Annotated in this window: 92 protein-coding genes and 7 pseudogenes (1 of these 99 running past the window's edge); 57 read left to right on the top strand and 42 right to left on the bottom strand. The window is 63.2% G+C overall.

The annotated features are described in order from the left end of the window. Both RJ1_RS18615 and RJ1_RS45405 read left to right on the top strand, forming a co-directional pair. A protein-coding gene (locus RJ1_RS18615; RefSeq protein ID WP_143048768.1) for an MFS transporter crosses the window boundary here: on the top strand, window positions 1-682 show its 3' portion. The gene continues 596 nt to the left of window position 1, outside the view; only the last 682 of its 1,278 coding nucleotides appear in the window; its start codon lies off the left edge, out of view; its stop codon occupies window positions 680-682. A gap of 515 nt (window positions 683-1,197) precedes the next feature. Next, window positions 1,198-2,552: pseudogene (locus RJ1_RS45405) on the top strand (transposase); the annotation flags it as partial. 725 nt (window positions 2,553-3,277) lie between these two features. Here RJ1_RS45405 and RJ1_RS18600 read toward each other — a convergent pair. Then, window positions 3,278-4,729, bottom strand: a complete 1,452-nt coding sequence (locus RJ1_RS18600; RefSeq protein WP_073362363.1) for an aldehyde dehydrogenase — start codon at window positions 4,727-4,729, stop codon at window positions 3,278-3,280. A gap of 187 nt (window positions 4,730-4,916) precedes the next feature. Between RJ1_RS18600 and RJ1_RS45955 the strand changes: the two genes are divergently transcribed. The 4 genes from RJ1_RS45955 (at window position 4,917) to RJ1_RS18585 (ending at window position 8,452) form a co-directional block, all read left to right on the top strand. Continuing rightward, window positions 4,917-5,096 (top strand): hypothetical protein, encoded by a 180-nt coding sequence (locus RJ1_RS45955; RefSeq protein WP_143048769.1) that lies wholly within the window; start codon window positions 4,917-4,919, stop codon window positions 5,094-5,096. Between the two features lie 786 nt (window positions 5,097-5,882). Next, window positions 5,883-7,304, top strand: coding sequence for a UbiD family decarboxylase (locus RJ1_RS18595; RefSeq protein ID WP_073362399.1), 1,422 nt, complete (start codon window positions 5,883-5,885; stop codon window positions 7,302-7,304). Between the two features lie 63 nt (window positions 7,305-7,367). After that, window positions 7,368-7,841, top strand: coding sequence for a hypothetical protein (locus RJ1_RS18590; protein ID WP_073362361.1), 474 nt, complete (start codon window positions 7,368-7,370; stop codon window positions 7,839-7,841). Continuing rightward, window positions 7,838-8,452: a non-oxidative hydroxyarylic acid decarboxylases subunit B gene (locus RJ1_RS18585; RefSeq protein WP_073362359.1), complete on the top strand. Its 615-nt coding sequence runs from the start codon at window positions 7,838-7,840 to the stop codon at window positions 8,450-8,452. The genes RJ1_RS18590 and RJ1_RS18585 overlap by 4 nt, the downstream gene beginning before the upstream one ends. A 17-nt stretch (window positions 8,453-8,469) precedes the next feature. Here the strand turns inward: RJ1_RS18585 and RJ1_RS18580 are convergent, their stop codons facing one another. The 6 genes from RJ1_RS18580 to RJ1_RS18555 all read right to left on the bottom strand — a co-directional run bounded on the left by RJ1_RS18580 (window position 8,470) and on the right by RJ1_RS18555 (window position 13,982). Further along, on the bottom strand, window positions 8,470-9,369 hold the full coding sequence (locus RJ1_RS18580; protein WP_073362357.1) for a LysR family transcriptional regulator: 900 nt from the start codon (window positions 9,367-9,369) through the stop codon (window positions 8,470-8,472). A 2-nt stretch (window positions 9,370-9,371) separates the two neighbouring features. After that, the gene (locus tag RJ1_RS18575) at window positions 9,372-11,078 is read right to left on the bottom strand and encodes an asparaginase domain-containing protein (RefSeq protein ID WP_073362355.1); all 1,707 of its coding nucleotides are present in this window, start codon (window positions 11,076-11,078) and stop codon (window positions 9,372-9,374) included. Between the two features lie 119 nt (window positions 11,079-11,197). Further along, on the bottom strand, window positions 11,198-12,019 hold the full coding sequence (gene hcaB / locus RJ1_RS18570; RefSeq protein WP_073362397.1) for a 3-(cis-5,6-dihydroxycyclohexa-1,3-dien-1-yl)propanoate dehydrogenase: 822 nt from the start codon (window positions 12,017-12,019) through the stop codon (window positions 11,198-11,200). Between the two features lie 54 nt (window positions 12,020-12,073). After that, window positions 12,074-12,280, bottom strand: a complete 207-nt coding sequence (locus RJ1_RS18565; protein WP_009478581.1) for a hypothetical protein — start codon at window positions 12,278-12,280, stop codon at window positions 12,074-12,076. Further along, complete coding sequence (locus RJ1_RS18560) at window positions 12,277-12,810, bottom strand: aromatic-ring-hydroxylating dioxygenase subunit beta (RefSeq protein ID WP_073362353.1); 534 nt, start codon at window positions 12,808-12,810, stop codon at window positions 12,277-12,279. The genes RJ1_RS18565 and RJ1_RS18560 overlap by 4 nt, the downstream gene beginning before the upstream one ends. Next, entirely contained in the window at window positions 12,807-13,982 is a 1,176-nt protein-coding gene (locus RJ1_RS18555; protein ID WP_240319587.1) for an aromatic ring-hydroxylating oxygenase subunit alpha, read from the bottom strand. Before RJ1_RS18555 ends, RJ1_RS18560 begins: the two co-directional genes overlap by 4 nt. Between RJ1_RS18555 and RJ1_RS47805 the strand changes: the two genes are divergently transcribed. Then, entirely contained in the window at window positions 13,908-14,108 is a 201-nt protein-coding gene (locus RJ1_RS47805) for a hypothetical protein (RefSeq protein ID WP_240319595.1), read from the top strand. The genes RJ1_RS18555 and RJ1_RS47805 overlap by 75 nt on opposite strands. 235 nt (window positions 14,109-14,343) lie before the next feature. Beyond that, window positions 14,344-16,716 carry a LuxR C-terminal-related transcriptional regulator gene (locus RJ1_RS18550; protein WP_369691054.1) on the top strand — a complete coding sequence of 791 codons (2,373 nt, stop codon included), beginning with the start codon at window positions 14,344-14,346 and terminating at the stop codon, window positions 16,714-16,716. 273 nt (window positions 16,717-16,989) lie between these two features. On the opposite strand, the pseudogene RJ1_RS18545 reads toward RJ1_RS18550, so the two are convergent. The 5 genes and pseudogenes from RJ1_RS18545 to RJ1_RS18525 all read right to left on the bottom strand — a co-directional run bounded on the left by RJ1_RS18545 (window position 16,990) and on the right by RJ1_RS18525 (window position 21,876). Continuing rightward, window positions 16,990-17,801, bottom strand: a pseudogene (locus RJ1_RS18545) (carbon-nitrogen hydrolase family protein). 11 nt (window positions 17,802-17,812) lie between these two features. Continuing rightward, entirely contained in the window at window positions 17,813-18,961 is a 1,149-nt protein-coding gene (locus tag RJ1_RS18540) for an oxidoreductase (protein ID WP_073362347.1), read from the bottom strand. Window positions 18,962-19,016: 55 nt separating this feature from the next. Beyond that, complete coding sequence (locus tag RJ1_RS18535) at window positions 19,017-19,709, bottom strand: DUF2848 domain-containing protein (protein ID WP_073362344.1); 693 nt, start codon at window positions 19,707-19,709, stop codon at window positions 19,017-19,019. Between the two features lie 144 nt (window positions 19,710-19,853). Next, window positions 19,854-20,600, bottom strand: a complete 747-nt coding sequence (locus tag RJ1_RS18530; RefSeq protein ID WP_240319545.1) for an IclR family transcriptional regulator — start codon at window positions 20,598-20,600, stop codon at window positions 19,854-19,856. Between the two features lie 460 nt (window positions 20,601-21,060). Then, window positions 21,061-21,876: a 2-keto-4-pentenoate hydratase gene (locus RJ1_RS18525; RefSeq protein WP_143048770.1), complete on the bottom strand. Its 816-nt coding sequence runs from the start codon at window positions 21,874-21,876 to the stop codon at window positions 21,061-21,063. Between the two features lie 219 nt (window positions 21,877-22,095). Between RJ1_RS18525 and RJ1_RS18520 the strand changes: the two genes are divergently transcribed. From RJ1_RS18520 to RJ1_RS18470, 11 genes are all read left to right on the top strand, one after another. Continuing rightward, a complete protein-coding gene (locus tag RJ1_RS18520; RefSeq protein ID WP_073362340.1) occupies window positions 22,096-22,857 on the top strand; it encodes an alpha/beta fold hydrolase in 762 nt (253 codons plus the stop codon). Beyond that, window positions 22,854-23,504, top strand: a complete 651-nt coding sequence (locus RJ1_RS18515) for a pyroglutamyl-peptidase I (RefSeq protein ID WP_073362338.1) — start codon at window positions 22,854-22,856, stop codon at window positions 23,502-23,504. The genes RJ1_RS18520 and RJ1_RS18515 overlap by 4 nt, the downstream gene beginning before the upstream one ends. 29 nt (window positions 23,505-23,533) lie before the next feature. Continuing rightward, window positions 23,534-24,379, top strand: a complete 846-nt coding sequence (locus RJ1_RS18510; protein WP_255284889.1) for an alpha/beta fold hydrolase — start codon at window positions 23,534-23,536, stop codon at window positions 24,377-24,379. A 141-nt stretch (window positions 24,380-24,520) separates the two neighbouring features. Continuing rightward, window positions 24,521-25,387, top strand: coding sequence for a VOC family protein (locus tag RJ1_RS18505; protein ID WP_073362336.1), 867 nt, complete (start codon window positions 24,521-24,523; stop codon window positions 25,385-25,387). 88 nt (window positions 25,388-25,475) lie between these two features. Continuing rightward, complete coding sequence (locus tag RJ1_RS18500) at window positions 25,476-26,723, top strand: NAD(P)/FAD-dependent oxidoreductase (protein ID WP_073362334.1); 1,248 nt, start codon at window positions 25,476-25,478, stop codon at window positions 26,721-26,723. Between the two features lie 15 nt (window positions 26,724-26,738). Next, window positions 26,739-27,071: a non-heme iron oxygenase ferredoxin subunit gene (locus RJ1_RS18495; protein WP_073362332.1), complete on the top strand. Its 333-nt coding sequence runs from the start codon at window positions 26,739-26,741 to the stop codon at window positions 27,069-27,071. Window positions 27,072-27,213: 142 nt separating this feature from the next. Continuing rightward, the gene (locus tag RJ1_RS18490) at window positions 27,214-28,545 is read left to right on the top strand and encodes an aromatic ring-hydroxylating dioxygenase subunit alpha (protein ID WP_083400235.1); all 1,332 of its coding nucleotides are present in this window, start codon (window positions 27,214-27,216) and stop codon (window positions 28,543-28,545) included. Beyond that, window positions 28,542-29,108, top strand: a complete 567-nt coding sequence (locus RJ1_RS18485) for an aromatic-ring-hydroxylating dioxygenase subunit beta (RefSeq protein ID WP_073362328.1) — start codon at window positions 28,542-28,544, stop codon at window positions 29,106-29,108. The genes RJ1_RS18490 and RJ1_RS18485 overlap by 4 nt, the downstream gene beginning before the upstream one ends. Before the next feature lie 409 nt (window positions 29,109-29,517). Beyond that, entirely contained in the window at window positions 29,518-30,345 is an 828-nt protein-coding gene (locus RJ1_RS18480; protein ID WP_237735271.1) for an acyl-CoA dehydrogenase family protein, read from the top strand. A 69-nt stretch (window positions 30,346-30,414) separates the two neighbouring features. After that, a complete protein-coding gene (locus tag RJ1_RS18475) occupies window positions 30,415-31,305 on the top strand; it encodes a VOC family protein (RefSeq protein WP_009478599.1) in 891 nt (296 codons plus the stop codon). Window positions 31,306-31,312: 7 nt separating this feature from the next. Further along, a complete protein-coding gene (locus RJ1_RS18470) occupies window positions 31,313-31,915 on the top strand; it encodes an NADPH-dependent FMN reductase (protein ID WP_073362323.1) in 603 nt (200 codons plus the stop codon). 84 nt (window positions 31,916-31,999) lie between these two features. On the opposite strand, the gene RJ1_RS18465 is transcribed toward RJ1_RS18470, so the two are convergent. After that, window positions 32,000-32,770, bottom strand: coding sequence for an SDR family NAD(P)-dependent oxidoreductase (locus tag RJ1_RS18465; protein ID WP_240319546.1), 771 nt, complete (start codon window positions 32,768-32,770; stop codon window positions 32,000-32,002). A 219-nt stretch (window positions 32,771-32,989) separates the two neighbouring features. Between RJ1_RS18465 and RJ1_RS18460 the strand changes: the two genes are divergently transcribed. From RJ1_RS18460 to RJ1_RS18440, 4 genes are all read left to right on the top strand, one after another. Then, window positions 32,990-34,192 carry an aromatic ring-hydroxylating oxygenase subunit alpha gene (locus RJ1_RS18460; RefSeq protein WP_073362318.1) on the top strand — a complete coding sequence of 401 codons (1,203 nt, stop codon included), beginning with the start codon at window positions 32,990-32,992 and terminating at the stop codon, window positions 34,190-34,192. Next, window positions 34,182-34,664: an aromatic-ring-hydroxylating dioxygenase subunit beta gene (locus RJ1_RS18455; protein ID WP_073362316.1), complete on the top strand. Its 483-nt coding sequence runs from the start codon at window positions 34,182-34,184 to the stop codon at window positions 34,662-34,664. Before RJ1_RS18460 ends, RJ1_RS18455 begins: the two co-directional genes overlap by 11 nt. A 501-nt stretch (window positions 34,665-35,165) precedes the next feature. Then, window positions 35,166-36,557 carry an MFS transporter gene (locus RJ1_RS18450; protein ID WP_073362314.1) on the top strand — a complete coding sequence of 464 codons (1,392 nt, stop codon included), beginning with the start codon at window positions 35,166-35,168 and terminating at the stop codon, window positions 36,555-36,557. A 1,410-nt stretch (window positions 36,558-37,967) separates the two neighbouring features. Further along, window positions 37,968-41,321: a protein kinase domain-containing protein gene (locus RJ1_RS18440; RefSeq protein WP_073362312.1), complete on the top strand. Its 3,354-nt coding sequence runs from the start codon at window positions 37,968-37,970 to the stop codon at window positions 41,319-41,321. A gap of 191 nt (window positions 41,322-41,512) precedes the next feature. Here RJ1_RS18440 and RJ1_RS18435 read toward each other — a convergent pair whose 3' ends face one another. The 4 genes from RJ1_RS18435 to RJ1_RS18420 form a co-directional block, all read right to left on the bottom strand. Then, window positions 41,513-42,514, bottom strand: a complete 1,002-nt coding sequence (locus RJ1_RS18435; RefSeq protein ID WP_240319548.1) for a sugar ABC transporter substrate-binding protein — start codon at window positions 42,512-42,514, stop codon at window positions 41,513-41,515. Between the two features lie 329 nt (window positions 42,515-42,843). Further along, on the bottom strand, window positions 42,844-43,905 hold the full coding sequence (locus tag RJ1_RS18430) for an ABC transporter permease (RefSeq protein ID WP_083400237.1): 1,062 nt from the start codon (window positions 43,903-43,905) through the stop codon (window positions 42,844-42,846). A 57-nt stretch (window positions 43,906-43,962) separates the two neighbouring features. Then, window positions 43,963-45,483, bottom strand: coding sequence for a sugar ABC transporter ATP-binding protein (locus tag RJ1_RS18425; protein WP_073362388.1), 1,521 nt, complete (start codon window positions 45,481-45,483; stop codon window positions 43,963-43,965). A gap of 1,487 nt (window positions 45,484-46,970) precedes the next feature. Next, window positions 46,971-47,591, bottom strand: a complete 621-nt coding sequence (locus tag RJ1_RS18420) for a TetR/AcrR family transcriptional regulator (protein WP_073362307.1) — start codon at window positions 47,589-47,591, stop codon at window positions 46,971-46,973. 182 nt (window positions 47,592-47,773) lie between these two features. On the opposite strand from RJ1_RS18420, the gene pdhA reads away from it, so the two are divergent. From pdhA to RJ1_RS18405, 3 genes are read left to right on the top strand one after another with little or no spacing between them, the layout of a single operon-like run. Beyond that, entirely contained in the window at window positions 47,774-48,892 is a 1,119-nt protein-coding gene (gene pdhA / locus RJ1_RS18415) for a pyruvate dehydrogenase (acetyl-transferring) E1 component subunit alpha (RefSeq protein WP_073362306.1), read from the top strand. Window positions 48,893-48,897: 5 nt separating this feature from the next. Beyond that, window positions 48,898-49,881, top strand: coding sequence for an alpha-ketoacid dehydrogenase subunit beta (locus RJ1_RS18410; RefSeq protein WP_205415329.1), 984 nt, complete (start codon window positions 48,898-48,900; stop codon window positions 49,879-49,881). 12 nt (window positions 49,882-49,893) lie between these two features. Continuing rightward, window positions 49,894-51,198: a dihydrolipoamide acetyltransferase family protein gene (locus RJ1_RS18405; RefSeq protein ID WP_083400239.1), complete on the top strand. Its 1,305-nt coding sequence runs from the start codon at window positions 49,894-49,896 to the stop codon at window positions 51,196-51,198. Here RJ1_RS18405 and RJ1_RS18400 read toward each other — a convergent pair. The 6 genes and pseudogenes from RJ1_RS18400 to RJ1_RS18375 form a co-directional block, all read right to left on the bottom strand. After that, window positions 51,158-51,687, bottom strand: a pseudogene (locus RJ1_RS18400) (transposase); the annotation flags it as partial. The gene RJ1_RS18405 and the pseudogene RJ1_RS18400 sit on opposite strands and share 41 nt — an antisense overlap. 480 nt (window positions 51,688-52,167) lie before the next feature. After that, window positions 52,168-53,355, bottom strand: coding sequence for an acyl-CoA dehydrogenase family protein (locus RJ1_RS18395; RefSeq protein ID WP_073362302.1), 1,188 nt, complete (start codon window positions 53,353-53,355; stop codon window positions 52,168-52,170). Then, window positions 53,355-55,442, bottom strand: coding sequence for an acetate--CoA ligase family protein (locus RJ1_RS18390; RefSeq protein ID WP_073362383.1), 2,088 nt, complete (start codon window positions 55,440-55,442; stop codon window positions 53,355-53,357). Before RJ1_RS18390 ends, RJ1_RS18395 begins: the two co-directional genes overlap by 1 nt. Window positions 55,443-55,580: 138 nt before the next feature. Next, the gene (locus RJ1_RS18385; RefSeq protein ID WP_073362300.1) at window positions 55,581-56,690 is read right to left on the bottom strand and encodes a Zn-dependent alcohol dehydrogenase; all 1,110 of its coding nucleotides are present in this window, start codon (window positions 56,688-56,690) and stop codon (window positions 55,581-55,583) included. Between the two features lie 35 nt (window positions 56,691-56,725). Further along, complete coding sequence (locus RJ1_RS18380) at window positions 56,726-58,132, bottom strand: aldehyde dehydrogenase family protein (protein ID WP_073362298.1); 1,407 nt, start codon at window positions 58,130-58,132, stop codon at window positions 56,726-56,728. A gap of 71 nt (window positions 58,133-58,203) precedes the next feature. Beyond that, the gene (locus RJ1_RS18375) at window positions 58,204-59,754 is read right to left on the bottom strand and encodes a purine-cytosine permease family protein (protein WP_205415321.1); all 1,551 of its coding nucleotides are present in this window, start codon (window positions 59,752-59,754) and stop codon (window positions 58,204-58,206) included. 276 nt (window positions 59,755-60,030) lie between these two features. On the opposite strand from RJ1_RS18375, the gene RJ1_RS18370 reads away from it, so the two are divergent. Beyond that, a complete protein-coding gene (locus RJ1_RS18370; protein WP_083400240.1) occupies window positions 60,031-60,834 on the top strand; it encodes a TetR/AcrR family transcriptional regulator in 804 nt (267 codons plus the stop codon). An 833-nt stretch (window positions 60,835-61,667) separates the two neighbouring features. Here the strand turns inward: RJ1_RS18370 and RJ1_RS18360 are convergent. Next, window positions 61,668-61,868, bottom strand: a complete 201-nt coding sequence (locus RJ1_RS18360; RefSeq protein WP_073362292.1) for a hypothetical protein — start codon at window positions 61,866-61,868, stop codon at window positions 61,668-61,670. A 529-nt stretch (window positions 61,869-62,397) separates the two neighbouring features. Then, window positions 62,398-64,011: an AMP-binding protein gene (locus tag RJ1_RS18355; RefSeq protein WP_083400322.1), complete on the bottom strand. Its 1,614-nt coding sequence runs from the start codon at window positions 64,009-64,011 to the stop codon at window positions 62,398-62,400. Window positions 64,012-64,217: 206 nt separating this feature from the next. On the opposite strand from RJ1_RS18355, the gene RJ1_RS18350 reads away from it, so the two are divergent. The 3 genes from RJ1_RS18350 (at window position 64,218) to RJ1_RS18340 (ending at window position 67,003) form a co-directional block, all read left to right on the top strand. Continuing rightward, window positions 64,218-65,387 carry an acyl-CoA dehydrogenase family protein gene (locus RJ1_RS18350; protein ID WP_073362288.1) on the top strand — a complete coding sequence of 390 codons (1,170 nt, stop codon included), beginning with the start codon at window positions 64,218-64,220 and terminating at the stop codon, window positions 65,385-65,387. A 69-nt stretch (window positions 65,388-65,456) separates the two neighbouring features. Then, window positions 65,457-66,311, top strand: coding sequence for a MaoC/PaaZ C-terminal domain-containing protein (locus tag RJ1_RS18345; protein ID WP_073362286.1), 855 nt, complete (start codon window positions 65,457-65,459; stop codon window positions 66,309-66,311). Between the two features lie 2 nt (window positions 66,312-66,313). Next, a complete protein-coding gene (locus RJ1_RS18340; protein ID WP_073362284.1) occupies window positions 66,314-67,003 on the top strand; it encodes an alpha/beta fold hydrolase in 690 nt (229 codons plus the stop codon). A 410-nt stretch (window positions 67,004-67,413) separates the two neighbouring features. Here RJ1_RS18340 and RJ1_RS18335 read toward each other — a convergent pair whose 3' ends face one another. Further along, on the bottom strand, window positions 67,414-68,583 hold the full coding sequence (locus RJ1_RS18335; protein WP_073362380.1) for a MaoC family dehydratase: 1,170 nt from the start codon (window positions 68,581-68,583) through the stop codon (window positions 67,414-67,416). A gap of 320 nt (window positions 68,584-68,903) precedes the next feature. Between RJ1_RS18335 and RJ1_RS18330 the strand changes: the two genes are divergently transcribed. The 3 genes from RJ1_RS18330 (at window position 68,904) to RJ1_RS18320 (ending at window position 71,173) form a co-directional block, all read left to right on the top strand. Further along, window positions 68,904-69,542: a TetR/AcrR family transcriptional regulator gene (locus RJ1_RS18330; protein ID WP_073362281.1), complete on the top strand. Its 639-nt coding sequence runs from the start codon at window positions 68,904-68,906 to the stop codon at window positions 69,540-69,542. A 137-nt stretch (window positions 69,543-69,679) separates the two neighbouring features. Next, window positions 69,680-70,471 (top strand): enoyl-CoA hydratase-related protein, encoded by a 792-nt coding sequence (locus RJ1_RS18325; protein WP_073362279.1) that lies wholly within the window; start codon window positions 69,680-69,682, stop codon window positions 70,469-70,471. A gap of 3 nt (window positions 70,472-70,474) precedes the next feature. Further along, window positions 70,475-71,173, top strand: coding sequence for a TetR/AcrR family transcriptional regulator (locus tag RJ1_RS18320; RefSeq protein ID WP_073362277.1), 699 nt, complete (start codon window positions 70,475-70,477; stop codon window positions 71,171-71,173). A 59-nt stretch (window positions 71,174-71,232) separates the two neighbouring features. On the opposite strand, the gene RJ1_RS18315 is transcribed toward RJ1_RS18320, so the two are convergent. Further along, on the bottom strand, window positions 71,233-72,402 hold the full coding sequence (locus tag RJ1_RS18315; RefSeq protein ID WP_205415322.1) for a CaiB/BaiF CoA transferase family protein: 1,170 nt from the start codon (window positions 72,400-72,402) through the stop codon (window positions 71,233-71,235). A 133-nt stretch (window positions 72,403-72,535) separates the two neighbouring features. On the opposite strand from RJ1_RS18315, the gene RJ1_RS18310 reads away from it, so the two are divergent. The 4 genes from RJ1_RS18310 to RJ1_RS18285 all read left to right on the top strand — a co-directional run bounded on the left by RJ1_RS18310 (window position 72,536) and on the right by RJ1_RS18285 (window position 78,494). Then, the gene (locus tag RJ1_RS18310; RefSeq protein WP_073362274.1) at window positions 72,536-73,750 is read left to right on the top strand and encodes an acyl-CoA dehydrogenase family protein; all 1,215 of its coding nucleotides are present in this window, start codon (window positions 72,536-72,538) and stop codon (window positions 73,748-73,750) included. 57 nt (window positions 73,751-73,807) lie between these two features. Beyond that, window positions 73,808-75,448, top strand: a complete 1,641-nt coding sequence (locus RJ1_RS18305) for a class I adenylate-forming enzyme family protein (RefSeq protein ID WP_073362272.1) — start codon at window positions 73,808-73,810, stop codon at window positions 75,446-75,448. A 1,616-nt stretch (window positions 75,449-77,064) separates the two neighbouring features. Next, window positions 77,065-78,240 carry an amidohydrolase family protein gene (locus tag RJ1_RS18290; RefSeq protein WP_073362267.1) on the top strand — a complete coding sequence of 392 codons (1,176 nt, stop codon included), beginning with the start codon at window positions 77,065-77,067 and terminating at the stop codon, window positions 78,238-78,240. Then, on the top strand, window positions 78,237-78,494 hold the full coding sequence (locus RJ1_RS18285; RefSeq protein ID WP_073362266.1) for a hypothetical protein: 258 nt from the start codon (window positions 78,237-78,239) through the stop codon (window positions 78,492-78,494). The genes RJ1_RS18290 and RJ1_RS18285 overlap by 4 nt, the downstream gene beginning before the upstream one ends. A gap of 732 nt (window positions 78,495-79,226) precedes the next feature. Here RJ1_RS18285 and RJ1_RS18280 read toward each other — a convergent pair. Continuing rightward, window positions 79,227-79,976: an SDR family NAD(P)-dependent oxidoreductase gene (locus RJ1_RS18280; protein ID WP_073362265.1), complete on the bottom strand. Its 750-nt coding sequence runs from the start codon at window positions 79,974-79,976 to the stop codon at window positions 79,227-79,229. Window positions 79,977-80,171: 195 nt separating this feature from the next. On the opposite strand from RJ1_RS18280, the gene RJ1_RS18275 reads away from it, so the two are divergent. Continuing rightward, a complete protein-coding gene (locus RJ1_RS18275) occupies window positions 80,172-80,558 on the top strand; it encodes a putative quinol monooxygenase (RefSeq protein WP_143048772.1) in 387 nt (128 codons plus the stop codon). A 30-nt stretch (window positions 80,559-80,588) separates the two neighbouring features. Here RJ1_RS18275 and RJ1_RS18270 read toward each other — a convergent pair whose 3' ends face one another. After that, window positions 80,589-80,846, bottom strand: coding sequence for a hypothetical protein (locus RJ1_RS18270; protein ID WP_073362261.1), 258 nt, complete (start codon window positions 80,844-80,846; stop codon window positions 80,589-80,591). A 143-nt stretch (window positions 80,847-80,989) separates the two neighbouring features. Between RJ1_RS18270 and RJ1_RS18265 the strand changes: the two genes are divergently transcribed. Then, window positions 80,990-81,814 (top strand): enoyl-CoA hydratase/isomerase family protein, encoded by an 825-nt coding sequence (locus RJ1_RS18265; RefSeq protein WP_073362259.1) that lies wholly within the window; start codon window positions 80,990-80,992, stop codon window positions 81,812-81,814. Window positions 81,815-81,887: 73 nt separating this feature from the next. Here the strand turns inward: RJ1_RS18265 and RJ1_RS18260 are convergent, their stop codons facing one another. Further along, a complete protein-coding gene (locus RJ1_RS18260; RefSeq protein ID WP_073362257.1) occupies window positions 81,888-83,087 on the bottom strand; it encodes an acyl-CoA dehydrogenase family protein in 1,200 nt (399 codons plus the stop codon). Window positions 83,088-83,346: 259 nt separating this feature from the next. Between RJ1_RS18260 and RJ1_RS18255 the strand changes: the two genes are divergently transcribed. From RJ1_RS18255 to RJ1_RS18225, 7 genes are all read left to right on the top strand, one after another. Beyond that, window positions 83,347-83,754 carry a Zn-ribbon domain-containing OB-fold protein gene (locus RJ1_RS18255; RefSeq protein ID WP_073362255.1) on the top strand — a complete coding sequence of 136 codons (408 nt, stop codon included), beginning with the start codon at window positions 83,347-83,349 and terminating at the stop codon, window positions 83,752-83,754. 10 nt (window positions 83,755-83,764) lie between these two features. After that, a complete protein-coding gene (locus tag RJ1_RS18250; protein WP_378380730.1) occupies window positions 83,765-84,970 on the top strand; it encodes a thiolase family protein in 1,206 nt (401 codons plus the stop codon). Window positions 84,971-85,008: 38 nt separating this feature from the next. Then, on the top strand, window positions 85,009-85,950 hold the full coding sequence (locus RJ1_RS18245) for an SDR family NAD(P)-dependent oxidoreductase (protein ID WP_073362251.1): 942 nt from the start codon (window positions 85,009-85,011) through the stop codon (window positions 85,948-85,950). Window positions 85,951-86,125: 175 nt separating this feature from the next. Then, complete coding sequence (locus RJ1_RS18240) at window positions 86,126-87,241, top strand: acyl-CoA dehydrogenase family protein (RefSeq protein ID WP_073362249.1); 1,116 nt, start codon at window positions 86,126-86,128, stop codon at window positions 87,239-87,241. A 421-nt stretch (window positions 87,242-87,662) separates the two neighbouring features. Further along, window positions 87,663-88,811: a sugar ABC transporter substrate-binding protein gene (locus tag RJ1_RS18235; protein WP_074872648.1), complete on the top strand. Its 1,149-nt coding sequence runs from the start codon at window positions 87,663-87,665 to the stop codon at window positions 88,809-88,811. Further along, window positions 88,808-90,319, top strand: a complete 1,512-nt coding sequence (locus RJ1_RS18230) for a sugar ABC transporter ATP-binding protein (RefSeq protein ID WP_073362245.1) — start codon at window positions 88,808-88,810, stop codon at window positions 90,317-90,319. The genes RJ1_RS18235 and RJ1_RS18230 overlap by 4 nt, the downstream gene beginning before the upstream one ends. A gap of 200 nt (window positions 90,320-90,519) precedes the next feature. Then, the gene (locus tag RJ1_RS18225; protein ID WP_170008893.1) at window positions 90,520-91,467 is read left to right on the top strand and encodes an ABC transporter permease; all 948 of its coding nucleotides are present in this window, start codon (window positions 90,520-90,522) and stop codon (window positions 91,465-91,467) included. A gap of 159 nt (window positions 91,468-91,626) precedes the next feature. Here RJ1_RS18225 and RJ1_RS18220 read toward each other — a convergent pair whose 3' ends face one another. Both RJ1_RS18220 and RJ1_RS18215 read right to left on the bottom strand, forming a co-directional pair. Further along, complete coding sequence (locus RJ1_RS18220; protein WP_073362241.1) at window positions 91,627-92,634, bottom strand: NAD(P)H-dependent flavin oxidoreductase; 1,008 nt, start codon at window positions 92,632-92,634, stop codon at window positions 91,627-91,629. Window positions 92,635-92,753: 119 nt separating this feature from the next. Further along, window positions 92,754-93,500 (bottom strand): hypothetical protein, encoded by a 747-nt coding sequence (locus tag RJ1_RS18215; protein WP_073362239.1) that lies wholly within the window; start codon window positions 93,498-93,500, stop codon window positions 92,754-92,756. 169 nt (window positions 93,501-93,669) lie between these two features. Between RJ1_RS18215 and RJ1_RS18210 the strand changes: the two genes are divergently transcribed. The 5 genes and pseudogenes from RJ1_RS18210 (at window position 93,670) to RJ1_RS18190 (ending at window position 97,760) form a co-directional block, all read left to right on the top strand. Continuing rightward, window positions 93,670-95,193 (top strand): AMP-binding protein, encoded by a 1,524-nt coding sequence (locus RJ1_RS18210; RefSeq protein WP_073362237.1) that lies wholly within the window; start codon window positions 93,670-93,672, stop codon window positions 95,191-95,193. Window positions 95,194-95,406: 213 nt separating this feature from the next. After that, the gene (locus tag RJ1_RS18205; RefSeq protein WP_240319549.1) at window positions 95,407-96,396 is read left to right on the top strand and encodes a PDR/VanB family oxidoreductase; all 990 of its coding nucleotides are present in this window, start codon (window positions 95,407-95,409) and stop codon (window positions 96,394-96,396) included. Window positions 96,397-96,482: 86 nt separating this feature from the next. Next, window positions 96,483-97,004 (top strand): VOC family protein, encoded by a 522-nt coding sequence (locus tag RJ1_RS18200; RefSeq protein ID WP_073362235.1) that lies wholly within the window; start codon window positions 96,483-96,485, stop codon window positions 97,002-97,004. Between the two features lie 9 nt (window positions 97,005-97,013). Continuing rightward, window positions 97,014-97,323, top strand: a pseudogene (locus RJ1_RS47795) (IS701 family transposase); the annotation flags it as partial. A 77-nt stretch (window positions 97,324-97,400) separates the two neighbouring features. Then, window positions 97,401-97,760 (top strand): hypothetical protein, encoded by a 360-nt coding sequence (locus RJ1_RS18190; RefSeq protein ID WP_073362230.1) that lies wholly within the window; start codon window positions 97,401-97,403, stop codon window positions 97,758-97,760. A gap of 209 nt (window positions 97,761-97,969) precedes the next feature. On the opposite strand, the gene RJ1_RS18185 is transcribed toward RJ1_RS18190, so the two are convergent. From RJ1_RS18185 to RJ1_RS18170, 4 genes are all read right to left on the bottom strand, one after another. Beyond that, a complete protein-coding gene (locus RJ1_RS18185) occupies window positions 97,970-98,557 on the bottom strand; it encodes a cysteine hydrolase family protein (protein ID WP_073362228.1) in 588 nt (195 codons plus the stop codon). 715 nt (window positions 98,558-99,272) lie between these two features. Continuing rightward, window positions 99,273-99,674 (bottom strand): putative quinol monooxygenase, encoded by a 402-nt coding sequence (locus tag RJ1_RS18180; RefSeq protein WP_073362226.1) that lies wholly within the window; start codon window positions 99,672-99,674, stop codon window positions 99,273-99,275. Window positions 99,675-99,816: 142 nt separating this feature from the next. Then, the gene (locus RJ1_RS18175; protein ID WP_073362224.1) at window positions 99,817-101,346 is read right to left on the bottom strand and encodes an aldehyde dehydrogenase family protein; all 1,530 of its coding nucleotides are present in this window, start codon (window positions 101,344-101,346) and stop codon (window positions 99,817-99,819) included. Between the two features lie 124 nt (window positions 101,347-101,470). After that, the gene (locus RJ1_RS18170) at window positions 101,471-102,514 is read right to left on the bottom strand and encodes a WD40/YVTN/BNR-like repeat-containing protein (protein WP_143048774.1); all 1,044 of its coding nucleotides are present in this window, start codon (window positions 102,512-102,514) and stop codon (window positions 101,471-101,473) included. Window positions 102,515-102,949: 435 nt separating this feature from the next. Here RJ1_RS18170 and RJ1_RS48845 point away from each other — a divergent pair, with 435 nt between their 5' ends. Then, window positions 102,950-103,777 (top strand): SDR family NAD(P)-dependent oxidoreductase, encoded by an 828-nt coding sequence (locus tag RJ1_RS48845; protein WP_073362219.1) that lies wholly within the window; start codon window positions 102,950-102,952, stop codon window positions 103,775-103,777. A 100-nt stretch (window positions 103,778-103,877) separates the two neighbouring features. After that, complete coding sequence (locus tag RJ1_RS18160; protein WP_073362217.1) at window positions 103,878-104,714, top strand: mycofactocin-coupled SDR family oxidoreductase; 837 nt, start codon at window positions 103,878-103,880, stop codon at window positions 104,712-104,714. Between the two features lie 73 nt (window positions 104,715-104,787). Here RJ1_RS18160 and RJ1_RS18155 read toward each other — a convergent pair whose 3' ends face one another. From RJ1_RS18155 to RJ1_RS18145, 4 genes are all read right to left on the bottom strand, one after another. Then, a complete protein-coding gene (locus RJ1_RS18155) occupies window positions 104,788-105,303 on the bottom strand; it encodes a cupin domain-containing protein (protein ID WP_073362215.1) in 516 nt (171 codons plus the stop codon). A 26-nt stretch (window positions 105,304-105,329) separates the two neighbouring features. Next, a complete protein-coding gene (locus RJ1_RS18150; RefSeq protein ID WP_143048775.1) occupies window positions 105,330-106,511 on the bottom strand; it encodes an alpha-hydroxy acid oxidase in 1,182 nt (393 codons plus the stop codon). A gap of 565 nt (window positions 106,512-107,076) precedes the next feature. Further along, entirely contained in the window at window positions 107,077-107,439 is a 363-nt protein-coding gene (locus RJ1_RS45945; RefSeq protein ID WP_143048776.1) for a hypothetical protein, read from the bottom strand. Between the two features lie 102 nt (window positions 107,440-107,541). Then, entirely contained in the window at window positions 107,542-108,075 is a 534-nt protein-coding gene (locus RJ1_RS18145) for a DoxX family protein (RefSeq protein WP_073362213.1), read from the bottom strand. Between the two features lie 638 nt (window positions 108,076-108,713). Here RJ1_RS18145 and RJ1_RS18140 point away from each other — a divergent pair. The 3 genes from RJ1_RS18140 to RJ1_RS18130 all read left to right on the top strand — a co-directional run bounded on the left by RJ1_RS18140 (window position 108,714) and on the right by RJ1_RS18130 (window position 112,778). After that, on the top strand, window positions 108,714-110,330 hold the full coding sequence (locus tag RJ1_RS18140) for an aldehyde dehydrogenase family protein (RefSeq protein ID WP_240319551.1): 1,617 nt from the start codon (window positions 108,714-108,716) through the stop codon (window positions 110,328-110,330). Window positions 110,331-110,466: 136 nt separating this feature from the next. Next, on the top strand, window positions 110,467-111,315 hold the full coding sequence (locus tag RJ1_RS18135; protein ID WP_275887628.1) for a mycofactocin-coupled SDR family oxidoreductase: 849 nt from the start codon (window positions 110,467-110,469) through the stop codon (window positions 111,313-111,315). 368 nt (window positions 111,316-111,683) lie between these two features. Continuing rightward, window positions 111,684-112,778 carry a CaiB/BaiF CoA transferase family protein gene (locus tag RJ1_RS18130; RefSeq protein WP_073362209.1) on the top strand — a complete coding sequence of 365 codons (1,095 nt, stop codon included), beginning with the start codon at window positions 111,684-111,686 and terminating at the stop codon, window positions 112,776-112,778. Window positions 112,779-113,254: 476 nt separating this feature from the next. On the opposite strand, the pseudogene RJ1_RS49315 reads toward RJ1_RS18130, so the two are convergent. Then, a pseudogene (locus RJ1_RS49315) lies at window positions 113,255-113,780 on the bottom strand (IS701 family transposase); the annotation flags it as partial. A gap of 105 nt (window positions 113,781-113,885) precedes the next feature. Next, window positions 113,886-114,123, bottom strand: a pseudogene (locus RJ1_RS49310) (IS701 family transposase); the annotation flags it as partial. Between the two features lie 222 nt (window positions 114,124-114,345). On the opposite strand from RJ1_RS49310, the pseudogene RJ1_RS18115 reads away from it, so the two are divergent. Next, window positions 114,346-115,343 (top strand): annotated as a pseudogene (locus RJ1_RS18115) (serine/threonine-protein kinase); the annotation flags it as partial.

Genomic DNA, 115,343 nt, shown 5'->3' with positions numbered 1-115,343 from the left:
TGCGATCACGTGGTCGCTGGTCGGCGGTGAACGGCATGAACCTGCGGCCGAGATCTTGACGCAGACCGAGGTGTGGCGTTCGCGGACAGCATGGTGGGTTGCACTATTCTTCTCCACACAGACGTTGATATTCTATTGTGTTGTGGCGTGGCTGGTTCCGGTGCTCACTGCCAAGGGACTGACGCCGACTGCAAGCGGCGCTTTCCTAGGTGGATTCTCGATAGTCGGCATTGGCAGTAGCCTCTTGGCACCCATTCTTGCTGCGCGGCAGCCGAGTCAGAGCACTGCCGCGGCTGCGTTCGGCGTGATTCAAGTGGTTGGCGCCTTGGGGATGCTTGTATCCACGGGGCTGGCAGCGGGGGTCTTCGCCCTTGTTCTCGGTGTTGGGGCCGCTGGCGGCTTCGCTGTGGCGTTCGCTTTGTTCGGACTCCGAGCTCCCAATCACTTTGTGTCGAGTGAGCTTGCTGGCATGGCCCAAACTGTCGGATACGGTGTCGCAGCGGTCGGTCCGTTGCTTTTTGGGTTCCTACACGATCTGTTCGGGAACTGGAATGTTCTCCTCGGAGCGTTCGTGTTGCTGGCAGTCTTTGCTGTCGCTCTTGGGGTTCTCGCGGGGCGGCCACTTTTCGTGTCCGCTGGCTCACCTTTGGGTAATCATCTCGATGAGATGCATGTTTCGTAGATTTGTGCGGCGGCTCGTGGTGATTGGCCCAGAGTCGTAGCGTGTTCGCTTGTGCGCACTGGTGAATCGATGGGGGATGTGCCAGTTGTAGTCTCTCGTACCGTCGAGTTGGCCTGCCGAGATTGAACACTCTGGATCAGAGTGAAGGTTTCGTGCGGGCCAACTCGAGGACTTAGGTGAGGATCCGGCTACTTGGTGGAGAGTCGTGTTCAATTACCGATGCAGCCAGGCAGTTTGAACTAGCAGAACAATTTGTCAACGGTCTCCGCGTGAATACGTAATCCGATCCGCGGATCGACCTCCCCCAGCCCTGCAGTCGAAAGTCCGCGTGATGTTGAGAACGAGATCGGTCGGCCTAGAAGCGTGGGTCGGTAACACACCGAGCGGGGTGTTCGGGTGATGGTCGGGTGTGCGAGATGATGAGGCGTTCCTGATGATCTCGATGATGCTGGGTTGTTCGAGGTAGACCCTGTGCAGCCAGTCGAACCTGATTCCCGGGGTGCCGAAGCCCGCCGGTGGACAAGACATTCCGAGCGCTTGACCCTGATCAGGGCTTATTGCGGCCGCCGTCGATCGGCGACTGGCTGCCCGCCAAGCATCTGGCGCGCTTCATCGCCGAGCTGGTCGGCGAGCATCTGATCCTGTCCCGGATCCGCGCCGCGTACACCGACGGCCGCGGCGCCCCACCCTATGATCCGCGACTGATGGCGCGCATCCTGCTCTACGGCTACACCACCGGAGTGCGCCCGTCTCGAGCGATCGAGGGCATATGTGTCGATGACGTGCCGTTTCGGTGGCTCGACGCGGGTGCGGCCCCGGACTATCGGGCGATCGCCCGGTTCCGTAAGCGGCACCTGTCCGCGCTCGAGCACCTGTTCGTGGAGGCGTTGGCGTTGTGTCAGGCCGCGGGCATGGTCCCGGCTGGTCCGGGTTGCGTTGGACGGGACGAAGGTGCGGGCGAACGCCGCCAAACGCAAGGCGATGAGCTACGCCGCATGTCGGAGAAGGAGAAGGTCCTCGCCGACGAGGGCTCGGCGGTGCTGGCCGAGACCGACCGGGTCGACACGGCCGAAGACGCCGCTTCGGCAAGAACCGGAGTGGCGACGAGCTGCCCGAGGAATTGCGGCGCCGGGCGGCTCGGCTGGCAAAGATCCGGGAGGCGAAGCCCGCCCTCGAGGCCGAGGCCGAGGCCGAGGCCCGGCAGGCGACGCGGGAGCGGGCCGAACGGCGGGCCACAGACCGCGGCGTCGACGATGACACCGCTCCGGGCGCGGGGGCGGGCGCCGCCCGTAAGACGCCACCGAAACCGAAGGCGCAAAGCAATTTCACCGACCTGGACTCGAAGATCATGCTGACCGGCGACGGGGCCTTCCACCAGTGTTACAACGCGCAGGCCGTGGTCGACGAGAAACATCAGGGTATCGTGGCCGCCGACGTGTACACCAACGCCGCCGATGCCGGCAAGCTGATGCCGATGACCGAATAGACCGCGGCGAACACCAGGCAGGTCCCGGACCAGGTCCTCGCCGACGCCGGCTACTGCTCGGCCGTCAACCTCGACCAGGCCGCCGTGTTCGCCGACGAACACGGCACCGAGTTCTATGTCGCGACCGGGCGTCGGCACCGGTGACGACCCACCACCAGTGTCCTCGCGCGGGCGGATCCCCAAGCCCGCCAACGGCAAGCAGCGCATGAACCGCAAGCTGGCTGCCAGAAGGGCCGGGCGGCCTACGCCCGCCGGAAGGCAATCGTCGAACCGGTCCTCGGTCAGTTGCGCACCCTGCAGAACGCCAAACACTTACTGCTCCGCGAACTCGACCAGGCCCGCAGGGAATGGCTGCTACTCGCCGCCTGTCACAACGTCCGCAAGAACCATGGCGTGGGTCGGCGTCCACGGCTTCGGGGCCCTCACGGCAAGCTGACCGACGTGGCAGCCGCCACCGGCAAAGCTCGGGACGGACACCCCCGCGTACCCTGCGCCAATCCCGAAACCAATCTGCCCCCCGCCGGCCAATCGACTCTGGGCGCATTTGGGCGGGTGGTCGACGGTGCGAACGGTCTTCGTGCTCTGTAGTCGGTGCTGCATTCGACTTGTACATGAGGCTCGCCGGTATGTCAGTCATTCTGGGGTTAGGTGATGGCCGGTGCTGGCGGCGTGTCGTCCATCTCTGTGCCGGCCGCCTCGTCGAGAAACACGTAGCTCTCGAAGGAGAGTCCAAACCTCGATAGTAGAAGGCGGCAGATTCGGTCCAGCATGTTTGTTCTCCAGAATCTCGGGTGTGTGCGGGGCCGATCAGCCTTGGCGCCTAGGCGTGGTGGACATTCGGCGAGGGAGCGGTGGTTCTGGTTTGTATTGTTGTGAGGCAGATGGAGTCGTCGTCGACGGGTGACAGCAGACGAGATGCGGCGTAGTTGGTCGTTCCAACGCCGCAGTGTCCAGCCCTTGGCGGTCGCCAGAAGCTGGTAGTGCGGTTGTGGGTGGGCGCGTGTCAGGCCGGCTATGTGTATTCGGGGCACTCGCGGGCGACGACCAGGTCGATACCCGTGCTCGCGGACCGGGCCCAATCATATGATTGTGATCGAGCCCGGTACAGGTCACATGAGGGCGGGATCGACGTAGAGGGTCTGTGTCTCGGTGTAGTCGTCGAGGCCTTCCGGTCCGAACTCGCGTCCGATCCCACTGGCCTTGAACCCGCCAAACGGGCTGCCGAAGTCGAGGGTGAATGTGTTTACTCCGAACATTCCGGTCCGAATACGGTTGGCGACAGCCATGCCGGAGGTACGGTCGTTCGTCCAAACCGAGCCACCCAGGCCGTAAGGGGAGTCCTGTGCGATTCTTACCGCGTCGTCGATGTCCTCGTACTCAATCACGCACACTACCGGGCCGAAGATCTCTTCTTGCGCGATCCTCATTCCGTTGTCGACATCGACGAAGAGCGTCGGGCGGACGTACCACCCGTGTGTCAATCCCTCCGGCATCCCGGGCCCGCCGACGAGGGTGGTTGCGCCCTCTTCGGCACCGAGTTTGATGTAGCTGGTCACACGTTGCTGCTGGGCGCGGGTCACCATCGGTCCGACATCGACGGCGGGGTTGGACGGGTCGCCGACCCGCAGCGACTGGACCATGTCGGCGAGGGCTTCGATGTAGGCATTCTTGCGTGCGCGGGGAACGAGAATGCGGGTCTGGCTCACGCACCCCTGCCCGCTGTTGGCGAAGGAAGCGAACTCCATTGAGGACGCGGTGGCCGCGGGATCCGCGTCCTCGAGAATGATCGCCGCTGACTTGCCGCCCAGTTCGACGGTACAGCGCCGCATATCACGTCCACACACGGCGGCGATCTGCCGCCCGACGGGCGTCGAGCCTGTAAATGCGATCTTGTCCACCTGCGGGTGCGCTACCAGGTGTTTGGATGCGGCCTTGTCCGCGGGTACGACGTTTACCACCCCTGCGGGCAGGCCGACTTGTTCGACGAGCTCGGCCAGGAGCAGCGCATCCAGTGGGCATTCCGGAGCTGGCTTGACTATCACGGTGCAGCCCGCGATGAGTGCTGGTGCAAGTTTCGCCATAACCAGCATTTGTGGGAAGTTGAATGGGACGATTGCGCCGACGACGCCGACCGGAAGTTTGCGGACGATCGCAGGTCCGCTTTCGGCAGTGGAGCGAGTTTCCTCCCAGTTGTACTCAGCGGCGAGCGCGATGGTTGAGCGCAAGCAGTAGAGTCCGCCGGCTGCCTGACGAGTTCGCGACAGGGTGATCGGCGCGCCCATCTCCGCAGTAATTATCTCGGCGAATTCGTCCAGTCGTGCCGCGTAGAGGTCGGCGAGTCGGGTCAGGTACCTGAGGCGTTCGACAAGTGCCATCTGTGGCCAGGGGCCTGTGTCGAATGCGAGTCGGGCCGCGGCGACGGCCGCGTCGATATCGTCTGGAGTTCCGTTCGGAACTGTTGCGATGACTGTCTCGTCGTGCGGCGAGACGATCTCGATTGTGGCGTCTCCTGTGGAAGGAACCCACTGTCCGTTAACGAAGATCGAGTGGTAGTTGCGCATGTTCGCCTCTTTGGTCGATGGAGTAGGAGCACATAAGCGCCCGGGTGTGAAGCGGAAGTTGTTTCGTATGGCTGAACGGCGTCATGGACGGTGCCGCTCCCCTCTACATAGCGTGTGAGTGGTCACGGCGCCAGACGAGTGTGGGATCGGATACTACTGTGTACCAATTTATTCAAAGGATGGGGCGATGGAGAGACTAGTATTGTGGCCGACCGGTCCGGTTCGTGACTGGCCGACGGCCGCGCTCGAGCGGTTCGTCGCCGAGGTTGATCGTGGCATGGTGATCCGCGCCGCCGCCGGTGGGCGCTTCCTGACGCTGAACGACGCCCATACCGAGTTGGCCCGCCGGCGGACCGGAACTCGGTAGCCGCCGTACGAGGACGCTAACTCGACACGGGCCCCGGTTGCGTGCTTCGTTCCGGGTTCTGGAACGCTGGTTGCAAAGCGCAATTCGGTGCCAATACCTGTTCGCTTGGGCGTTCTCCTGGATCGAAGATGTTCACAGGATCTTCAAGCCAGCAACGAGCATTCGCTTTGACCGGGGCACGGGAAGACGCGCAAAGAGTATGCACCGCTGATGATTTTCTTCCCCGTGCCAGGCCGTCGATGTCCGAACCGGTCCTTGCGTCCGACGCTGCGGACGCTCGGCAGGCGGTCGAGTGCGGGTGTCGTGTATAGCGCGATTTGGCTCGGTTTGGGTCTCGTCTTCCGTCACCGGGGGGGCATGGTCATGGCCCTCGGTTGCGTGCGGAACCGTACTCGCGACCGGTGTTTATCCGAATCTACTCAGGCGCAGGTGTGCGGGGTTGGGCGGTGCCGATGGAGCGATCGTGCCCGACGTCACCAGCGCGAACGCCAATGCTCCCACGATCCCGATTGGCGAGAAGGCAGTCAACCTGATCGCCGCGCGCTGAGCGACTGCCCGCGGGCCGAGCATGTCTGTGTGCCATACGAAATTCGCATGGGAGTTAGCTGAGTCAGCTATTGGACATATGGAAGCATCGGTTGCACAGTTGATTTCGTCGAACAGCACACGACGAAGCGTCGCCACTCAAAGTTCGGCTCGACGCTGAAACGCTCATGGATGAAAGGGGATAGAGCTACGGCCGTACTTCGGCGGGCTCTCGAACGCGCTATGACTGACTTTTACGATCTGCGGCACTACATCGACAATTTGAGAGAGAGGCTGGGAGATGACGAGGTACGTGTCATCGAAGGTGCAGACTGGGACCTCGAGATTGGCTGCATCACCGAACTTCTTGCTGAGAAAGAGGGCCCCGCGCTTCTATTCGACAACATCCCGGGCTACCCGCCGGGGTACCGGGTCTTCGCGAACTTCATGGGAACCGCGCAACGCTGTGCGGTGGCACTCGGACTGCCCGCCGACACCTCGAAGATGGATATCATCCGGGCCTGGAAAGACCTCAGTAAGCGGATCGAACCGATTCCGCCGGTAGAGGTATCAACTGGAACGGTCCTCCAGAACGTTATGGAGGGAGACGACGTCGATCTGACGGCGTTCCCGACCCCGCGTTGGCATGAGGGAGATGGTGGTCGCTATATCGGCACCGCCTGCATGGTCATCACCCGCGATCCCGACACCGGGTGGGTTAACGTCGGCACCTACCGCGGATGCGTGCAAGGCAAGGACCGGTTGTCATTGTGGATGCTGGGTAACCGGCACGCACTCGCGATCGCGAAGAAGTACTGGGCGCGCGGCCAGGCATGTCCGATCGCGGTGGTCGTCGGTTCGGATCCGATTCTGTCCACGGTTGCCGCAATAGCTGCCCCCGCTGGGGTGTCCGAGTTCGACGTTGCCGGGGGCTTGCGTGGAAAGGGCGTCGAGATCCTCTATGCCCCCGGCAGTGACCTGCCGATCCCCGCCCACGCCGAGATCGTGATTCAAGGCGAGATGCCACCGGTGGAGGAGGAGTCGGTACTCGAAGGCCCGTTCGGCGAGTGGACAGGCTACTTCACTCATGCAGGTCATGAGACCGTCGTTCGGGTGAATCGGATCATGCATCGCGACTCGCCGATCATTCTCGGAGCGCCGCCGATGATTCCGACCGTCCCGGCCGGCGACCAGGCAGTTCCGCTCTACTCCGCCTCCGTCACTTGGGACCATCTCGAGGCATCGGGCGTGCAAAACATTCGCGGTGTGTGGGCGTACGCCCGGCAGCTCATGATGGTCATCTCCATCGAGCAGACCGGTGCGGGCGACGCTATGCACGCCTTGCTCGCGGCGGCGGGGCGCAAGCGGACCGGTGGCATGGAGCGCTACTTCGTTGTCGTCGACGAGGACATCGATATCACCGACATCAACCACGTTCTGTGGGCGATGTTCACCCGGGTGGATCCGTCCGAGTCGATCCACATCCTGCGCACGCCGACAACCGCGATCGACCCACGGTTGTCCCCCGCCAAGCGCGAGGCCGGGGATATGTCGATGGGAATTGTACTGATCGATGCCTGTAAACCATTCGCGTGGAAGGACTCGTACCCGAGTGCGAATCGGTTCGACGAGCCCTACCGGGCCGAGATCCGCGAACGGTGGAAGGAAACATTGCCGCTGTAGGCGGGTCGGTACGTACCGAGTACCAATGTCAGCTGAGTCGAGAGGACGGAAAGGTGGAATCAGATGATGACGATTCCCGGTGAGATTGTCGCGCTGCTGAGCGGATTTCCTTATGCGGGTGCGCACGAGCAGGCCTTTCCGTTCCTCTCCGTCGACGCGGTCGGATACCCGCACAGCGCGCTGCTGTCGCGGGCGGAGCTCGAACCGGGTGCGGATAGCGCCACTCTGTTGGCCGTCGTCGCGAGCAGTCGAACCCGGATGAATTTGCAACGATCCTCGACGGCCGCCCTAATTGCGGTGGACGGTTTCGTCTGCCATCACCTTAAGCTTGAGATGGTGGCCTCGGTGAGCGCCGGCGAAGTCTTGGGATGTGTATTTGTACCTGTCGAGCATAAGCGCGACGACATAGGAATAGCAATGCAACCATTGAGTTTTCACGTGACACCTGACCTTGCCGTACGCGAGAACTGGCCGCGAAGTGCTTTGATGTTCAGCCGGTTGCAGGCACTGCTGAGAAAGCGAGATGAACTCCGATGACGAACGCTGCGACCCGCATTATCGTCGCGATCACGGGAGCCAGCGGTGCACCGTTCGCTGTGCGTCTGTTGGAGACGTTGCGCGACATGCCGGAGATCGAGACTCATCTCGTGATGAGCACGTGGGCACAGTCCAACATCGAGATGGAGACGACTTACTCTGTGCGTGAGGTCGCGGAGCTTGGGGATGTGACCTACAAGGTAGGGGAGCAGGGTGCGGCGATCTCGTCCGGATCGTTCCGAACGGCCGGGATGATCGTCGTGCCGTGCAGCATGCGAACGCTGGCGGGCATCCGCCACGGGTACGCCGACAACCTCATCTGCCGCGCCGCCGATGTAGTGCTCAAGGAGCGTCGACGTCTGGTCGTGGTGCCCCGCGAAACGCCGCTCAACGAGATTCACCTCGAGAACATGCTCGCGCTGAGCCGCATGGGTGCTCGGATCGTGCCACCGATGCCGGCGTTCTACAACCGCCCCGAGATGATCTCTGACATCGTCGACCACGTCGTGGTCCGGATCCTTGACCAGTTCGATATCGATGCGCCGCAGGCAAGGCGCTGGCGGGGCATCAAGGCGGCGCGACATGAGCTATCCGGGGCGCGAGAAGGTTGATCGTCATAGGTGTCTGATCACTCCGAAGCTTGCCGTTTCATCGCTCGCGCCGCGGTGTGGTCGATGAACGCTCGTGCCGCCGGGCTCGTGGCGGCGCCGTCGCGCCAGACAATTCCTAGGCGACCGGGTGGAAGCTCGGGTACTTGCACTGCGACTACTCGATTATTCAGGGTGAGAGCGGATTCCGGTACGAGTGCCACGCCGAGGCCCTTCTCGACCATCATGATGAGGGTGTCCGGGTTGCCGGCCTCGAACGCGATGTGGGCGCGGACGCCGTCGCGGGCAAGGGCGCGGTCGAACTCCCAACGTAGCCCCGAACCCTTTGGAAGAGTGATCAACGGCCGTTCACCCAAGGCGCTGAGAGGTAGCTCGGTGTTGTCGGCGAGAGGATCGGAGGGCGGGAAGGCCAGCACGACCGGTTCGCGGTGTAGCTCTCGGGTGCGCACGCCTGTCACGTTGTCGGCGGTGAGGCTGGTGAACGCGACGTCGAGCGTGCCGTCACCCGTGCGTCGTAGAAGTGTGGCGGCTGTGTCCTCGGTCAGGGAGATGTCGACGCCGGGGTGTTTGCGGTGGAACGAGGCAAGGGTCTCGGGCAGGTCGATGCTGCGCGGATAGATGGAAGGAATGCTGCCGATCGCGACGTGTCCGCGCAGCAGTCCGGTCAGCGCGTCGATCGATGCGCGTCCGGCTGCGAGCGCATCCAATGCCGCGTGTGCGTGCGGCAGTAGCGACTCGCCGGCTGCGGTGAGTTTCGCTACGCGTGGCAGGCGCTCGAAGAGTTGCTGTCCGAGTTCCTTTTCCAGTGCCTTGATCTGCGCACTGACGCCGGACTGAGCGACATGCACGCGGTGCGCCGCACGGGTGAAGGTGCCTTCCTCGGCGACTGCGATGAAATAGTGGAGCTGGCGCAGATCCATCGTCAGTGTGTATCGAAGATGTGTTGATACGTGGCAACTGCTTGCTCGGTGGCGGTCCGTTCGGCCGGGGTTGGGTTGGTCGGGTCTTCTGCGACCGGCAGTGTGCCAAGCTTCAGGAGCGCCGCCATCAGCAGCATCCGAGCCTTGGTCGAGGTCAGATTGCTACCGGAGATGAAGATTGGGTCGGTGCGGTAGGCCATGCCGCCGGTGTTGCCGCGCCCCACCCGGACTACCGGCATACCCGAGAACACCGCGGTGGCCAGCGCCGAGTTCGTAGCAGGACTGGACATTCCGAACGGCGACATGCCCTCGCATACGAAGCCGGCAAGCGGAGCGTCGACGAGATTGGCTGCGATTCGGCCGAGAACCTCAACTTCGCGACCGGTGTCCGGAGCCTCGTCGGGGCCGGTCGACATTCGTCCGTATCGGCCGTACTTGGTGATCGAGACGACCGGCATCGCGTCGGGGACCAGGTAGCCGTCGGCGTCCTTCACAGTGATCTCGACCAGGCGGATCTCGCCCGGTTCGCCGGTCACTCCGCTGACAGTGGTCGGCAGGTGGCTCAACCGGACATCGGAGGAGTGGGTATGCAGGTACGTCGGTGTGTAGGTGACCCGCGGCGGTCCGTATCCGCCCATATCGGCGACGATGCCGCCGTGGCCCCCGGTTGCTTCATATCCGCCAGGGCGGGCATCGACCTTAGTTACCTCGCGTGCCGAGTAGACCAGCTCGTCGACTATCAGGACGGCACCGAGCCGGTTGCGCCCCGACTCGTCGACCGCGGCGGACGAGACGAGGAACTTTACGCCGTCGATGATGTTGCGGGCGCCGTCGGCGCTGGCGGACTGGTGGCGCCGCTGGGCGGTGTGCCCGACGATCGGCACCGTGGTGTCAACGAGCAAGGCGAGCCAGTACAGGGTTTCCTCTGTGGTCGGACTGCCCTCCAGCCACTGGGCCCCGATGTAGTCGCCACTGGCGAGTACTTGCTGGACCAGATTGGTTGCTCGCGCCAGTGTGGCCAGATCCGGTTCGCGCTGTAGGTGATAGGGGTAGTACGGGAAGTAGTCCTCGCCGAATGACTCCGGACCATCGTCGTCGTAGCTATTGCGATACCCGCCGCTGGGTGCGGGGCGGAAGAAATCGAACTCCGCCCGCGTACTTAAGTTGATCGGGTGCCCGTGGTCTTCGAGGCCGAAGCGCTCAATCTCCTCGTAGACGCGTCTGGCGTCGGGATAGAAGGTTTGGCGGCTGTGCGCCGGAGGGGCGAATGGGAAAGTAGTCGTTGCATCCCACGCGGATCCGTCAGCTTGACGCGCCATGTAGGGCAGCGGATAGAGCCCGTCGTCCGGCCGCAACTCCACCTCGTACACGGGGGTACCGCCGTCGTCGGGCTCGACGGACTGGAACTCGCCGCGTGCATTTAGCCATCCGTCCGGGAGGGCGTAGAGCTCGCGGGCGTCGGCCTCGAGCGGATGAGCGGTGTAGGCCTCCACGTACACCGTCACCGGCGCGGCGAGGCGCTGTGGACGGAGGAGATCGAAGCGGGGCGTCGCGCCGTCCAGAGTGGTCAGCGGGTCCAGCCCATGCCGCCTGCGTGCCTTGTTCGATGTGACCAAGTCAGGGCTGTTGCCGATTGTGGCAGTCGGACCGGAGAACACCGCTATTCGGACGCGCGGCGTCGCCCGCGGGTTGTCAGATGGTGTGGTCACGCCAACTCCTCTTCTCGCTCAATATCTCTGTACTGGTGTGGTCTTCGGGTGCGGCACCCGAAACAGGTGGAGCGCGGGTGCGCTGCGCGGTTCTTGGATTCAGTTGCGGGGTGGAAAGGCTACGAGATCAGCTCGCCGCCCAGCGGAACCAACCCGCGGCTTTGTAGTCCACCATCAGAGTGGATGACGCAACCTGTCACCGACTTCGTCCGTTCCTTGGAAGCCAGGTAGACGTACGCCCACGCGTGGTCGGCGGGTTCGGACGCCACCTGCAGCGGATTGGTTTGGCGAATCAAGCCGGGCAGGTCAGGCATGTCAACCAGGCGCTGATCACCAGAGTCCATCGCCTCCACACCGCGCAGTGGCGTGACAGTCCCGCCTGGTGCGACAGCGTTCACCCGGATGTGCGGGGCGAGTTCGAAGGAGAGCTGAGATAGCAGGCCGCGGACAGCGAACTTGGAACCGGTGTACAGCGGTCCGCCCCCACCAGGGAGGAATCCTGCATTCGAGATCGTGAGCACCACGTTGCCCCGTGACTTGGACAGTTCGGGCAGGGCCGCCTTTACGGCCAAGAGCGAGCCTTTCACGTTGACGTCGAACATCTCGGCGAAGGCGGCGTCGATTCGATCATCGTCGAGGCTTTCGAGCGATACGAAGTAGTCGAAGATGCCCGCCACCGTGACGAGCACATCGAGTCGGCCGAAGCGCTGGACGGTGTCGGCGACTGCACGCTTGTGGTCGTCGAGATTTCGGACGTCGCCGTGGGTCGCGGAAACGTTCTTGCCGGGCAGCGCGCGCAGTTCCGCGACGGCTTCCTCCGACCTGTCGAGGACACCGACTTGCGCGCCTTCCTTGACGAAGCGCTCCACCACGGCGCGGCCAATCCCGGTGCCACCACCGGTGATCAGTACAACCTTTCCGGTCAACCAACCTTCACTCATGTCGATCCTCTCCACGACGGTGTCGCCCGACTCGTCGGGCAGTGCAGTAAGTAATCACAACGATGTTGGGCCGGTCGAGCCCTCGAGCATTCGAGTGAACACATCGGTGGTCTGCCAGGTGAGGGCTTCCAACTCGACTGGATCGAGCCGGATGGTGGTGCCCCTCCGGGGCGAGGTGATCTCGAGCCGCTCGCCGTTGCCGGTCGCGACCACCCGCACGGTCACGTCGGCGAACTCGTTGCGGAGCTGCAGCGAGGTCACAGGAACACCCCGAGGTTCGCGGTGACAAGCGTGGTGTGCGCCAGGTGCACGGTTCGGGCCGCCAGCCTCCAGCCGTCGGGGGTGTCGTGTAGGACGTCGAACCTCTCGCCGACGATCAGGTCGGAGTCGGTGCCGTCGCCCTGGGCTCGGTAGCACATGAAGTTGCTCCGTACGTTGTACTTGTCGTCGGCGTGGAGCGGATCGACGCGGACGTTGGTCACCAGTCGTTGGGTGCGCGATGGTGGGTCTTCTGCGTAGGCGTGTTCGGTATACAGCCGGGAAACCCGCATCTTCATCGATGCATAGTTGTCCTTCATGTGGAAGCCGACTGGTGAGAATTCGAGATTTCGTGCCTCTGCGCCGCGGGTGACGCGAACCGGCATCACGTAGACCAGTTCTTCGGACAGGCATTCGAGCCAGCGGTGGAACTCTCTGTGGTCGAGATATTCGGCCTCGCGGAAGAGGAATTGTGTGCATTCGGCGGCGATGTCGCGCGGGGTGGTGGTGGTTGAGGTGCTGGAGACGGTCACTGCTCTGTCTCCGTTCGGCCGACGCTGTCCGGTGTGGACACCTCGCGCAGCCACCGGCGGTAGAAGGCGCGCTGCGGGGCCTCCCCGAGGGCCGTGGTCGTGGCCCGGCCGGGGAATCGCCACTCGGGGTCCTCGGCGTAGTCGCTCATGCCGTCCAAGCCGAGCTGAAAGTTAAAGCGCATGCCGCTCTTTCGTGCAAAGGAGGATCGTCCTGCGACGGGTGCGCCACCCCAGACGACGGTGTCGTCCTGTTCGAGGATGCCCGCTGGGCCATGCATGCTCAACGCCGCAACGTAGGCGTCCTCGTTGAATTGCTCCGATGCGCTGTTCCAACCCAGCGTCCAGTTCCAGTTCACGATGGTGCTGGGACCGTGGGGCTGCCACTGGCGCAGGTAGGTGAAGACCGTAGGCGGGGCGTCAGGGTGCGGGGATGCAGGCACCCGGACCAGTCCGAGGTTCGGGAAGATGAGGAATGTTGTTGCGGAGTGATTCTCGACGAACTGGCGCTGATCAGGGCTGAGTCGATCGAGCTGGAACGTGTCGGCCACCTCGGGTGGGAATCCTGAGCGGTGCCACGGTGGTGGCAGGAATCCGTCATTGATGATCATGCCGTGGCCCTCGTCGAAATACACATGGCGGGAAGACGCCTGCGGTCCCGCCCCGCCCGCCTCGATGCCGGGGAACATGCCAACTTCTTCCGCGGATCGATGAAGGGAGGGAACGTGGTAGGCGTCGGCCATGAAGTTCTCGGCGCCGGACTTCCAGTTTGCGGGAACCCGCCAGCGGTGCGGCTCTCCGATTGCTCGCATGCCCTGCTCGTTGAGGCCGAGAAGCGCGTCCAAGTACCATCGCATGCCGCCGAGGTACTCGTCGAGCGTCGGCGCTTCGGGATCCAACGACGCGAAAATCAGGCCATGTACCGAGTCCACGTGTGGTGCCGACGCCAGGCCCCACTTTGCGGAATCGAGCTTCTTGTAGGCCTTCTTACGGTGCGGCGCGCCGCTCCACTCACCGTTGTTTTTGAAGAGCCACGAATGGTACGGGCAGCGGAAATGTGAACTGTTTCCCTTCTCGACCCTGCAGACCGGGCTCCCACGGTGGGTGCAGTTGTTGAACAGGACCCGAACCTGACAGTCTTCGTCGCGCACGACGATGAATTGATCTTGTCCGATGTACCGAAGTACGTAGTCGCCCGGCATGGGGATTTCGGATTCGTGCGCGACGAAACACCAGCAGCGAGCGAAAATGCGGTCCAGCTCGAGGGCGTAGAGTTCGGGATCGCTGAATACTTCGGGTGAAACAATTCCCTGCCGTAGCTCTTGATCGACAGTTCGGAACAGTTCCACGGTTGCGGGTGATGTCTGGATACGCGGACCGGATTTCGGCTCTGTCAGATGATCGAACACGTGACATCTCCTCGTGGTGTGTCATGCGATTTCTCGGTAAGGTACGACCCTCACGACGAGGTTCCAACAGGGGCGGTCCGACCGTTGGAACGCCACTGAACGACCGCGATTCCCGGATGCCGCTTGGATGCCGATGACTATCGTTGAAAGCCGAAGACCCACGAAGGACCGAGGTGCTGTGATGGCTGATGACCCGCCACTCCCGAGCGCGGCGGGCGGCCTTCCGGTGGACATGACCAGCCTGGTAGGGCGCAACTCGGAATCGGCGGAGGTGCGCCGGCTGTTGGCGAACTCGCGGCTGGTGACACTGACCGGGACCGGCGGGGTGGGCAAGACACGGCTCGCGATCGACGTGGCGCGCAGGGCCCGTCGCAGGTTCTCCGACGGTGCGATGTTGGTCGAACTCGCCGAGGTTGCCGATCCTGCCCTGGTCGCGTTGACAGTGGCGCAGGTGGTGGGCGCGCCCACCCATCAGACCGACGTGGTGGCAACGTTGATCGATTATCTGCGGGGACGTGAACTCTTGCTGGTGCTCGACAACTGTGAGCACCTGCTGGACGAGAGCGCGGTCCTGGTCCGTAACTTGCTGTCCGCCTCGGCTGACCTGCGCATTCTGGTGACCAGCCGTGAGCCGTTGCGAATCGCCGGTGAGCATGTCTTCGAGGTCGCGCCGCTTTCAGTACGTCGTACGACGATGGATCCGGCACACGAAGGTGCACGATCCGAGGCCGTGACACTGTTCGCCGAGCGGGCCGCGGCCGCTGCCCCCGGATTCCGGATCACCCCGGACAACGCCGAGACGGTAGAGGAACTGTGTCGTCGACTCGACGGGTTGCCGCTGGCGATCGAGCTCGCGGCCGGGCGAATGCGCGCATTGTCACCCAGCGAGTTACTCGATCGCCTCGACGACCACTATCGATTGCTGAGCGTCGGCGACCGGTCCGCAGCGCCGCGCCAGCAGTCCCTGTGGGCGACCCTGGACTGGAGTTACGAACTCTGTTCGAATCGGGAACGCGTCTTGTGGGAGCGGTTGTCGGTCTTCACCGGAACCGTTCATTTGCACGCGGCGGAGTCCGTCTGCAGCGGCGACGCCCTATCGCAGGACGAGGTCGTGGATTGCATCGCGGCGCTGGTGGACAAGTCGATTCTCGTGAAGCGTGTCACCGGGGGCAGGCCGACCTATCGCATGCTCGAGACGGTGCGTGAGTACGGACTTCGCAAGTTGCGCGGAAATCCGGCCGAGGCCACGATCGAGGAGCGATATCGGTCTTACTACCAGCGGCTTGCGCGGGAGTTCGACGAGAACTGGTTCGGTCCGGGGCAGGAACAGATGGTCGACCGGATGCGGGGGGAGCACGCCAACCTGCGTGCCGTCCTCGATTCGCTGCTTTCGGATCCCGAGCGCGGACGAGACGCACTTGGCATGGCATCGAAACTGTTCTGGTACTGGCTGGGGTGTGGACAGCAGCGTGAAGGACGGTACTGGTTAGATCGATCGCTGGCGTCAGACAGCGTCTCCAGTTCCGAGCGTGCGGCCGCGTTGTGGGGAAACGGTTACCTCGCGGTGGCCGAGGGCAAGGCTGTTGTCGCCTTAGATCTGCTGCGTGGCAGCGAGAATCTCGCGCGAGAGCTGGGTGATTCCGTGAACCTGGCACACGCCACACACCTTCGTGGGGTCGCCGAACACAATCTCGGGAACACGACACTCGGGATGGCATTGATCGAAGAGGGGTCGGCAATGGAGGAGCTGGGCGGTCCCAGCATGCTCCAAGTCCTCGCCCTCGAACATGTCGGTTGGGCGTTCTGCCTTCGGCAACAACCCGAACGGGCGCTTGAGGTGCTCGAACGGTGTCGCCGCATATGCACCGAGCATGGCGAACGCTGGTTGCTATCGTGGATCCTCACATTCCTTGGTTTGGCGCTGTGGATGCGCGGCGACCTCGAACGGGCCGGCGAGCATTTGAGGGAGGCACTGGCCGTCAAGCGTCCCTTCCACGATGCGCTCGGTATCGCGGTGGTGATGGAGATCCTGTCCTGGGTCGCGGCTGCGGAGGGCGAGGCGGAGCGGTCGGCACGATTGATGGGCGCGGTCCGACGGGTGTGGGAGCCGCTGGGGGACTACCCCGGTGGATTCGAACTAAGGGGCTGGAGCGAGACGACCTCCCGTGAGATTCGAACACGACTGGGCGGGAACGCATTCGAATCCGCCTTTGCTGAGGGCCGCCTGCTTGGTACCGAGCAGGCGATCGCGTATGCGCTGGGAGAGGCGCCGCCGGCCAAGGACGAATCCTCGCCCGACGACGCGCTCATCAGCAGCCTCACCCCCCGCGAGGCGCAGGTCGCAGACATGCTGGCGGAGGGTATGACTAACAAACAGATCGCGCAGGCATTGGTCGTCGCGCCACGTACGGTTGAGACTCACATTGAGCACATCTTCACCAAACTGGGCGTGAACTCGCGGACCCAGGTCGCGGTTTTGATTGCAGCGCAGCGGAGCTGATCGATACTGCTGCAAGGGCCCCGCGGGGACCGGAGATCACCGCGAGCCGCTCGGCGCAACTCGCACGGCGGTGTCGACGATCGAGTCCGCTTCGACTATAAACGCGCAACGCGATTCGCAGCCGCGACGGGTGTGCTATGGAACCGTGTAGCAACCCGGATCCGAATTTTTGTCGAATCGAGCTAGGGAGAGGGTGTCGGTAGGGTAATCTTTTCAACTCACAATTTCAGTGGTCTTTCAAGCCTCGCTCCGACACCTTCGATGTCCCAGATCTCAAAGTGTCGCGGGCGCTCGGTTGGCCAGCACTCCCGTCCGTTCGCGCGAGCGGATCGCTGTGGCTGCGTCGACCTCGGCGATGAGCAGGTCCGGCCCGGTGCCCATTCGGTGGGTGACGGCGCCGAGTGGGTCGGCAACCAAGGACCGGCCAATACCGGTCGGCGCGTCCGGATTTACCTGTGTACCTGTGACCTTCGGATCAGCCTGATCGCATCCGAGCACCCACGACCCGGAGTCCAGTGCGCGTGCGCGCACGAGCACCTCCCACTGCTCTGCCTTGCCTTCGCTGGCACCCCACGACGTTGGGAGCAGCACCGCACTCGCTCCGGCGTCGGCGAGTCGCTGGAACAGCGCCGGGAACCGCACGTCGTAGCACGTTGCGACACCGAGTACGAGATTGTCGACCGTCACGGTGACGCAGTCCGTTCCTGGCGCGACGGTGTCGGATTCGCGATACCCGAATGCGCCGTAGAGGTGGATCTTGTGATAGCCGAGATGGTGACCCAGCCCAGTGAGTAACACGGTGTTGCGCACTCGGTCCCCCTCTGGGTGAACATACCTGCAGCGATCAGGACACCGTGGTCGGCGGCGATCTGTTCGACCGCGGATGCCCATGGGCCGTAAATCGATTCGGCGACCGCTGTGAGCGGGACGCCGAAATGGGCCATGGTGGCTTCCGGGAAGACCACGACCCGTGCCCCGGCGTCGACGGCGCGCTCCACCCAGCTGCGTATGAGCGACAGGTTGTGTCCGGGGTCGGAGGTGGAGGTCAGCTGGCAGAGCCCGATTCGTACGCTTGTGTCCGTCACGGCTTAGCGTCCTATCCCTCGCGCGGAATCCATCCAGGTCGGCTCAATAGATAGCGCACCATCCGTGGCGGGATGGTCAGCGTGGTCTCGATATCGGCTGCGTTCTCTGGCAGCTGAGTCCGGACCTGGGTGTGCGCACCGGCCATGAGTTTGTCGATCCACTCGGGGTCGATGAGGGCCGCACGGCCAACCGCCACCAGGTCCGCGCCCGCGCCCAGGGCGGCGTGGGCATCGTGGAGTGTGCGGATGCCGCCACTTGCGACGACCGCGCTGCGCCCGGCGACCGCGGCGGCGATAGCCTCGATCGGATTGCGCGACTCCACGCGTTCCCGGATCTTGGTCCAGTCTCGGTCCTCCGGCTGAGGGGAGTTTCGGCGGAAGTTGTCCATCGAGATGTGTACGTAGTCGACTCCCTCGCTCGCCAGGCGATCGGCCAGGCGAGCGGAATCGTCGAGGGTGTAACCGCCGGCCTCGGACTCGAACGGTGTGATCCGAAAGCCGACGGAGATCTCCGGCCCCACGGCGTCGCGCACGGCCTGCGCGACCGCGAGCGGAAAGCGCATACGTTCGGTGACGCTACCGCCCCACCGGTCGGTGCGCTGGTTGGCGCGTGGAGAGAAGAACTGGTGGATCAGGTAATGGTTTGCGCCGTGGATCTCGATACCGTCGAAGCCTGCCCGCACGCCGAGGGAGGCTGCCCGTCCGAATGAGGCGATGAGATCATGAATCTCTCGGTCGGTGAGTTCACGCGGGGTTTGCGCGTTGGGGCGGGCCGACGGGATGGGAGAGGGGCCGCGGATACCGCCTGGCCCGACTAGATCTGGCAGTGCGATGCGGCCGCCGTCGTAGATCTGCAGCACGCCGAGACCACCGTCGCCGCGCACGGCTTTGGCGACCGTCTGCAGGCTGCGCAAGTGGGCCTCATCGGTCGCGCCGATTCCCTGCCAGGACCGGCCGTCTGGGTGCACGTAGGCGCAGGAGGTGATGGCTGCGCCGAACTCGGCGGAGCCTCGGCGAGCGAGGTAACTCAGTTCGGCTGCGGTGGCTGAACCGTCGGGATGTGAGGAGTCGGTTGTCATGGGTGCGAGAACGAACCGATTTCTCAGCGTTGCACCGGACTTGAGTCGTAGCGGAGACCAAGGGTCGGAAGGATCGTGCATAGCAGCTCCTGCGGGGAATGGAATCGTCGGCAAATCAGGCGAGGAGATTGGGGTATCAGTCAACAGGCGGCGGAGTCTGGCGCACCGTGTAGGACAGCGAGATCGACTGGCTTGTAAGGGGGTCGCTCAGTTCGACGTTCCATCCGGTGCTGAATTGGTCAACTTCGGTGCGCATGGGGATGGTTCCGGACATGAGTATGGTGCCCGGGTTCAGCAGTTTGCGGGCACTCAGTTCCTCTGCCCAGTACATGGGGGTCAGTAGTTCGGCGAGTGTGCCGTGCTGGATTACTTGAGGTCCGGCCTCGGTCTGCACGCTTCCAGTAAGGGTGAGTTCGTCGATGCGGTCTGCGACATCGGTCAGCCGCCAGGCCTGGCGCGCCAGCACGTCCGGTGCGGCCTGCTTACTCCATGCGACACCGTGCTGTTCGAGTCGTCGGTCGGTGTGGTCGCAGGCGGCGGTTAGCAGCAGCTCACTCGGATCGGTTCCGGCGACTACCAATGCCCACTCGGCCTCGCCGGAGGTGCATTCGTGTTGGACGGGCACCTCGTCGATCTGCATGGCCAGGTATGGAGCGATCGGATAGATGCAGGGGATCCTGGTCGGTGCCCCCACTCCGAGCTCGGCGAGCTCGGCGATGTGTGCGGCGACGTCGGCTCGGCTGCGACCGGCATATCCGGCGTTGAGCAGGGTATGAACCGTCACTGCTACTTGCTCGTGATCGGGTAGCTCGAAGGTCAGACGGGTCATCGTTATCCTCACTACTGGCGTGGCAGTGCCACGGTTGAATGGTGCGCGTGGCTGCGCTAGTGGGCTGTCCGGCGGTTGATGGGGATGGGGGAGCAACAGCGTTGTCGGGGTGTGGCTGCTCCGCTCGGCTCGGGAAGTGAGCGATTAGCCGGAGGTGTGTCGCTGCCAGCTCGCCTCCTGAGCGAGTTTGGCGACGCCGGCGGCGACCGTGCGGATGGCGGGCACCGCGTTTGCCGGCCGGAAGCGATGAACCGGACCTGAGATCGAGACCGCGGCGATCACCGCCCCCGACCAGCTCCGCACGGGTGCCGCGATGCAGGTCAGGCCCGGCTTGGTTTCCTGCCGGTCGTAGGCGATGCCCGAGCGCTGGATGACGGCGACTTCGCGAGCGAGCTGGCGGGGCGTGGCGATACTCGACGACGTGGCTGGCCGTAGGTTTTCTGATACTCGCGCGAGGACGTCGTTGCCGCTGAACGCGAGTAATGCCTTGCCGGCCGCGGTGTTGGCGGCCGGCAGCCGGGCGCCGACGCAAGCCGGCGAGTTGACGCTGTTGTGGCCGTGAATCTTGTCCACGTACAGGGCGTCCCCCCCAGCGAGGATGCAGAGGTTCACGGTTTCGTGGGTCATTTCGTATAGATCCAAGAGATGGGGCAGCGCGACCCTGCGCAACTCTTGGGTATCGGGTTGTGCAGTGAGCGCGGCCAACTCGTTCAGCCGGGCGCCCGGCGAGTATTCAGTGCCGCGCTTGGTGACCATTTCCCAGTCGACGAGGACGGCGAGCAGTCGGTGCGCCGTCGACTTTGGCATACGCGTCCGGCGGGCGATTTCGGAAACGCCCATCGTCGGATGGTGTGGGGTGAACGCGCTGAGCAGTGCCAGCGCCTTGGCCACGGAGGTGAGTGAATCGCGGTCGGGATCTCGGCCGGTGATCAACTGGATGCTCGTGCCACCAAGGGCGGTGCCGGTGGGTTGGCTGGACGCGGCGGTACTGGAAACGGTCATGGTTGCCTCTCGATCGCCAGGCCGACCGCGGGGTCGGTGGGCAGGGCTGTTACGAAGATGCGACGCGTCGGTCGCACTCAGGTCGAGGTCGCCGACCGCGTCGAGACGTTCGCCGGAGTACCGTCCACCGTGCGCGTGTCGGCCGTGCACTCACCAGGGGCTTAACCGGGCTGACAGTCTCGGTGAGGTGGTGTGGTCACCTGGTCGACGCGCGCAGTGTGTTCGGTGTTCGACCTGCTCCTTGACGTTATCCGGACCGTGGGCGCCGTCACATCGGGAAAACTCCCGAGGGACTACCCATTCATGGTGTGGGTGGTGGCAGGCAGCCCTTCCGTAGCCTCGCGGGCGCTCAGCTAGTCACGGCGATCGAGCCGAGATGAGTGAACTGGGCGCTGATGGTCGTTCCGCGGGGTGCAGCGATTGCGTCGGTCAGGCCACCGGTCATCACGATCCATCCAGCCTCGATCGCGTGACCGCGCTCAGCCAGCGAGTTCGCGGCCATGGCCAATGCCTCGCCGGGGTGTCCCTGCACGTCTGCTCCGACTCCGGTAGCAGCGAGGCGTCCATCGACCTCGAGGAGACAAGCCTCAAGAGGAAGGTTAAGAACGGCTGGATCCGCCCCGACCGGTCCGGTCAGGTAGTAGGCGGAGGACGCATTATCTGCGATTACGTCTGGCAGCGTGAACCGAAAATCGAGGTAGCGGCTGTCGATGACTTCGAGGCTTGCGTACACCCGGTCGACCGCAGCCAGCGCCGTTGCGGCTGTGACACCTGGCCCGGCTAGTCGCCGGCCCATGACGAAGGTGATCTCGGGCTCGACGCGGGGATGAATCAGCTTTTCCTGGGGGAGTGGGGTGCGGGTGGGCAGCGTCATCGCGTCGGTGAGCCAGGCGGTCAGTGGTGCGGACACTCCCATTTGCAGTTGTTTGGCCGGCGAGGTCAGTCCGAGTTTGATGCCCACGATGTTCTCGCCGCGTTCGATTCGTTGACTCAGCGCCTCGTCCTGGATGCGATAGGCCAAGTCGATGTCCAAGTCTGGGTATGTGTCGGTGAGCGGTGCGCGCGCCGTGTGCTCTGCCTCCGCCCGCAATAGTTCGCTCGCCAACGACTCAACCGATCGCAGCGGCTCTACTGTCTCGACCATATCGCCGGATTCTTTCTCCATGCCTTGCTCCTCGCGTCGTGGTGTCTGGTGAACGCTCACCCTGACGCGCCCGACCAGAGGTGAGAATCTCCGCGGTCCGTCCCCCGGAACATGGCTCAGGGAACTTGCGTGTCGGTGCCTGAGCTTGCCGTCCTGTGGAACGCGACGGTTGCCGGGCGTTGCAGCTGCCTCGATCCTGACTTCTCGACAATCCGAGTCGGAGCGAAAGGGAGTGCACTGATGGCCACATTGGCGGTTGACGGTGTCGAGATCTACTACGAGGATCACGGGCGGGGGGAGCCGCTGTTGTTGGTGCACGGCGCGGCGGCGTCCGGGCAGTGGTTCGGTGATCTTGTTCCCCAGCTTGCCCGCGAGTACCGGGTGATTGTGCCGGACCTTCGGGGGCTCGGGCGAAGTCAGCGGGTGGCTCCGCTGACACGCCCGCAGGTGTGGGTGGAGGACCTCTGGCGGCTGTTGGATGAGCTCGAACTCGACCGGGTCCACGTGGCGGGGGTGTCGCTCGGCTCGCGGATCGCGGGCCGGCTTGTGCTCGACAACGCTTCTCGGGTCCGCACTCTGACGGTCGACGCGCCGATCGTCGGGTTGAGCAGCGCAGGAAACGCGTCGCTCAATACGGTGTTCTCTGCAGTGGATTCCGGTAGCGCGCAGGCCCAGGAATGGCAGACCCTGCACGGCGACGACTGGCGGGACGCGATTGACTTCTACGCCAAGACTCGTAGTACCACCGAGTTCCAGGACTACTTCACACTGCGGCCCCATCTCGCTGATGTTGGCGTGCCTACCCTGGTGTGCCGCGGCGACCTCGACGATTCGATCCACCCGGTCGACGATGCGTTCATCTGGCACAAGCAGGCGCCGAACACGCAGCTGTTCATCGCGCCGGGTCTGACCCAGTCATCGGTGATGCTCGAGCGGACTGAGCAGTTCGTCGCGGAGTTTGCTGCGTTCCAGGCGCGGTGCTCGCTGGCTGCTGTGTCATGAGTCGGGTCCTGGTCACGGGATTCGGGCCGTACGGCGAGGAAACCGATAACCCCAGTGGGGCGATCGCGCGTCGGGTCGACGGGCAGCGGATCGAGGGGTGTGAGGTTGTCGGCTGGGTGTTGCCGGTGGACACCGAGACGGTGCGCGGTGTTCTGGCCGAGGCCATCGCACACTCGCGCCCGGATGTCATCGTCGTGACCGGGGTAGCACCCGGACGCACGGCACCAGCATTGGAACGTGTCGCGATCAATGTTCGTGATTTCCCGATTCCTGATGTCTACGGGCACAGCCCAATCGATCAAACGGTAGAGCCGGAGGCGCCCGCCGCCTATCTGAGCACGCTGCCGGTCAAGGCGATCATGGATGGTTGGCGCCGCGCGGGTATTCCCGGTTACGTCTCGAACACCGCCGGTACCTACTTGTGCAACCAGACGTTCTATCTCGCAAGACATCTCTCTCATGAGGTGTCACCGCGCGTCGGTATGGTGCACCTTCCGGTGGTTCCCTCGCGTGCAGTCGAGATTGGGGCTCCGCCTCCGCCGTCGATGTCGCTTGAAGCGCTTGAGCATGCCGTGTCGCTTGCTGTTTCGATTGCGGTCCGGCACGAGGGGCCGGATCTGGGCATCGGTGGCGGAGCGCTCAGCTAATTCATCACTGTGTACGGAGGAGCGTTCGATTGATTGAGCTGTCGGAGCAATCTAGTAGTCGGACCTTGGAGGTCGACGGGAGTACGGTTCATTACCACGATGTCGGCTCGGGCGAGCCACTGATCATTCAACAGGCATTTGGGCCGTTGCCCGGAACAACGGCGTGGCTGACGTACCACCGGATTCTCGCGGACCTCGCTGCGGACCATCGCTGTATCCTGGTGGACTACCCCAATTTCGGGCGCAGCAGTCCCCGCGAGTTTCATGAGCCCGTGCATGACCTGTATGTGCGGAACACCCTGGCGGTGCTGGATGAACTCGATCTCGACACCGTGACGGTGCTCGGGGTGTCGACCGGTGGCACGGTGGCGCTCGACATGGCGATGACCGCGCCCGAACGAGTCAGTAGGCTCATCGTAGGCGGATGCAGCGCGTCGACCGGCGGTGACCCGTATCTGCTCACCCCCGCGCCAACTGAGGTAGGCCGGCTGTTCGACGAATGTCAATCGGGTCAGCCCGATCGCGAACGAATCGCGCGGCTGCTCCGCGGCATCGTGTACGACGCCGCGCTGATCGACGATGATCTTGTCGAGCAGATGTACTCGTGGCGGTTGCGTGAGCCCGAGCACTCCGAGGCGTGGTCGCATTCGACGATCGTCCCGCGGAGCAACCTGCAGGCGTTGTCGACGATCACTGTGCCGACATTGGTCGTGCACGGCCGGTTCGACCGCATGGTTCCCCTGGAGGGGGCATTGATGCTGTTGGGCTACCTACCGACTGCTGACCTCATGGTGCTGAATAACTGTGGGCATTGGCCACCCTTCGAGCGTCCACGCGACTTTGTCGCCGCGGTTCGTACGTTCCTCGCGGCGTGACGACCCGCAAGGGCGTCCTACCTGCGTTCCAGCAGGTGGATCGGGGTCGTTGCCGCGAACAGGATCCCTCACCCAAGCTGCATACCCAAGCGGAAACCACCATCGGATTCAACCGATCATTCAGGAAGGCAACACGCGATCATGACTGAAGTTGTCGGGCTCGGGTACGTGGGCCTGTATGCGACGGACCTTGAGGCCTGGCGCACGTATGGGACCGAAGTCCTAGGTCTGCAGGATGTTTCAGAAGCTGGGGACTCCGGATACCAGACCGTGCTGCTTCGAGCCGACGAACGTGGTTGGCGGTTCGCGATCCATCGTGGCGATGCTGGCGGTGCCGCGTACATCGGGTGGGAGGTCGCCAATCAGGGAGCTCTCGATGCGCTCGGGCGGCGACTCGCCGCGGCTGGTGTCGAAGTCGAGGAGGACCCCGAATGTGCTGCCGTGCGTGGGGTCGAGGGCTTGCTGTGGTGCACCGACGCCGACGGACACCGGCTCGAGTTCTTCTACGGCGCTCTCGTGCCGAAGCGGCCGTTTGTATCGCCGCGCGGGGTCCGCTTCGTCACCGGTGATCTCGGTCTAGGGCACGTCTTCTTCTTTGTCACCGATCTGTCGGCGGCCAAGGCGTTCTACCTCGATGTCGTTGGGTTCCGACTCAGCGACACCATCGAGTTTCACGAGCGCAAGGTGCACTTCTTGCACGTCAACCCGCGTCACCACAGCCTGGCGTTCGTGCAGAACGACAAGTTGGCGCCGGCACTGGGCCATTTCATGCTGGAGGTGAACGAAATCGACGACGTGGGCCGCACTCTCGACGAGGTGAATGCGCGAGGCGTCGAGCTCACCGAGACACTGGGCCGGCACACGAACGATCTGGCGATCTCGTTCTTCATGAAGAACCCGTCGGGTTCCGAGGTCGAGTACGGATACGACGGGCGACTCGTCGACGACGCCACCTGGCGGGTATCGAATTACGACGCAACCAGTCTGTGGGGTCACCATCGCGACTGAGCAGCCGGGTGCGCACGATCGTGCGGTGCCCTCGAATGAGACAGACCTCCGGTAGAGACAGAGACATCGAGATGACAGAGACACAGAGATGACTGAAACCTACGTCGTGGTCGGCGCGAGCCTTGCCGGCGCGCGTGCGGTCGAGACGCTTCGCACCGAGGGGTTCGACGGCCGCGTCGTCCTGGTCGGAGCCGAGAACCACTTGCCGTACGACCGTCCGCCGTTGTCGAAGGAGGTGATTCTCGGGCACAAACAGCCTGGCGAGACATTGATACATCCCGCGGAGTTTTATTCCGACAACGACATCGAACTTCTACTGGGGGCCTGGGCGACACGCATCGATACCCATGGCGGCCGGGTCGAACTCGACCGCGGGCGGTCGATCGCAGCGGACAAAGTCCTGTTGTGCACCGGTACTACCCCACGGCGCCCGGACGTCCCTGGACTCGATCTCGACGGCGTGCACTTTTTGCGCACCGTCGACGATTCGGCGGCCATCCGCGACAAGCTACTCGCGGGCGGATCCGTCGTCATCGTCGGCGGCGGGTTGATCGGAATCGAGCTCGCCGCCTCGGCGTTGGCGTTGGGCAACGACGTCACGGTGCTCGAGCGTGAGCCTGGACTGCTACGCCGCGTCCTGGGCACACGGATTGGAGATCGCCTGTCGCGGCTACATTCCGAGAATGGAATACGCATCCGAACCAACGCCGAAGTGGCCAGGATAGAGGGCGATCACCACGTTCGGCGGGTGCACACAATGGACGGGTTCGTCGTCGAGGCCGACGTAGTGGTGGTGGGAATCGGCGTCCTACCGGCGATCGAGCTCGCCCGTGACTCCGGTATCGACCTCGACAACGGAATCGTCGTCGACGAGTTTTGTGAAACTTCGGTCCCGAATATCTATGCCGCGGGCGATATCGCCAATCATCCCAACGAGGTCGCCGGAGAACGAATCAGGCTCGAACATTGGCAGAACGCGCAGAATCAGGGCATTGCGGCCGCACGCTCAATGGTGGGCCACCGAGAACCCTACCGAGACGTGCCGTGGTTCTGGTCTGACCAGGGCGAGACGAATATTCAGGTCGCCGGGCGCCCGCGTGCCACCGATGACCTGGTGTGGCGGGGCGACCCGGAATCGATGGAGTTCAGCGTGTTCCATCTGCGTCATGGCGTGCTCGTCGGTGTCGTTGGGGTCAACCGAAGACGTGATGTTCGGATGGCGATGAGTTTGATCGACAAGCAGGTTCGCCCGGAACAAGCGCTACTGGCCGACCCAGCAGTGGATTTACGCAAGATCGGCGACTCGCAGTCGGTGGTCCGCGGTCTGCCGCAGTAGGAGAAGGAGGAAGCAATGACAACTACGGAGAAGTCGGAGAATCTGATCCGGGTGTGCTCGGTCGACGAACTCACACCAGGAAACGTGACCCGGGTCAATACTCAGCCACCCATCGCGGTCTACAACATAGATGGCGATTTCTATGCGACCGCAGACTGGTGCTCGCACGATAAATCGTCACTGGCGGACGAAGGATTCATCGAGGACGGCCAGATTGAATGCGGATGGCACTTCGCAAAATTCTGCATCAAGACCGGCGCAGTGACCGCACCTCCCGCGTCGGAGCCGCTGGCGAAGTACCCGGTTCAGGTGGACGACGGAGCCGTATACGTTGTGGTCGCGGGCTGAAGCCCCGTTCCGAGGCTCAGAACGGATGCATCGACTCCGTGACCGGGTGTTGGTTAGCTGTAAGGCAGAGACCAAATGATAACGCCGGAAGACGAAAAGTCTTTCCGCGCCGAGACCATGTGAAAAGTGAAGGGGGATAATCGTGGCCGTTGACGCCGATTATCTGCATTCGTTGGTGAAATGGGACCAGGGCATTATCGGGTCCGAGATTTTCGTGAGCGACGAAATCTATAAGTTGGAACAAGAACGCATCTTCGGTCGTTCCTGGTTGTTCCTGGCGCACGACAGCATGATCCCGAATCCGCACGACTTCTTCGCCACGTACATGGGGGGAGACCCCGTCCTTGTGGTGCGTCAGCCCGACGGCAGCGTCAAGGCGTTCCTCAATGTCTGTCGGCACCGAGGTATGCGAGTCTGCCGTGCCGAGGAGGGCAACACCCGCTCGTTCATGTGCAGCTATCACGGTTGGACGTACGACACCGCGGGCAAGCTGGTCGGGGTCCCCAATCTCGACGACGCGTACGACAACAAGCTGTCGCTCGAGGACAATGGCCTGGTCCAGGTCGCGCAGATCGATAGCTACCAGGGACTGATCTTCGGCAACTTCGACTCCACGGCGCCGCCGTTGCACGAGTACCTGGGGGACCTGAAATACTATATCGACGGCTGGGTTGATCACGCCGAAGGTGGCATCGAGGTCTTGCCTGGTGCCATCAAGTGGACCATCAACGCCAACTGGAAACTGGCCGCCGAGCAGTTCGCCGGCGACACCTACCATGCCACCACCAGCCACCTTTCGTCATTGTTGTCGTTCGGCCCTGGATTCGATGCAAAAGACGGCGCGCATGTTTCGCTCCGCGAGGGACACGGCGAGAGCTTCCTCTTCGAACGGCATACCCGATTCGAGGACGACCCCCTCGGCCAGTACAACGAGAAGAAGCGTCAGATCGCACGTGAGCGTGTAGGCGAGCGCGCCGACATGGTGGCCAACTTCAACGCCTTTCCGAACTTCTCTGGACTGCCGGGATCAGCCAACTTCCGAGTCTGGCATCCCAAGGGACCCAACAAGTTCGAGATCTGGTCATTCACTATCGTGGAGAAGGACGCACCCGAGGAAGCCAAGCGTGCGCAACAGATCTCGGCGTCGTTCACCGAGGGCGCTGCAGGCGTCGTGGAGACCGACGACGGCGAGAACTGGGGCATGATCGGCGGCATCCTCGAGCAGGGACACCAGGCGCGGAAGATGGCGTGGAACTACGAAATGGGTCTCGGAACCGAAGAGAAACACCCGGAGTTTCCGGGCGAGTACCACGATTCATTCTTCGGCGAAGCCGGCCAGCGGGGCTTCTACCGGCGGTGGCTCGAGTTCATGACCAGTGACACGTGGCCGGTGATCCCAGCGGAGGAGTGCGAGCGCACCGCCGACGCTAAGCACGGCGTCACGGTGGGAACCAACGCGGGAGCTTCGCGATGACCGTCGAACAGACTGACGCGCCGGCGAACGCGAATGTGTTGGAGCAGATGTTGCTCCAACACCGGGTAGAGAAGTTCCTTTACAGCGAGGCCCAGCTGCTTGACCACTGGCAGTGGAGTAAGTGGCTGGAGTTGTTCGCCGAGGATGTCCTCTACTGGATGCCAGTGCGCAAAAACAGGCTTCGTCGTCAAAGAGACCAGGATGAGGTTCCCCAGGGGATCGAGATGGCGCACTTCTATGACGACATCAAGTCGCTGCAGCTGCGGGTGAACCAGATGCACTCGGGGACGCACTGGGCCGAGGATCCTCCGTCCCGTTGCCGGCATCTGGTAACGAATGTGCGGGTCACACCGCGTGAGGTCGAGACCTCGGCGTCCCCGGAATACGACGTGTGGTCGAACTTCCTGGTCTACCGCAACCGTCTCGAATCGGAGACGGACATCTGGGCCGGTGAACGACGGGACGTGCTTCGTGCGGTGGGGGAAAGTTTCGAAATCGCCAAGCGGACGATCCTGCTGGATCAGAACGTCGTGCAATCGAAGAACCTGAGCGTTCTGTTCTAGGCCGGCGCCCAGATCCGACCGACACTCGGCCGTCCCTGGCCGGAAATGGAGATGGATAACCATGGTAGTCACCGATATGGATAGTGCTGCCGACACAGCGACCCTGCATGCGACGCTCGTCGAGCGGGCACGTGCTCTCACCCCCCGGATACGGGAACGGGCCGCCCACACGGAGGCACTGCGTGCGGTTCCGCACGAGTCGATCGACGAGATTGTCGCTGCCGGGCTGGGAGGGCGAATCCTTGCCCCGCGTCGTTTTGGCGGAGACGAACTGTCGCTTGACACGATGTACGAGGTGTCGTTGGAGCTCGGTAGAGCATGTGCCTCCACTGCCTGGTGCGCGGCATTGCTTCCGCACGATGCGCACATGGTCGGATTCTTCCCTCAGGCTGCACAAGAGGCGGTCTGGATGGACGGACCTGATGCCTGCATTGCTGCATCGCTCGCGCCCGCCGCAACCGTGCAGAAGGTCGACGGTGGATACCGCCTGACCGGCCGGCACGGCTTCGCCAGTGGCGTGGACCACGCGTCGTGGGTGATCGTGAGCGGGCTTATCAAGGACGGAGGTCGGCCGGCGAATCACCACTTCCTGGTGAAGCCGGGCGACTACACCGTTGACGACGACTGGTTCGCTGCCGGTATGCGCGGGACCGGCAGCAAGACGATCGTGATCGACGACGTCTTCGTGCCCGAAGGATTTGTGCTTGCGGCGGCGGCGCTGGTGGCCGGCGACGGTCCCGGCAGAGAGGTCAACCATGGCCCGCTCTATCGCCAACCGCTCGCACTACATGCCGGGCTGACGTTCCTGGGCCCCATGATGGGCACCGCACTGGACGCCTATGACTACTTCGTGGAGTGGGCGCGCGGGCGAGCGCAAACCGCAGGGTCGGAGATCGTCCAGGAGGCGGTCGCTAGAACCGCGGCCGACCTCGAGCTGGCTCAGCTGTCGGTGCGGAGAATCCTCGCCGCAGCCCGAACATCGGGAAGTCTCGAGCTGGCAGATCGCGCAGAGATCCTGCGCGATTACAACCGAGTGGCCGAACTACTCACCGAATCGGTGGATCGACTGTTTGGGTTGAGCGGAACCTCAGGGTTCAAGGAGACCAGCCCGATGCAGCAGAAGTGGCGTGACATCCACATGATGGCCAGTCACGTCTCGTTCACTCGTGCCAACTTCCAGCACTACGGCCGAATGGTGCTGGGCCTCGAGCGCGACCCGAAGCTCGTCGTGTTCTAAGACCCTCGACGTTTGCTCGCGTCCCTCAATCTGCATTGCTCCACTATCTCTCCGGAAAGAAGCACATCCATGGCCGCTGTCAGCCAGCTCAGTTATGTTGTCGGGACGTCCAGCGACGTCTCGGGGTGGAAGAAGTACGCTACGGAAGTCCTCGGACTGGAGGTGTCGCGTGATAGTGACGACAGCCTGCTCTACGTCCGTGCCGATGACCGGCATCACCGGATTGGTATGCGGGCCGGCCACGATGACGACGTCGCCTACGTCGGTTGGGACGTGGCCTCGAAGGTGGCGCTCGAGCTCGCCGCGGCTCAGCTCGAGGCCGCCGGGATCGCAGTGACGGCGGGTACACCCGAGGAGGCCTCCGATCGTCGCGTCATGGAGTTTGTCCACTTCACGTGTCCGTACTCGGGCGTGCGGATGGAACTCGTACTCGGACACGAGAAGGTGTTCATGCCGCGGTTCCGCCCGTCGCGTGACTTGGCTGGGTTCAACATGGGCGAGATGGGCATGGGGCATGTCGTGCTGTATGCCGAAGACATCACGGGCGCGGCGGACTTCTACTCTCGCGTGCTGGGGTTCGGTGTCAGCGATTTCGCGCATATCCCGCAGGTCGGACCGTTCGCAGTGTTCTTGCACTGCAATACCCGGCACCATTCGCTGGCATTCATGAATATTCCGGGTGCGCAAAGACGTATTCAGCATGTGATGTTCGAGACGGTCAGCATCGACGACGTGGGTCATAGCTACGACCTGTGCCTGGACCGCGGGATCACAAGCACCTCGACGGGGCGTCACCAGAACGATCATGTCTTCTCATTCTACTTCCGTAATCCGTCGGGTTGGCACTTCGAGTACGGCTGGGGACCGCGAATGGTCGATCCTGAGTCGTGGACGGCTGAAAACTATTCCTTGGGTTCAGGGTTCGCCTGGGGACATGACGGTCTGATGAAGATGGTGTGACGGAACAGTGGACCTTACAGAGCAACCGTTCATTGTTGGTCTCGGCGGGACATTGCGGGCGGACTCCTCGACGGAGTCTGCCCTCCGTATCGCGCTGGACGCAGCGGAGGCGCACGGTGCGCGCACCGAGCTGTTCGGTGGTAGCACGCTTGCACGGCTACCCATGTACGACCCGGACACCCCGAATGGTGAGGATGCGCAGCGGCTCATCGAATCGCTTCGGCTCGCCGATGGGGTGATCATCGCGTCCCCGGGATACCACGGTTCGGTCTCGGGCTTGGTCAAGAACGCCCTAGACTATGCAGAGGAACTGCGACAAGACGGCAATCCCTACCTCTCCGGCCGCGCGGTCGGGTGCGTTACCACGGCCTACGGATGGCAGGCGGCTGTCACAACGTTGCAGACGCTTCGAAGCATCGTGCACGCGCTGCGGGGGTGGCCGACTCCTCTTGGAGCGGCGATTAACTCGGGGGTCACTCGGATCGAATACGGGCAGCAGCCAGACGAGCGAGTCGACTTTCAATTGCGCACAGTCGGTCGCGAGGTCTGCGCGCTGAGCCGCGTTTCACGGTCGACGACCGAAGGGCTCGCGGGCGCGCGATCTGAGTAGCTGTTGTCATCGAAACTTGAGGGGAATCGCCCCGGTGTTCTAGTCGAACACCGGGGCGATTCCCGTTGCGCGGTGCAGGGTTGGTTAGGCGTCCTCGAAGATGGCAAAGTGCTTTCCGGCCGTGAGCCCGCCGTCGACGGCAAGGACGGCGCCGGTGATATAGCTGGCCTCATCGGAGGCCAGGAAGACCGCCGGACGGGCGATCTCCTCCGGTTCGGCATAACGCTTCATCGGGCACAGGTCGTCGAGCAGAGACTCGTGGCCGGGTAAACGGTCCAGGTAGTCCTGGATTCGTGGAGTCATAGTGCTCCCTGGGCACACCGCATTCACACGAATGCCGTCTGCGGCGTAGTCCATCGCCATGTTCTTGGTCAGCAGAAGCACTCCACCCTTGGCGGCACTATATGCAGAGCAACGGTTCTCGGCGAGAATTCCAGCAGTGGACGATATATTGACAATGCTTCCGCCGCCGGCGCGTCGAAGCTCGGGAATTACCTGTTTCGCGCAGCGGTACACCGAGGTGAGGTTGATGTCGATCATTCGATACCAATCAATATCGTCCATCTCGTCGACACGCTTGGGCAGGCTCGCGCCTGCGACATTGAACAACGCGTTGATCTGGCCGTATCCGTCGAGTGCTGCAGCGAACGCACTTGGCATCGATTCGGGATCGGTCACATCAACTGCGGCCCAAATAGCACTTCCACCTTTGTGATTGATCTCCTCGGCAGTGGCGATGGCTGCGTCGGCACGTAGATCCGCGACGACGACCGAGCCGCCCCGCGAAGACCACTCGATCGCGATGGCTCGCCCGATGCCGGCCCCGGCCGCGGTGACAATTGCTGTACGGCCCAACAGGGGCAGTGGGGGATTTGATGACAACATGGCAAGTAGGCCTTTCCATCATGTGGCACAGTAGATTTGGGGATTCTCGTGCTTGACCCCGAGTGAATCAGATCATAGTATTTCGGCATCGGCGGTAGCTCGTTCTAATTGCCGGAACCATGAGGGCGCATCGTTTCTTGTTGCATCAACAACGAGCGCCCCAAAGAACTTGATCCGGAGGCCACTCCTATGGTGCATACCACCATATCCGAACTCGAAACCGCGACCGGCTACGAGCAGGTTCGCGCGGCGATCGCCACGCGCTTCACCAACCCACTTGACCTGCCCAAGGAGATCTTCTCCGATCCGCTGGTGTACCGGGAAGAGCTGGAACGCATCTTCTACGGTCCCTACTGGCACCCGGTGGCTCACCGCGCTGAACTCGGGGAAATCAACAGCTTCAAGACGACGTGGCTCGGCGAGATCCCTATTCTTGTCAGCCGTGGCCAAGATGATCGCATCCGAGCGTTCGTGAATACCTGTACGCACCGCGGAACCCTGCTCGAGCAGCGTGAGGTCGGTGTCGCCCAGGAGTTCCAGTGTCCGTACCATCGGTGGCTCTTCAACAGCAGCGGTGATTTCTGCGGGGCTCCGGGAGAGCGCGAGTTTCGTGCCGATTTCGACCGCAAGGACTACGCCTTGCCTGAGCTGCGAGTTTCGGAGATCGCTGGGCTGATCTTCATCACCCGACACCCGGACACTCGGCTGCTCGAGACCTTCCTAGGTGAATGCGCCGATCCAGTCCGGGACTGCCTGCTCGATGACGGGGACTTGACACTACTCGGCTACCAAAAGGTGGTGTACAAGACGAACTGGAAAACATACTTCGATAACGACTTCTACCATGCACCACTGCTGCACACAGGGTTTCGCATCATGGGCTGGCAAGGCGGCAAAGGGGAGGTACGCATCACTGAGCCGGTTGGCCACTTCTCGGTCGGCTACCAGAGCACCCCGTATGTCGACAACGGATATCTTGGCGACCCAAGTGTCGTCCAGTTCCGTGGAACCGACGATCGGGCCAGGGTCGTGGCCCTCCGTCCCGTCACCGTGATGACCAAGCACGTGGACACCATCAACATACGGTTCGCGCGACCCCGCGGTGTCGACCGGACCGAGGTCAGTTACGCATTCTTCGGCCATGCCAGTGATTCCGCGGAATACCGCCACCACCGCGTGCGGCAGGCGTCGAACCTGCTTGGCCCGAGCGGATTCATCACGATAGAGGATGCCGCAGTCTTCAACCGCCAACAAATGACAGCAGACGACGGGACGCTTGCTCGTTTCGTCAAGGGAGTCGATGGACGTCCCGAGGATGCCACCCAAAACGACGAGATCGGCAACACCGTCGGCTGGGCCAACTACCGAAGGGTGATGGGCTTTGATCACTGACACTGCCAATGAGATCCGCGCCATCGATGATCTACTCGGACGCTACTCACGGGTACTCGACGACCAGGACTGGGAGCAGTGGCCCGACTTGTTCGCGCAGGAGTGCTCGTACACCGTGCACACGCTCGACAACATTCAGCGTGACCTTCCGCTGGCATACATGTACGACGACAACCGGGCACGGGTGCTCGACCGAATCAAGTTCATCACCGAGGTATGGGCGGGGACGATCGAGCCATACCGGACCCGACACGTCACCCAACGCACTGAAGCGGCATCGCTGGACGGGGCCAGGTGGACCATCCGCTCGAACTTCCAGGTCAGCTTCACCGAGAACGATTCGTTGTCAGGGCTCCTGGCGACCGGATACTACGAGGACGTCGTGGAGTTGACCACCGATGGGGCCCGGTTTACGAGTCGCGCGGTTCGACTCGACAGCATGCCTGCGCGGTACCTGGTGTACCCGCTGTAACGGCCGCGGGTACGGATTCGGCTTCTCGGGGGCCGCACATCTCGGCATCACCGGACTTGGCGCGACCGACAACGACAACTTGCCATTCGTCAGAACACAGGTCATCCCGTCTACCTCATGAAGCAGCGGTGTCGGACCCTGCCGTCTCTGGCCCGGGGTGTCATGGAGGAACTGATCACGGCCCCGGCGATCCGGACCGAGCTCATTGATGAATTCTTGGGGCGATCTTCCTAACCTGAGGTGGATGGACGACATTCGCCCAATCCCTCTCGGACACATAGAGAGCGCTGCAAGGGCAGCTATCTGTCTGCACCCTGCAGATGATCTCAACGGCTCGCCTCGACCAATGCTAGTTGGTTGGCGTGGCACCACGACACCAGGAGGACGATTCCGTTCCGACGGGACAGCGACCGTCTAGTCGGACTGATGGGCGGAACACGAATCCGCCCTCATTTGTCAGATCCACCAATCGCTATCGCACTCTCACGGAATGGAACCAAGATGGACATATCAACTGCGATCAAGAAGTCGCCGATGACCCGCTTCCAGTATCTTGCGTTGACGGCTTGCTTGCTCGTCCTCACCATCGACGGATTCGATGTGTTCGTCATGGGATTCGTACTTCCTCACCTTCCAGACGGATTCTTCGGCAGCAGCGCGGAGAAGGGCTACCTACTCAGCGCCGGTCTGGTGGGCATGACGGTGGGATCATTGTTGCTATCCCCGCTCGGTGATCGATTCGGCCGGCGCAAGCTTGTTCTCTGGTGCCTGGTCGTCAACTTCATCGGCATGGCTGCTTCGGCGATGTCACCGAACGTTGAGTCCCTCACCCTGGCGCGCTTTGTCACTGGCCTCGGTATCGGCGGCATGACAGCCAGTCTGACTGTGCTGGTACAGGAGTACTCTTCCGAGAAGCGCCGAAACGCTGTGATGGGCGTATACACGATTGGGTTCCCGCTCGGATCTCTCATAGGTGGGTTCATCGGCACGATGCTCGTCAGCGCGTTCGGCGGTGCGTGGCAGGCGATGTTTGTTTTCGGTGCCGCCATCACCGGCCTCGCATTCATTCTCGCGCTCACGGTGATCCCCGAGTCGATTGACTTCTTGGTGACGGCCAACACTGCAGAAGCCCGCGCCGAGATCGTCAGGGTCGCAGCAAAACTCCGCAACCCAGCGGTTGACCCCGACGCTCGGCCGGCAATGGCGGATAAGGCTGACTCGGGTTCAATCCGTGGCCTGCTCGCAAAGGGAATGTACTACCGCACCCTGCTGACGTGGGTAGCGTATTCCTGCGTAATGTCGATGTTCTACTTCGCCAGCTTCTGGACCCCAGAGCTGATCAGGTTGTCCAGCGGCAATGCCGATCTCGGCACGACCGCGGGACTGATCCTTAGCCTTGGTGGTGTCGTCGGAGCACTGGTCTTCGGTGTCTGGACGTTGAAGATCTCCGCTCTCAAATTGGTCTGGATTGCGATGCTGACAACTGCGCTGGCTATCGTTGCCTTTGCCTCGTTCTTTTCCCAGCCTGGTATCGCCATCGCGCTGACCGTGGTCATTGGACTGTTTACCTTCATCTCGATCACGGGCCTCATGGCGGTGGTTCCTCCGCTGTATCCGGTACGGACACGTTCGACTGCTCTTGGTTGGATGCTTGGCATCGGTCGTATGTTCTCGATTTCCGCGCCAATTCTGGTGGGCTATGCCCTTATGGTCGCCGCACCACGAACACTGTACTTCTATGCAGCGGTCCCTATGCTTGTCGGTGCGGCCGTCATGTACGCATTGTGGCGCCACGTACGGGGCGAGGCGACGTCGACGTCTGCAACAGGTACTGCGACGACGCAACCGGTATCGCGTCCTGCGCATGGCGAGGATGAGGTTGTCTCCCTCTGACTCGCGGCACCGTACTTAGCTGGAGAAGAGCAGCGGATGCACACCGGGACAGAGACTCGACGCGCATCGCCGCTACACCCAGGTCAAATGCGGAGCATCAAAGTCGCGCAGCCACCGAGGACCCACAGCGCACTCCTGACTACCCAGGGTCCCCGACTACTCGAACGAACAGCAGTCCATCCACCAGGAATAGTCATGAACGTTGAGCATTTGTTCCCGCAGGACGCGTCGTCCACGTCAGACACGAACATTGAGGGTGAGGTCAAAAAGTATCGACAAAAGCGGCGGCGAAAGGGTCGGGAAAGGGCCGCACTCGAGAGGCGCACTGCCCCGAGTGAGGCGGACCACATCGTCGGCTTCGCCCGAATCTGGGCGCCGTATGGCGGTGCGCCTGACGACGAAGTTTTTCAGCGATTCGGAATGGCGCGCAGCCGATTCATCGAGAAGGTGTGGGAGACCATTCAAGATGCGGGGTGCGATTCAAGGATCGCCGACCAACTCGCAACGGCTTACCCCCGAACGCAGGTTCCGCCGACCGAGGAAAGCGAGACGTACGGGTAGTTCGTGGACCACAACGGTCAGCGACTGTCGATTCCTGACGCGACGCGGATTTTTATGTCCTCTCCGCTCGGCCTAGATCGCTGGGGCTGCCCGCTCCACGTGGCTGGGTCCGATGTGGTGCTTCGGCCAGTGGTTTTTTCAGTGATACAGAATGTGAAGGACTGGTCTCTAGCCCAATGACGTGGCCGTCGGTACCGCCGGTCGAGGACAATGATGATCGGCGGGCCGCGCTCCCGCAGGCGCCTCAGTTGCCAACTGCGATGTCGTGTAGCGGCACGCGGTCGCTGCGACTGTTCTCTGCCCGAGAGTATTCCTCATCCGAAGTTCGTTCAGGTGCTCTGCCCTCGGCGACCACCCTCGCCATTAGCGGACGATCTCCGAGGGTGCCAACGCTGCCGGCCGCGGGTTTCGGCGGTCTAGTTCGTGACTGTGCAGCTCCCCGCGAGACGCTTGGCAAATACGGCCGCTTCTGTGTCGACGGTTGCTGAGGCACTCGGCCCGTACGGCGCCAGCATCGCGCATCGCCGACGGCGAGGCCAACGCGGCCGGACCGGTCGGTTATCAAGATCTCCTCATCGACTGGAACGAGAGGTTCGCTGTCATCGCGCGTGAGTCGTGTGTTCTCGGGCGGTGTGGCGGTTCAGCCGCAGACCGCTGTGCCTGCGCGACGTGATCTGTAAAGGGACCAGCTGGTCCGCAATGTGGCGGTGATCGCGCGTCGCCGTACAAGGCGGACAGCGAGCCCTTCAAGACGCGTGAATGTCGTCTTGAATGTATGGGCCGTTTCGCAGGGCAGCGAGAGGTACGCTGCGGGCAGGGCACCCGCACAGCTCAGGATTGAAGATTTCGATGGCCGAACTCAACTCCATTGGTTCACGACGTGACATAACGCTTGCAGCAGCGTCGGAACTAGCCGCGGCCGGATTCGAAGATCCGATCGAGATTGGGCACGGTGGATTTGGTGTCGTCTACCGTTGCCGACAGCCTTCCCTCCGCCGGACGGTAGCCGTTAAGGTCCTCACTTCCCTTCTCGATCCGGAGAACCTCGAGCGGTTCCTGCGGGAGCAGCAAGCGATGGGCAGGCTGTCGGAACATCCGAACATAGTGACCATCTTGCAAGCCGGTGCAACCAGCAGCGGCCTGCCGTACATCGTGATGCCGTACCACCCCCAAGATTCGCTCGATGTGCGGATCCGCCAAGACGGACCACTGGGGTGGGACGACACGCTTCATTTAGGCGTGAAGGTGGCCGGCGCGCTGGAGACCGCTCACAGACGTGATGTTCTCCATCGCGATGTGAAACCTGCCAACATCCTGCTCACTGAGTATGACGAGCCTCAGTTGACCGACTTCGGGATCGCCCACATGGCCGGAGCCTTCGAGACGACGGCGGGAACAATCACTGGATCTCCGGCCTTCACTGCCCCAGAGGTCCTGGCAGGCCAGTCACCAAGCCCAGCCTCCGACATCTACGGCCTCGGCGCGACGCTGTTCTGCGCGCTCACAGGGCACGCCCCGTTCGAGCGCCGAAGCGGTGAACGGGTGGTCGCCCAGTTTCTGCGGATTACGACCGAACCGTTACCCGACCTACGAGAACAAGATGTTCCCGACGATGTCAGCGCGGCGATCGAGTCGGCTATGGCACGCGATCCGAATGATCGCCCTCCCACCGCCGCGGCCTTCGGCGATCAACTCCGTGCCGCTGAGCGGCACCACGACTGCCGAGTCGACGATATGGCAGTGCCTGCGAGCAACAACACGGCGCGAACGGATCAGCCGACAATGGCGTCGCCCGCCGGCCGTCCGACGGAACACTCACAAGTGCCCCGGACGTCCACCCTGAATGCCTCGACCACGCCTCCCGCTCGAGATGGGCCGTTCGTATCTGGCAAACGACGCAGATCGGGAAACCTCCCTCTTGAATTGACAAGTTTCGTCGGTCGGCGACACGAACGCGCCGAGGCGAAGAAGATGCTGTCTGCATACCGGCTGGTGACTCTGACTGGGATCGGGGGCGTCGGCAAGACCCGGCTCGCGCTTCGCGTCGCCACCGACTCGAGGCGTGCATTCCCGGAAGGCGTATGGCTAGTCGAGTTGGGTGAAGTCCGGGACACCATGCTGGTGACGAGCGCCGTCTTCGCGGCCCTCGGACTGCGAGAGCAATCGGCCGACCCTCCGCTGACCCTGCTGGCCGACTACCTCGCCGACCGGAGGCTGCTCCTGGTGCTCGACAATTGCGAGCACCTGGTCAAAGAGGTCGCGAGCATGGTCGAATCGTTATTGCGGAGCTGCCCGGGGTTGCGGGTCCTCGCAACGAGTCGTGAACCTTTGGGCATCGGTGGAGAGGTCTCGATGAGGGTGCCGCCGTTGGCGGTTCCCGATGTTGACCGCTCGACATCAGTTGGCGGGCTTCCTCGATACGAGGCGGTGGCCCTGTTCACCGAGCGAGCCGCGACCGCCGTCCCTGGGTTCGATCTCACCGAGGACAACCAGCGCGTGGTGGCCGAGATCTGTCAGCGACTGGACGGTCTCCCGCTGCCGATTGAACTGGCAGCGGTGCGATTACGGGCAATGTCCGCACAGCAGATCCTCGACCGTCTAACAGACCGCTACCGCCTCCTGAGCGTGGGCAATCGCGGTGCGCCCTCGCGTCAGCAGACATTGCGTCTGTGCATTGACTGGAGCTACGAGTTGTGCACACCGCGCGAGCAGCAATTGTGGGCCCAATGTTCGGTATTTGCCGGCAGCTTCGAATTGGATGCAGCAGAAGCCATCTGTGCCAACGACCTCCCATCAGCCGACATGCTTGATGTGGTGGCATCGCTCGTCGACAAGTCAATCCTGATCCGGGAGGAGCCAGGCGCCGTGGTTCGGTACCGGCTACTCGAAACTTTGCGCGACTACGGCCGGGAGAAACTGCAGACCAGCGGTGAGTACGAGGTCTTCCGACGGCGCCACCGGGATTGGTACGAGCAATTGGTGCAGCAGGCAGAGGCTGAATGGATTAGCCCCCACCAGTTGGAATGGATCGCTCGTCTCGAGCGAGAACAGCCGAATCTCCGTGACACTCTTCGATTCTGTCTGGACGATCCGCGGGAGGCTGACGTCGGTCTGCGAATTGCCGGAGCGCTATTTCCGTTCTGGCTCTCGCGTGGACTTCACAGCGAAGGCAGGCTCTGGCTCGACCGTCTTCTAGCCGTAGACGACGGCCAATCTTCAGCGTACCGAGTCAAAGCTCTCTACGCGGACAGTGTGCTCGCCGGAACGCAAGGCGACGTGGTGGCCGGGAGAGCCCTACTGGCCGAGGGCGACGACGTCGCCGATCAACCGGGTACCTCGTCGCAGTCCGCGCTCTCTGGGTATGCCGCTGGGTGTATGGCTCTGTTCAGTGGCGATCCGTCGCGCGCCGTCGCCGACTACAAGCGGGCCCTCACAGCGCCCCAAGAAGACGGCAACCCGCTCCGCCGGATCGCTAGCCTATTCGGTCTTGGGCTGGCTTACGGACTGCTGGGTGATACGGTCGGAGCTATTTCGTGTCATGAGGAAATCCTCGCAGTCACAGAAAGACGCGGAGAGACTGTGTACCGCGGGCGGTCGTCGTTGGCTGCCGGATTGGCACTGTGGGCGAAGGGCGAGGCGGATCGCGCGACAGCACTGCTCGAGCAGGGCGTACGGCTGACACGTCCAGTGGACGATCCCGCGGGTGCCGCACGGTGCCTTCAGACCCTGGCATGGATCGAGGCCGACCAACACCACGAGGCGCGGGCTGCTGTCCTACTGGGCGCTGCCGAAGGCTGGTGGCGTTCTATGGGGGGACCGACGGTCAGCTTTCCCGACATGCTCGTGTATCAAGAAGAATGCGAGCGCCGTACTCGGCGAGCCCTCGGTGAACGAGAGTTCAAGAAGAATTTCCACCATGGCAATGCGCTGATTTATGAGGACGCCGTCGCGTATGCACTCGGCAAGAAGCCTCGAGTGGCACAGGCGCAATCCAGCGATGCGGTGAATCTGACTCGACGCGAGCGGCAAGTCGCCGACTTGGTCGCGGAGGGACTTACCAACAAGGCAATTGCGGAAAGACTGGTCATCTCGGACCGCACAGCCCAGGGACACGTGGAGCACATACTGTCCAAGCTCGGCTTCACCTCACGAACCCAGGTCGCCGCATGGGTCGTCGAGCAGACTCAGAATCCGACGACCTAAAGCGACACGGTCGAATAGTGCAGAACCCGTGTGGCTGTGGGTAGTTTCCTCCGCCATAGACGTCATCAAGCACATCGATGGCTGCCCCGATATGATTGATGATCTTGCGTCAAACATGTTTTGCCCCAATGAATGTCATACGCCAGGACTACTGCATTCCTCACTCACCCGCTGTCCTCAGTGAATGGAGGTCAGGGGGCTACGAGCGGGAGGTCATCGAGGTCATAGGTCACCTTGTCGGAGTCGACGTAGTTGTCGATGTTGCTGGTATCCCAGAACGTCGACTTGATGATCAGATCGTCGGTATTGCCCTTCTGGATGTTCTGGACGGCTTTGATGATCGACATACCGCTAGCCACGTTGTTGGGGTCCCAGGTCCCGGTCAGACGCCCCTCCCGAATAGCCTGAATAGCATCGGCGTCACCGTTGGTGCCGTGGATGATCACACCCGGGCTCTGGCCATCGGAAACCTTCAGGCCAGCGGCAGTCACCGCCGACGATGCACCCAATGCGGTCAGGTCGTTGTACGCCCAGATGAAGTCGACATCGGGGTACTTCGCCAGAAGATCTGAGGTCAACGCCAATGCGTTGGCCGAGTCGTCCTTGACGTTGTCGGTCCGGTTGATGATCTCCAACCCGGCGTCCTCTGCAGCCTCGGTGAAACAGGATGCGTTCTTCTGCACCGAAGGAACCGGTGGCCCACCCAATACGATCACCTTCGCGCCCGGACGCTCCTTGGCCACTGACTGCGCAGCCCGCTTGAACGGTGCATCAGGAGCCTCGCACATGAAGGACTCCCACCACACGGTGGTCGTGATCCCATCATCATCTGAATTGACACCGATGATCGGTATGCCTTGTTCTTTGGCTTGCGCATAGACTCCCCCCATTGCGCCGGCATCGAGCGTCCACACTGCGATCGCGTCGGCCTGGGTCTGGATCATGGTTTGAATGTTCGAGACTTGCGTGTCCGGAGAGAGATTCGCATCATAGATCTTCGCGTCCCAGCCAAGGCTGTGCGCCGCTGACTCGAACGCGTTGTTCAGAACGTACTGTGCCGGCTGAGACGCCACAGGGTTGGAGTACGCGACAGTCTGCGAGCTTCCTCCCGAGGAATCCGAGAAGCCGCAGGCACTAATGGGCACCATTGCTGCCGCTGCCGCGGCAGCCAGGATCGTCTTTCGCAAGGTCATTGTCGAACCTTTCACTGGTATAGCGCCACTCGGCGCGCTTATAGCGGATCCGCGTCGGCCTCTGATCCGAGCTTGTCGATCGGCGGACAAGGTGCGGCCGGTTGCATCTGAGTTCCGGGATGGTGGTGACCGCAGCATCGTGTAAACCTTCTCGCGACAGGGTTTACATCACCGATATGCGATTCGTCGGCGACCTTCTGCCTACTGAAGCGGGATCGCGGTCTGGCTCAAGTGTGGGGACAGTGGGAACGAGATAGTGTTGTCGTTCCTCGTGGGTTCGGTTGGAGGGGAAAACGACTGCCTTGCGGTGCCCTGCATGGATCGCCGAGTTAGCCAATCGCCGCTGGTCGAAGCTTTGCGAACCAACCGTGCTGGCGGGCCACACCCAAGGTGACTGCTGCGATCAGGACCAGACCGTTGACGGTTCCGCGCCAGAACGTTGAGACGTCGCTGAGAGTAAGGGCGTTCTGGATAACGCCGAGAAACAGTACTCCCAACACTGTGCCGCCCACACCGCCCTCGCCACCGGAATATGCTGTGCCCCCGATGAGTACGGCCGCAATCACGGTGAGCAGCAGGTTCGCGTCGATATTGGGACTGGCGCCAGTGAGACGGCCCACCTGGATGAGCGATGCCAGCGCCGCGAACATACCGGCGAGGACGTAGATGGAGAGAACGGTTCGTGCGATGTTGATCCCGTTGAGGTGGGCAGCTTCGGCATTTGACCCGACCGCGAATACAGCCCGACCGAAGGAGGTGTACCTCAGCGTAAAGGCGGCGCATGAGACCACAAGCATGTCGAAGATGAGTAGGTATGTAATCCCGGCAACCTCACCCGAAACAAAGCGGTAGACCGGCTGGAAGCCGGGAAGAGAGAAGGTGTTGATCGTCTGTCCCTGCTTCAACACCAGTGCCAGGGAGCCGAAGATGGACAACGTGCCCAATGTGACAACCAAGAAGGGGACCCTGGCATAGGCGATGAGCACGCCGTTGATCAGGCCTAGGACAAGACCGACCAGGAGCGTTCCGGAAACGGCCGAGGTAGCGCCCCATCCGAGATTGAGAAAGACGCCGAATGACATCCCTGCCAAAGCCGCTGCCGAGGCAGCAGAGAGGTCGATCCCTGCAGAGATGATCACGAATGTGGCGCCGATGGCTAACACGAGGACCACTGAGTTTGCCCCCACGATGTTCGTGATGTTCCCCCAGGTCAGGAAGACCGGCTGAGTCAACGTCATGAAGATAGACAGCACGGCCAAACCGGCGAGCACACCGGTGTTACGACTGGCCGCACGCGCAACTACCCCCAGAACCTGTGGCCTACGGCTGGTTGGATTCGTCTGTGACAACTGTTCGGTGATTGGCGGTTCGCTGTCGGTGTGCTGGCTCATGTGAATCCTTCGTTCCAAGAATTTTCGGGTGGCGAGTGCAGCTGGGATCCGCGCAGATCAGAGCACCTGCTCGGAGTGGATGTGACCGCTGATAGCGATGTCGTTGAGGACCGTCTCCGTGAGCGCCTCACCTGAGACCTCGCCGTGCACTGCCCCCTGGAAGTAGACGAGCACGCGATCGGCCAATCCGAGGATCTCTGGAAGTTCGGAGCTAATCACGATCACAGCAGCACCCCGCTCAACGAGTCTCTGGAGCAACGCATAGATCTGAGTCTTGGAACCGACATCGACTCCCCGCGTCGGCTCGCTGAGTATGTAAACCGGGAAACCAAGTGCGAAGGTCCGCCCGAGGATCGCCTTTTGTTGGTTGCCGCCGGAGAGCAATGTAATTCGCTTGCTGGACGAGGAAGTCTTGACTCCGTACTCCGAGAGCGCAGACTGAACTCGGCGCATTTCCTCACCAACGGGCACGATCCCGGCGCGTGTGAGTGTTCGCAACCACGGGAAGCTCATGTTCTCCGCGACGCTCCTCGTCGGTAATAGAGCGGAACGTTTCCGATCATCAGGCACGAACCCGATTCCGGCTGACGAGGAGCGTCGCGGATCACCTGGCCTTAGTGGCTGACCGTTAACGGTGATGTCACCGGTCGCTGGAATGGCTCCACCGAGCGCTAACCCGAGTTCGGCCTTGCCTGAGCCAACTAGACCAGCGATACCAAGCACTTCGCCGCTGCGAACATCGAACGAAGTGGCCTTGAGCCGGCCATCGGCTGAGGCTAGGTCACGGACCTGAAGCACGATGTCGCCTGGGGTCACATCCCGCCGACCGTAATAGTCGGTAAGTTCGCGGCCGACCATCATCTGGACCAGGTTCTGCTCAGGCGTCTCGGGTAGCGGCACCGTCCCGATCGTCCGGCCGTCGCGAAGGACGGTGGCCTTATGCGCCGTGGAGTAGAGCTCGGGCATCCTGTGAGAGATCATTATCACCGCCGTGCCACCTTCGCTTTGCTCACGGACGAGTTCGAGGAGGCGGTCTGTAGCGGGTTCGGACAACGAACTGGTGGCCTCGTCCAGGATCAGCAGTCGCGCCTTCGCGGAGACCGCTCGCGCGATCTCGATCCCTTGCTGCAGTTCAACGCTGAGATCGCCGACCCGAACATCGACACCGACGTCTACCCCGAGGGCATCGAGTTCCTTACGAGCGCGACGCCGCATCTCCCGCCAGTCGACAGTGCGCCGACTAGTCCGGGGCAACCGTCCCATCAGGACGTTCTCAGCCACCGACAACTGTGGCGCCAAGGTCAGTTCCTGGCTGATCATAACTATGCCCAAGGAACGCGCTGCGACGGGATTCGCGATCTTTCTCTCGACGCCGTTGACTACGATCGTGCCCCGATCAGGCTGCTCGACACCACCGATAATTTTGGCCAGTGTCGACTTGCCCGACCCGTTCTCCCCGGTCAATGAAAGAACCTCGCCGGGATGGATCGCTACGCTCGCGTTGTCGAGCGCGAGAACGCCGGGGTAGCGCTTCGACACACCCCGTACTTCCACGAAGGGTACGAGCGACTCGGACAAGCCAGTCCCCTGGGGAACCAGTACCGGAATCGCACGCATAAGTCCCTCTTTCGGTATGGAAATGAATGCTGTGGAGACTCCTTCAGTCTGAGACAGATTGCTAGGGAAGCGTTCCGCACGGCGAAACCAGGGCCCTATGTGAGATTGCAACCTGGACAATTGTTCTTCGACCCGAGCGAGGTCCCATCTAAGCCGTCGCTGGTACAGGGCGACAGAGACTCCCGTTTGCCAGGCGCCTGCGGGTGCGGACGTTGGTGGCGACGGGCAGCACCGGGTCGTCCGCGGACCGAGCCGGCGCCCCGCCGGCGGGCGATGTCGTGGTCTTCGAGCATGGGCAAGGGCGTCGCGGTCGCCGGTGTAGTCGGCGAGCATGCCGATGCGGTCGTCGATTGCTTCGGGCTGCCGTGACGCAGCCCGGGAAGCTTGCAGTGGGGATGGGCGGTCGGTGTCGCGGATCTGCTGTCGAGTTCGGCGGCGTGCTCGCCGAGGACCGCCACCAAGTGCAGAGCGGCGGGTGCAGCACCTCGCGGGCCGCCGGTTGGGTCTTGTTCCCGGATCTGCCGGAGGGAATTCGGCGACCGCGGACAGGGTCGCGCCGCCCCAGGGCCGCAGGTCACCGCGAACTCGGTTGGCGGTAAATAGACCCCCGATAGTCGACCAATTCGACGATGATCTGCGCCGCGCTGCCTGGCACCCGCTTAGCTCTGTTCGCCGACAATCGAAGCGTCCTTGCAGGGGAGGTAGCGGCGGAACTGGAAGGGCATGGGAGAGCCGACACGCGCAAGGGCCACACCGACATTTCGACGCTGCTCGAGATCACCCACCGCACATCGTCACGAGTTCACGCGGTGGAAGCTCAACGACGTGAACGGCGTCGCCACAGGCGACCGCCGTGACACCGTAGCGGCGCCCCATCGCTGAGTCAGGTGCTTCGAGCTTCGATAGGGAGTGGAACCCCGCCATCCCGTGGCGCGGAAAGGCGGGTTCCCATCGACGGTCCCTTTTCGGGTCAAGTCGAACCGCCGAAGTGTGAAGACCTCGCCAACCACAGGGGTTTGGCTGGCGAGGTCGGAGCACCAGCCCGCGTCGCCGCCGGACGGCGGGTAGTGCGCGGCGATCATATGACGCTCCGGCTAGTCGATCCGAAAGATGTGATGTGGGTGACGTCCAATATTAAAACACCCACTCACCGCAGCAACGATCGTCTAGCTGCGTTATGAGCAAAGGGTCGCTGAGCGCGTGCTACCGTTTGCGCGGTTACGAACTCGCGGTAGTTATTTGGCGATGGCCGCGCTGTTGGTGGCCTGGCCGGTTAAGGAACGGACACTAGTACCCAGGACTCACCACCTTGGCTTCGAGGCACAGTCAATGGGGCACTACGACCGCCGGTGACCGCTCGACTTCTCTCGAGCCGGATTTGTGCAAACACTATCGCGATTCGGACAGTCCCGGACGCGGGTATTGTTGCTCTTCAGGGGCGTTCGCTGTCAGCGGCGGGAATGCGTGCGATCACTCGCTCGATCTTGGGTGAGTCCGAAGCGGCGCAGTACGATTCCCGCCTGAGTTGCAGCCTCCTCGAGGTTGGGAGCCGCGCGCAGCCCAAGCAGGCGTTGTCTGTGAGGTTCGCCGAGAAGAAGGGCGAACACCGACTGCGCCAAGTCGGGGTCTGGTGCGGGTAGCCGCGCGTCCAGTGCAGCGATGTAAGCCTGGGGTCCGTCTCGGTAGAAGCGCTTTGCAAGGTCGGGGAAGCTGTGGGCTTCTGTGATCATCAACCGGTGCAGCCCGATTGCTTCGTCAGAATGCAGAGTGGAGACGATGTTGGTCGCGAGCTCTTCAAGGCTCTCCCCAGTGGCCAGCTGACCCAGTGTGCGGTGTCGGAGCCGTTCGACGGCGGCCAGAAAAATCTCGGAGCGATCCCCGAAGTAGCCGTAGATCGTGCGTTTGGTGACGTGCGCCTCGGTGACAATATCGTCTAGTGTGACCTGCGCGAACCCGCCAGCAACGAACAACTGCACCGCCACATTGAGGATGTCGTCGCGCCGCTGCGCGCGCTCCGCTTCGGTCGGACGCCCTCTCTTCCGGGTCGCCGCCACGCCTTCGGTAGCCATTTGCCACTCCTCCGATTCAACAACGATTCGAGTACATACTATAATGAACCGTGTTTCGTTTCATTCTGTGGTTGCCGTTGCCCGCGCACCGTCGAGGCCGAGCGGCGACCCCGCAGTCGTGGGTCCTTCCGGACAGATCGGCTCACGGCTGCGGTTCATGTAGGCGAGAAGGAGAACCCACGATGCCCTCGATAACCAAGGCCACCCGCGCGTCGACTCGACGCGCGACAGCTAGCTTCCCCCTTGCCGGGACTCTGACGGATCAGCAGCGGCTGGACTTCTACCGGCAGATGGTGCTGATCCGTCGCTTCGAGGAGCGGGCTGCCCGTGCCTATACAGAGGCAAAGATCGGGGGCTACTGCCATCTGAACCTCGGTGAAGAGGCCACCGTCGCCGGACTCATGGCGGCACTCGACCCGAACGACTACGTGTTCACGAACTATCGGGAACACGGCTACGCGATTGCCCGCGGGATCGACCCCGCGCGGGTGATGGCTGAGCTCTACGGTCGGACCGACGGGGTGTCCCGTGGGTGGGGCGGGTCGATGCATATGTTCGACATCGCCTCTCGGTTCATGGGCGGATACGGGATCGTCGGCGGCCAGGTGCCGCTGGCGACCGGTGCGGCGCTGGCGATCGACTACCGCGGCGGCTCCGAGGCGGTGGTGTGTCTGATGGGCGATGGTACGACGAACATCGGCGCGTTCCATGAGTCGTTGAACATCGCAGCGCTTTGGGGGCTGCCGATCGTCTATGCGGTCGTCAACAACGGGCTCGGCATGGGTACCCCAGTGGGGCAGTCCTCAGCGGAGCCGGAGCTGCACAAGCGCGCTGCGTCCTACCGAATGGCCTCGGCCCGGGTGGATGGCAACGATCCTGTTGCGGTGCATGCGGCGGCCCAGATCGCGCTGGCCAGTGCAAGGAAGGGTGAGCCGTACCTGCTGGAGGCCGTGTCGGGTCGGCTGAAGGGACACTCGGTCGTCGACCCGGCCCGCTACCGCAGTGTCAAAGAAGCAGAAGCACTTAAGGCCGCCGACCCGGTGGCGGGGTACGCCGTGCGGCTGCACGAGCAGGGGTTGCTGACCGATGAGCTCATCTCCCAGTTCGACTCCGAAGTGATGGAGCGGGTCGCGTCTGCGGTCGCATTCGCAGATGCGAGTCCGCATCCGGATGCGGCGACGCTGTTCGACTACACCTACGCCACTCCGGTCCCGAACGACTCGCGCCGCCTGCCTGGCAGCGCGTTGTTTCCCGCACCACCGAGACCGATTTCTGCGAAGGTCGCGGAGGTGCACCAGTGAGCGTGATCAGCTACCGCCAGGCACTGCACGACGCACTGCGCAGCGAGATGCTGCGCGACGAGAGTGTGTTCCTGATTGGCGAGGAGATCGGCCTGTTCGAAGGCTCTTACAAGATCACTGCGGGCATGCTCGATGAGTTCGGCCCTAAGAGGGTCCGGGACACACCGATTGCCGAGGAGGGCTTCACAGGCGCCGCGATCGGCGCGGCGATGCTGGGGCTGAGGCCAGTAGTGGAGATCATGACGATCAACTTCTCCCTGCTCGCGCTGGACCAGATCGTCAACCACGCCGCAAAGATCTACGGCATGTTCGGCGGCCAGGCTTGCGTGCCCATGGTGATCCGTACCCCCGGTGGCGGCGGACAGCAGCTCGGCGCCACCCACTCGCAGAACATCGAGCTGTACTACGCCTTCGTTCCCGGCATGAAGGTGGTCGCCCCCTCATCCCCGGCCGACGCGAAGGCGCTCATGCTCGCGGCGATCCGCGACGACGACCCGGTACTCGTGCTGGAGAACCTTGCCCTCTACAACACTACCGGCGAGGTCCCCGACCACGACGAGCCTGTTGAGATCGGCAAGGCCGCCGTCACCCGCGAGGGTGCCGACATCACCATCGTTGCCTATTCGCGTATGGCCGCGGTGGCCCTCCAGGTTGCCGAACGGCTCGCCGAAGAGGGTACCGACGTCGAGGTCGTAGATCTGCGCAGCCTTCGCCCGCTCGACAGAGACACGATCATCGCCTCAGTGAAGAAGACGAACTGCGCGGTCGTGCTCGAAGATGACTGGCTCACTTACGGTATTGGCGCGGAGATTGCCGCGACCATCTCCGACGGCGCATTCGACTGGCTCGACGCTCCCGTCCGACGAGTCGCCATGGCCGAAGTCCCCCTCCCGTACGCCAAGCCCCTCGAAACCGCCGCACTGCCCTCGGCAGACGACGCGATCACCGCCATCCGCGAAACGCTCGACGCCGTCGCCCGGCGCCGCTGAGAGGAAACCATAATGATCGAAATCCTCATGCCACGCCTCTCCGACACCATGACCGAAGGCGCTATCTCTGCCTGGCACAAGAAGCCTGGCGACACGGTCTCCCCTGGAGATCTCCTCGTCGAGATCGAGACCGACAAAGCCATCATGGAACAGGAGTCCTACGAAGCCGGCACCCTGGTCGAGATAATCGTCGCTGAGGGCGAGAACGCCCCTATCGGCGCACCAATCGCCCGACTCGACAACGGAAGCGACACGCCGACTGGCATTGCCGCCATGCCGACTGGAGTCGATTCATCTCCGGCCGCCAGCCCTACCGCCGAGCCTAACGGGAAACAGGGATCGGACATAGACAGGTCGACTGGTCAGCCGGAGCCTCAGAAGCAGAATGCGACGCCTATGGCGTCGATGTCCAACGGACATTCGGAGCGCCGCCCCGCGACTCCGTTGGTGCGCAAGCTCGCTCTGGAACGCGGCATCGACCTCGCGGCAGTCTCAGGGACCGGCCCGGGCGGACGCATCGTCCGCGCCGACCTCGATGCCCCCCTCGCCGAATCTACGACCTCGGTGAAGGTGGAACCCTCTGCCGCATCGGCACCTCCGCCAGTTGGATCGGACCCCCGCGAACCGCATCCGGTTCCGTTCGACGGCACACGCCAGGCGATCGCCGTTCGGTTGACCGAGAGCGGCACCACAACCCCGACCTTCACCGTGACCGCGTCCGCGGACGTCGACGAACTCATGGCACTGCGCGCCCGGGTCAACCACGCGAACGCCGACACGAGCGAGAAAGTGAGCGTCAACGACATCCTCGTCCGCGCCGTCGGGCTCGCGCTGCGCGCCCACCCCGGCGTGAACGCCTCCTACGCCTCCGACGGGCGCGGGCAGACCCTCATCCACCAGCGTATCCACGTGGGCATCGCTGTGGCCTCTCCTCTTGGGCTCGTCGTCCCCGTCGTCCGGGACGCCGACCGCACTGCCGTTACCGCGATATCCGCCATCACGCGAGATCTTGTCAGCAGGGCGTCGGACCGGAAGCTGACGACAGCGGACATGAGCGATGGAACTTTCACGATCAGCAACCTCGGTATGTATGGAATCGAGCACTTCACCGCGATTATCAACCCACCCCAGGGCGCGATCCTCGCGGTCGGCGCCGCGCGCGATGAACTTGCCTTGGATGGAGACACGGTGGTGACCCACAAGCGCTTGCGCTACACGATCACTGTCGACCATCGCATCATCGACGGTGCGCTTGCTGCCCAGTTCCTTGCCACGCTCACCAACCTGCTCGAGAACCCCCTGCGGATTGTGGCGTGACCTCTGGTCCACGGCGTCGTCGGCGGTGATCGGCAACGGTGCCGGTTTCGCGGCTCGGCGACCGTGTTCTGCGAGATACTCTTCCCCAAGGCCAGTCTTTCGACAGGTGCAACGTCAACCGCCGTGCGGAGGACGCGATCCGCGCCGGGACCGAGACTAGGGTCCGCCGGATCGTGGCGGTGGTGGCTTTGAGGGACGTCGGTGAGAGTCCCGGCGGCGCGGGTGAGGTCGAATGCCATCACCGCGCACACGAGCCACGCGGCGTTCGCTGCGAACGATTTCGAGGGTAGATGAGCGAGGGCGGAGTTCTTCAGGTCCGCGTGGACCTGCTCGATGATGGCGTGCTGACGGTGCGCATTGCCCGCGCCGACGGTGTCAAGGTCGGTGGCGGTGGCAAAGAAGGTGTGGAAGCGCCAGGTGTCGAACAACGTTGCCCTGATCGTTGATCTTGTGGTTGAGGTCGGGGATGTGGCGCACGATCAACCGGCCGACCTGGGATTTGGAAACGCCCTTTGGGCGCTGCCGGAGATCGGACGGGATGGAGGCGACGAAGTTGCTTCACCCGCAAACGTCCCCGGCTGTATCCGATCTGGGGTGCGTCCAGCAGAACTCGAGAGGAGTGGCTCTGAGTTCGAGGTAGTCGATCTTGTCGTGTTCGTAAGCTCTTCGTCGCTTGCCGGTGGAAGTCCGGTCCGGGTAGCTGCCAGGAGGCCCGGTAGCAGACTGGCGGCTCGGTCTGGGAACGGGTCGGGTCGGGTCGGAGCCCAGTGTCGAAAGCCCCTGTAATAGGGGAGCGAGGATGCGGCCGGTAGCGTGAAGCGAAACCTGCGGTGTCGTTAGGGTATCCCGCCCTTGGGTGGGGAAGAGGGTGATCAGCCCGAACTTTGGCCCTCGTGCTGCCTCCCTTTTTGAAGGAACTACGTCACACCTGAGGCGAGATCGTGGGGTGGAGAACGGGTGGACGCTGGGTCAGACCGGATGCGGGAAGGACAGGAGCTTGTCGAGTCCGCGCTTGTTGGCTTCGTTCGCGATGACCAGTCGCTGGATCTCGGAGGTGCCTTCCCAGATGCGGTCGACTCGTAGTTCGCGCCAGAGCCGCTCGACCGGGTAGTCGCGAATGTATCCGCGGCCGCCGAAGATCTGGACGGCACGGTCGGCGACCCGGTTCGAGGCCTCCGAGGCAGCCAGTTTCACGGTTGCCGCCTTGGCGTGCAGCGTCTTGCGAACGGCCGGGTCGGTGAGGTCCGCATGGTCGAACTCCCACGCGACCTGATGGGTGAGGGCCCGGTTGGTGGTGATGTCGACGACGGAGTCGGCGATCATGCCCTGGATGAGCTGACGGTTGATCAGTGGTTGTCCGCCTTGGACGCGGTCGCGTGCCCAGTGGACGGCCAGGGTCAGGGCGCGTTCGGCGGCGCCGATGGTGCGGGCACCGATCATCAGGCGTTCCTCGGTGAACCAGTCCCGGGTCAGTTCGAGGCCTTCTCCGATTTCGCCGAGGACGGCGTCGGCGCCGACTCGGACGTTGTCGAAGGTGAACTCGGGGTGCTCGTAGACGAAGGTGTGGGTGAACCGGGGAATGTGCTTGATCGACACCCCGGGGGTATCGGCATCGATCAGGAACATGGTGGGAGCGTTGTCGGGTTCGACATTGGCGAGCACGATCAGATAGTCGGCGACGTCACCGACCGTGACAAACCATTTCTCGCCGTTGATCAGGTACCCGTCCCCGTCGGGCTTGGCGGTGGTGACGGCGCTGGAGAAGTCGGAGCCGGCGTTCGCCTCGGAGATGGCGACGGCATCGCGGCGATCACCCCGGGCACCGGGGATCAGGTAGCGCTCGATCTGCTCTGAGGTGGCGTGGGCGAGGGGATTGGCAGGCCGCCATACTGTGTCCCACAGGGCGTTGGTGAGTTTGCCGAGCTCGTCCTGGACGACGGCCTGTTCGAGCACGCTCAGGCCGGCACCGCCGTACTCGGTGGGGGTGTTGATGGCCTGCAGCCCGGAATCGAGGACGGCCTGCTTGATCGTCGCATGGGCCTGTGCGGTGAGCCCGTTGTTCTGTTCGCACTCGAGCTCGAAGGGGATGATCGTCTCGGTCAGCGCGCGAGCGCGTTCCTTCAGCTCGGCAAGCTTGGGGGTGTATCCGAAATCCATTAGGAAGTCCTTTCAGGGTTGTCGATCATGTTGTTTGTGAGGATGATTCGAGCGTCCAAGCCGACTGCCCCGCGTGGGGTCGCCAGCAGAGGGTTGACCTCGAGTTCGGCGATCTCGGGGTGTTCGGCGGCCACCGAGGTGATGGCGGCGATGGCCTCGGCGGCGGCATCGAGGTCGATGGGGGGCCGACCGCGGACACCGTGCAGCAGGGTTGCCGCACGTAAACGGCCCAGGAGTTGGCGGGCCGCAACGGAGTCGATGGGGGCGAGCGCGAAGGCTACGTCGGCGAGGACCTCGGTGAACACACCGCCGATCCCGACCATGGCGATCGGCCCGAACCGTGGATCGGTTTGGACCCCGACGATCAGCTCCACCCCGGCGTCGAGGTCGGCCATCGCTTCGACGCAGTATCCGGGCGCTGAGAGTGAGCGCTCCATTGCGTCGAAGGCCCGCTCGACGTCCTGGGCGGTGCGCAGGCCCAGGACCACGCCGCCGGCGTCGGATTTGTGGAGCAACCCCATGGCTTTGAGCACCACGGGATACCCGATCGCATCTGATGCGGCGACCGCCTCGGCACGGGTGTGGACCAGATGCGCAGGCAGGAAGTCGACGCCGGCGTCCCGGAACAGCTCGCGGGCGTCCCAGTATCCGTCGGAGGTCAGCATCGGCGCCGACCCGACCGGGCCGGGTGTCGATGCCGGTGGCGGGACGTCGACGAGGGCGCCTAGGGTGCGGGCGGCGTCCTCGATCGCCTCGAAGACGGGGATGCCCCCAGCGGTGAGGACGGTCGCCGCGGCGCTGCTCGGCCGCATGGTGTGCACCAGAACGGGTTTGTGGTGTTGGTGCGCGAGCTGAACCATGCGATGAGCGGTGTCGATCTCTCCCTGCGCGAGGGTGTCACCGTAGTCGCCGTAGCCGCCGAAGTATCCGGTGACGACCACCGCATCGATCTCCGGGCCGGTCAATGCGGTGTCCAGGATGGCGGCAAAGGAGGTGATGTCCAGTTCGCCGGCGCCGGCGAGGTCGATCGGGTTGCTGACCCCGGCGGACGGTGGGAGTGCCGCCCGCAGTTGCTGCCGAATTTGCGCCGAGAATTCGGGGACTGTCAGCCCGGCGGATTCGAGGACGTCGGACGCGACCCCCGCGTGGCCGCCGCCGTCGGCGATGACGGCGACTCGACTGACGGTCTGGGATTGGCAGGTGAGGAGCATCGCCGCGACGTCGGCGAGTTCGCGCGGGGTATGTACACGGTAGATGCCGGCGTGCCGGCATGCGGCATCGAGGACATCCGAGCTGGTCGTGAGGGCTCCGGTATGTGAGCGGGCCCCGCGGACGGAGGCCTCGCTCCCGCCGACGGTCAGCAGAACGACCGGCTTTCCTCGGCGGCGGGCGTGGGCGGCGGCGGCCACAACGGCGCGGCCGTCGCCGAAGTCCTCGCAGTAGACGGCGATCAGGTCGGTGCCGTCGTGGTCGGCGCAGGCGTCGATAAAGTCGGCGACCGTGACATCGGCCTGGTTACCCAGCGAGACGAACCGGGCGAAGCCCAGGTCGCGGCGGCCGAAGAACCCGGCGAGTTCGAGTGCCATGTTGCCGCTCTGGGAGAGCAAACTGACCCGACCGGCGGGTAATGGGTTGGAGGCGAGTGTCAGTGCGGTCGTCGAGTCGGAGACGCCGAGGCAGTTCGGACCCAGCAGCATCGCACCGGCATCGCGCACACGCTCAACGATCCGATTCTGGGTTGTGCGCCCGTCCTCGCCCAGCTCGGCGAAGCCGGCGGTCACACCCACGATCGCCTTCGCCCCGGCGGCCAACGCATCGTCCACCGCGTCCTCGAAGCCGTTGGCGGGCACCGTGATCACCACCAGATCGACGGTGGTGGGCACATCGGAGAGTGCGGCGACCGTGGAATAACCGAGTACCGGCTCCGCACGCCGGTTGACCAGGTGCACCGACCTGAGGTCCTTCATGCGCAGGGCTTGGGCGCTGAGCCAATTGCCGTACTTGCTGTGGTCGTTGCTCGCCCCGATTACGGCGACCGATCGGGGGTCAAACAGGGCCGAGAAGTCTCGGCCGGGTATTCGGTTCACTTCCGAATTCACCTCATAGTTCTTAAAACGGGCACGACGCTGACCTGCGATGGGCAGACGCGTCCGCCAGGGTGGCGGGGTGTTCAGGCTTTTGGTATGGGCGTGGCCACTGACCTGCGTGTGGCGCCGGGCCGGTGCTCAGTGTTGGTGGATGATGATGCTGCGGGCGGTTTCGCCGCGAACCATGGCGTCGAATGCCTTGTTGATCTCGCCGATGTCGATGGTGCGCTCGATCAACGAGTCGAGCGGCAGTCGATCGTTCATGTACAGGTCGACGATCTTCGGGAAATCGACCGGGGGCCGGCAGGATCCGTAGTTGCTTCCGGTCAGGGTCTTTTCGCGGTCGGACATCACGAAGGGGTCGATGGTGATCTTCTTCCCCTCGGCGACCTGGCCGACCACGACGGCCGTGCCGCCCGGGGCGAGTGCGTCGTAGGCGAGTTCGATGGTCGTCGGTAGTCCGATCGCCTCGAAGGCGTAGTCGACACCTGCGCTCCCGGTGATTCCGGGTAGGGCGGCCAGCACGTCCTCGGTTCGGCTGTTGAGGGTGTGGGTGGCACCGAGCGTGCGGGCCCGCTCGAGGTTCGAGTCGTTGATGTCGACGGCGATCACCTGTCCGGCGCCGGCGATCACGGCACCGCTGATCGTGGACAGGCCCACCCCGCCGCAGCCGACGACCAGCACCGACGATCCCATCCGGACACGGGCGGTGTTGGCGACGGCACCGATTCCGGTTGCTACCGCGCAACCGACGAGGGACACCTTGTCGAGGGGGGCGTCGTCGCGGATGCGGATCGCGGCGGTTTCGGGGACCACGGCCCAGTTCGCGAAGGAGGCGGTGGCCAGGTAGCTGTAGACCGGTTCGCCGGCCTGCGACAGCCGAGTGGTGCCGTCGAGCATCACGCTGTTGTAGGCGGTGGACTCGACCAACGCGCAGAGGTTGGGCCGCCCGGCGAGGCAGTAGTGGCAGCGGCGGCAGTACGGCATCCAGGACAGGACGACGTGATCGCCCGGGGACACCGTGGTCACCCCGTCGCCGACGGCGTCGACGATGCCGGCGCCCTCGTGGCCGAGCACCAGCGGTGCCGGGGACGACCACTCGCCGTTGACCACATGCAGGTCGCTGTGGCAGATGCCGCTGGCGACGACCTTGACCAACACTTCGCCGGGACCGGGTCCGGCCAGTTGCAGCGTTTCGATGGTCAAGGGCTGTCCCGGTTCACGGAATACCGCTGCGGTGACGTCCATAGTTGTCTCCAATCGTTTCTGACGAGGTGGCGAGTTCACAGCGGGAACTGGATCGATTTGAGTTCGAGGTACTCCTCGAGCCCGAAGACGCCCAACTCCCGGCCCACCCCGGATTGCTTCATGCCACCGAACGGGGCTCTGGGGTTGAAGGGGCCGCCGTTGATGTCGACCTGGCCGGTGCGCAGCCGCCGCGCGATGTCGAGGGCGGTCTCGTTGTCCGGTCCCCACACCGCCCCGGACAGGCCGTACGGGGAGTCGTTGGCGATGTCGACGGCCTCGGAGACCGTGTCGTAGGGGATGACCGTGAGGACCGGCCCGAAGATTTCCTCCTGGGCGATCCGCATCTTGTTGGAGACATTCCCGAAGACGGTGGGACGCACGTAATATCCCTCGCCCCGCCCCGGCGGACGACCTTGTCCGCCGCAGGCGAGTTCGGCGCCCTCGGCGATGCCGGAGCTGATCAGCTCCTGCACGGAGGCGAACTGGTCGGCGCTGATCACCGGGCCCATGTCCGCGGCGAGGGTCTGCGCGGTCTGCACGGCCACCGCGATCGCTTCGTTGTGCTGTGCGCGGGGCACCACCAAGCGGGTCAGGGCGCTGCAGGTTTGCCCGGTGTTCCAGAAGCAACTGGTCACGGTCGCCTCGACCGCGGCCGTGAGATCAGCGCCGGGCAGGATCACGGCCGCGGACTTGCCCCCCAACTCCAGTGCCACCCGTTTGACGGTCGGCGCCGCGGCGGTCGAGACGGCCACCCCCGCGTTGGTCGAACCGGTGAACGACACCAGGTCGACGTCGGGGTGCGAGGCCAGGTGCGCCCCGACAACAGAGCCCTTGCCCGGCACCAGGTTGAACACCCCCGCGGGCAGCCGCGCCGCGTGAAGGATGTCGGTGAACCGGTAGGTGGACAGTGGGGTCAGCTCGCTGGGTTTGGCGACCACTGTGCATCCGGCGGCGAGCGCCGGAAACACCTTGATGACGAGTTGGTAGAGCGGAAAATTCCAGGGCGTGATCGCGGCGACCACACCGACCGGCTCGCGGACCACCAACGAGTTGTCGAGGGTGCTCTGGAACAGCGCGTCCGATGACAACTCGTCGAGATAGTCGTCCATGATGGTCAGGGGCAGGTCCACGTGCTCGCTGCGCGCGAAGTCGGCTGGTGCCCCCATCTCCAGGGTGATCACCTCGGCCATCTCCTGCGCGGCCTCGCGGAGGAGTTCGGTAACCCGACGCAGGACTGCGGTGCGGTCGGCGACCGGGGTTCGGCTCCACGACTCGAACGCACTTCGTGCGGCGGCGACGGCCAGGTCGACATCCGGTTCGAGGACACACGGGACGGTGCCGACCGGTTCGAGGGTGGCCGGGTTGGTGACGGTGGTGGTCGAACCGCTGATCGGCTGAACCCATTGGCCGTGCACGTAGATGCGGGTGCGGTGGGCGGACATGATGGTTTCCTTCGAGGAGGTGGGAGAGGTCGTTGGGCGCGGGCGGGACGGCTCGTGGTGCCGGGGCGCGGCTATCGGGTCGGGAGTGCGTCGGTGGGATCGGCCGGGCCGGTATCGAGTGGTGCGTTCACGGCCGAGTCAGGGGTGGTTGTGGTTGTGTCGGCTCCGTCGTCGTCGATTCCGGCATCGAGCCGGGCGATGAGGGCGCGTTCGCCGTCGAGGTCGAGGTTGCGGCACACCAGGTAGTAGAAGACCGAGGCCACCACGAGGCCGGGCAGCATCGCGATGTCGGCGCCGCCGAGCGTCTCGGCGATCGGGCCGGACCACCAGACGGTGACGAAGAATGGGATCATCGCGGTGAATCCGAGGGCGTAGGAGGAGATCCCGCGCCAGTCCCAGCGCCCGTACATTCCTCGGGGGTTGAAGATTTCGCGGATCGAATAGTGACCCTTGCGGACGAAGTAGTAGTCGACGAGGTTGACGGCCGTCCACGGCGTGAACAGGTACAGCATGATGGCGAGGAAGCTGCCGAACTCGGTCATGAAGTCGTCGTTGGCGTTCTTGGCGATGAAGATCGCGACGGCGCCGGCCACCAGCAGCGCCATCAGTCGCTTGAGGAGGGTGGCTTTAATCGGGCGCACCGAGTCCACGGCACTGAGGATCGTCAACGACGAGCCGTAGAAGTTCTGGGCGGCACTGGTGATCAGGCCGATCACGGCTAGGACGGTGAGGATTTCACCGAACCCCCCGAAAACGTGGTTGCCCGTTTCCACTAGCGCTTGTGCGACGTTGAGTTCGGGGTACATCGCGGCCACCGCGGCGCCGATCAGCATCATCCACGAGCCGCCGATGGTTGCCCCCAGGTAGGTCCACCAGAACGTCGCGCGGGTGTCGACCTTCGCCGGCAGGTATCGGGAGTAGTCCGAGACGTAGATCGCCCAGCTCAGCTGATAGGCGGCGGCGGTGAAGAACTGGGCGAGGAAGGCGGTTGCCGAGAATCCGTCGAAGCTGAGTTGGCCGTCGGGGAAGCTTTCGAAGAGCAGCACGTTCGTGGTGAAGATCAGCATCGCGGCGATCAGGATGAACGACAGGTACCGCTGTAGCTTGTGGAACCAGGAGTAGCCGAGGAAGGCCATCACCATGGCCAAGAAGGTGAATCCCAGCGCGGACCGGTCCGCGTCGAAACCGAGAATATCGTGGAAGGTTTGCCCGGCCAGGATCTGATTGAACGCGTTGTACCCGATGTACGTCGCGATGGCCACGACGAACACCAACAGGGCACCGACATACCCGAACTGCGGCCGGGACTGGATGAGCTGCGGCAAACCCATGTGCGGGCCCTGCGCCGAATGCGCCGCCATGAACAAGGTTCCGAACGCACAACCGCCCAGGATCGCGATGGAAGCCCAGAGCAAATTCGTTCCCAGACTCACCCCGATGACGCCCACGGCCAGCGTCGTCAGATGCGCATCACCGCAGAACCACACGGGCCACAGATGCCACGCCTTACCGTGACGTTCCGAGCGGGGGACGTAATCGATCGAACGGCGCTCGATTCCGTTTCGACGGTGGGCGGGGGCAGAGGGAGTGTCGCCGCTCGGCGACTCCAAGGGTGTTGACACAGAAACTCTCCAGTCAGGTTTCTTCGGACCGTTCCTCACGAACAATCGCAACAATCTGACGCATCAGTTAGTCGCTAGTGTGAGCGGGCTCTCAGCCGCTGTCAACCCCCTGTCGGCGTACAGCGGGGAGCGTCCGCCGGTTCTTAGTAGATTATTGCAGTTCAAAGCGTTTTTATCGGCACAGGAAAACCGTAGGAGCGGGGCTATCGATCCCCGGTCTCGGCGGCGGCGGCGCGGCGGATCTCGCGAACCTGAGTTGCGATGTAAATTCGATATGTGAACGGAAATCGGATTCGGGATGCGATCACGCGGTCGGGACGCACCCAGAGCAGTGTCGCCGCCGAGATCGGGCTGGCCCCCCACAAGCTGTCCAAATCACTCGCCGGAACCCGCACGTTCAAGCCGACCGAACTCGCCGCTCTCTCCGATGCCCTCGGACTCTCCACCGACTACCTACTGACCGGCCGGCAGGACAATGACACCGACGTCGGTTCGCTGCAACCGGAGCGGCGCATCCTCGACTCCGCGGCCGAGCTGATTGCCACCCATGGTTTCCATTCCGTCCGGATCGCGGACATCGCACAAGCTTGCGACGTCAGCACCGGAGCCGTGCACTACTACTTCCCCACCAGAGACGACGTCCTCACCGCGGCGCTCCAGCACTATGCCGAACGCATGTTTCTGCGCGTGCAGGCTCGACTCGATCAGCTCCGCGACGACCCGACCGCGCAAATCCGCCATCTAATCGACAGTCAGCTCCCCGTGGATCCGGCAGTGCGCAACGAATGGTCCGTCTGGGTCCAGTTCTGGACCGAGGCGATCTTGGTTCCGGCGCTCCGCCCGGCCCACAACAATCTCTACGAACGGTGGCGAGCGCTGGTCCACACCGTCGTCACCAACGCCCAACAGGCCGGCATCGTCGGCTACCGAGATCCCCTCAAGCTCGCTGCACGATTCACCGCCCTCGTCGACGGCGCCGCGATTCAACTCCTCACCGGCGCACCCGGAATGAACGTCGATCTGATGCGGGCGCTGCTCGCCGAAGTGTTCTGGCCCCAACACGAAACCGCCTACGCGTAGAAAACGGTCATCGTGAGAAGCAGAGCAGGAATTCCCGGGTGGTCACTACCTACGGCTAGCCGCTAAGACTCCCCTCGGTGCGGGCGTACCGGCATTCCGAGATTTGACTCGCGAGGTTTGTCCACATAATCGAGGTGGAGGGGCAGCAGTGGTTCGACCACGACCACGACCGCACCGCGGCCGCTGGAGTCGCTGCGCATCATCGGAGAGTTGAACGCCGACTATTCTCCTGCCCGGACATGGGCCGATTCATCGCGGCTCCGTCGCCGAGGCCGCCGCAACCGCACGAGAACGCGTCGCCGCCCGGCGAGAATAGGATCGAACTGCCGCGAGAACTCCGTTCCCACAGGATCTTCGCGCACGCCACCCGTACCGAAGAACGTCTACTTCGTCATGGCTGGTCTCATTGCCAGCAATGCGGGCAGTCAGGAGGCTCTGATAGGCGAGTCGAGCGTTTGGTGGTATCGCCGCATCAGGTTCACACTCGCGTTTGACGAGGGACCAGAGCAGCGGTGGACGGCACTGGCGCAGTTGATCCTTGGTTGATTGTCTAGATGTCTAGGACCGGCAGAGCCGGTATTTTGAGTCAAGTTCGTTGTTCTCGGGTCGGCTTCGAACGCATAGCGTGGAACGTGCTCGCTCCACAGCGCAAAGACAGCGCACCTGACCTGCCGAAACTCATTTCGCGTCATGGTCAACATACATAGGCGTAGCGGGTGGTGGCGGTCGGCCATTCTGACCGCGAGTCCCTGCGTAAGCCTGCGCCGAAACCAGAGTCGACCACGGCATGCCTTGTCGGGCTGGGGCGCAGCCCCGGTAGTCCTTGCATTTGATCATTCCAAGGCTTCGTCCTCGACCCAGTACGTGAACGAGTAGCGACTGATTCCGGGCGTGTCGGTGGTCAGTATCGTCTGCAGGGAGAGGGCAGACCATTCGCGGATGCGGTGCTTCCGTAACTGGGCGATGGCCTTCTTCTCGGCTTCTTCGGGAGCCGTGTTGGCCGGAAGCTCCAGTGACACTCGTTCGATACTCACGTGATTAACTCTCGCAAAGGCGCTCGCGGTCCTGACGAAGCAAAGCGCAGCCCCAACGATGATCTTCAGCAGACGGGGGCGCAAAACGGACAACCTGCACCTAGTGACGAGCGGTGCAGAATTAATATGCGCGAGAAAAGTTTCTTGGAGCGCAATGATGATCGGTATCTGGCTGGTGCTTGAGCCGCCGGCCGGGCCGCCATGATGCCCGCCGGCCGGCGGTTCTGCACCCAACCGGGGAGTGCACCCCGGAAGGGAAACCTAGGGCGCACCGCACCGCTGTTCCTGGCAGTGATTGCGTGGTCGCTTTCTCATGCTCGCTGTGCGGTGTTCGTCGCAACAGCCGAACCTTGACAGGAGTCGCAACAATTGGCAGCTGTGGTCCGGCCCGCGAGACAGTCGCGACGATTCATACATAACCATCACCTCTGCACGGCCGCAATAATTCTCGGGAATTGCGACGCCGGGGAATCTCGCATTTTCACTTCCGTTTGTTTGTGTAGCGCGGCGTAGCATGTTGAGGTTTGCTTCATGTGGACCGTTGTTTGAAACAGGTGGTGGCGGAGGATATGGCTGTGCTGCGTGCTTTCGGATTGTGTGCGAGCGCTGGATCCGATTGTGGCGCGTCGTCTGACCGAAGCAATCGGCGTTGCAACTTTCCGGTTTCGGTACGGGGTAGGCTCGTGCGGAACTTGAAGTGGCGGGGGAGCTTGTAGGCGGCGAGTCCCTGGCGACAGTGGGCGAGGAGCTCCGCGGCCAGTTTGTCGTCGCCCATGATATCGGCCGACGGTTGGACGAACGCGACTATACTCTGGCCCCATTCGGGGTCGGGTACCCCGATAACGGCGACGTCGGTAACGTCCGGGTGCGTCAGGAGACGCTCCTCGATTTCGCGGGGGTAGATGTTGACGCCGCCGGAGATAATTAGGTCGTCACGTCGATCCAGCAGGAACAGGTAGCCGTCGTCATCTAGGTAGCCGATGTCTCCAGCGGTCGTCCATGGTCCTCGGCGGCTGGCGGCCGTTTTGTCGGGGTCGCGGTGATATTCGAACTCGAATGATCCCCGCAGATACACCGGTCCGGGTGTGTTGGGTGGCTGGGCGGCCCCGACTTCATCGATGACCGCCACGGACACTCCGGGGGCGGGGCGGCCGACGGTGCCGGGTCGGGCGAGCCATTCTTCAGGGCCCACGATGCTCACCAGGCCGCCGTCGGTTGCGCCGTAGTACTCCCAGACGATCGGGCCGACCCAGGCGAGGATGTCCCGTTTGGTTTCGGCGGGGCACGGTGCACCGGCGTGTACGAGGGCCCGCAGACTTGTTGGATCGAACGTGCGTCGGATCTCGGTTGGTAGCTGGAGTAGGCGGCGGAAGTGCGTCGGGACCATGTGGCTGTTGGTGACCTGGAAGTGCTCGATGTCGCGGAGGGTGACCTCGGGGTCGAACCGCCGTCGGCATACGATTGTCTGCCCGTCATGTAGCGCCGCGGTGGAAAATATCCCGGGTGCGGAATGGTACAGCGGTGAGCACACCAGGTGCACGCCGCCGGGCCCGCCCAGCCCCCACCGGATCGAGCGGACCAGACCCTGTGCATGCCGCTCGGGGTCGATCCCGGCAACATGCCGGCGGACACCGCGGGGTCGGCCAGTGGTCCCGGATGTGTATCCCATGACAGGGCCGTATCTTCGGTCGGTTGGGATGTCGGTTTCGCCTGCACACAGGTCTTCGTATGGACGCCATCCCTCGACCGGGCCGCCGATTGCGTACCGATTCTCTGGTAGGTCGACTTGGATCGACGTGAGGTGTTCGGCGAGATCACTGTGTGCCACCAAGGTCGAGGATCCACTGTCTCGCAGTATGTATGCGATTTCATCTGGCGTCAGATGGGTGTTGATCGGGACGATGTACATGCCGACCTGTCCGGTGGCGAGTTCCATCTCCCAGAACGCGGGCGCATTGTGTGTCAGCAACGCGACAACGTCCCCGGCATCAAGGCCGTCGCGACGGAGCGCGTTGGAGATGGCGTTCACTCGTGCGAGCAGGTCTCCGTACGTGCCATGGTCGGTTCCGTCGGCGTCGACGACGGCCAGTCGGTCCGGGTATCGCTGTGCGATCTCGTAGAAACTCTTTGGCGTTGTGCTCATCGCACCCTCCTTCCTACCCATGCCGGATTCCGCCCTTGTGAAGTAGGCGCTCACCACGTCGTTGACCATCGCGTGTCCTCGTCGTTTGATTCGGTGAGTGCAATCCGAATGGAGTGCACCTCAGCGATGGTGGTTGCGTCGTGCTGGACAGCTTCTGCTAACTATGTATAGTACCTACTAATATTATCCGGTCAATCGGAGGCACAATGGACTTCGACTTCACGCCCGAGCAGCTTGAACTCAAGGAGCGCGCCCACAAGGCGGGAATGGCCTGGCGCGGACGGCACACGAGTTGGGATCGCGACGATGCCAGCCCCTACCGTGAGGTCACCGAGTCGATGCGCGAGGCAGGACTGCTCGGGCTGACCATCCCCACCGAATACGGCGGCAAGGGTGGCACAGCCCTGGATTACGTCATCGTGGTCGAGGAACTGTTCCGCTCGTCGCAGAGTTGGATTCTCGGGGAACCCCCGTTCTGCACTACAGGTCCGGGACCCTCCATGGTTCTGCTCGCCGAACAGGAGGAGACCCGGCGTAAATTTCTCCCCGACATCGTCAACGGGTTGAAGGGCTGTGCGATCGCATTGACCGAACCCGATCACGGGTCTGATTTGACGGACCTCGAGACAACTGCGGTGCTCGACGGTGACGACTACATCGTTACCGGTTCGAAGCGGTTCATTACCGGGTCTCCCGAGAACGAGATCTACGCCGTATTTGCCCGTTTCGACGACATCCCCGGCGCGAAAGGGGTGGGGTGCATCCTCGTGGAGAAGGGGACCCCCGGGCTTGATCTGGAGCCCGGTGCGCAGTTCGTAGGATCGCGGGGGCTGCCTCACGGCGAGGTCCACATGCACGAATGCCGCGTGCCCAGGATCAATCTCATCCGTGGCGCAGGAGGATTCTCCGACCTGATGACCGCTTTCAACATGGAGCGGTTGCATAATTCGATCTACAGCCTCGCCTTTGCGGAGGCCGCATACGAGGAGACAGTCCGGTACTGCGAGGAACGTAAGTCTTTCGGACGTCCCATCATCGAGTTCCAGGCCACATACCACTCACTCGTTGACATGCACGTCGCGATTGAGGCGCACCGGCTGCTCACCTACAAGGCCGCGGTCACCGCGATCGATTCGCGATTCCCGCGACCGCTCGACTCCACGGTTTCCAAGCTGTCCGGCGCGACAATGCTCCCGAACCTGACACAGCAAGGGGTTCTCCTCCACGGCGGCGACGGTGCGACGCTGGACTTCCCGATACAACGTCTGCACCGCGACGCGATCGCTGCGATGGTCGCCGGTGGATCGCCGCCGGTGTTGCGTAACGCCATCGCCGCACAGCTATTCCCCGGCCACCGATTCCGGCAACACGCGTAGTCCGGCCCCTGACTTCGTACCCGACCCGTGGCGCAGACGTAATGCCCCCCGACTCACAAGGAGTGATACATGCCTCTCGATCCCGATCTCGCCGTGTCCACGCCGCAGAAGGATCATCACGACAGCTGGGACGCCGACCGGGTGTTGCTCTATCATCTCGGTCTAGGAGCCGGAGCTAATCCGGTTCATGCCGACGAACTCGGATACGTCAATGAACGGGTGCTCAAGGTGCTGCCGACGTTCAGTGTCATCCCCGGCTTCGAGGCCGTCCGACCGGCCATGCAAGGCCCGGGTCTGGACTACCACCTGTCGACCATGCTGCACGGCGAGCAGGAACTCGTGGTCCATAACCCGCTGCCTCCCGAGGCGGACATCGTGACGACCCCGGCGGTCGAGGCAGTCTATGACAAGGGAAAGGCCGCGCTGCTGGTCCTTCGTGCAGACACCCGCACGATCGACGGGACCGAGCTGTGCACAAACCGCTTCAGCCTTTTCATCCGTGGTGAGGGCGGTTTCGGTGGAGATCCGGGCCCGCAGCCAGCACCGTGGGAAGTGAACGGCGAACCCGACCTGCGTGTGGAAGTGCCGACGCTGCCTCAGCAGGCCGCGATCTACCGGCTCTCCGGCGACCGCAATCCGCTGCATATCGATCCGAAGTTCGCCGCCCGCGCCGGATTCGACCGTCCGATTCTGCATGGCCTGTGCACGTACGGCATCGTTTGCAAGGCCGTCGTCGACCATCTCCTCGACGGAGATCCGACGGCGGTACGTGGGTGGTCGGGACGATTCGCCGGCTCGGTGTACCCGGGCGAGACCCTCGTGGTCTCGGCCTGGAAGTCCGGATCGGACCGGATACTCGTTCGTGTCGACGTAAAGGAACGGGACGTGACAGCCCTGAGCCACGGGGTACTCCGATTCCGTTGAACATGGACGCCGAACCGGGGGTGAGCCCACGCCTGACCATGATCCTCACACACGGCTACGGCGATTCGCGGGCTGTGTGGGAGGCCCAGGTGCGCGCGTTCACACCTCGGATTGATGTCCGCACCTGGGACCTCCCCGGACACGGCGACCGCCACGGTTCGGTCGAAACCGACGCCGATATCGGCAGGACGACCGCCGAACTCGAGGCTCTGGTAGCTCAGGCGAGTCGGCCGGTTGTGTTGGTAGGACACTCGGTGGGGGGCTACGTCGCACTCCGATGCTCCTTGACAACGACCGCACCCGTCGTTGGAGTCGTGCTGATCAGTACCGGTCCCGGTTTCCGTAGCCCCACAGGGATCACGCGCTGGAATCAGATGATTGATCGTATGACATCCGCGTTGTCGTTGCCTGCCGAAACGGCGCAGGTCGTCCGGATGACGGATTTCATTGTGGCCGAGCGCTTGTCCGGGTCTGACCTGCCGACACTTGTCGTACGCGGCGTAGAGGACCGACAGGTTTACCTCGACGGTGGCGCCTACATCGCGACCCGAATGACGCGGGCGCGTCTGTGCGACGTCGCAGGTGCAGGCCATGACCCACACCGCACCCACGCTTCCGAAGTAAATGCGGCGATCGCACAGTTCATGGCCGAGCTGTGGCCCGGCCCGCGGTCGTGCGGCATGCCGACCTGACGGGCGGATGACACGGCTGATGCCCGCCCCGACCTGCATAGGTGGGGACCGAATGGTTCCTGTGATGACGGGTCGGGGCGGGCGCGTGTCCGTCCAGGGCCCGATGTCACACGATGAGCGACGGCCAGGTGAAGCGGCCGGGGCGCCGGCTGCCTGAAGAATCCGGTGTCAGTGCCATGCGGGAGCGCACCTACGCGCGATCGACCGGGTTGGTGCGAGACCAGTTGTCCGGGAAGAGTATCGCCACTTCCTGATCGACCGTTTGACTTCATGAGTAGGTCCGAAGTTGTACCAGTGTCTCGTTCGATCGGATCTACATCGGGCGAGCGCTGGAAATTGACGCGGGCATACGGCGGATCCGCCCCCATGCGGACACGGGGGCGGATCCGCCGTATGCGATCGTGCGATCCTCAGACGGTGCGATTGGGAAGCACGACGACTCCGGTTCCGATGGCGGACACGTTGCCGTGCTGGTTATGCGCTTGCTGTTCGATCGTGACGCATGAGCGCCCCTGCTCGTCAATGCTCTTGTCGGTTACTCGACCGGTAATGGTCACCGCGTCACCAACGATGTTGTGGTGACGGATCTGCGCCGTGTGCCGTGCGAGAAAACCGGTGTCGCCCATCCAGTTCGTGAGCTGGTGGGTCAGCCAGGAGCAACGCTCCGGGCCGTAGTCGTAGGCACCGGGTGTGCCGACATCGGCGGCGAGCTCCTCCTCCCAATGCACGCGCTCGGGGACGTCGGGGATGCCGAGCGCGTTGGGGATGCCGAGACCGGGGTGTTTCTTGATCTGCTGATACGCGATCTTGTTGGCGCGGATGTAAAGACCACCCCACCCCTGTGCGAACGCGATGAAGCCCGTCACCGTCATCGGGCCCTTGCCCATCGGGGCAAGCTCTTGCCCGACTTCCACGTCCTCGAAGTATCGCGGCGTCGCGCCCTGGATCGACTCCTGCTCGTACAGCGCGTAAATGCGGTCGAGATCGTCCTGGGTGTAACGAGTCTTCCCGAGAGCCTTCTGCTCGCTGTACTTCGAACCCCGCTCGCGCGCTGCGTCACGTTCGGTGCGGAAGCACCAGGAGTCGCCGGAGACCAGCGGCTCGCCTCCCTCGGACGTGATCTCGACGTGGTAGATCTGCTGAAAGGCCCGGCCCGCGAAGCGTGTGTCGTGCTCGACGAGGTCCTTCAGGTACGCCGACGTACGGATACGGGTGTCGCGCAGGATCGGCCGGTGCCAGGTGAGGTCCGCGCCGGCCCACATAGCGTGCACGCCGGGCAGTCCGCCGACGTACCCGGACAGGATCCGGCTCAGGGCGAACGCGAAGCTGGGTGGCGCGACGAGAGTGCCATGGTGTGTCGTGGCAGCGTAATCGGGATCCGACCACAGGGGGTTGTCATCGCCGATGCCGTGGGCGTAGTGGCGGATGTTGTCCCGGGTGGCCTCGTAGCACCACGGTTCGACGGTGTCGGTGATCGGAACCCCGATCAGGCTGCGTAGGTCGTCGAGCGCTCGGTCGGTGATTTTGGCGTACTTGTCCTCGCCACTACCGGTGACGTGGTCGACCACGGATTGCGACATCTGGAGCTCCATTCGGTGTGCTCGGTCGGGGAGTCATGCGTGTCGGCGTCGCGTCGAACGGTCGGGCCGTGTCGAGATCGCGCGCAGGGCGACCGGCGTCGGAGTGCCCATGCTGGGCCTCAACGTCCCGGATGGGAGCCGGTCTCGGATTCGAGCATGCCTCCACCTCGTAATATTGTCAAGTACTTACTATCAAAGTTGATGTGACTGAGCCCTAAATACGCGGTCTGCCTGGGATTAGCCAGCTTTATGGTGTGTCATTTACTACAATCGTGCATATTTCCGAAGCTTCAGCGGGAGGCACTGCTAGAGTTCGGGGGATGACCCGATCAATTGCGCCGGGCGATCGGCCGGAAGCGCGCAAGCGTCTCACCGCCGCTGAACGCCGGACCCAGATCATCGCCATGGCCCGCGAAGTCTTCGTCGAAGAAGGCGTCAACGGTGCACGGTCGCGCGACATCGCGGACCGCGCCGGCATCACCGAGGCGTATCTGTACCGCCACTTCCATTCGAAGGACGAGCTTTTCCAGCTCGCGATCGACGAACCTCTCGATCGAATGATCACCGTTCTCAGTAACGACACCCGCGAGCTGGCCGCCCGCAACGACGTCGATCGGGTCGAAGTGGTGCGGCGTACACACGAACTCCTCCTCGGCTGCATGGTCGAGATCGCCCCCCTCGTGGCCGCGGCGCTGCTATCGGGAGGAACCGGAAAAAACCAGTTCTACGCCGACTACCTGTTCCCCCGACTGCGCGACGTGCTCGCGCTTGTCATCCCCGACATCACCGGCTATCCAACGAAGGCAATCGAGCTCGATCTCTTCGTCGATGCAATGATCGGCATTCATCTCACCATCGCGCTTGAACACCTGCTCGAGGACAAGCCGGTGGACGTGCCTGTCGTGGCGGAACAGGTGACCACGATGTTCGCGGTCGGTGTGGGGAGACGACCGCGGTAGGCGCAGGCCGCCGCGATGCACGCGAAAAACATCGGCCCATGCTTGGATGTCGTGATCGACCCGCAGAACAGCCGTTCGTGTCATCGAAGTAATCGATATACAATCTTCCAGGCGGGAAACCAGAAGGTGGTGCAGTAGTGACGGTCAATTCACCGACCGATCAGATCCTCGTCGAGGTGACCGAACGCGTCGGCTGGGTTGTGCTGAACACTCCCGAACGACGCAACGCACTCACACCCGAGATGATGCGGGCGATCCCGCAGGTCCTCGACGACCTGATCGGCAGCGCCGGAGCCCGTGTAATTGTGTTTCGAGGCGCTGGCGGTCGTGCTTTCTGCGCGGGGGCAGACCTCAGCGCCGTCGCGGACACTCCGCAATCAGGGGACGCATCGTCGCTGGATACGCACTACGAAGCCATGCTCGCGCGAGTTCGGACGCTCCCCGTCCCGTCGATCGCCATGATCGAGGGAGCATGCCTCGGAGGCGGATTAGCATTGGCATTGGCGACTGACCTGCGGTACTCGACGCGGGACGCGCTAGTGGGGGTCCCCGCTGCGCGGCTGGGAATGGCCTATGTCGACGTCGATCCACTCGTCGCCGCCGTGGGATACCCGCGCGCGGCTGAACTGCTCTTCACGGCGCGCAAGTGGTCCGGCGAGCAGGCATATGCGGCCGGGCTGGTGAATGCAGTCGTGGCGCCCGGCGAACTGCTGACCACCGTGCAGGATGTCGCCGGTTCGATCGCCCGGAACGCGCCGCTCGCGATCGTCGCGACAAAGCGCGCCCTGGGTGAAAGTCGCAAATGCGCCGGCGACCGCGATGCGGAAGCCCTCGCAGCACTCGCTGCACAATGCCGACAGTCAGAGGATTTCGCGGAGGGCCGCCGAGCCTTCCTCGACAAGCGCAGCCCACAGTTCCAGGGACGGTGAGAAATGGCACGACAGACCGGCAGAACAGCGAAGGATTCCCACGCGGACGAGGACGCGTCTGCTGACTCGAGAACAGCGGTCGAGCGCCCCAAACAGGTGCGCCTATCGGCAGCCGAACGGCGCAAGAAGATCATCGCCGCGGCCAGCGAGGTGTTCATCGAACAGGGCTACAGCGGCGCGCGGACAAAGGAGATCGCCGAGCGTGCAGGCGTGACCGAGGCGTTCTTGTACCGTCATCTCGCCTCCAAAGAGGAAATGTACGAGGTTGCGATCGTCGAGCCGCTCCGCAGCGGTCTCGCCGCTCTTGCCTACGACATCCAGGTCTTCTACGACCGGTACGACGACCGAATCGAGTTCATGAACGCCGTGAACGAGCGGTGCCTGCGCTTCTACACGGAGTCAGCGGCGATCCAGGCTGTCGCCCTGTACTCCGAACTGGGCAGTGGTCGACGGCTCTATCAGGAATCGTTGAAGCCGATTCTGGACCGGATCGGTGTGCTCCTCGCGGATCGGATGGGGTGGGCGGACCGCGGCCTGGAACCGGACCTGGTCAGGCGGGCGATCCTCGGATCGCAATGGGCGATCGGACTAGACCTGATATTGCGCTACCGCAAGCTCGACCTGCCAGAGGCCTCCGAACGGCTGACGACGCTGTTCACCAGCGGTGTCCGAGAGAAGCAGCGGAAAAAGACCTCCAAGTAGCCGATCCGCGATGATCCCCCACGCTCGGCACGACCCGATTCGTGGGGGATCGCTACGCGCTATACGACGCCGTCGCTGCGAAGCTCAGCGATAGCCTCGGGTGTGTAACCGAGCTCGCGGAGAACCTCCCCGGTGTCCGCGCTGGGACCCGGGGCCGGACGCTTCGATACCGCAGAGGTGCGGCTCATCGTGATCGGGCTGCGAAGGACGCCGACGTCGCCACGGACCGGATGGACGATCTGTTCCACGACGCCGAGGTGGCGTACCTGTGGATCATCGAACGCCTCTTCAACGGTGTTCACCGGCCCGCACGGGACGCCGAACTCGTCAAGACGCGAAGTCAGCTCGGCACGCGTCTGCGACGAGAAGAACTTCTCCAATAATTGCTTCAGCCGCTCCCTGTTATGGAAACGGCTCGCGACGGTGGCGAAGGCCGGATCAGACAACTCCGCCGGAGTGCCGAGTGCCTCGCACAGTCGCGACCACAGGCGGTCGTTGGGTGCTGCGACGTTGAGATATCCGTCGGCGGTGCCGAACGTTCCCATCGGCGCGATCGTGGGGTGGTCGTTGCCGACCCGCTCCGGGACTTCCTGGTCGACGGTCCACCGGGCGGCCTGGAAGTCCAGCATCGACAGCAACGCCTCGATCAGGGACACCCGGACCCACTGCCCCCGTCCGCTGTCATGGCGCTCGAGCAGGGCCAAGAGCGTGCCATTGGCGAGCAGGTATCCCGCAGCCATGTCAGCGACCGCGATACCCGTCCGGGTGGGCGGGGCCTCAGCGGTCCCGGTAAGGCTCATCAACCCGGCCATCCCCTGGATGATTTGGTCGACCGCACCTTTGTCGCCGAGTGGGCCGTCCTGCCCGAATCCGGAGATACTCGCGTACACGAGACGCGGGAACCGCTGTGCGAGAGTCGGGTAGTCGATGCCGAGGCGGTTCTTGACCGGGGGCCGAAAGTTCTCGACCAGCACGTCAGCGGACTCGAGCAGTTGATCGAGGATGTGCCGTCCGCGGACATCCTTGAGGTCGACGGTCACAAGTCGCTTGTTGCCGTGCAGGTTGATGTAATCCGAGCTGTTGTGGTCGGCCGCAATTCCGCCGGTCTCTCCAGGGATCTCGATACGGATGACCTCGGCGCCCCACTCGGCGAGGAGGCGGACTGCCGCCGGGCCTGCCCGCGCCACAGTGAGGTCGACCACCCGAATCCCGTCTAGTGCTGACGTCACGATTTGTCACCTCTGCTGATAGGGGCGCGCGGTGCGCTGCCCGTCTCGAGTCCCCGCGGACCTTGACCGAGGGGCTCCTCACTCAGCAAGATGGTATATCACTTACTAACTTATGGAAAGCGAGCAAATCGTCATGACGAACCTCGTCGATGTGTCCTCCGAATTTATCGACACAGCAAGGCAATTCCTCGAATCGGCAGCCGATCAGTGGAGGGGTGACGGGGCTACCGAGGCTGACGCGTCCACGCCTGAACGCGTCGCACTGTTCCCTGATCTGACCCCCGACGAGGAAGCCGCGGAAATGTCCGCGGCACGGTCGTGGCGGCAACAGCGGTTCGACGCCGGATTCGGGTGGATCACCGGCCCGACCCAGCACGGCGGCGCCGGGATGACCTCCGCCCACGAACGCGCGTATCAGAGCCTCGAGCGCAATTACACGTTTCCTGCGCAACGCATCTACGACATCGGAATCGGTATGGTCGCCCCGACGCTGCTCGCATACGGGTCCGACACCGCCAAGTCCCGCTACCTGACTGCGCTGCACCGCGGCGATATCGTCGCGTGCCAGCTGTTCAGCGAGCCGGGGGCCGGTTCAGACCTGGCCGGAATCGCGACCCGCGCGGTCCGCGAGGGCGAGGGATGGCGCATCAACGGGCAGAAGATCTGGAGTTCGGGCGCACATCTGAGTGCTCTCGGTTTGCTGGTGTGCCGCACCGGCGACCCTGACAAGAGGCACGCGAACCTCACTGCGTTTGCGTTGCCGATTGACAGCGAGGGAGTCGCGGTAAAACCGATCCGACAGATGACGGGCGGATCATCGTTTAACGAGGTGTTTCTTACCGATGTGTGGATCCCGGACGAGCTGCGCTTGGGTGAGGTCGACCGGGGATGGGAGGTCGTGATCGCTACCTTGATGAACGAACGCGCCGCGGTGGGTGGTCCGGCCGCCGGCGGCAGCGGGATCTTCAGTACCGAACGACTCGCGTCGCTTCTGCGCCGATTCGGGCGAGCTGACGATCCGGTGATGCGGCAGGAGTTCATGCGCCTGCATAGCGAACTTGCGGTGGCGAAGTGGACCCGGTTGCGGAGTCAGGCACGGTTGCGGGCGGGGCAGCGTCCGGGTCCCGAGATGTCCATCGGCAAGCTCGCATTGACGAACAACCTGGCATCTCTGAGCCGGTTGGTATCGCATGCCTTGGGGCCCCGAATCGTCGCGAACACCGGGGAGCCCGCAACCTACATGTGGTCAGAACTCGTCCTGGGACAACCCGGTCTGCGCATCGGCGGTGGGACGGACGAGGTCCAGCGGAACATTCTCGCCGAGCGCGTTCTCGGGCTGCCCCGCTGACGCGTCCAGTGCAGCACTCTTGAAAAGTAAATACCCACTATACTAATATCGAGCACTATGACGGACATCATCGAATCCGGCGATTCATGGGGTAGCGACGTAGCGGAGATCGAGGTCCTCGGCCACCCGTGCCTCAGCTTCGTCAAGCGCCGGCATCACATCGCGGACCTACTCGCCGACGGGCGACGCTTCACCGATCGAAATTACCTTGTACAGGGATCGCGACGCATGTCGTTCGCGGAACACGAAGTCGCCGTCGACCGGATCACCGCGCTACTCGATGAACGCGGCGTGCGCCCCGGGGATCGCGTCATGCTGTTCGGGGCGAACTCAATCGAGTGGGTCGTCGCGTTCTGGGCGGTGATCAGATCGGGTGCTGTGGTCGTGCTGGCGAACGCCTGGTGGAGCCGGACCGAAGTAGACCATGCGCTACGCACGGTGACGCCCCGCTACGTCGTCGCCGACGACGTGCGGGCGCCCCTCCTGCCGGACACCCAGGAGCGGATCGATTTCGCCGACATCACAAGCACACTCGAAGGCGACGCCGCCCCCGCGATCACCCGTCCTACCGCAACCGAGGACGACGCCGCGATCGTCCTGTTCACCTCCGGAACAACGGGCCTGCCCAAGGGGGCAGTCCTCTCACACCGAGGCGTCCTGGCGACCCTGCAGAGCCTCGCGCTGCTGACCCGCCGCCTCCCAGGGGCCAGCAGCAAGTTGCCCGCACCGAGCACTGCGCTGCTGAGTATCCCTCTCTTCCACGTCGGTGGACTGCAGCAGATCATCACCCCGATGCTGGCGGGCGGATCCCTCGTCTTCACAGAGGGACGGTTCGATCCGCAGAAGGTTCTACGATTGCTCGACGAGGAACAGGTATCAGTGTGGTCGACGGTTCCAACGCTGGTCAGCCGCGTCATGGACCACATGGAGGCAGTGGGGCACGAAGGTGCCTCATCAGTGCGAACGGTCGGTCTGGGCGGTTCCCCGGTCGGGGCCCAGCTGCGGAACAAGGTTCCGCGATGGTTTCCCAACGCCTCCCGGGGCGTTGCGGTCACCTACGGGCTCAGCGAGGGCGGTGGTGTCCTGGCCACCGGGATCGGCGCCGACCTCGTCAACAGGCCCGGTTCTGTGGGACGCCCACTACCCGTCGTCACCATCCGGATCGAAAACCCGGACGAGAACGGCGAAGGCGAGATCCTCGTCCGCAGCCCATCGGTAATGTTGCAGTACTGGACCGCGGAGGAGCGCTCACTCGAGCCGGTCGACGATCCGATCACACCGGACCGGTGGCTACGGACCGGTGACATCGGCCGGCTCGACAACGATGGGTTCCTCTATGTCACCGACCGCCGCAAAGACATCGTGATCCGCGGTGGTGAAAACATAGCCACACCCCACGTGGAGAACCGTTTGCTCGAGCACCCCGGCGTCCGGGAGGTGGCCGTGGTCGGGCTACCCCACCCGAACCTCGGGGAAGAGGTCGGTGCGATCGTCGTTCTCCGTGACGACTCGACCGTAACCGAGGAGGAACTGGCCGCGTTCGCACGCGAGCAACTCGCGTATTTCGAGGTACCTACCCGGTGGCGAATCAGTCTGAAACCACTACCTCAGAACGCCACCGGAAAGGTCGTCAAACGCACCGTGCGCGACGAGTGGATCGCCGAGATGTCCTCGGTCAGTACCCCTTCGTCGCACTGATCACCCGTCTGGCGCGAGACGAGCGAGGCTGACCATGTGCGGACGAAATCCACCGTGCGCGCGCAATTCACACGGCACATCTATTCCTGAGCAAGGTACGAAACCATGAACTGTCACGAGTATCGCCGACGGCGTCAGAGGCGCCGTGCCGCTTCGATCGACGTCGACCGCAAACACAGAAGTCCTGAGGCAGAGCTCCTCATCGCGTTCGCCAGCAAGTGGGCACCATACGGTGGCGCAACCGAGGCGGAAATATTCGTCCACTTCGGAATGACATCGCACCGGTTCATCGACCGTTTGTGGCAGGTAGTTCCTGAATCCGACTGTACTCGAGAAGAACTACGCAGCTTGGCAAGCGCATATCCGCACTACGGCCGAACGAGCGGCGCTCAGCCCGTTCCTTAGGACCCTCAATGTTCGATTTGGATCGACCAGGGCACCGAGCGGTCCGACAGATCCCACGAACAACCGCAAAATAGAGTAGGCAACGAGGCCGAATTCAAATGTGGCACAGCGATCGCGACAACGACATTCTCGACTTTGCGCTTCTCTGGGAACCGCTCGGAGGGCCCACTCCGGAAAACGTTGCAGCCGCCTTCGCGATCGATATCAGCGAGTACAACCGTCGGCTCCGAGCAGCTGCGAGGCTCCAGTTGGCTCGACTTCAACAAGGTGTCACCTCCTCCGAGCACATCTATGGGCTCTCCGTGATGGCCGCGCTCGATCGAGGCCTACCGCTAGAGCACACCGAGTGGCCGGATTCTTCTAGTGGCATGACGTTGAAGATGTTGGACGACATACCTTCCTGATCGCGGAGGCGACCTTCTGGGTCGCGCGAAGTAGTGCGCCACTGGTCGTTCCTTGACGAACGCGCTCATCCCGTCGGGTCCCTCCGCGGGGCGGACCCGACGGTGCCGCGTGGGATGGCTTTGCGCTTGCTGACGCCGAGCCGCAGCTCCGACGAGGTTCACCACCAACGGCGGCTCCGGGTTGAATGAGAGTGATACGGGCTTGGTGGCGGCTGCACCCGTACGCGCGAAACCCTCGGTAGGGTGCCGCGGTTGATCCGGAGGGGGAGCGCCAGCAGACGCGAACGCCTTTGACGCAAACTGTGCTTCATTTCAGTGGTGTGACAGACGTGGCGGTGATGATCTGGTCGCGATCCGCGGATGCCGGACTTGTCGCCGGCATATCCCACGAAAACACGGCCAGCTCATGCCGTGCTCGCCACCAAATTGGCATCTGGAGTGAAACACGTAGTTGCCGAACGATTCCCGCGTGCGACAACAGCAGACCTCAACGGAATGTCCGGGCATGAACGCAAGCATCAAATCGGATCCGATCGACCGCGAGCGTACCCACCGGACAACTCCCCGCAGTGGATATCAGGAAGGTTCAACTGCTCGCAGCGCGGTCAACTCCGCCAGCATCAAACGAAGACATCATTCACCCGCCCGTCTTGAAAGCTGACACCGTGCTTTTCGATTGTGCTTGCGAACATGAAAGCGTCAGCAGCCCTTGATGATATAGACCACAAACGTCTAACATGTGTGATCGGCACCATATTTCGAGTCGAACAGACCCCCACACAATTCTGCTTGGCAAAAGGAGACTTCATGCCACTCGAATCACACATGCACCTGGTCTCAGTCGATGACCATCTCATCGAGCACCCCAATGTCTGGCGAGACCGCCTGCCGCAGAAATACCGTGACATTGGACCGATGATCGTGGAGACGACCGGCGACGAGATCGACTCCTACGGATTCGGGCAGAAGGTCTCGAAGGGCCGTCAGGTGTGGCAGCTCGACGGACAGATCTATCCCGAGCTCGGACTCAACGCCGTGGCCGGAAAGCCGCGCGATCAACTCGGCACCGACCCGGTCCGGTTCGACGAGATGCTGCCAGGCTGCTACGACCCGGCGGCGAGGGTCAACGATATGGATGTCGACGGTGTGCAGGCGGCTCTGCTGTTCCCATCGTTTCCGCGTTTTGCGGGCACCCTCTTCAGCACCCTCGCCGATCGCGAACTCGCCCGACTCTGCATCAGGGCCTGGAACGACTTCGTGATCGAGGAGTGGTTCACCCCCTATCCGGACCGATTCATCCCGATGGCGATTCTGCCATTCTGGGACCTCGATGAGTCGATCGCTGAACTCGATCGAATCGCCGACCACGACATCCGCTCGATCTCGCTTCCGGAGAATCCAGCCAAGCTGGGCTATCCCTCGTTCCACTCCACGCACTGGAACCCGCTCTTTGCGGTCCTGGAGGAACGCGGCATCGTGATCAATCTTCACTTCGGGACATCGGGTCAGGTGCAGCGAACGTCCGACGACGCACCCATGGCCGTCATGATGAATCTGATGGGGACTAATTCGATGGCCGCGACTTCGGATCTGCTCTTCTCTCCGGTGTTTCACACGTTTCCGAATCTAAAGGTCGCTCTCTCGGAAGGGGGGACAGGCTGGATCCCGTGGCTACTGGAGCGCGCGGACCTGATCTGGGAGCGGCATCGGTTCTATCAGAACATCAACCAGAGTGTGCGTCCCTCCGAACTGTTCCGGCGGAACATCTGGGGCTGCTTCATCGTCGACCAGTACGGCATCGACAACCGCCACGCGATCGGCGTCGATCGCCTGATGTGGGAGTGCGACTATCCGCACTCGGACTCGTTCTGGCCGAACAGCCGCAAGATCGTCGAGGAGATGTGCCACGCCGTGCCATCCGACGAAGTGCACCAGATCGTCGAGACCAATGCCCGCGAACTCTTCCGATTCCCGCGCGCATGAGTGAGGAAACGGTGATCCCGGCCGAAGAGATGCTCGGTGAATCTGATTGGGACGATCAGGACCTGCTCACTTTGGATGAGGCAGCGACCCGCCTCGACGCCGAGATAGCCGCATGTCGGCAACGACTCGATGACCTACGCAACACGTCCCACCCACCTGCCGACGACATCGGTCGCACGCAGCGGCGCCTCGACGCCCTCCTGAGCTGTCGCGACGCCGTAGCGCACGGGCCAACCGCACTGGCTAAACCCTAGCGAGAAGGACTCCAGCGTAAACGTGTGTTCGGCGCGGCCGATCGGTCTACGCGACCCCGCCGGTGAGTGCTCTACCGATTGTGTTCAAGGCTGGTCGCACAAATGGGAGGAAAGCGCGCGTCGGCCCCTCTGGAGCTGAGCATCAAGCACGGTCCAATCCGCCCGTTCTGCGACGTGCAGGTTTCGCCGACTCTCATACGTCGACGGTTGCGGCAGCGCCGAGGCAATCCGGCGCCGCCGCCACCGTCGTCGGCGAACTTCCGTCAGCCCGAGGGTCCGATCAGGTCGATGACTCAGAGCAGCGAATGGATGACCTGTGTGACTGCCCTAGAGCTCGGCCGGAGCACTTCCAGGCCGAGTGGATGCCCTGGTCAAACCGATCTCCGAAACTGAGGCCCACCAGCGACCGGCTAGAACATCACCGCCACCCGAATCCTCCGCGCCCTGGCCGAGGGGGACGGGAGCGGGAGCCTGGCAAACTCAGACTCACCGCTGGTCGTGCGCCCGACCTTGTCCGGCAGGCAGACAAAAGCAGTCGACAACTGCAGCCAATGCCTCGGCTACGGTGTGGTCTGCGAGGACCCCGGGTGAAAGCGAGCCGAGCAACCTCGATGGCGACCAACGACCGCGCTACGGTGGAGCGCAACGTGAGCCTGGGCAGGATCGACCACCAATGGGCGCAGCGCGTGACTCATCAAACGCCATCGCCTCGATCAGGCCGGGCGACGTTCGTCATGGAAGGACATCGAGATCGGCTTCACCTGGCCTGCCGCCGATCGGATCGCAATTGTCCGCTGCTCGACGGACGATTCCCACCTCGTGCTCCGCTCGGGTAGATGCCACCTCGCTGAACGTATTGTCGCTGTCGCGCCCGCATTCCCCCACGGTCTCGTGCACAGTGTGGACTCGGATTCCGTGCGGAACCAGCTGTCGGGCGAGGGCGTCGACATAACGCATGACCGCCCGTCGCGCCCATGTCCGACCCGTAGGTTCAGGTGCTGGCGTGCCCCTCGCGGTGCCCGGCGCCGCCGACGTGATGACAACGACGATCGACGAACCCGGCTTCAGGTGCGGCAGACACACCGCCACGGTATTCATCACCCCGATGAGGTCTGCGTCCACGGCGTCGACGAATCTTGCCCGGCTATCGGCGCCGGCAACTGGCAGGTTGCCGGTGACGGCGACGACGAGATCGAGGCGTCCGAGTCTTCGGACCCCATCGTCGACCGCTGCGCGCAGGCCCTGACGGTCGCGAACATCGACAAACGACGCCACAATTGTGCGCCCCCGTTCCTCCACCTGTGCGATCGTCCGCTCGAACTCGTCCACAGTTGCAAGTGGATGGTCGACGGTGTCGATCCGACCGCTCGCGTCGACAGCGACGATGTCGGCGCCGGCGGAAGCCAGTCGGACAGCGTGGCGGCGTCCTGGACCGCGGGTGGCGCCGGAAATGAAGGCGACCTTACCTTCGAGCCTCCCCATTGGGATATCTCCTGTTCTGTCGCAACGGTAGTGGCTTCGCGGCGGACCGGAGCATGGCGAGGCGACTCCGGTGCGATGATCGACTCGCCGGTGTGCCGGCCATAGTCGTCCCGCTCTGTACCCACGCCGCTGGAAAACCGAGCCTAATGACGCCGTCGCAGACAAGTCAAGTAGGCACTATACTTAGTGTGGTCCATGGAACTTGGCGACACCGCGCACGGCGCGGCGGCAATGGAGGCATTGATGGTTCACCATCCCGACGCATTCGTGACACTCACCCGCGTCACGGTTGACGACGCGAACCGCGACGCGGTGCTCGAGATACTGCGGGAGATTGTCGCGCTCGACGCGACTGAGCCCGGTACGCTGGTCCAGACCGTCCAGGTGGACGAAGAGAACGATCAACACGTGTGGCTCTACGAACTGTGGGCGAGCCCGCATGATCGGGATCTCCACCGCGACAACGGTGCCGAACTCCGGGGGCGCCTTGCGCCCTTGATCTCGGTGCCATTCGAGGTGATCACCTGTCGACCGCTGTTCGGGCATGGTCTCGACCTGGCCCGCCTCGTCACGGGGGAGTGAGGGCTGCGCCCGATCGTGCGATGTGTCGAGTTACAGAACGTGCCTGACCTCGTGGATTTCGACGGTCATCGCGCCGGCGATATAGAAGGGCAGGTGTTCGATCTCGGCTCGCGCCGCCGCGGCGGACTCTGCCTCGACAAACGTGTACGACTGCGCGCCGTCGACTCGCGAGTACACGCGTTCGATGACACCTCGGCTGTGCAGGCTCTGCACGGCGCGAGTCTCCTCTGCCTGTAGGGGAGTGCGGTCGACAGACGGCACGGGAGTCGCGATGACGACGAACTTCACGGTTCCACCTCTGTTGCGGGGGCTACGACCCGCTCAGTCTAGTACGGATAGTAGTTACTTCGATAACATCGACTTTACCCAATCGCTTCGCCGCCGCGGCCGTAGGCGTCGGTGAGCGCCCCTTCTGTGAAGAAAGAGATGCCGTGAGCACAACAACCGAAACCGCGACCTCCACCGAGACGGGAATCGTCCTCACAAGGGACGACCGAAACGCCGACGTCGTCACCGTTACGTTGAACAAGCCGAACCGTAAGAATGCGATGAGTTGGGCGATGTGGCAGGAGCTCCGAGCCGTCCTCGACGAGATCGCTCTCGACCCGACGATCCGTATCGTGATCCTCACCGGTGCTGGGGGGTCGTTCTGCTCGGGTGCGGATCTCGCTGCCCCGTCGCCGCGGATGCACCCGCTGGGCCAGATGGAGGTGATCAACTCCGTTGTGCTCGCGCTGCACCGTCTGCCGAAAGTCACCATTGCGAGGGTCGACGGCGACGCGGTGGGGGCGGGTATGAACCTCGCTCTGGCGTGCGATCTCACCGTGGCGACGGAAAGGAGTCGATTCTCGGAGATCTTCGTACGCCGCGGATTGTCGATCGACTGCGGTGGATCGTGGATCCTTCCGCGGCTGATCGGATTGCACCGCGCGAAGGAGTTGTGCCTGACCGGTGACATTGTGTCGGCCGCGGAAGCCCGGCAGCTGGGTCTGCTGAATCGGGTAGTACCGGATGGGGCGTTGGACGAGGCGATGGACCTGCTCGTCGAGCGACTTCTGCTCGGTGCGCCGATCGCCCAGCTGGTCACAAAGCGCCTGTTGACTGCAGGCGGGTCTTCATCGCTCGACGAGAGTCTCGACCGTGAATCGATGGCGCAGATCGACAATCTCGGGTCGAGTGACTCAACCGAGGCGCGGGCGGCGTTCGTCGAGAAGCGCGCCCCGCGGTTCACCGGCGCCTGGCCGGGGCGATCGTAGCAAGGCGACCGGCGTAGGGGACGGCGGCGATTCGAAGGCTTCGGGCGCCGCCGCCCCCGACGCCGGGCGGGCGTCAGTTTCCGCGTGGAAGTCCCAGTACGCGTTCCGCGACGATGTTGCGCTGGACTTCAGCCGTCCCACCCCAGATCGTGCTCGAACGGCTCTGAAGCATGCTCGCCGTCCAATAGTCCGGTTCGTACCGTCCGGCCGACTGCAGCGGGAGGACCATCGCCTCCGCCCCCCGCACATTCGCTATCCGATCGAGGAATGCGCGTGAATACTCCGACCAGAACATCTTGATGATGGATGCTCGTGCACCGGCCGTACGACCTGCGATCGCGTCGCCGAGCGACGCCAGGCCCTGATATCGCATGATCTCGACATGGGTATGAGCCCACGCAAGCTGCTGGCGTACTACCGGATCGGTGTTGGTCCCATTGGATTGTGCGAGCTCAATAGCCATTCGCAACTGGCGTGCAAAGGGAAGGTGCTGCGTTGTTGTGCTACCGGCACGCTCGCTCCCTAGCGTCGTCATCGTGACGTTCCACCCGTTGTTCACGCCTCCGATGATGTTGTCGACGGGCGCACGCGCTTCATCGAGAAACGTTTCCGTGAAATCGGAGTCGCCGGTCATCTGTCGGATCGGGCGTAGCTCGATACCGTTCGCAGAGCCATCCGGGTGCCGCATCGGGATCAGTACGTAGGAGATCCCGCGATGCCGCGGAGCATCAGGGTCGGTGCGACACAGACAGAACAGCATGTTGGCGCGAGTGGCGCCGGATGTCCAAACCTTCTGTCCGCTCACGACGATCTCATCGCCGTCTATGCGTCCCACGGTGCGGAGCGAGGCAAGGTCTGAGCCGGCTTCCGGCTCGGAGAACCCCTGGCAATAGACGTCGGTGCCATCGAGAATCCGCGGAAGAAAGTACTTCTTCTGCTCGTCCGTACCCCAGGCCATGATTGCAGGCGCGACCAGCCATTCGCCGACGCCTCGGGTTGGTCGAGGAACGTCAGCGCGTGCGAATTCCTCGTCCAGTACCGACATCTCGATAGAGGAGAGGCCTCGCCCGCCATGTTCAACCGACCATGAAATGCACATCAGACCGGCCCGGTGGACAGTCACGGCCCAGTCGGCCAATGCCGCATTCTGGGCGGTCGTGGCATGGTCCGGGTCCACGCCGATCAGTTCGGCAGGTCTGTTGATCTCTAGCCAATTCCGCACTTCTGCGCGGAAGATGTCGGCCTCGGGGCCGAGCTCAATTTCGAGGGTCACCGCGTCGCTCCCAAGTTTTCCGGAGTTCGATCGTCCCGTCGACGAATGAAAGTAGACACTACAGCAGTGGGCTTCTCCGTCTCAAACATCGAAGGTGTCGGAAACTGCCGAGTCGCCCGATCGTGCGCGTCGATTCGGTGTTTCCGCACGTATACGCGCTGCTTCCCGAAGTGAGAATTGCCACCGCCGGAGGTCTGGGTCCGCAGCTGCGCGAAACTTATAGTTGTGGAGTACTTACTTTACTACCTAGGATGAGGTCATGACCGTAACAACTGCCAAGATCCCCATGGTCGGCTATCTGGTGCTCGACGATGAACCGCATCTGGTCGCGCAGCGTTGCGTCGCGTGCGGCGCGTTGTTTTTCGATCGCAGGAATGGTTGTGCACGCTGCAGTGCAACCGAATTCGAGAGTCATCCGGTCGCCAACACCGGCTACATCCGCAGCTACACAATCGTGCACCGCGCTGCGCCGAAGGTGCCCGCACCGTACGTCTCGGCGGTGGTCGAACTCGACGGCGGCGGAGTGATCAAGGCCAACCTCGTCGACGTCCGGCCGGACCCTGACGCCGTGAACATCGGCGGGCGCGTCCGGCTCACAACATTCGTGGCCGGCGTCGACGACGACGGCACGGAGGCCGTCGCATTCGGATACATCCAGGAACAGTGAGGGAGTTCGACTGATGAGTAAGCAATCCACCTGGATCGTCGGTGCAGCGATGACCCGCTTCGGCCGTCTCCCGGACATGGACCTGATCGATCTCGGTGCCTCCGCAGCACAGGCCGCGCTCGCGGATGCGGGCATGACGATGGACGACGTTCAGGTCTTCGCCGTGGGTAACGCCTACGAGTCGAGCGGGATGGTCGCACAGAGAATCCAAAAGCAGATCGGTCAAACGGGAATCGAGACGTACAACGTCTTTAACGCCTGCGCGACGGGGGCGACAGCCGTGCGTGCCGCTCACCTGGCGATCCAGGCGGGCGAGGCCGATGTCGCGCTCGTTGTCGGTGTTGAGAAGATGGGCAAGATGGGAATGCTCGGGGCGGGCGCAAAGGCTCGTTCCGACCGCAAAGTGTATACCCCGGGTGGCCGATTTGGCGCGGTGATGGGAACCGAAGGAATCCTGGGGACCGGCCTCATGCCGGGCGTGTTTGCCCAGGCGGGCATGGACTATGCGCGCCAGCACGACGTTACGTTCCGGCAGTTCGCCAAGGTCGCCGAGAAGAATCACTACCACTCGTCGCTCAACCCGCTCGCCCAGTACCGCGATGTCTATGACGTCGAAGCGATCATGGCCGCTGAGATGATTGCCTATCCCAACAGCGTCCTCATGTGTTGCCCAACCGGGGACGGAGCGGCCTCCCTGGTGCTCGTCTCGGACGAGAAGCGACGGTCCCTCGACGCCGCGCAACGTGACCGAAGTGTCAAGATCAGTGCCTCGATTCTGACGACCGACCCCTACACCCCAACCGGTCACGCGATGCCCGATATCAACACACTCACCCGTCAGGCAGCCGATAAGGCCTACGAGGTGGCCGGTGTCGGACCAGCCGAGCTGGACCTGGTGGAGTTGCACGACTGCTTCGCGACCGCGGAGCTGGTGCACTACGACAACCTGCGTCTGTGCGAGCCCGGCGGCGCCGGCGAGTTCATCGACTCGGGCGCGCCGCGCCGTGACGGATCGACCCCGGTCAACGTTTCCGGCGGCCTGATCTCGAAGGGCCACCCGATCGGAGCAACCGGCGTGGCCGGCCTCTACGAGGTCGCCACCCACCTGCGCGGCGAGGCAGGCGATCGCCAGATCGACGGCGCACGGGTCGGCCTTGCCCATGTCATCGGGCTGGGTTCCGCTTGCGGCATCCACATCCTCGAACGCGCAGCGTAATTCGATTTTCACCTGAACCGAGAACGGAGACACAGAACATGGGACAGCTCGACGGCAAGGTAGCAATCGTCACCGGTGCTGGACGTGGCATCGGACGTGAGGAAGCCCTCGCATTGGCCGCGGCAGGCGCGAAGGTCGTCGTAAACGACATGGGCGGTGACTGGAACGGCGAAGGCAGCGACGAAAGGCCCGCGGCGACCGTGTGCGACGAGATTCGCGCGCTCGGTGGCGAGGCCACGCCGAACTTCGACAACGTCGCCGATCCGGCCGGGGCCGAGCGACTGGTCAAGCAGACGCTCGAAACCTATGGCGACGTCGACATCCTCGTCAACAACGCCGGAATCCTCCGCGACAGCATGGTATTCAGCTCCGAACCAAAGCAGTGGGCGTCGGTGATCGACGTGCACATTCTCGGCCACTATCTGCCGACGCGCGCGGTTACCGCGCACTGGCGCGAGCAGTCGAAAGCGGGTACAACCAAGCACCGCGCGATCGTGAACACCACGAGCGAGTCGGGCCTGTTTGGCAACGCCGGCCAGTCGAACTATGACGCGGCAAAGTTGGGCATCGTATCGTTCACCATCGCGGTGGCAAAGGAAACGGCCAAGTACGGGGTCACGGTCAACGCGATCGCACCGCGCGCGCGGACCAGGCTGACCACCACGACCTTCGACGGATCGAACCGCGCGGGCGAATTCAAGGTCGTCGACGGTGTCTTCGACGCGATGGATCCGTCGAACATCGCACCGTTCGTCGCGTTCCTCGGTACCGACGCTGCCGCCGAAATCACTGGCCAGACCTTCATCGTGTACGGCGGGATCGTTGCACACGTCAGGTTGCCCCATGTGGCCGACCTGATCGTCAAGGACGGCCGGTGGACGATCGATGAACTGGTTGCTGAGCACGGCGGACTGTTCAAGGAGATCGGGTCCAACGTGTACGAGGGACCGCGAGGGTACGTGCGGTTGCCCAAGCAGTAGTACGCACCCGGGCCCTGCCAGAGACTTCGACGGGGCCCGGGCAGCCGTTGGCCGCGTGACCGCTCGGTCACCGTCCAGCGAATCCGAACAGGCTTTGTGAACCCCGTACGACGGGGGAGAGGTGGACCAGCCGCGGGCGGTCCCCGACATTCGACCGTAGGAAGCGGAGACAGCAATGAACTTCACCTTCGATACCGACCAGGAGGAACTGCGCACAACCCTCCGCAGATTCCTGCAGGCGAAGTCGCCGGAGTCGGAGGTCCGCCGGCTGATGGAGACGGTTGAGGGCTACGACCCCGCCGTATGGCGACAGGCAGCTGAACAGCTGGGCTTGCAAGGGCTTGCGATCCCCGAGAAGTTCGGAGGCAGTGGATTCGGCTACCCAGAACTGGTCCTCGTGTTTGAAGAGATGGGACGGGCACTGTATTGCGGACCATTCTTCTCAACCGTCGCGCTCGCCACGAACCTTTTGTTGGCCGTCGACGACGACAGCGCTCGCGCGGACTACCTGCCAGGCCTCGCCTCGGGGGAAACCATCGCGACGGTCGCTCTCGCCGAACAGTCCGGTCGCTGGGATGCCGAGGGTGTACAGCTGCGCGCCATTGAGACGGACGGTTCCTGGCAACTGACAGGTGAGAAGTTGTATGTGCTCGACGGGGCGGTCGCCGACTTGATCCTCGTCGCTGCGCGCACGGCGGCCGGGGTGTCGGTGTTCGCCGTACCGGCGGGGGCACCAGGGCTCGTGGTGGAACCGCTCACAACCATGGACCAGACGCGAAAGCAGGCCCGGATCACGTTTGCGCAGACACCCGCGCGGCTGATCGGTCGGGACGGAGACGGCTGGAGCGCACTCTCGCACATGCTCGATCTAGCCGCCGTGGCCCTTGCCGCAGAGCAGGTCGGCGGCGCCCAGTTCGTATTGGAGATGTCCGTCGAATACGCGAAAACGCGAGTGCAGTTCGGCAAGCCGATCGGCACATTCCAGGCGATCAAGCACAAGTGCGCCGATATGCTGCTCGAAGTCGAGTCGGCAAAATCCGCCGCATACTACGGCGGATGGATCGCCACCGGCGGGGAAGACGAACTGCCGGCGGTCGCGAGCCTCGCCAAGGCCTATTGCTCCGAGGCATACCTCCATGCGGCCGCCGAGAACATCCAGATCCACGGCGGTATCGGATTCACCTGGGAGCACCCCGCACACCTGTATTTCAAACGGGCCAAGACGAGCGAACTGCTGTTCGGTGACCCGACCTACCATCGGGAACAACTCGCCAGCCGTATCGGAATCTGATCCGCAGTTATCAAATACACGCTCGGGATCCTGAAGTTCTCGCACGGAACCGCCTCGTCGACCACCCGATGAGGCGGACAAGCGGGCGACCCTCCCGGTGTCCGAGCGCCCTTGCGGACTGTCGGCGTGCGCCCCGAACCCGATGACCAGCGTCCGCGGATGGTCGCAACTAGCGCGACCCCGCGCGCCTTCGGTATATGCCTCCGGCCGGCGTTTGCAGGTGACGTGAGAGCAGAGTTCTTAAGTGAGGCTATCGCTCCGATCGATTCGATCATGACGGCTCAAAACTACTGCCAAGTACCATATTTCAATCTCAATTAATGAAGGATAGTACTTACTTGACATGCTGATCGTGGGCGTCATAGTGTGTCGTACGACACACTCGGCCTGCTGGGCTCGAGAACGACTCAGAGGAGTGGCAGTGCGAACAATCGGCCGTCGGATCGGCACAGTCATCACGGGAGCAGCACTGGTGATCAGTGCGAGCGCAGCATGTTCGAGCTCCGGCAGCGGCGCAGACAGAGGGACCACACCCCAGGAAAACATCGACAATGCACGGGCACGGGTCGCCCAACTCGAGCAGCCACCAACCGTCGACTACGACCCGGGGCCGCTCCCGGGGAACCCCGCCGGCAAGCGCATCGTCGTGGTCTTGCCGACAACCGCAAAAGGCTCAGCCAACGACGCATTGTTCCGCCACGCGGCGGAACAGCTCGGCATCAAAGTGGAAATCCGCACCGTCGACACGTCGTCGGAGAAGATCACAGACACGTTCGACGAGATAGCCCGTGACCCCAACCTTGACGGACTCTACGTCAACAGCCGCGATCCAAGCCTGTGGCAGGCCCAGTTCGACCAGATCACCGGCCGCGGCGTTCCGATCGTGCTCGGCGCGATCACGGACGACCCAGCGTGGACCTCACGGTCGGTCAACGTCATGTCGTCGAGCCGGGTAGTCAAGCAGATCACCGAGGACGCCGCCGACTGGATGGTGGCCGACAGCAACGGAACTGGATCAAGCGTCGTATTCACAATCCCCGTGCAGCGGACGCTGGCGGGAATCGGAGATACATACCGCACCCGCCTGAACGAAACATGCCCCGGATGCGGAGTCGAGGTCGTCGACGTCAAAGGTTTCTCGTCGATCGGCAAGGACCTGCCAGGCACGGTGGTCAGCTACCTGCAGTCGCATCCCGACGTCAAGTACGTCTTCCTGGCGTTCGGAGACATGGTCACAGGCGTGCCCGACGCACTGCGTGCAGCAGGCCTGAGCGACGTCAAGTTGTTCACACAAAGCGCCGGCGCCAGCAACATCCAATACCTCAATCAGGGTACCGAGGCCGCCGACCTTGCCTACACCCATCCGTACATGGCATACGTCGCGGTCGACGCGCTCGCGCGAGGCATGCTCGGCGGCTCCATGCAGACCGCAGACGAGTGGTTGATGCCCACGCAGTTGCTGACCCCGGCGAATGTCGGTAGCGCCAACGTAAACCAAGAAGGCACCATCGTCCTGCCGGAGCTGGACGAGCACTTCGCCCGAATCTGGGGGAAGGGCACCCCACAATGAATGAGTCGCCTGAATCCGTGCCGCTCGCTCTCGACATCCACGACGTCTCGAAGGCGTTCGGCGGCAACACCGTTCTCGATTCAGTAAACCTCAAAGTCCGCTCCGGAGAGATCCACGCGATCGTGGGTCAGAACGGATCCGGCAAATCCACACTCGCCAAAGTATTGTCCGGATTCCATACACCCGAACCCGGGGCCACGGCGTCGGTATTCGGACAAGAGTCCGGCTTCCCACTCAACGCCGAGGCGCGCACACGGACACACTTCGTCCACCAGGACCTCGGTCTTGTGGAGTCGCTGAGCATCCTCGACAACATAGGGTTGTCACACGGATACCGCACCAACCATTTCGGCAAGATCGACTGGCGCCACGCCCGCGCCCGCGTCCAGTCCGTTCTCGACGGCTTCGACTTGGGCCACCTCGACCTCGAGGCGCCGATCACGAAGCTGACCGCCAGTGAACGGGCGATCGTCGCGATCGCACGCGGTCTGCTGGGATGGAAGACAGAGTACGGGCTCATGGTCCTCGACGAGACGACCGCGGCACTGCCTCACGACGAGGTCGAGGTCCTGGTGAAGTCGATCCGCTCGGTCGTCGCCCGAGGCGCAGGCGTCCTCTACATCACCCACCGTCTCGACGAGGTCTTCGAGTTCGCCGACCGGGTGTCAGTCATACGGGACGGACGTCTGGTCGGCACACGCGAGACGGACGTGCTCACCCGCGAGGAACTCGTCACCATGATGATCGGGGACCGATTGTCCACGCCGCGATCCCTGGCCGCGCCGCGCTCCGATATTGCACTACAATGCCGCGGACTACACGCTCCCGGGCTCGAGGGCATCGACATCGACGTACGATTCGGTGAAATCGTCGGTGTGGCAGGAATGTTGGGGTCTGGCCGCGAGCTCCTCGCCGACGCAGTCTTCGGCGCCAATCCACGAACAAGTGGAGTGGTAGAGATCGCCGGGCATCCGGTCACGGCGGATTCACCTCGGCGATCGATAAATCAGGGCATCGCCGTCGTTCCGAGCGACCGGCTGCGCCGCGGCGTGATACCGAATCTCACGGTTCGCGAGAACATCACACTGGCCCAGCTGAGTTCGCTCTGGCGCCACGCGACACTCAGTCGGGCGACCGAGACGAATGAAGCCCGAAAATGGATCGACGCAGTCGGCCTGCGACCCTCCGACCCAGAGCGAGTTATCTCGACCCTCAGCGGCGGCAACCAGCAGAAAGCCCTGCTCGCAAGAGCCCTACGCCTCGACCCGAAGGTGCTCGTCCTCGACGAGCCGACCCAGGGGATCGACGTGGGCGCGAAAAGCGCCATCTACGAACTGTTGCGCGAATCGGCCGCCAACGGCACAGCGGTCCTGTTGTGTACTGCAGAGCCTGAAGACTTGCCGGACGTATGCCATCGCGTTGTCGTCATGCGCCGAGGAAAGGTCGCCGACGAGCTGTCCGGCGATCGCCTCAACCAGCACGAATTGCTTGCCTCCTGCGCCTCCTGAACACATCGAACCGGCCCGGCACTCTCCGATAGGTCATCATGAGCGAACACCTCGTCAACGACTCCACAACGACGTCCACCACTGATACATTGCCCGATCGCCGCGCGAAGACACCATCGCCACCGCGGAAGACACTGTCGCAAGTCCTGTCCGCACTCTCGCCGAGTAAAGTCAGCGCACTGTATGTCGCAGGTTTCGCGATGATCGTGTTCGCGTTCTGGATTCCCGATCTCTTCTACACAGAGACGACCTTCAAATCGCTCCTGTACCAGCAGGCGATCACGGCCCTCGTCGCGCTGGCCTTCCTTATCCCCTACACGACGCACAACTTCGACCTGACCGTAGGTGCGACGGTCGGCGTCAGCTCGCTCGTTTGCGCGTGGCTGATGACCAGCGGGAGCGTGCCCTGGCCGGCGGCGATCGTGATCGCGCTCGCCTTCTGCTCACTGATCGGTGTGCTGAACGCATTCCTGATCACCGTCATCCGCATCGAATCAGTGATCGCAACAATTGCGACGATGTCGATGATTGAGGCAGTCGGGTCGGCAGCGTTCAATGGCCAGCAGATCTTCGGATTGCCCCAGAGCTTCCTCGCCCTCTCGCAGAACGAGATCTTCGGTGTCTCAGTAGTTTTCTACTATCTGATCATCATCGCTGTCGTGCTGTGGTACGTGCTCCGTCACACCCCACTCGGCCGCTACCTCTACGCCATTGGCGGGAACACCGAGGCGGCGCGATTGGCAGGTTTGCAGGTGCGACGATTGATCTTCCTGACGTTCGTCGCCAGCGCGCTGCTCGCAGGAATCGCAGGCGTCCTAGTGTCCTCACGCGTGGGTACCGGAGACTTTGCAATCGGCCCGCACTATCTCTTCCCGGCGGCGGCCGCGATGTTCTTCGGCTCCACCCAGGTCAAACCTGGCACCTACAACGTGTGGGGCACACTGCTCGCGGTCTACACCCTCGCGATCGTTGTCAAAGGGCTCGAACTCGGTGGCGCGCCGTTCTGGGTGACCGAGGTAGCAAACGGAGTTGCGCTCTTGATCGCGGTCGGGTTCCAATCCGTGCGCGTTGCACGGTCGGGGATGCCCACCTCCGGAAGCTGGATGCATCGCCTCACGCAGGTTGTAGCACCGAGCCGACGTCACTGAGGTCCTCGACAGCCACACCCAACGACGCCTCATCCCAAGCCGGCAGGGATGAGGCGTCGTTTCGGTTTCCCCTTGTCGAGCAGTTTCGTCGGATGCCCCAACGACTGACGGCACCGTCCCCATCCGGGGCGGTGCCGTCAGTTCCTCTGAAATGCTCGGTCAGGACGGTTGCGTCAGGCACCCGTACTCGCTGCTGCCGACCAATCGACGCCGTGCCTCGGCGTACTCGTCGACCAGCCTGTCCACGACAGCGGCGGTTGGCTGAATTGAATTGACCGCGCCGATGCCCTGCCCAGCACCCCAGATATCGCGCCACGGTTTCGATTCACTGACGATACTCACCTGCGACTTCTCCGCAAAGTTCATGGCGGTCGGGTCGGAGGAGGGCAGGTTGTCGGGATCGAGACCGGCCGCGAGGATGCTCGGCCGCAGATAGTTCCCATGGATACCGGTAAACAGATTCGAGTACACGATGTCGGAAGCGGTGGAGTCTACGATCATCTGCTTATACGCGATATCGGCATTGGCCTCGTCGGTCGCTATGAAGGTCGAGCCGATGTAAGCAAGGTCCGCGCCTGCGGCTTGGGCTGCGAGTATCGCGCGCCCGTGCGAGATCGCACCCGACAGCACGAGTGGCCCGTCAAACCATTCGCGGATCTCCTGTAACAGTGCGAACGGTGATTGCGTGCCTGCGTGTCCGCCCGCTCCTGTCGCGACGGCAATCAGGCCATCGGCATTCTTCTCGACGGCCTTATGTGCGAATGCATTGTTGATGACATCGTGCAAGACGACCCCGCCGTACGAATGGATTGCATCGTTGACCTCCGGACGGGCGCCGAGTGAGGTTATGACGATCGGGACTCGGTGACGGACGATGGTATCCAGGTCGGAGTCGAGGCGGTCGTTGCTGCGATGCACGACCAGGTTGACTGCGTAGGGCGCGGATGGGTGGTCGGGGTGAGCGGCGTCGTGTGCCGCCAGATCGTCCCCGATTTGGGCGAGCCAGTCTGCAAGTACGGCCTGGGGTCGCGCGTTGAGTGACGGGATGGAGCCGACGACACCGGAAGTCGATTGCGCGACCACTAGTTCGGGTCCTGACACGATGAACATCGGTGAGGCAATTACGGGCAGGCGTAGGCCTCTGCTCAGGGAGACGGGCAAACTCATCGGGGTCCTCTCGGTCGTGGCAGGGGGATTGGCGGGGTACACCCTCCGGTTGTGCACACGCGACAGTGACGCCGTCCTACCGGACTGATCGGGCGGACGGCATCACAAATACGGATCCGCTAGGTCGGATCCACCGTCACGGCGTCGGTGGCGGGCCATGGAAAGTCGAGCGCGAGAAGACTCGCGCCGTCCGCGCCTGCGGTGAGCGTCGCGACATCGTCATCGTCGGAGTGTTCCTGCCAGCCGATCGATCGGGGGCCTTTTGATTGGTCGGACGTAAGGATGTCACCGGCGAGTACGCACCACGCGCGGCCAGCCGTTGCGGACGTCGACGGGGTAGCGTACGTCGCCCCGGCACCGAGCCGCACGAGTGTTGCCGCGAGACCGTCCTGGTCGCATGGGAAAATCTCGACCGTATCGTAGGCGCCGGTTCCGGGGAGGCCGCTCGGTTGCCAACCATCCACAGACTTCGATAGCTGGCGCCGGCCGACGTGCGGTCGCTCGGTGCGTGCGCCCGGCATGACACCGCCATAGTTGCTGGACTTCGCCCTGATTGTTGCATATAGCAACGGCGCGTCCTGTGCGGCGGAAAATGGACCGTAGGACGAGTATGCATCTGTGTAGTGCACGAACACCGACGGAATAGGCTTGCGCTGGAACACCGCCCCTTCGGTGCCGAAGAAGACCTGGAACTGATCGATGCGATGGAAATGTGCGGCGAGTTTGACACCTGGGTCGACCGCGTTGATGTAGATCTGCGGACCGGGCCCCTCGGCCTTGCGGTCCCCGAAGAAGACGTGGCTGTCGAAGCCATGGGCATCTTCCCGGACGTAGCCGGCCTGATCGAAGGCGACGAATTTGAACACCCCAACCTCCTTTGCTGGAGTCTGTACTATACATACTTATCTGAGCGGTAGTCCAGCCCTTTCGGGCCCTTCGATGTGGGGCCAGCAAGTTCTATCGAACCAACTCTCGCCGTTCAATGGACATCATCGATAGTGAGTGCTAAACAAATTGCGTGGAGGATGCACACCGATGGAAACCGTGACACATGTCCGGCCGGCCACTACGGCCACGGCCCGGCACCTACCGCTCGACGTGTTGGCCACTGACGTGCTAAGCGAGGAATCGCTGCCGCGTGCGTGGCGCGCGCGATGGTTGGAGAATCCCCGTGCGGTGGTCGCCCGAACCGAGGACGGCTCGCAGATTCGTGCCGACGAACTCGAGGAACGATCCGCCGCCGTGGCGGCCCGACTAGCATCTGCCGGTCTGGTCGCTGGTGATCGGCTCATCCTCTCGTCCGGTCCTTCGATCGACATGCTCGTGGCGTACGTTGCCGCGCACCGAATGTCCTTGGTGGTTGTGCCAGTAAACACGGCGTACGGGCCGACTGAGATCCGACACGTCGTCCAAAACACGACGCCACGTGCCGCTATTGTCGACGATAAGCGACGGGGACAACTGGTATCCGAAGCGTCGACCGAGCCGATTGTCATCACCGGATGCGATGTTCGCCTGCCCACCGGCGGTGGCGTGCCCACACTCGACGTCGCTGATCGCGACACGCCAGCGTTGATCTGTCACACCTCGGGGACGACCGGCGCGCCCAAGGGCGCAGTACTGACCAGCGGAAACCTGCTCGCGTCGGCCGAGTCGGTCCGGCTGGCCTGGCGGTGGAGCCCAGATGACCGACTCATCCTCGCGCTGCCCCTGTTCCATCTGCACGGGCTCGGGATGGGTATCAACGGCTCGTTGGTGTCAGGAGCGTCAATAGGGTTGATTCCCAGGTTCTCCCCGGAAGCTGTCGCGGACGCAGCACAGGCGGGCGGCACGATGTTCTTTGGCGTACCCACCATGTACCACAGGCTCGCGAATGGACCACATCTCCCCGCGCTGCGTCGACTGAGACTGTGCGTATCCGGATCCGCTCCACTCGCTGCGCAGCTTCATGCTCAAATCGAGAGTGGCTGCGGCCAGCACGTCCTCGAACGGTACGGAATGACGGAGACAGTCATCACGATATCGAATCCGTATGACGGCGAGCGTAAGCCGGGGACAGTGGGGACCCCACTCCCCGGTGTCGAGGTGCGCCTCGCAACCGATGGCCTGGGCGGTGCGGGTGAGATCGAGCTGCGCGGACCGAGTGTGTTCGGCGGATACCTGAACAACCCGACTGCTACGGCGGAGTCCTTTACGCACGACGGCTGGTTCCGGACTGGTGACCTGGGGGAGTTCGACGCCGACGGCTACCTCGCCATCGTGGGGCGTTCGAAGGAGCTCATCATCTCGGGAGGCTACAACGTCTATCCCCGCGAGGTCGAGGAAGTGATTGGTCGCCATCCAGCCGTGGTCGAGGCGGCAGTCGCTGGCCGGCCATCCGAAGAGTGGGGTGAGTCGGTCGTTGCATTCGTCGTTGCTGACGGGCTGTCGTCTGACGATGTGATCCACTGGGCAGCAGAGCGGTTAGCACCGTACAAGCGGCCAACCGAGGTTCGTTTCGTCGACGCGCTGCCACGCAACGATCTGGGCAAGATTCGCCGCGATCAACTGCTGTCCTGAAGGCGCCAGCATGGCGGTGAGGGCCTTGACGGTGTGGTATCGGCCACTTAATGTAGTAAGTACTAACCAATCTGAATTGGGAGAGATCCGGAACTCCCGCGCCGACTCCGCGGCTAGCCGCTGGGCCGGGCGCACTGTTCGCCCTGCGATGCCGGAGGGAAGCCCTAAGGAGATTGTGGTGATTCGCGACTTCTCGAAGAAGATTGTGGTGGTGTGAGCGTGATCGACAAGGGATCTTCCGACGACCTGACCAAGGCCAATGCGGTGGTTCCGGTTGAAGTCGTCGGTCGAGAACACGTGGCATTGGATGTCGTCGCGCTGGAATTGTGCCCCACTGACGGTTCACAGCTACCCCCATGGTCGCCGGGCGCACACGTGGATCTCGTACTTCCGTCGGGGCTAACCCGCCAGTACTCGTTGTGCGGTGATCCGAGCCGCCTTGGCGCGTATCAAATCGCGGTACACCGGGTCGACCATGGCCGTGGCGGATCGATGGAGGTTCACGAGCACCTGCTGCCCGGCGCGATTGTGGGGATCCGTCCGCCACGAAACCGGTTCCCCCTGGTCAACGCAGAGAAATATGTGTTCGTTGCCGGTGGAATCGGAATTACCCCAATTTCCGCAATGGTAAGAGAGATCGAAGCACGTGGTTTGCCGTGGCGTCTTGTCTACGGGGGGCGCTCCCTCGACCGAATGGCATTCACCGATGACCTCACCGCGTTGGGTAGCGACCGCGTCGAGCTCGTCCCGCAGGACGAGGCAGGATTCCCAGATCTGCGAGCGGTTGTGCGAGACGCCCCCGCGGGGGCGGCAGTGTACTGCTGCGGACCAGCACCAATGCTGGCGGCGATCGAGCATGAAGTGTCGGCGACCCGCGACGACATCGAGCTACGCATCGAGCGGTTCGTCGCGCCCGACGAGCCGCAGGGGGAGCGGCAAGCGTTCGAGGTGGAACTTCGTCGGTCCGGAGTAACGGTCACTGTGCCGGCAGACCGATCGATTCTTGATGTTGTGATCGATGCAATCGGCGATGTTGAATTCTCCTGTGAACAGGGTATCTGCGGGGCATGTGAAACGAAGGTACTCGCGGGGCGACCCGAACATCACGATGAATTGCTGTCCCCGGAAGAACGAGCAGAGGGCGTCACCATGATGATTTGCGTGGGACGGTCGAAGACCCCACGTCTCGTACTGGATTTGTGACAACGGAATTCGCAACGTTCGGGAGTCCACAGCCCATATCCCGATCGTCTGTCAAAAGTAGATATCACCGAAGACTGGAGTGAAAGATGGCAGTGCAAGTCAAGTTCCATCACATCGGCATCACCGTTACAAGTCTTGAGCGCACTCTCGCGTTCTTCGAGGATGCGTTCGGCGTGGTCCCCGGGATGGCTCTGCACGTGAAGTCGGGAGCAGACACGGCTCAGGCCCTCGGCCTGCCCGAACATGAGCAGCGAGTTGCGCTCCTAGCCATCGGGGATGTGATCTTCGAGCTGATTGAGTTCCACCCTGTCCGTCGTGCTGAATTCGACGGACGACAGGACGACATCGGCTATGCATACCCCTGCCTGTCGGTCGAAGACATCGATGCGGCATACCACGAGTGGACGGCAAAGGGATACACGATCCACGCAAAGCCTCAGGTGACCGAACACGGACCTGTTGCGGGATCGAAATTCATGATCCTGAAAGACCCCGATGGCAAGAATATCGAGATCGTCGAGACAGGAAAGTATCTGGTGGCATCGAACATCCGCGCCGGGGAGGGCACTGCATCGCTCGACGACCCAGTCGTTATCGGCAAGCACTGATCTGCCGGAGATCGCGGCCGGGCGGCCGGAATCGGCGCTGAGGTTGCCTTCGAAACTCGAACTGGCACAATCGATGATCGAACAAACTCTCGACTCGAGTGTGGCTTTCGGATGGCGGAGCCGGCGACGAGGCCTACGCGCAGGTAGGCAGGCTCCGATGTGGATCGAATCCCGCGGTGTGGCCAACGGCCTCGCCATCCCGACATCGCAGAGGGTCAGCTGGGTGGAGCTGCGTCAGTGCCGCGCCCAAAGTGCGATCGCCGAGCAACCTGCGACCGGATGGCATCGGATCGACTGCATCGACGCCGACTTCGGCCCGTTCGTCCTTGGGGTCGAGATCGGTCAACCGGTCGCAGATTGCCTGCTGTAGATTGGGGGCGTACGGCGGCGAGTGCGGTGGACACTAGCCCGCCCTTCGCCCGTCTGACGTCGGGCTCGGTGGTGGCCGTCGATGCACAGTTTGGGTTTGTCGGGAGGTGCGACACCCGGGTCGACGCGCTGTTGCGCAAGTGGCTGGCGATTCTGTTGGGTCCATTCACCGATGCCGATCGGGACGCAGGCTACCGCTACGACCTGTCCATCCTGCTGGCGGAGTTGTCCTTGACGCAGATGCTCGACGCCCCCAGTCTCGGGATGGGTCGATCTCCTCACCGCCGCAGCGCAATTCGAAGCCTGAAATACACAAGCGGCCAAACGCGACCCGAGCACCGCAAACTTGACCCAGAATCCGGCTACGCCGCTTCGCGCTCTAGCTGAGTTTCTCAGCTACTTGGGATTGCGCTATGCCGCCAAGCATCATGGCGGCATCCTGAACAGAAGTCGGAAGTCCTCTAGAGCAAGGCAATACACATCGGTACGTTGCGTAGATACACCGACTCCACGGTGGGTGTCCTGCGCGCCGCGCGGATGGTGGAACGTCGATCGGCGAGCGAGTTAAGCAGGTCGGATCCAAGTATGGTTCAGAGTCAGGTGAGTAGGTCGAGTAGCCTGTCGACGTTGATGACACGCGCCCGGGTAGGGAAGACCTTCTCAACGAGAACCCGATGGACTTCGGGGTCCATGTCGGCGACGGCGTCGCTGAGGACGTACACGCCATAATCGCGGTCCGCCATGTCTGCGACCGTGCTGAGTACGACACCGCCCGTGCTGATCCCGGCAAGTATGACGGTTGTGATGCCCCGAAGCGTGAGTTGGTCGTCGAGGTCGGTGGTGGACAGCGCCCCGATCCGTGTCTTGCGGACAACCAGATCACCTGGCGCAGGGGTTACGCGGCTGCTTATACCCGTAGACGGGTCGCCCTCGACCAGTTTCTTCGTCCTGGCAATGGCGGTGAATGTGATGTTCGTCGGGGGAACGGCGGTGCGGTCCCGTTCGGTCAGCGCCACCCGCACGTAGCCTACCGTGGCGCCTGCGGACCGCACGCAAGTGATCGCCCGGAAAACTGAGTCGAGCAACGGCTGCGGATCGGGCAATGACGCGACGATACCGTCCTGGATGTCGAGGACAAGTAGCGCGGTAGACCGCGGATCCAGCCTTGTCTCCCTGGTCGTCATGAATCTTCCTTGGGAACTCGATGGTGTCGCCGGACATAAGGGTGGGATCGTTCTGGCCTGATTTCTGCCAGTGTCATGGGACTATCTCGGCGCCGCGTCGGAATCCCGTCGGAAGGTTCGGGTCGTCGCGGCGGTATTCCCGGTACGGAGGGATCGGCATGGCGTTTCGGGAGGTCAATGGGAACGACACGTCAAGATGTGCTCCAGGGTCAGGCTCGGGTGCCTGGATCCCGGTGGGGGTGGGCACAATTGCGGAGCAGTGCTGGGTGCCTGCGTAAGGCGCGCCGGTATGCCGAGGCCGCGGGTCTGCAGCGCATCGACAGGAACGAGGCGCTGGACGACTCGCTTATCGGCAGGTGATCGAGGCGGTGCGCACGGTCCGTCCGAACCGGCACGGTGCCGCCGGGGATCAACTGTTGGGCTTCGAGGACCAGATTCGGGCGTGGCTGGCAGGTGACCGCGCATCCACCGCTGACGATCAGTAAGCGCCAGCCGGGTACTCCCGGCCAATCGCTCGGCAACGGACGGTGCGTGTATGCGTTCAGCCGATGTCCTCCGATCCATGACGAGAGCCCGCGCCGCTCGAGATGAAGGCGGGCGGGGCCAGGATGTACCTGGCGCCGGCGCCCAATGGTGATGGGACACTGAAGTCTTATCCCGCCCGTCCATCCACCTCGCCCAGCTACAAACGGCGCTCGATGCCGGTGATCGTGAATCAGCTGGTGGGAAGTCCTCGCGCGGTGCGGAGCTCGTCGATCAAGTGGTACATGTCGGACCGTTCGTCGCGATCGGCGAGCCGGTGCTCGGTGCGTCCGCGACCGCGTTCAATATGCCCCTCAGCACGGCTCCAGTGATGGACGTAAACATCGCGCATTCCATGTTCTGACCCCATGGCGATGATCTCGACGTGATCAGGGTCGGTCAGGTGGGCGATGTGGTCGTCCTCGGTCTCCCAAACCTCGGTCAGCACGCGCGCCTGCGGGTCATGCGGGTCATGCAATACCTGATACATGACATTTCCGGGTAAAGCGCGCTGCTTGTCAGCCAAGGGCAGTAGCCAATTGTCGAACGCCTGGCCATCCCCTTCGACGCGAAAGCGCGACAGTGTGATGTACACGAACGTTTCTCCTTTGTTGTCCTCGACGGCTTCCCGTCGAGCCTGATTTGTGGGTCCGATCGAGCAGTGTTGCCGTACGGCGTCGGACTACAGTCACCCACTCGTGCCGCTGTGGCTCGGGTGCGCTCCGGGCCGGTGTGCATTACTCGGCGTCGGCGAAGAGCTCCGTCGGCCGCCACGCGCGGCCGCCGGCGCGGAGGTTGACCAGTCGGCTGGTCCGGAAATTTTGATATCCCGCTGCCCCGGTCACCGAACCGATTCCGGAGTCCTTGTGTGGATCACGCGGTGCAAGCAGATTCGTGGTGTACCCGTTGATAGTGACGCTGCCCGTGTCCAATTGTGCGGCGACTGCTCGGGCGCGCTCGTCGTCGCGGGAGAACACGCTCCCGCCGAGCCCAAAGGGGGAGTCGTTCGCAATAGTGATCGCCTCGTCGGCGTGATCGTACGGCAGGATCGTCACTACCGGACCGAAGATCTCCTCGCGGGCGATTGACAACGAGTTGTCGCCCACGAACAGCGTCGGCGTCACGTACCACCCCTGCGCCGGCTCGGTCGGTCGTTCGCCGCCGTAGACCAACCGGCCGCCCTCCTCGCGTCCCTCGCGGACTCGTTGAAGAACCCTTTGATGATGTTCGCGGGTGGCCATCGGGCCCATCGTCGTCGTGTCCGCGAGCGGATCACCCACTACGACGCTGTTGGCCTTCACACGGAGCATCTCGACGACGTCGTCGACCGCGTGAGCGGGAATCACGAGGCGGGACAACGCGCTGCAGATCTGGCCGGAATTGAAATACACGCTTGCCGCGACGCTGTCCACCGCGAGTCGCAGGTCGGCATCGTCGAGCACGACCGCCGCTGACTTGCCACCGAGTTCGAGAACGACCCGCTTGAGGTTGCGCCCGCACAGCTCGGCCACGCGCCGTCCCACCCCGGTGCCACCGGTGAACACGACGAGGTCCACCCCGGGGTGTGCCACCAGGTGCTCGGCGACTGACGGATCGGCGGCAAGGACGCTGTAGACGCCATTCGGCAGACCAGCGAGTTCGAGGGCCCGCGCCCACTCCACCACTGCAAACGGTGCGGTTGGTGGCGGCTTACTGATCACGCTGCAACCGGCGAGCAGGGCTTGCGCGGACTTCATCATCGTGGCCGTGAATGGACTGTTCCACGGAACGATGTCCACCACGACACCCGCGGGATCGCGCTGGATCTCGAAGTCCCACAGCCCAGTGCCCGGCTCGACGTCGGGAACGGATCGGGCCTGCTCACCCATCCCGCGGACGACGTCGAGGACGACGCCTGTCATCATTCGGGTCACTTGGACTGGTGCACCCATCTCATGCGCGGCGATCTCGGCGATAACGCCTGCTCGTTCGGCGATGAGGGCGCACGCTCGGTCGATGACGGCAACCCGCTCGGCAACGGGAGTCGTACGCCACGTACCCGTCTCGAATGCTCGGCGAGCCGCAGTGACCGCAGCGTCAGCGTCGGCGATCGTCGGGACGACGGCGTGCGCGTAGATCTGTTCGGTGGCCGGCGCGACAAGAGGCGTCGTCGCCGCGGTCGACCGGGGCGTCCACTTGCCCCCGATGTAGAGGCCGCCACTGTTGTGAGCAATCGCGGATGCGACCGACTCAGGTCGGTCGGCGACCGCGGAGTCCTGGACCTTCATGCGTTCATCACCTCGGATTCAGGGATCGTCGAGAACGGCCCAAAGGCGGTGCCTCGACGACCGTTCAGGCGGGGGGAGTTGTCTTGCCATCGGACAGACGTCAGGTCCGATACCAGGCATACGTTCATGACCCGACCACTGCCACGCCGCGGATCTCGCCGAACTCACGTTCGCATAGCTGCCACGACGAGCCGCCGTCAGTCGTGGTCGCGACCTGTCCGAACAGCGTGACCGCAGCGAGCACGTTGGCGTCGTGCGGGTGTCCGGCGATCTTCCACACGACCGAGCGCAGGACCGGGCTGACCGGCCGCCAGGTGAGGCCGCCGTCTTCGCTGCGATGAATCGCGCCCAGCGACCCGTGGTCCGGTGGGCGACGGCCCACGCCCACGACCAGCACGGAAGGCTCGGCGGCATTGGCGTGGAGGCTGCGGGTATAGAAAAGCGATGACTCGTACGTGTCGTCGACCGGGTACCGCGTGCACCGCCACGTACGATTGCCGTCGTCGGATGCAAAGAACCCGATCGGGGTGGCAACGAAAACGCTGCGCCTTCCGTCGGCGCTGCGTCCGGCAACCACATCGTGTATGTCGGCGTGGCGTTCGTCCTTCCAGATCTCACCCTCACCGAGGAGTACCTGCCCTCCGGATACCTCGAACCGTCGCCAGCTCCCACCCCCATCTGTGCTGTGGTACAGCCCGTCGATCTCGACCGACACCCAGATTTCGCCGGGGACATCGGTGTATCGGATCGCAGTCACCCGGGTCGCACCGATGCTGCATTCCGGCGACACTCCGACGGGAAGTTCGGTCCAGTTAACACCGCCGTCGGTGCTGCGGAAGACTCCGCCCGGCCGTGTGCCAGCCAAGATTGTCCGTGGAGAGTGCGGGTCGACGGCCAGGCTGAGTACCTGCCTACCCTGGGCCGGAACACCCACGTACTGGTACGTTTCGCCGCGGTCGACGCTCCGGGCCAGAATGTCCTCGCCGCGTTCGGAATCGATCGTCGCCCACACCGCGCCGGAACCATCAGGGGACGCGGTAATCGCCCGGACACACAGTTCGTAGGGATACTTCGGATTGTCGCAATGCGACAGGATCCAACTCTTGCCACCATCGTGACTCGTCCACAGCCCGGCTCCTGTCGTGGCCAGACAGATCGAATAGTCCACCACACCCTCATTTCTCCGAGAAATACGTCTTCGGTGTTCCGGTCCAGTCGGCGGGAACGACCCTTATCAGGTAAAGGTAAGTAGATACTCTATATACGTGCCGTGGTAGAGGCGCAAGCCTTGCGCCAATGGGTCATACTAGTATAGTTGTTACTTACTTGATAGGAAGTTCTTTTGGTCCAAAGCGCCGAAACATATGCCCGTTCGGGCGGCGATCACCACAGATCTCGGCAACCCCGAGGTCGGTGCCGCACTCGGAGGGCCACGGCGATCTGTCGGTGCGGGGCGCCTATCGCCCCACTCGCCGTCCGAGAGGTTCGAATCTCGTCAGTCAGGTCCGAGTTCGAACGGCGTCGCCCGGATAGCGCGCGTGACGCATAGTTGGACACGGTACTCGACAAGGTGTTCGAGCCACGACAACAATGGAGTTGAATCGTGAAATTGACAGCAGGGCAGGTTGCGGTAGTCACCGGTGGCGCAAGCGGCATCGGCCTCGCGCTGTGTGAGCAATTCACGCAGCGCGGCCTCGACGTCGTGATTAGCGATATCGATGAGGCAGCACTCGCATCCGCCGCGGAAGGGCTGAACGGGCAGCCCGGTAGGGTCCTGACAGTCCCCACCGACGTGACCGATCCGGAGGCCGTCGATCGCCTCGCCGCTAGGACGCTCGAGCACTTCGGCCGAGTGGATGTGGTCTGCAACAACGCCGGCACCGTCGGCAAGAATATGCCCCTGTGGGAATTCGAGCACGTCGAATGGAAGTGGCTCCTCGGCGTTGACATGTGGGGTGTCATCCACGGGATCTCCTCCTTCGTGCCACATCTGGTATCCCAGGGATCCGGTCACGTCATCAACACCGCGTCAATGGCAGGAATTGCGAGTGTCCCCCTCAATGGCCCGTACAACGCGGCCAAGCACGCAGTCGTGTCGATCTCCGAGACGCTGGCGTTAGACCTCGCCGAGCGAGGCATCGATGTCGGCGTCACCGTCCTGTGCCCAGGACCGACACTGACTCGATTGATGACGGACGGTCCGCGGGACCGTCCCGCGCACCTCAGACCCAAAGCGGACCGCGGGGTGGACCCGCGCTCGAACCCTGGAACCTTCGCGGCGTCCACCGGGCAGCTCGCCCAAGCATCGGAGGTGGCTCAAGCGACTGTGGCAGCTGTAGAAGAGGGGCGATTCCTGCTCGCCCCCCATCCCGGGTCGCGCGACCGATTCGATCAGCGAATCGAGAGGTGGCGTGCGGATCTTACGGGTTGACGCACAGGCCCCGCGATCACTGCCCTGAGGCGAACCGCCGGGTTGAGAACAACACAGCAAACACAGCAAGCAAATGGATACAGCACCAGAGGGAGTGGTCATGGGAAGGTTGACGGACAAGGTCGCACTCGTAAGCGGCGTCGCGCGTGGGCAAGGTCGCTCTCACGCACTTCGTCTTGTGTCGGAGGGTGTTTCGATCATTGGGTTCGACGGACTGTGCACATACGACACCGTCCCCTATAAGCAGGCCACCCAAGAAGATCTCGACGAGACGGTCAGGTTGGTCGAGGCCGCCGGAGGTAAGATCGTCGCGGGCAGGGCCGACGTCCGCGATCGTGAGCAGATCACCACAATTGTGGATGAGGGACTCAGCATGTTCGGCAAGATCGATATCGTGATCGCCAACGCGGGGATCGGTATCAACTCGCTTCCGTTTTGGAAGGTGTCGCAGCAAGAATGGGATGATGTTCTCGCAGTATGCCTGACCGGAGTATGGAACACGGTCTCAGCAGCGGTCCCTTCGATGATCGACGCGGGCCGTGGTGGCTCAATCGTAATGACGAGCTCGGCGGCCGCGATCAAGGCGGCCCCCCAGCTGGCTCCGTACATTGCGGCAAAAACCGGAGTCATCGGAATGATGAAATCGATGGCCAATGATCTGGCGCCACACAAGATTCGAATCAACTGTGTGGCCCCAACTGCTGTCCCCACCGACTTCGTTCTGAACGATCGGCTGTATCAAATCTTCTGCCCAGACAAGGAGAACCCGACCGTCGAAGACGCCGCAAACGTGATGCGCAAGATGCATCCCCTCGATGAACCCTGGATCGAGCCGGCCGACATCTCCGCGGCAGTAGCCTATCTCGCATCCGACGAGGCACGCTATGTCACGGGTATCGTACTGCCAGTGGACCTGGGTCTGTCGTTCGCTTGGTAGGCCTCGAACCAAACGCAGACGCCCTGCGCCATAGTCCGAACTGAGATCGGAGGCGCAGGGCGTCCGCGTTTGGTCACGCGCGCGGTGCGAGGCCGTCGTGCTCGGTACCCACGAGGAACACCCCAACTCGAGCGACCTGATCCGTGTGGTTGCGCCATCCGTGCATGGTCCCGTTCTGCACGATGCTGTCACCCTGCCTGAGGTGCACCTCGACGCCGTCCGAAAGTTCGAGCCAGACCTCGCCCTCGATCACTACGCAGCAGTCGACTGACGCGGTGGTATGCATTCCCGGCCTCTCACCCTCGGCGAGATGCACGTTCTCAACGTTATCGGTTGCGTCGTCGGCCTTCCCGTCAGGCAGAACCATCATCTGAACGAATCTGATCCCGCCCACCGGAGGGAAGGGCACGACACTGTCGTCGGCGCCACCGTCGTCCGGAAAGCGCGGCAACGAATCAGCACCCCAAAGCAGATGGAAAACGGTTCCCGCGGACGGGACCGGAAATCGGCGCACCGGACGATCGTCACGAACTACACTGCGCCCCTGGCCATCGTGGCCAGTTACTACGACTCGGACCTCATCGGTCATGTTCGATACCACTTTCGACCCCTTCGTCAATTGAGTTCGCTACGTATGCTGGCCCAGTCTGCAGGAATTCGGACGTGCGAAAGGTCGACTTCATCAATCGACGCACAGCCGAGAAACGCCAGCGCACGCTGGATATCATCCTGAAGAATATCGAGGACACGCCCGACGCCGGCGGCGCCACCCGCAGCGAGACCCATCACATAGGCGCGGCCGACGAGAACAGCGTCAGCACCGAGCGCCACCGCCTTGACGACATCGTTGCCGGAACGGATTCCACCGTCGATAAGTACCTGCACTTGTCCATTCACCGCCTCGACGACTTCCCGCAGCACGCTGAGAGTGGCAGGAACATCGTCGAGGGTGAGTCCGCCGTGGTTGGAGACGACGATCGCTGCAGCGCCGAGATCAACTGCTCGTCGGGCATCATCGGCCGTCAAAATGCCCTTGACTACGATCGGCCCGCGCCACAACTCGGACATCCAACGTAGGTCATCCCATGCAAGCGGGCGAGCGTCGGGATCGGGTGTGGCTCCGACGGCCCGATTCGCGACGCCCAAACGCATTCCATCCCGCACAAACTTTGCCGTCCAACGCGGGTGACGGATGAGATCGGGCGCAAATCCGACGACCGTGCGGGTGTTCAATCGAATCGGTGGAACTTTGGGGCGCAGCGCTGAATCTACAGTCACAACGAGCGCGTGGTATCCCAGGTCGTGCACCGTGGCGATCTGCTTCTCGGCGCCATCTCGACCTCCGATCGCCGTGGTGACCTGGGACCATAGTGGTGTGGCGCCGGATCTCGATGCAAGCTCGTCGAAGGAGTGTCCCGAGGCCGGGCTGATGGCGCAGATTGTGCCGAACTGCCCAGCCGCGTCCACTGCTGCGGCGGCCCCTTCGGGGTGCTGCAGCCTGAGGGCGCCGACCGGCGCCAACAATACCGGTGCAGTGATCGGAACGCCGAGAATGGTGGTCGATGTCGCGCGGATCGGCGGGACGGTCGCCGCTCGTGGGCGGAATGTCACGTCACCGTATGCTTGTCCGTTTGCCCGCATCGTTCGGCTCTCGCCAGCACCGCTATTGAGGCGAAGATACATAGCGCGGGGAAGGACTTTGCGCGCCAGGGCCTCTGCTTCGGCGACCGAATCGAAGTGCCAGCGATATGGAAGGCGATAGTCGCCCTGAGTACGCCCTCGACGGTCAATGGACAACTCGAGCCTCCTATCACAGAACCTTCATGAAGTGAGTACTATACAGTATTAAGGCGTTGATGCCTACGTTTATCGGGTGTTCGGAGCGTCGGCGACAGATTTCTTTGATCCGGTGCTGATTGGAATCTGGGTTCACCTGGCGTGAGCTGGCGTGCGTGATCTGATCTGAGCTTCGGTTGATCTTGGTGGATCCCGCAAGCAAAGCTGAGCCCTCGAAGCCCACGAGCCGGGGGAGACGCGTGCGTTCCTTTGTCTCTACTGCATCGGAATGTGTGAATATCGACTGAAAGAACTGGTGGCCAGGTGAGGCCAACTTTGCGGCAAGCGGTCCGTGCATGGAGAAACTCAATCGAATCTCGAATTCCCCTCAAAAGTGCCAGCTCGAGACCGAATTTGCGGCGGTCGATTCCGGTTCTGTGGGGTGGGCTGCGGGAAGTCGCAGCCAAGCACCGATTGGTGTAATCAAGAGTTCCGCGTGTCTTTGGCAGGTTTCGCTGTGATGTTGGGGCGGTTGCCATATGGCGAGCCAGCCGGGTGCGAGGCAGGCGGGTCACTCGGGCGATGGTCACCGCCAGCGCCAGGCCCCGGCCCGGCCGGCCGGGTCAGGCAGCGTCAGCAGACCCAGCGCCCGGCCTGCGTGGCGACCGCGGCCACGTGACCGTGCGGCAGCGACCGCGTCACCTCCACTGTCCCGGTCGTCACCGTCGCGGCGCGGGGCGGTGCCGCGCGTACCGCTTCGATTGTCCCGGCCGGCAGCGCGGGACAAGAAGGACTCTCGCCGATCGAATACGGTCGCCGACCGACCCGGTGTGCCGCCCGATCGCGCGGTGCTGGTGATCTTGGGAACACCGCCGACCCCGCCCCTCGTCGAGACCGTGCGCACCGCGTTCGGGCTGCGCGTGATGGTGATGGTTGGCGACCGCAGCATGATCACCTCCGCCCTCATTGAAGTCAGGCGACCACCCGAGTGCGCGTAGGTCGCGACTACGTCACATACGGATTCGCGCGCCGAATGTTCTCGGAATATCCTTCAGGCTGACTCTCGTTGCAGTTCGAGGCCGTCTTGTGGAGCGATAGGGCGGAATGACGTTCCGAGCAGGCCGCCGGCAGCCGCAACGCCCAGTATCCCCGCGATGAGGAAGCCGGCCCAGCCCGACAGGAGATTCCCGCCGAAGATCACCCAGTCGACACTCAGGCGCCCGGCGCCAGCGACGGCGACGGACAGCGCACCGACGGCGAGCACCAGGTTGTACTCCCACCCGTCGGCGACGACAAAGAATCCGTGCCCACGATGCACGGTCCAGGCGGCGGCGATCATCAGCGAGACGAACGCCGCCGCGGCGAACGGTGTGAGCAGGCCGATCGCGAGGAGTAACCCGGCACCGACCTCGGTGAGCGCCGTCAGCCATGCGTGCGCCCTGCCCGGGCGCATGCCGATGCTGTCGAACCAGTCGGCGGTACCGGCAATACCGTTTCCGCGGAAGAGTTTTCCATAACCGTGTGCAGCCATGGTCATGCCCAGGCAGATCCGGAGAAGGAGGAGGCCGATGCCGATCGAACTCACGATGTGTCCCCTTTCGTGGCGGTGTCGGTTGCGGTCCTGCCTGCACCGCTGGCGCCGGTCGCCGCGTCAGTGGATCCCGGTTCAAAACGCCCATGATCGGTCGCTGTTCCCATGTCCGCCCGACCACCTCGACGAGCGCGGTTCGGCGAACCCAACCCCCAGTTCACTGGCTTGCCGCTCGACAACGGCCTCCGGTCTGTCGCGGCTCAAGCCGACCGGCGCGCCGACACGGCTATGCGCGGCGTGGTGACGGGCGACCCAGGCCCCAACGATCAACGGCGAAAGGAGAAATAGGCTTCAGCGTGATGCGGAAGGCCTAGCCCAGCACGGAGGCACGCCCCGCAGCAAGGCGACATCGCAGCGGTGACCGTGGTCGGCCCCGACGCGGCAGCGGGCACACGCCGTGTGCGCATCGATTCACTATAGATGTATAGCATTTACTTGACAGAGAAGCGGTCCTTCAATACTGTGACGGACGGCACACCCCTCGTCGCGGATCAGACGCGACGGAGATCGTTGAAAGAGGCCGATCGTGATCGGCGACGCCCTTGGCTTTGGCGGCCACCCGCGCGCCGTCGCCGAAGAGCAGGTGCGGAGCGGAGAGTCGCCCAATCTGTGGGCCGCCTCGCTGGAGACGGGTGGCCATCCCCGGCGGTCCGTACGAGTTCGAGACACAGCAGATCGGTCGGTCGGCAACCGAGGCGGAGGAACCGAAGATGAAGTGGAACCATGATCTGTACATCGACGGTCGTGAGGTGGAATCCTCGAGCGCCGAACGCATCACAGTTCTCAACCCTGCCGACGAAGAGATCATCGGTACGGTCCCGGACGCCACGGCAGAGGATGCCCGACGGGCGATAGAGGCCGCACGCCGAGCATTCGACACCGGCCCGTGGCCTCAAACGACCCCTGTCGAACGGGGACGTGCCATCAAGAGGATGGCGAACATTCTGACCGAGCGCCACCCCGAGCTTCACGACCTCATCGTGGCCGAGACGGGTGCCACAGTAGGCGGCAACAGCATCGGCACCGTCGATTTCATCCAGTGCGCCGGCGCCGTCGATGCGGTTCACTGGTACGGAGACAACCTGCACAGCGCGCTCGACTGGGTCGAGATGGGGTTGCCGGTCGGTGGCCTGAGCGGTATGGGAGGCACTGCCGTCGTACGCGAGCCGGCCGGTGTGGTGTGTGCCATCACGCCGTTCAACTTCCCGTTCCAAATTAACCTGTTCAAGACGATCCCGGCGATTGCCGCCGGATGCACTGTGGTCCTCAAACCTCACCCCTGGACTCCGCTGGACGCGTATGAGATCGCACGCGCTGCCACGGATGCCGGCATACCCCCAGGGGTTGTCAACGTCGTGTCGGGCGGTGCCGAGGTCGGAAACCTTTTGACTGCGAGTCCGTTGGTCGACCTTGTCACGTTCACTGGATCGACTGTGACCGGCCGGAGCATCATGGCCAACGCGGCAGCGACGATCAAGCGAGTGAAACTGGAGTTGGGGGGAAAGAGCGCACGCGTGGTCCTCGGCGACGTTTCGGAGGACTACGCCGCCTCAGTAGGCTTCACGGACGTCCTTGCCCACTGCGGTCAGGCTTGCGTCGTGCAGAGCAGATTGCTGCTGCCGGCCCATCTGCGCGACGCCTACGTCGCGGGCGTGAACGCTGCCTACGCCGCGGTCAAGATTGGCGATCCGCGCGACGAGAGCACCACGCTGGGCCCCCTGATCAGGGCCGAGCAACGCGACCGTGTGGAGCGCATGGTGCAGTCAGGTGTAGATGAGGGCGCAAGCGTTCTTGTGGGAGGAAGGCGCCCTGACCACATGAAGTACGGCTACTACTACGAACCCACGGTTCTGATGAATGCGCGCAATGACATGCGGGTCGCGCAGGAGGAAATCTTCGGCCCGGTTCTGACCGTGATCGAGTATAGCGGCGAGGATGACGAAGCCGTCCACCTGGCGAACGACACCATCTTTGGTCTGGCCGGCGGAGTCGTGTCCGCGAACACGACTCGCGCCTTCAACGTCGCTCGCAAGATCCGCTCGGGATACATGGCGGTTCAGACCGAGGTGAACGGATCAGTTGCACAACAGCCGCCAGGAGAGGACCAGGGACCGGGATGGGGTCGCGCACCGTCCTCGATCGGAACGTGGGGAGCCTTCGGAGGATTCAAACAGAGTGGCTTCGGGCGCGAATGGGGAAAGCACGGTCTCGCCGAGTTCACCGAACTCAAGACGCTGACCTGGTCGTGAGTACTCTCCGTCACCCGCGATCGAAGCAGACCCGCAGCGCAGCGGGGACCGACACGGCTCCAACAGCGCGACCCGACTGTAGGTGCGCAACGTCTGCCCACGGACCACACCGAGAAAATGAGATTGAGAGGTTCATCTGATGGGGAATCTGGACGGTAAAGTCGCGTTCGTAACGGGGGCTGCACGAGGGCAGGGCCGCAGTCACGCGGTGAGGCTGGCCTCCGAGGGTGCCGACATTATCGCAGTCGACATCTGTGATCAGATCGGTACCGTCAACTATCCGTTGGCCACATCGGACGATCTGGCCGAGACCGTTCGGCAAGTCGAAAAGCTCGACCGGCGAATCGTTGCGTCCGTCGCGGACGTTCGGATCCGTCACCAGCTGACCGAGGCGGTGGCCGAAGGGCTCACCCCGTTCGGTCGTCTGGATATCGTCGTCGCCAACGCGGGGATCTATCCGGGTCAAGGGGGCTCGCGCTGCGAGGCGTTCATCGACGCTACGGATGTCGACCTCATCGGAGTGATGAACACAGTCGCGGTCAGTCTGCCGCATCTGCAGGCCGGAGCGTCGATCATCGTGACCGGCTCGACCGCCGGAATGATCGAGGGAGCCACCGAGAAGCTCGGCCCAGGCGGCTCCGGGTACTCGTGGGCAAAGCAGACGATCGCGCGCTACGTCGAGGCGCTGGCCCTGCAGCTTGCTCCACAATCGATACGACTCAACGCAATCCACCCGACCAACTGCAACACTCTGCTCCTGCACAACATTGACGTATACAAGGCCTTCCGCCCCGACTTGGAGGAGCCGACCCGCGAGGACGTCGTCGATGCGTTCCCCGCTATGCAAGCGATGCCGATCCCGTATATCGAGCCGATCGACATCTCCAATGTCGTTGCCTTCCTCGCCAGTGAGCAGTCGCGCTACATGACAGGAGTCAACCTGCGTGTCGATGCCGGAGCGATGCTGAAACCCGCACCCGTCTGAGACTAAGGTTCATACCCTTTAGCCATCTCCATGAGTCGGCGGACCCCCGATTCGGGAGACCTCGCTTCGAGGAAACGACACGGACGTTCGCAGTTCGTCTTGGTTCTGCATCGAAGGCCGCATTCATCAGCTGCTCCGCTTCCTTGCAGGTTGGACTCCGATGTGGGCTCGCGCGGCCGGCGCCGAGATCAAGGCACAATCACCGAGAAAGTTGTATAGTATTTACTTGAGGCGTCAGGCAATGATCGGGCATCGTCACCGGTTCGGTAGTCGGCAGTCGGGTTCCCTCCGCGGTCAGCAAACGCTGCGACGCGACGGAACGGGTTGTGGTCTCCGCGGTTGGTCGAGTTCGGCGTGAGGAGTTCTGGATGAACGAGAGATCTTATGTGCCCGGCGCCGGCCCGCTCGCCGGCCTGCGGGTGGTGGAGTTGGCGGGCATCGGGCCGGGCCCGCACGCAGCGCTATTGCTTGCAGACCTGGGCGCGGAGGTAGTCCGTGTTCAACGTGGCGGACGCGTCGCGTCGCACGACCAGCAGTTGCGCGGCCGATATGCGTTGGTCCATGCCGACCTCAAGAAGGACTCGGACGTCACCCAGGTACTCGACCTCGTCGATCGTGCCGATGTGCTGATCGAAGGGTTCCGGCCCGGCGTGACTGAGCGGCTCGGCCTCGGCCCCGACACGTGTCGTCGCCGCAACGCGGGCCTGATCTACGCGCGAATGACGGGGTGGGGCCAAGACGGGCCCTTGGCCGAACGCGCCGGTCACGACATCAACTACATTTCACTCACCGGTGTCCTGCACGCCATCGGGCGACGCGGTGAACGTCCCGTTCCACCGCTGAACCTGATCGGCGATTTCGGAGGCGGCTCGATGCTGCTGATCGTCGGTGTGCTTGCGGCGCTGGTCGAGCGGCAGCGGTCCGGACTCGGTCAGGTGGTCGACGCCGCGATGGTGGACGGTGCCCTCGCGATCTCGCACATGATCTGGGGACTGCGCGCTCGTGGGCAGTGGTCGGACGAGCGCGGTGTCAACGTGCTCGACGGCGGGCACCCCTACTACGACACCTACGAGACCGCGGACGCGAAGTACGTGGCGGTGGGAGCGATCGAGCAGCCGTTCTACGCCGAGCTGCTGCGCGGGCTCGGGTTGAACCCCGAGGAGCTACCCGCGCAGTACGAGACTTCGACGCACCCCGAGTTGCAACGAATACTCGCCGATCGATTTCGGTCGAAGACACGGGACGAATGGGTCCGGGTGTTCGGCGCAACGGACGCATGCGTAACTCCGGTGCTAACTTTCGCGGAAGCGAGCGAGCATCCCCACATCAAGGCGCGCAGCTCGTTGATCGAGCTCGACCACACCATGCAGCACGCACCGGCTCCACGATTCAGTCGCACTCCGAGCGCCATCCCGGCCGCCCCACCGACCTCGGCGACCCCCATCCGCGACGTCTGGCGCTAGCGCACCTTGATCGCTAGCACTCACGGTTTTCAGACCACGGCGAGTCGTGCTGTATCGACGTAGTCGCGGATGTGGTGATCGATGGTTTTCAGAGCTTGACGCAGATCCGGCGGTGCGGGCGGGTATTTCGCTGCCAGCAGTGGACGTAGGGGTCGGGTGGACCTTGATGTAGATGATCGCGCCGCGCTGCCCGCCGCCGGAGTGGACGTAGGTGTTGGTGTGCGGTAGGCGTTCGATGAGTCCGTTGCGCGGACGCATTCAAGATCGAGCGTGCGACGGTTGACGTCACGGGCTTTGTCGAGATTGGTCAGACTCCGGTGACAGCGCAGGGCGTAGGGCGAATTGATCACGGTCTACGCCCGGGGCCCGTCGCTGCGGGTCAAAGACCATCGTGCGCGAGACCTCGATCTGTCGCATGACAGCAGTAGTGTTCTTGCCGGTCTCCTTGGTGGTTTAGAGCGTCGGGCGAGCAACTAGTGACCGCGACCGAGCTCCCGGAGTGCCCGGTTGTCGACCACCGCCCAGTCGTAGAGCGTGGGTCCGTCGCCGCAGTTGATCCGCTTCCACGCGGTTTCGGGCAGGTCGGCGATCCCGGCGTGGGTTCGGCGCTGACGCAGCTTCATTGAGATCATCATCTGTGACTTCGGGATAGCGAGAGCATGGGCCACACCACGGGATTCGAGTCACATGCGGAGCCTGCCGACCTTCCCGTAGGCCTCGTCGCCGGTAAACCACCGGAACGGCAGCCCCCCGGCGTCGAGGGCTCTTTTGCTCATCGTCTGCGCCAGTTCGGGTTTGGTGGCGAGTTCCGCCTCGTCGCCGATCCCGGCGGCGCGGCACCGTCCACGGCCCGCGGCCTTCGGCGGGTACAACTCCCAGTCGATCAACGCCCGGTCCGGTCGGAGGCGTGGGCGAGGAACACCCCGATCTGGCGTTCACAATCCGCCCAGCGGACCCGGAGTACTGTCGGGCCACCTCGGCCGAGCGCGCGCCCTTCATCAAAACCCTGTCTCGTGACGTATCCCGACGTCGGCATTGGTCAACGAAACACGTCCTCGCCCAGGTCATCGACCGCCTCGAAGAAAGACCTCACCCTACGTCACGCCCTCCGCGGGTCCTGTCGCAGTCCCCGGGAATAGAAGTTCAGCAGCCGTTGCATGCCCTCCGGGCCCGCATCACCGGCCGCCTCCGCCAGTGTCCATCCGTTCATGCGCTCGACCTCACCCAGCAGTCCCGCGCACGTACGCGCCCATCCGCCGCCGCGACTCCACCCCCGAAACCGATGCGCGAATAGCACATAGAACGCAGTGAACCCCACCGGTCGCTCCAGCACCTCTGACTCCACATCGGATCAGTTACCACGCCAGTCTCATCAGTCGCAGACTGGCGATGCAGTACTAAAGAACTGCATGATGCCTTCCGAGTGCGCGGCCGACGCGACCGGTCACAGTCAGAGATATCCTCTGAGAGGACGCTATCGAGAGGTGGGTCCACGGTTGTATTTGCGCTGGTCGTGCCGTCGGGACCAGTGCGGAGCCACGAGTCGGCGGAGTGAGTAGACCGTCCGATGGGTGAAGGTGATCCGCTCGACACTCAGCGGTACCCGCCGTCCCCGGCCGCCGAACTGGGTGGAGCTGGTTTCGCTGACGTGCAGGAGATCGGACGCGGCGGTTTCGGCGTGGTCTATCGCTGCACCCAGGAGGACCTGGATCGCACGGTGGCGGTGAAGGTACTCACCGTCGAACTCGACGAGGAGAACCGGGCCCGGTTCTTCCGGGAGCAGCGGGCGATGGGGCGGCTCACCGGGACCCGAACATCGTGGGCGTCCTACAGGTCGGTGCCACCGGCAGCGGACTTCCCTACATCGTGATGCCGTACCACTCGCAGGGTTCGCTCGACGTGTGGATCCGCCGTCGCGGTCCGCTGCCGGTGGAGAAGGCGCTGCGCCTCGGGGTGAAGATCGCGGGCGCGGTGGAGTCGGCGCACCGGCTCGGCATCCTGCACCGGGACATCAAGCCCGCGAACATCCTGCTCACCGATTACGGCGAGCCGGAACTGGCCGACTTCGGCATCGCGCACGTCAGCGGCGGCTTCGAAACCGCCACCGGCGCCGTCACCGGGTCGCCCGCATACACCGCACCGGAGGTACTCGGAGGTGAGCCACCGCATCCGCCCGCCGACGTCTACGGCCTCGGTGCCACCCTGTTCAGTGCTCTCACCGGCCATGCCGCGTTCGAACGTCGCAGCGGTGAACAGGTGGTCGCGCAGTTCCTGCGCATCACGACGCAAGAGGTGCCCGATCTGCGTGAGCACGGGATCCCCGACGACGTGTCCGCGGTGATCGCACGGGCGATGTCCCGCGAGCCCGGTCAGCGCCCGACCGCCGCTGCCGACTTCGGAGAGGAACTGCGAACCCTGCAACGCGCCCACGGCTTCCCGGTCGACGACATGGCGCTGCGCGCCGGACCGGACACACAGGGAAACGGAGTACAACCGGTATCGCATGGCGGTCGGTCACCGGCTCCCTCCACGGTCGGCGTGGTGGGCCTCCCTTTGGAACTGACG

Origin of the sequence: Rhodococcus jostii NBRC 16295 (assembly GCF_001894825.1) — a bacterium.
In the GTDB taxonomy this organism is placed as follows: domain Bacteria; phylum Actinomycetota; class Actinomycetes; order Mycobacteriales; family Mycobacteriaceae; genus Rhodococcus_F; species Rhodococcus_F jostii.
Note: the sequence above shows the minus strand (reverse complement) of the source record. Positions and strands in the feature narration are given on the sequence as shown.

What these genes read in the sequence shown, in the direction of transcription:
- RJ1_RS18450 (WP_073362314.1), top strand. Translation starts at nt 35,166, where the DNA reads ATGGACATATCAACTGCGATCAAGAAGTCGCCGATGACCCGCTTCCAG.
- RJ1_RS18520 (WP_073362340.1), top strand. Translation starts at nt 22,096, where the DNA reads ATGGCCACATTGGCGGTTGACGGTGTCGAGATCTACTACGAGGATCAC.
- RJ1_RS18310 (WP_073362274.1), top strand. Translation starts at nt 72,536, where the DNA reads ATGACGAACCTCGTCGATGTGTCCTCCGAATTTATCGACACAGCAAGG.
- RJ1_RS18590 (WP_073362361.1), top strand. Translation starts at nt 7,368, where the DNA reads ATGATGACGATTCCCGGTGAGATTGTCGCGCTGCTGAGCGGATTTCCT.
- RJ1_RS18280 (WP_073362265.1), bottom strand. Translation starts at nt 79,976, where the DNA reads ATGGGGAGGCTCGAAGGTAAGGTCGCCTTCATTTCCGGCGCCACCCGC.
- RJ1_RS18460 (WP_073362318.1), top strand. Translation starts at nt 32,990, where the DNA reads ATGGTGCATACCACCATATCCGAACTCGAAACCGCGACCGGCTACGAG.
- RJ1_RS18495 (WP_073362332.1), top strand. Translation starts at nt 26,739, where the DNA reads ATGACAACTACGGAGAAGTCGGAGAATCTGATCCGGGTGTGCTCGGTC.
- RJ1_RS18285 (WP_073362266.1), top strand. Translation starts at nt 78,237, where the DNA reads ATGAGTGAGGAAACGGTGATCCCGGCCGAAGAGATGCTCGGTGAATCT.
- RJ1_RS18210 (WP_073362237.1), top strand. Translation starts at nt 93,670, where the DNA reads ATGGAAACCGTGACACATGTCCGGCCGGCCACTACGGCCACGGCCCGG.
- RJ1_RS18550 (WP_369691054.1), top strand. Translation starts at nt 14,344, where the DNA reads ATGCCGATGACTATCGTTGAAAGCCGAAGACCCACGAAGGACCGAGGT.
- RJ1_RS18225 (WP_170008893.1), top strand. Translation starts at nt 90,520, where the DNA reads ATGATCGTGTTCGCGTTCTGGATTCCCGATCTCTTCTACACAGAGACG.
- RJ1_RS18515 (WP_073362338.1), top strand. Translation starts at nt 22,854, where the DNA reads ATGAGTCGGGTCCTGGTCACGGGATTCGGGCCGTACGGCGAGGAAACC.
- RJ1_RS18350 (WP_073362288.1), top strand. Translation starts at nt 64,218, where the DNA reads ATGGACTTCGACTTCACGCCCGAGCAGCTTGAACTCAAGGAGCGCGCC.
- RJ1_RS18420 (WP_073362307.1), bottom strand. Translation starts at nt 47,591, where the DNA reads ATGGCTACCGAAGGCGTGGCGGCGACCCGGAAGAGAGGGCGTCCGACC.
- RJ1_RS18290 (WP_073362267.1), top strand. Translation starts at nt 77,065, where the DNA reads ATGCCACTCGAATCACACATGCACCTGGTCTCAGTCGATGACCATCTC.
- RJ1_RS18200 (WP_073362235.1), top strand. Translation starts at nt 96,483, where the DNA reads ATGGCAGTGCAAGTCAAGTTCCATCACATCGGCATCACCGTTACAAGT.
- RJ1_RS18175 (WP_073362224.1), bottom strand. Translation starts at nt 101,346, where the DNA reads ATGAAGGTCCAGGACTCCGCGGTCGCCGACCGACCTGAGTCGGTCGCA.
- RJ1_RS18525 (WP_143048770.1), bottom strand. Translation starts at nt 21,876, where the DNA reads ATGGAGAAAGAATCCGGCGATATGGTCGAGACAGTAGAGCCGCTGCGA.
- RJ1_RS18130 (WP_073362209.1), top strand. Translation starts at nt 111,684, where the DNA reads ATGAACGAGAGATCTTATGTGCCCGGCGCCGGCCCGCTCGCCGGCCTG.
- RJ1_RS18335 (WP_073362380.1), bottom strand. Translation starts at nt 68,583, where the DNA reads ATGTCGCAATCCGTGGTCGACCACGTCACCGGTAGTGGCGAGGACAAG.
- RJ1_RS18505 (WP_073362336.1), top strand. Translation starts at nt 24,521, where the DNA reads ATGACTGAAGTTGTCGGGCTCGGGTACGTGGGCCTGTATGCGACGGAC.
- RJ1_RS18430 (WP_083400237.1), bottom strand. Translation starts at nt 43,905, where the DNA reads ATGAGCCAGCACACCGACAGCGAACCGCCAATCACCGAACAGTTGTCA.
- RJ1_RS45945 (WP_143048776.1), bottom strand. Translation starts at nt 107,439, where the DNA reads ATGCTGCGGTCGCCAACCATCACCATCACGCGCAGCCCGAACGCGGTG.
- pdhA (WP_073362306.1), top strand. Translation starts at nt 47,774, where the DNA reads ATGCCCTCGATAACCAAGGCCACCCGCGCGTCGACTCGACGCGCGACA.
- RJ1_RS18485 (WP_073362328.1), top strand. Translation starts at nt 28,542, where the DNA reads ATGACCGTCGAACAGACTGACGCGCCGGCGAACGCGAATGTGTTGGAG.
- RJ1_RS18255 (WP_073362255.1), top strand. Translation starts at nt 83,347, where the DNA reads ATGACCGTAACAACTGCCAAGATCCCCATGGTCGGCTATCTGGTGCTC.
- RJ1_RS18185 (WP_073362228.1), bottom strand. Translation starts at nt 98,557, where the DNA reads ATGACGACCAGGGAGACAAGGCTGGATCCGCGGTCTACCGCGCTACTT.
- RJ1_RS18600 (WP_073362363.1), bottom strand. Translation starts at nt 4,729, where the DNA reads ATGCGCAACTACCACTCGATCTTCGTTAACGGACAGTGGGTTCCTTCC.
- RJ1_RS18380 (WP_073362298.1), bottom strand. Translation starts at nt 58,132, where the DNA reads ATGTCCGCCCACCGCACCCGCATCTACGTGCACGGCCAATGGGTTCAG.
- RJ1_RS18480 (WP_237735271.1), top strand. Translation starts at nt 29,518, where the DNA reads ATGGACGGACCTGATGCCTGCATTGCTGCATCGCTCGCGCCCGCCGCA.
- RJ1_RS18340 (WP_073362284.1), top strand. Translation starts at nt 66,314, where the DNA reads ATGGACGCCGAACCGGGGGTGAGCCCACGCCTGACCATGATCCTCACA.
- RJ1_RS18330 (WP_073362281.1), top strand. Translation starts at nt 68,904, where the DNA reads ATGACCCGATCAATTGCGCCGGGCGATCGGCCGGAAGCGCGCAAGCGT.
- RJ1_RS18580 (WP_073362357.1), bottom strand. Translation starts at nt 9,369, where the DNA reads ATGGATCTGCGCCAGCTCCACTATTTCATCGCAGTCGCCGAGGAAGGC.
- RJ1_RS18385 (WP_073362300.1), bottom strand. Translation starts at nt 56,690, where the DNA reads ATGGACGTCACCGCAGCGGTATTCCGTGAACCGGGACAGCCCTTGACC.
- RJ1_RS18240 (WP_073362249.1), top strand. Translation starts at nt 86,126, where the DNA reads ATGAACTTCACCTTCGATACCGACCAGGAGGAACTGCGCACAACCCTC.
- RJ1_RS18220 (WP_073362241.1), bottom strand. Translation starts at nt 92,634, where the DNA reads ATGAGTTTGCCCGTCTCCCTGAGCAGAGGCCTACGCCTGCCCGTAATT.
- RJ1_RS18355 (WP_083400322.1), bottom strand. Translation starts at nt 64,011, where the DNA reads ATGAGCACAACGCCAAAGAGTTTCTACGAGATCGCACAGCGATACCCG.
- RJ1_RS18440 (WP_073362312.1), top strand. Translation starts at nt 37,968, where the DNA reads ATGGCCGAACTCAACTCCATTGGTTCACGACGTGACATAACGCTTGCA.
- RJ1_RS18275 (WP_143048772.1), top strand. Translation starts at nt 80,172, where the DNA reads ATGGAACTTGGCGACACCGCGCACGGCGCGGCGGCAATGGAGGCATTG.
- RJ1_RS18585 (WP_073362359.1), top strand. Translation starts at nt 7,838, where the DNA reads ATGACGAACGCTGCGACCCGCATTATCGTCGCGATCACGGGAGCCAGC.
- hcaB (WP_073362397.1), bottom strand. Translation starts at nt 12,019, where the DNA reads ATGAGTGAAGGTTGGTTGACCGGAAAGGTTGTACTGATCACCGGTGGT.
- RJ1_RS18395 (WP_073362302.1), bottom strand. Translation starts at nt 53,355, where the DNA reads ATGGATTTCGGATACACCCCCAAGCTTGCCGAGCTGAAGGAACGCGCT.
- RJ1_RS18535 (WP_073362344.1), bottom strand. Translation starts at nt 19,709, where the DNA reads ATGACCCGTCTGACCTTCGAGCTACCCGATCACGAGCAAGTAGCAGTG.
- RJ1_RS18540 (WP_073362347.1), bottom strand. Translation starts at nt 18,961, where the DNA reads ATGCACGATCCTTCCGACCCTTGGTCTCCGCTACGACTCAAGTCCGGT.
- RJ1_RS45955 (WP_143048769.1), top strand. Translation starts at nt 4,917, where the DNA reads ATGGAGAGACTAGTATTGTGGCCGACCGGTCCGGTTCGTGACTGGCCG.
- RJ1_RS18435 (WP_240319548.1), bottom strand. Translation starts at nt 42,514, where the DNA reads ATGACCTTGCGAAAGACGATCCTGGCTGCCGCGGCAGCGGCAGCAATG.
- RJ1_RS18475 (WP_009478599.1), top strand. Translation starts at nt 30,415, where the DNA reads ATGGCCGCTGTCAGCCAGCTCAGTTATGTTGTCGGGACGTCCAGCGAC.
- RJ1_RS18155 (WP_073362215.1), bottom strand. Translation starts at nt 105,303, where the DNA reads ATGACCGATGAGGTCCGAGTCGTAGTAACTGGCCACGATGGCCAGGGG.
- RJ1_RS18305 (WP_073362272.1), top strand. Translation starts at nt 73,808, where the DNA reads ATGACGGACATCATCGAATCCGGCGATTCATGGGGTAGCGACGTAGCG.
- RJ1_RS18500 (WP_073362334.1), top strand. Translation starts at nt 25,476, where the DNA reads ATGACTGAAACCTACGTCGTGGTCGGCGCGAGCCTTGCCGGCGCGCGT.
- RJ1_RS18245 (WP_073362251.1), top strand. Translation starts at nt 85,009, where the DNA reads ATGGGACAGCTCGACGGCAAGGTAGCAATCGTCACCGGTGCTGGACGT.
- RJ1_RS18345 (WP_073362286.1), top strand. Translation starts at nt 65,457, where the DNA reads ATGCCTCTCGATCCCGATCTCGCCGTGTCCACGCCGCAGAAGGATCAT.
- RJ1_RS18405 (WP_083400239.1), top strand. Translation starts at nt 49,894, where the DNA reads ATGATCGAAATCCTCATGCCACGCCTCTCCGACACCATGACCGAAGGC.
- RJ1_RS18230 (WP_073362245.1), top strand. Translation starts at nt 88,808, where the DNA reads ATGAATGAGTCGCCTGAATCCGTGCCGCTCGCTCTCGACATCCACGAC.
- RJ1_RS18160 (WP_073362217.1), top strand. Translation starts at nt 103,878, where the DNA reads ATGGGAAGGTTGACGGACAAGGTCGCACTCGTAAGCGGCGTCGCGCGT.
- RJ1_RS18320 (WP_073362277.1), top strand. Translation starts at nt 70,475, where the DNA reads ATGGCACGACAGACCGGCAGAACAGCGAAGGATTCCCACGCGGACGAG.